Source organism: Ochrobactrum sp. S1502_03, assembly GCF_044435015.1.
Lineage (GTDB): Bacteria > Pseudomonadota > Alphaproteobacteria > Rhizobiales > Rhizobiaceae > Brucella > Brucella chromiisoli.
Genome location: NZ_JAYEXN010000013.1, coordinates 1 through 92730, shown reverse-complemented (window position 1 = coordinate 92730; position 92730 = coordinate 1). Strand labels below are relative to the sequence as shown.

The window sequence follows — 92730 nt, the reverse complement described above, 5'->3', positions numbered from 1 at the left end:
GGTTTCAGTCCAGGCCATGTGATCCTCCGTAGTCTTGGTAAACCACAGAGAATCATAAACTCCTGAAATCGCTCAACTTAATTTTCGGTTCGGCTCTAAGGCGCGCAAGATTGCGTCCTTTAAGTTGAGGCGATGTTTGCGTAAATTTGTTTCCTCTTCTTCGCTGACCGGCGAAATTCTGGTTTCGGCGCGATGAATACGGTCGTTGACTGAGTCATATTCTTCAAGAATGCGCGCAAATTTTGGGTCTGCACTTTTTAAAGCATGGATGGCGCTGAGCTTGTCAGGAAATTCTTCACCCAGCGTATGTGGAGTGTTGGACATGATTTTCTCCTTTTATGAAGGCACTTTGGCAACAGGGAAATGAAGTATCATTGATTCCGATCAATATGGATGTTTATCCGTGCTGCCAGTAGAGCCGCCCTATCTGCGTATGACATCACAGATTTTCATCCATACCACGAACCAAGATATAATTGTCCACGCAGCCTGGAGTGACTTGCGCTTAATCGTACCCAGAACGCTCGCTCTATCTTCTCGTTTTTATGAATGCCGTTCTCGAAAAGGCGGTTCTCACTTTTCCCGGACATGCTTTAACTATAAAGCCAGCCAGCTCGCTTGACGCGGCTGGTATCGGGACGTAATAGAGTTACGACGGTTCCCCGACCGAGAGCGAAGGGGATTAATAGGGAACACGGTGAGGACGACCCAAAAGGGACCGAGACCGTGGCTGCCCCCGCAACTGTAAGCGGATGCCGTTCATCCTCGTGACGCTGTCAAGGCGTTATGCCACTAAGCCCACAATGGCTCGGGAAGGCAGATGAACGGCCTATATTCGCGAGCCAGGAGACCTGCCGTCTAACGTAGTCCATTGTCACGGGCGGGGATGCCCGGAGCAGGAGTTGGTTATGACAGCTTTTCGCGTCGCAAGACGTTGTTTCCTATTGTCATTCATATCCTCGGATATGTCCGTTCACTTCAGGCGCCGGACCGGTTCCGCCGTTTGACGCGGCCATTTCTCACATTTCTTTCGGGGATAAAAATGAAACTTTCAGATCAGGCGCCTTTGGGCGCACTCTTGGCTGCTGCCGCCCTTTTCGTAACGAGCTTTGCGAGCAATGCTTTCGCTGCCGATACCACTTACCCGCTAACGCTCAAGAATTGTGGCCGCGATGTAACCTTTAAACACGCACCTGAGCGTGCGGTTGCCGTGGGGCAAAGCAGCGCCGAAATCATGTATCTGCTCGGCCTTGGCGACAAGATGGTCGGCACCGCCGTTTGGATCGGGCCGGTTCTCAAAGGCTATGAAGAAGCCAATGCCAAGGTGAAACGTCTTGCGGATAACGATCCGAGCTTTGAAAGCGTGCTTGCTGAAAAGCCGGATATGGTGGCTGCGCAGTTTCAGTGGCATGTGGGTCCTGAGGGCATTGTTGCAAAGCCTGAACAGTTTGAAGAACTGGGAATTCCGGTTTACACCGCGCCAGCCGATTGTGTAGGCAAGGATAATTCCGGCGGCGGTGATGGCGTACGTCACACCGTTTTCACGATGGATCTTATCTATCAGGAAGTTGAAGAACTCGCGCAGATTTTCAACGTGCAGGATCGTGGTGCACAGGTTGTCGCTGATCTGAAAGCGCGCGAAGAAGCGGCCCGCAAGAAGGTTAGCTCTGTCGAAGGCAAGCTTTCTGCTGTGGTGTGGTTCTCCAGTGCCGAACTTGATATTGATCCCTATGTCGCGGGCAAAAATGGTGCTCCGGCCTACATTCTGAAAACGCTCGGCATCGATAATATCATTGATAGCGAAGAGGAATGGCCGACAGTCGGCTGGGAAACAATCGCCAAAGCCAATCCGACGATGATTGTTGCTGGAACGATGGATCGTCGTCGTTTTCCTGCCGATGATGTTGCAGTCAAGCGGGAGTTTTTGAAGACTGATCCGGTTGCAAGCCTCATGCCCGCCGTTAAGGAAGGCCATGTTTTTGATATGGATGCGCAGGCCATGAACCCGACCATTCGCACCATCGAAGGCATTGAAACACTGGCTGATGCAATTGCCGCCTCGGGTCTGAATAAATGACAATGCGCGCAGCCACGGGGCAATTATTAAAGTCAAAAGGGACGAGCGGCAGGGTGCTGTTTGCAACCTTGGCACTTGTTTTGTTACTTTTTGCTTTGTGGCTGGGCGCAGCCATTGGCGAAACACCGATACCTCTCGATGTGGTGGCGAAAACCATTGCTAATCGCGTCTGGAATGCCGGTTATCCGCTTGAGCCGATTGATGAAGGTATCGTGTGGAGTTATCGGCTGAGCCGCGCAGTTGTGGCGGCCTGTTGTGGTGCAGCGCTGGCGATGTCTGGCGTGGTCTTGCAGTCGCTCCTGCGCAATTCATTGGCAGATCCCTATATTCTGGGCATTTCAGCTGGTGCTTCGACCGGCGCGGTTGCTGTGGCAATTCTTGGCATTGGTGCAGGTATGCTTTCGCTGTCGTTGGGGGCATTTATCGGTGCAATCATTGCGTTTGTGCTGGTGTCCCTACTGGCGTTGCGGGCGGGCCATGGCAACAGCGCCATCATCCTGGCAGGCATTGCAGGTTCACAGCTTTTCAACGCGTTAACATCTTTTATTGTGACCAAGGCTGCAAATGCCGAGCAGGCGCGTGGCATCATGTTCTGGCTTTTGGGCAATTTGTCCGGGGTGCGCTGGCCTGACGTGGCCCTTGCGCTGCCTGCCTGTATGATCGGGCTTGCGATTTGTCTTTGGCATGCACGTGCGCTCGACGCCTTCACTTTTGGAACGGAATCAGCGGCATCGCTTGGAATTCCTGTGCGCCGCGTCTACGCCGTTTTGATTGGTGTCAGCGCCATGATGACGGCGGTGATGGTTTCCATCGTCGGCTCCATTGGCTTTATAGGTCTGGTCATTCCACATGCAGCACGCATGGTGGTCGGTGTTCGACATGGACGTCTGTTGCCCGCAGCGGCTCTGATTGGAGCGATTTTCATGATTATCGCAGATGTTCTGTCTCGCATCATCATCCCCGGTCAGGTTTTGCCGATTGGGGTCATAACAGCTTTGTTCGGCGCACCAGCATTTGCATTCCTGCTTGGGCAGAGGAGGGCACAGTCATGATGCTTTCGACACATAATGTCTGCTGGTCGGTGGGGCATGTTGAAATCCTTCGCGCGGTATCGCTCACAGTAAACGAAGGTGAATTTCTTGGAATAATTGGGCCGAACGGTTCGGGAAAAACAAGCCTTTTATCGCTTCTTTCAGGTGTTCGTCGCAGTCGTTCAGGTGAAGTCAAGCTTAACGACACGCCGATTCAACAGCTTAAACGTCGTGAAATTGCTCGTATACTGGCTTTGGTTGAGCAACAGGCGGGTACAACGGATCGTATTACGGCCCGGCAGGCGGTGGAATTGGGACGAACGCCTTATCTTGGAGCGCTTTCGCCATGGTCGGCGCAGGATGATGCGATTGTTAATCGTGCATTGGCCAATGTTGATATGGTGCATTTGGCCGACCGTTGCTGGCATACGCTTTCAGGCGGAGAACGTCAGCGCATTCACATCGCACGCGCGCTTGCACAGGAACCGCAGATTTTGCTTTTGGACGAGCCGACCAATCATCTTGATATTGGTCATCAGATCGGACTTCTCGACCTTGTTCGCCGCCAGAACCTGACAGTGGTGGCTGCACTCCATGACCTTAATCATGCGGCGATGTTTTGTGATCGCATCGCCGTGATGGATAAAGGTCGGTTGGTGGCACTTGGCACACCGCGTGATGTGCTGCGCGCTGAATGTATCCGTAAAGTTTTCGGCGTTGACGTTGATGTTGAATATCATGGTGTCGATGGCTGTCATATTCGCTACCGCGTACCGCACCATCCGGCTCTAGAACTCAAGCACTCCGCATGAATGGGATTGGTATGACAATGAAAAAACGATTCTTCTTCGCCGCAGCTTTGATGGCTTTTTCCGTATCTCCGGCACTGGCTGAAACTTTTGAGGTCAAAATGCTGAACAGAGGAGAGAAGGGATCAATGGTCTTTGAGCCGGACTTCCTGAAGCTTGCTCCCGGCGACAAGGTGAAATTTATCGCGACCCAAAAGAGCCATAATGCAGCGACCATCGACGGTATGGTGCCGGAAGGCAATCCCGGTTTTAAAGGCAAGATTAATGAAGAAATCGAAGTGACATTCGATCAGGCCGGGTTCTACGGTATCAAGTGCTCACCGCATTACGGCATGGGAATGGTCATGCTGATCAAGGTTGGTGAAGCAGAGCTTCCGAAGGCCTATCGCGAGGTTAAATTCCCGGCGCGCGCCAAACCGCGTTTTGAAGAGATATTTGCAGTGGTTGATGCTGATAAATAAGGGGTTAATATAAGTAATAGCTAATTCAAATATGAGATATATCAGTAAGTCTATGTAAACATGTGACTTTTGTGTAAGTTTATCACAGCAAAGTGAGCCGGATGGTTGACAATCTGTTTCCATTTCGTTGACAGTTTGTTTATATGGTCACTCATAACATTCAGTTAAGCTCTCTTGGTTCCGAGTGAGCGAGCCCCGAAAGGCTGGCATGATCATATTTTGAGTATGGCACTCTTTCGGCAACTGGATGCAAGAACTGTCGTAGAATTCATCGCTCGATGATGGTTCACTTTGAATGAAGTATATATAACCGACATTCTTGTCTCTGCGGGGGCAGCACTTTGAACAAGCATGTTACCAAGGATTTTTTAAAATAAATTATTTTAGGTATAATGCGCGGCGGCCTTAAATTTTTGAAGGTCGCCGCTTTTTATATGGGGCGCTGTAAAAGTGTTTAACGGACAGCGGCTTTCAAACGTTGCTGGTCCAGATGAAGGTTGAGTTCCTTCGCGCGTGCAATAACTGGTACAAAGCGGCGCTGCTTCTTTTCCGCATGGTTGGATGCAATGTCTGCGATGCGGTGTTTGAGGAACGGGTTCAGAAAACGCTCGCGAACGCTGATAACATAGGCTTCCGCCTGTTCGCCCAAGCCATCAGCCGCAAAAACCGGCAGAACTTCTTCGCGCCAAAGGGCTTCAAGCTCATGTCGGATTGTTTCATCCTGCATGGCTTCCAATACGATCTCATCTTTAGGGCGATTACCATTCAGCCATTGTTCGGCAATGAAAGTGTGGCCGAGATTGAGCAGATAAAGCTTGAGACGTTCATAAAGCGCAAGATTGTCCGTCACGACGATATCGGGATGCGTGCAGGGAAGCGTGAGTCCGTCTGTCTGTTCAATGGCCCAGATCGCATAGGGCTCGGCAATAGCACCGACCGGATCGATTGGCTCAGAAACAATGCGGTCAACGAGGCTGTTGGCAAAAACGCAGTTGCTCTCGACCCATTGCGTGAATGCTTTCGGCAGGCTCCAGTTTTCTGCAAGATCAAGTACAATCGAGCGCAGCTTGTCGCCATTGCGTGAGATCAGCTCGCACGGGAAAATAGACAGTGGCGCATCTGGATTAACCTGCCAGCGGTGATGCAGCAGCACAAGCAGCTTGGCGGGGAAGCTTTTTGGTAGGCGACCGACTTCGCTTAGCAGGGAAACATCATCAGACTCATCAAGCTCAAAACCCTTGTCACCCGTATTGGACAGGATCACCTGAGCCTGCGTGGCGAGGGCGCGTATTGCCTGCCAGTCGGTGTGAGCGGAATAGGCGGCGCTCACGCTATTTGCCTGATGTTTTTCATCAACTGGCTTGCCGTCTCGTAAGCCTCGAATGATGACCGGATAGCCTTCGCCACTGTTGAGTGCGCTAATACGGCGTGTGCTTTCAGGGTTGGAGGTTGTCTGAACAATGGCGATTGTGCCGATGGCATTGCCCTTTGCCAGAGCTTCCGAGATGAAAAAATCCGCATGCCCGAGCAGAAAGCGGCTGGTGCCAAATTGTAGAATCGTTGGCTGGTCGGTCATGAGTTCCTCCTCAAAAAATGTTTTGAAATAGCTATGCCAATGGCCAAAATTGGTCAAGCCACTCTTTAAAAGCCGTCTAAAGCCCGGTGCGACAAAACTGACAAACCGGTCAATATTCAATGATTACAGCATAATAGGGTATCTTGCACTTTTCAGAACTTCAAAATATGGTAAGGCCAATTTGGGAGAGAGCATGAGCGAGCATATCGGCTTCGTGGAACCGCGGAGGCTTTACCAACAGATTGCCGACCGGGTCAGGCTGCTGATCCGCGAAGGACATTTTCCAAGCGGAAGCAGACTTCCCGCTGAGCGCGAACTTGCGCAGCAGTTGGGTGTTTCGCGCCCCTCTTTGCGTGAGGCACTGATCGCGCTTGAAATTGCTGGCAATGTCGAAATCCGTATGGGCTCGGGCATTTATGTTGCGTCTGAAGAGACGCGACATCCGGCGCAGGGCGGTTCGATTGGTGAAAGCCCGCTTGAAATCATGCAGGCGCGTTCGCTGATTGAAGGCAGTGCTGTCGTTATGGCTTGCAGCCAGATCAACATGGAAGCGCTCGAACGCTTGCGCGGTAATCTTGATGCGATGCGTTTGCAGATTGAGGCTGAACGTAAGCCGATTGAACTCGATCGCCAGTTTCATCTCATTATTGCAGAGCAATCGGGCAATTCGATTGTGACCCGCATCGTGCGCGATCTGTTTGACGAGCGGCATAGTCCGCTGACCGCGCACATGCGCACCCGATATGAAAACGCCGAAACATGGGCCTATGCTTTGGTGGAGCATGAGAAGATTTATGCTGCACTGGAGGCGAGGGATCCGCTTTTGGCGCAGGCAGCGATGCGCACGCATCTGGATACATCAAAGCAGAGATGGATGGAAAACGAGCCCCGATAATGAGGTTCATATTCATCGCTGTGGCGGTTTTGGGAGTGAGGTCAGAACAATGAATGATAAGGTTATCCCGGCTGTGACGCCGGTAATCCTTTTACATCCGTCCGATGATGTGGCGGTGGCGCGTATTCCGGTGCGCGCAGGCGACCCGATCGGGCTTGCGGGTATCATCGCACGCGATCTGATCGGGCGCGGTCACAAGGTGGCTTTGCGCGACATCACGGCCGGCAAGGAAGTGCATAAATATGGCCAGGTGATTGGCGTTGCCACCAAGGACATTGCGGTGGGCGAGCATGTGCATCTGCACAATCTTGCAATGCTTCCTTCCGAGCACGAGCACCAGTTTTCGGTCGATATTGAAGAACGCGGCATGTTGCCGGAAGCAGAGCGTCGCCACTTCATGGGCTATGATCGCGGCTTTGGTGGTGTCGGTACACGCAACTATATCGGCGTCATTTCTTCGGTAAATTGCTCTGCGACCGTGTCTCGCTACATTGCAGATTATTTCAACCGCATGGGCGGGTTGGATGGGTTCGACAACGTTGATGGTGTGGTGGCGCTCACGCATGGCAGCGGGTGTGCACTCAACACCAAGTCGGAAGGCTATCGTCTGCTGACCCGGACCATTCAGGGCTATGCCAAACATCCCAATTTCGGCGGTATTCTGCTGATTGGCCTTGGTTGCGAAACCAACCAGATCGCGCCAATCATGGAACATTATCGCATGGAAGAAGGCACGCGCCTTCGTACCATGACGATTCAGCAACACGGCGGTACGCGCAAGACGATCGATCATGCAATTGCCGAGATCAAGGAAATGCTGCCGCTGGTGAACTCTGCCAAGCGCACGCCGCAGCCTTTGTCGAAGTTGAAAGTGGCGCTCGAATGCGGTGGTTCTGACGGCTATTCCGGCATTTCTGCAAATCCGGCGCTGGGCTATGCATCCGATCTGATTGTGCGCAATGGCGGCACGACCGTTCTTTCGGAAACGCCGGAAATCTATGGTGCCGAACATCTTTTAACGCGCCGCGCAGTCACGCCTGCGGTTGCGGAAAAACTGCTCCAGCGCATCGATTGGTGGCGCGATTATACAGCACGCAACGGCGACGAACTGAACAACAATCCGTCGCATGGAAATAAGCTCGGTGGTTTGACCACCATTCTTGAAAAATCGCTCGGTGCTGTCGCCAAGGGTGGCTCCATGCCTCTCAAGGCCGTCTACGAGTTTGCTGAAACAGTCACGGAGCAGGGTTTCACCTTTATGGATACGCCGGGCTATGACCCGGTTGCCGTGACCGGACAGGTTGCGGGTGGCTGCAATGTCATCTGCTTTACCACAGGACGCGGATCTGTTTCGGGATTCAAACCAGCGCCTTGCATCAAAATCGCGACCAATTCCGAAATGTATGAGCACATGAAGGAAGATATGGACATCAATTGCGGTGGCATCGTCACAGGTGATGAAACCATTGAAGAGTCCGGCACGCGCATTTTCGAACACATTATCGCGGTGGCTTCCGGTGAGCAGACGCTGAGTGAAATCTACGACTATGGCGATAATGAATTTGTACCTTGGCAGGTTGGCGCCGTAACTTGATCTGCCTCATGCAATAAAATGACAGGAATATTCTGATGGTCAAAGCTCTGCGTATCGAGAGCGAGAACATAACGCGTTTTGCCGAAATTCCCGAAGCGCCACTCTTGCCCGGTCATGTCCGGGTGAGCGTGAAGCATGTGGGGCTTTGCGGCAGCGATTTGAATACGTTTAAGGGGCTTAACCCACTGGTGGAATTGCCGCGCATTCCAGGCCATGAAATCGGCGGCGAGATCATTGAGGCGGGTGAGGGCGTGAGTGCGGCCTATGCCAAGGGCAGACGCGTTATTGTGTTGCCTTACACCAATTGCGGAACCTGTTCGTCCTGCCGCAAAGGCCGCTTGAATGCCTGCCGCTATAACAAGACGCTTGGCGTGCAGCAGAATGGTGGACTGGCAGAACAGATTGTGTTGCCAGCCGAAAAGCTGATCCTGAATGAGAGCCTCGCACCTCGCCATCTTGCACTGGTCGAGCCGCTTTCCGTTGGTTTCCATGCAGTCGAACGCGGACGTGTTCAGGCTGGCGATACCGTTGCCGTGCTTGGCTGTGGTATGATCGGCATGGGCGTGCTGATTGGTGCGGTTGCGCGTGGTGCCAAGGTTATCGCCATTGATCCGAGTGCTGAAAAGCGTGAACTGGCATTGAAGTTTGGCGCAACGCACGCGCTGCCGGGTGGTGAAGGCGTGGTGGCTTCCGTGCAGGAACTCACCAATGACGATGGTGTGGATATCGCTTTTGAAGCGGTCGGACTGCCGATCACTTTCACGCAGGCGGTTGACCTTGCAGGCTTTGCGGGTCGTGTTGTTTATGTCGGTTATTCCAAGTCACCCGTGACCTATCAGACCCAGTTCTTCAATCTCAAAGAACTCGACATCATGGGCTCGCGCAATGCGACGCTCACCGATTTTGAAGCTGTCATCGCGCATCTCGAAAAGCTCGGAAATGATGCAGACCAGCTTATCTCGAAGGTATTTCCTTTTGAAGAAGCGGAACAGGCGCTGCCTTATTGGGATAGCGACCGCAACGTTTTGAAGATCATCATCGAACGCTGCTGAAATCGAAGCGCATCTCCGTGCCAGGGAAGGAACGGCATGGAGATGGTGCGGAGGAACCCGGCCTATTGGCCATAAGTTAAGGACCCTAACGGGAGGATACCCATGAAGAAGTTTGTTACTGGCGCAATCGCGGCTGGCATGTTGCTGGCCGGAAGCATGGTGGCATATGCTGCCAATGTTTCGATCAAAGTTGCCTATGAAAACAATCCCGGCGAGCCTTTTGATGAGGTGATGCATTACTGGAAAGACGACCTTGCCAAGCGCAGCAATGGCGAAATCACGCTGGAACTTTACCCAAGCTCGCAGCTCGGCTCCAAGAAGGATGTAACCGAGCAGGCCATGATGGGCCTCAATGTTGTGACGATCTCCGATGTTGGCTTTCTGGCAGAATATGACCCGGATCTCGGCGTGCTTTATGGCCCGTTCCTGAGCGATGATCCGGCAGAGCTTTTCAAAGTTTATGACGGCGAATGGTTCAAGGGAAAGAGCGAAGAACTGAAGAAAAAAGGCATTCACATTGTGATGCCGAATTATCTTTATGGCATTCGTCAGATCATTTCCAAGAAGCCGATCCGTACACCTGAGGACCTCAAGGGTATGAAGATTCGTGTGCCGAACAACGTCATGCAGATCAAGACGTTTGAAGCCATGGGTGCAACACCGACCCCGATGCCACTGGGGGAAACCTTCCCGGCGCTCGCGCAGGGTGTGATTGATGGCGTCGAAAATCCGATTTCGGTTCTCTATGGCCAGAAGTTCCAGGAAGAAGCCAAGTATCTCAGCAAAGTCGGTTATCTGACCAACGTGGCTCTGATTGTCGGTGGTGAAGCCTTCTTCTCAACGCTGCCTGAAGAGCAGCTCAAGATGATCCATGAGTCCGCATATGATGCCGGTCTCTACAGCCAAAAGCTGACGATCGAAAAAGACAACGAAATGATCGAAAAGATGAAGGAGGCAGGCGTCGAGGTTATCGAAGTCGATCGCGCTCCTTTCAAGGCGCTTGCTGAAACGGTCTATACGCAGTTTCCTGAATGGTCGCCGGGTCTTTATGAAAAGATCAAAGAAGAGCTGAAGAACTGATCCATCTCAATTCGGATATTGCCGTGCCGCAGTTTTGCTCCGGCACGGCATCTGCATGGAATTTAATCCGATGAAATACTTTGAAAAACTGATCGACTGGCTTGCAGCAGCCCCGCTGTTCATATTGCTTGCATTATTTAATGTGGCGGTGGTGATGCGCTATTGGCTGCATCAGCCGCTGCAATGGACAGAAGAAATTTCTGGCTTGCTGATGATCTGGATCATCATGCTGGGCAGCGTTGCCGCAGAACGGGACAACCAGCATCTTGCCATTCCGATGCTTGTCGATATTTTGCCTGAAAAGTTCCGGGTTGTGATGAATTCAATCATCTCAATCTTTTCTGGCCTGTTTTTGCTTTATGTGTCCTACGCCGGATACAAGCTGTCGGTTGCCGCTCAGTTCAAGGTGACTGACGTGCTGCGTATTTCCTATTACTGGATTGATATCGCGGTGCCTGTCGGCTTTGTCCTCATCGCTCTTTATATGTTTACTGGCGCTTTCAAATCCTTGCGCGCCGCGTTTGCGGGAGGCAAGGCATGAACCTGACCACCATCGTTCTCATCATGCTGGCGCTGATCGCGCTGAATATGCGTCTTTACGTGGCTATTCTGATTGCGGTCTTTACCTATTTTCTGTTCTTCAATCAGATGCCGATTGCCATCGCAGTTCAGCGTTTCATCAGCCCGGCACAGAACACGTCGCTGCTGGCGATCCCGTTCTTTATTATGCTTGGCACCGTTATGTCGCACACGGGTATCGCCGAGCGTTTGATCAAAGTTGCAGATATTCTGGTCGGCCGTATGCGTGGCGGCATGGCGCTGACAAACATCATGGTTTCAACCCTGATGGGCGGTGTCAGCGCGTCCAATCTTGCAGACAGCGCCATGCTAACCCGCATGATGGTGCCGGAAATGGTCAAGCGTGGCTATGACAAGGCGTTTTCATGCGGTGTGACGGCTGCCGGTTCGTTGATCACCCCGATTATTCCTCCGGGTATTGCTTTGATCATCTATGGTCTGATTGCTGACGTATCCATCGGCAAGATGTTCATGGCTGGTATTATTCCGGGCATTCTGGGAGCGATCATTCTGATGATTGCGGCTTATGTGACCTCTGTGAAGCGTGGCTATAAGCCAAGCCGCGACAGGCGTATGAGCGGCGCTGAGGTCGCTTCAACGCTTGCATCAGCATGGCCTGCGGTTCTGCTTCTCTTTGCTATCATCGGTGGTATTCGCATGAATATCTTCACGCCGACGGAAGCGGGGGCGGTTGCTGTTACGTTGGTTCTGATCATCGGCTTTGTGATCTACCGCGAAATGCGCGTGTCACACGTGGTGGATTCTCTGATCGAAACCGCCAAATCCACGGCCTCGGTCATGCTGGTTATCATGGCGTCATCCGCGCTTGCATGGGTGTTTTCGCTGGAGCAGGCAGGTCAGTCGCTGATGCAGCTGATCTCAACATTCACCAGCAATCCCTATGCATTTCTGCTGGCTGTTAACGTGATCCTGTTGATCCTTGGCGCGCTCATTGAAGGCACGGCGCTGATGATCGTTCTGGTGCCGCTCTTGATGCCGACAGTAAAGGCGCTTGGCATTGATCCGGTTCATTTTGGCATTATCGTCATTGTGAACCTGTCAATCGGCACACTGACACCGCCGGTTGGAACGGTTATGCTGATGGTATGTAATATCGCCAAGGTCAGAGTAGGGGATTTTGTCCGCCAATCTTTCAGCATGTATATGGCGTTGTTCATCCTGTTGGCTCTGATCACATATGTGCCGTTTATCTCGACATTTCTGGCGCATTGATTGATAGGGAAATGGAAAAAGGGCGCGGAGATTTCCGCGCCCTTTGTTATTTCACTGCACCCAAAGCCAATCCTTTGATGAGATAACGCTGCAACCAGACAAACAGCACGGCAACGGGCAGGGTGGCAACCAAAGTGGCAGCCATCACATAATGCCACTCGACGGTGTAGCGACCAGCCACCAGCGAGAAGACCTGAATAGGCAAGGTATAGGTTGCCTGACTGCGCAGCATTGTCAGTGCCACAACAAACTCATTCCAAGCATTGATGAAAGTGAAGATTGTCGTTACCGCAATTGCCGGCAAGCAAAGCGGCAGGAACACTTTAACCAATGTTTTAAAGCGCCCCGCACCTTCCATCCAGGAAGCTTCTTCAAGGTCCTTGGGAAGGGTATCGAAATAACTTTGCAGCATCCACACCGTAAATGCGACGTTGAAGGCCATATAAACCGCACCGACCGCCGTAACACTTTCAATCAGCCCATAGGCCGCCAGCAAGCGAAACAGACCAAGCACCAGAACGATGGGCGAAATCATCTGTGAAATCAGCAGGAATTGCCGGAACGCGCCGTCACCTGCAAAACGAAAACGCGACATGGCATAAGCGGCGGGGATTGAGAGAACAATGGCGCCAACCGAGGCAATCACAGAGACGTAGAGCGAATTGAGAAGCGCTGTGCCGAAACCCGTGCGCACCCACATTTCCGAAAAATTCTGCCAATGAAATTCACTCGGCCACCATGTCGGAGAGAGAACTTCCTGCGGTGGTTTGACGGCGGTCAAAAACATGACAGCAAAAGGAAACAGCGTCAGAACAACGAGCGGTGAAAGAGCCAGCCATGCGAGGAGTGTACGTTTCAGCTTGGGTTTGTTCATGCTGTTTCCTTCCGCATGGCAAGGCGAATGTATATGGCAGTGAACACCAGCAGGATTGCCAGCATGATGAGCGATACAGCCGAGGCTTCACCGAGTTTTCCAAGGCGGAAGGCCAGCTTATAGAGATGCGTTACCAGAATATCGGTCGAATTTGCTGGACCACCTTGCGTCATGACCCAGATGATCGGAAAAGAGTTGAAAACATAGATTGTGTTGAGCACAATCGCGATATTGATAAAGGGTTTGAGCAGCGGAAAAGTGATCTCGCGAAACTGCTGCCATGGGCTGGCACCTTCAAGAGATGAGGCTTCGTAAAGATCATCAGGAATGGATGAAAGACCACCGAGAAAGATGGTCGTGGTGAAAGGCACAGTCACCAGAATGCCGACCAGTATTTGCATGGGAAAGGCGGTTACGGCGCTTGCCAGCCATTGAATATTGCTGTCAATCAGCCCCAGATTGCGCAGTGCAGAATTGAGCATTCCACTTTCGCCATTCAGCGCCCAGCGCCAAACGATAGCCGTCATGGTGAGCGAAACGGCCCATGGCAGCATGACGATAACACGCGCCACGGAGCGCCCGTAAAAATCCATATTGAGAATGATCGCAACCGGAATGGAAACCAATAAAGCCCCACCGACAACGGCTATGGTCCAGAAACCTGTGCGCCAAAGGGCATTGATGAAGTCGGGGGACGTGAAGAGTGCTGAGAAATTGGCCCCGCCGTTAAAATCGCGCAATTGCCCAAAGCGGTTCACATCGTGGGTCGCAATTTCAATGAGATTAACGACCGGCCAGAAAATCACCACCGCAGCCAGAAGCAGGCTTGGCAAGATCAGGAAATAGGGCAGTGTGCGATTTTGCATCAGCCATAAACCCCATGTGTCGGTTGAAAAAAAATGCCCCGGCAGCACGTCCTTGCACTGCCGGGATGACTGGAGCTTATTTCTTCAGGATTGCATCGGCCTTAGCGGCAGCATCTTTCAGGACGGCCTCCGGCTCGCCCTTGCCGAGATAGATGCTCTGCATGGCATTGGACGTGATATCCGCAATTTCTTCCCAACCCGGAATGACCGGTGCAAAACGTGCATCGGGGAGCAGTGCTGTGAAGGCCGCAAGATCGGCATTATTGACATAATAATCCATCTTCGCTTCTTCCTTGTTCACCGGAAGAAAACCTTCGCCCTGTGTAAACTTGGCACGCCAGTCTTTCTGGAACAGGAAGTCGAGCACCTTCCATGCTTCTTCCTTGTTTTTGGAATTCTGGAACATAATCACGGAATCGGTCACACCATATGTTCCGCGCGCACCAGTCGGGCCAGCAGGGATCGCCGCGACACCATATTTCAGGTCCGGTGCTTCTTCCTTGATTTGATTGGACAGGAACGGCGCAGTGATCATCATGCCGACTTTGCCCTGCTTGAAGAGGTTCTGAACATCTTCACGCGCATAAGACGTGACGCCGGGCTGTGTCTGTCCGTTATCGATCATGGATTTGTAAAGCTTGGCGGCGGCAAGTGCGCCCGGCGAACTCAGGCCAGATGTGCCGTCCTTATTGAGGATTTCAGCCCCTTGTGACCACATGGCATAGTAATAATAGACGTCGGTCTCGATTTCCTTGCCCTGAAGGCCAAAACCATAGTTCTCACCGCCAAGCGCCTTGATTTTCTCGGCAGCGGCTTGGACTTCATCCCAGTTTGCCGGAGGATTGGCAACGCCTGCTTTTTCAAGCAAGTCCTTGTTGTAATACATGGCGCGTGCCGATGCTGCGATCGGCAGGCCGTATGTCTTGCCTTCCAGAACCGAAGGCGAGAGGAATGTTTCGATGAAGCGATCTTTGAACGCATCATCCATATAACCATCAAGTGGCTCTGCAATGCCCTGTTGAACGAAATCGATCAACCAGCGTGTGCCAATAATGGACAAATCGGCATTGGTGCCCGCAGAAATATCGGTGGTGAGCTTTTGCAGCAAAACATCCCATGGCACCACTTCAAAATTGAGTGTGATGCCGGGGTTCTCGGCTTCAAAGGCCTTTTTGACTTCTTCGAAATATGGCCCGGTTTTGGAGCTGTATTCTGCGACCGTCATACGCACTTCGCCAGCCTGCGCAAACGCGCTCATTGCCAGAATGCTTAAACCAGCCAGAAAGCCGGACTTCCATTTTGCTATCATCATGTTTTCGTTCCCCTTTTGCGACTGCCCAAGGCAATTTTTGCTAAATTTTTGTTATTTTCTTACATTATCGGCAAATGAGCGGCTTTCAAGTAAAAAGTTTTGTTGCAAACTTACATTTTGAATTTTAGTCTTGTCCCAATCAAAGGCGCAAAAAGCGCTATATAAAAGGGGAATGAAGTGGAAAATTCAGGCGATTTTGCCGGAAAATCCGTTTTGATAACCGGTGCTGGCGGTGGTGTCGGTACAGCACTCGTGCAGTTATTTGCGGCGCGTGGTGCGCGCATTGTCGGCTGCGATTTGACGCTTGACGCAATGCAAGGCGACTTATTTTCTGCGCGCCATGCGTTTGATCTGGGTGCGCCTGAAACTTTGGAAACGGCTGCCCAACACATTATCGCGACAAGCGGTGCGCCCGACATTGTTATCAACAATGCAGGATGGACGCGCGCCGATACATTTGAAGCCCTCGACGAGGGGCGGATCTCCACGGAAATTGACGTCAATCTGACCAGTGTGGCAGTGTTTTCGACTGCGTTGGCGCGATCAATGGCCAAGCGCGGAAGCGGCAGCTTCGTCTTCATCTCATCGATCAATTCACTCATGCATTTTGGCAATCCGGCCTATGCCGCAGCCAAGGCGGGTATCAATGCTTTTGTGCGGGCGCTTGCGGTTGAATATGGTGCCTATGGCTTGCGCGCCAATACGGTTTGCCCCGGATCAATCCGCACGGCTGCATGGGATCATCGCATTGCAAAAGACCCGGCAGTTCTTGACAAATTGCGGCGGCTTTATCCTTTGGGGCGTATCGTCGACGTGGCCGAGGTGGCCGAGGCGGTGGCATTTTTAGCATCAAGTCGCGCCTCTGGGATAACCGGCACGGTATTGCCGGTCGATGCCGGGCTGATGGCCGGGTGCAGGCCTTTTATTGACGATATTTTAGGTGGGAGCTGAGTGATGAAAAACGTTTCCTTGCGCGGGGTTACGAAGACTTTTGGCCAGCTTGATGTGCTCCACCGCATTGATCTGGATATAGAGGACGGTGAATTTCTTGTTCTCGTCGGACCGTCAGGATGCGGAAAGTCCACACTTTTGCGAATGGTTGCGGGATTGGAGCCGATCACCGGGGGAGATCTTATCATTGGTGGTGAACGCGCCAATGATTATCCGCCGCAAAAGCGCAACATCGCAATGGTGTTTCAATCCTATGCGCTGTTTCCGCATATGACCGCGCGGGAGAATATTGGCTTTGGTCCGCGCATTCGTGGCGAGGATAGGGCGACAACGGCGGCCAAGGTCGATAAGGCCGCAGGCATACTCAATCTCCATTCCTATCTCGACCGCTATCCACGCCAGCTTTCCGGCGGCCAGCGCCAGCGCGTGGCCATGGGGCGCGCTATTGTGCGCGAGCCATCGGTATTTTTGTTCGATGAGCCATTATCCAATCTGGATGCGCAGTTGCGCGTGCAGATGCGCACAGAAATTAAAGCCTTGCATCAAAGGCTTAAATCAACAGTGATTTATGTAACCCATGACCAGATCGAAGCCATGACAATGGCCGACCGGATTGTCGTGATGAATCAGGGAAAGATTCAACAGATTGGTGCACCGCTCGACCTTTATGACCGACCCGCAAATAAGTTCGTTGCAGGTTTTATGGGGTCCCCATCCATGAGCTTTATTCCGGGTGCGTTAATCGAGGGTGAGAAATTCCGAACCACGGCGGGCGAAGAGATCAATGTCGCCGTTAAGTCTGTGTCGGGACGAAGTGCTGAATTGGGCGTGCGGCCGGAAAATTTTATTATTGCAAAAGAGGGTGAGGGGCTGACGCTCACCATTGAAGTGGTGGAACCAACCGGACCCGAAACTCACGTTTACGGGAAAATTGCCGGCGAAGCTGTGCGCGCTGTTTTTCGCGAGCGTATTCACCTTGCACCCGGAGAGCGAGTCCCTGTAACGGCAAGTCCGCAACATATTCATCTGTTTGATAAGGAAAGCGGCTTGCCGCTTTAAGCCAGTATGAGCAAGATCGCTGACATCCTCTCACAGCTTCACGCGGTGGCGCAGGATGGGTCAAAGTCTGAGCGGAGAATGGCAGCCCTGGTGCTTGCCGAGCCGGATTATATCTCCAAGGCTGCGATTTCCGAAATTGCCCAGCGCGCCGGCGTCAGCGAGCCAACGGTTACACGGTTTTGCAGAGCATTGGGTTGCGACGGGGTTCGCGATTTTAAATTTTTTCTCGCACAAGCATTGGCGATTGGCGGACAATATTTGTCGGCAGAAGCGCCTTCGCGGGATGTGCGTGAGGCGCGCATTGCGCTTGCGATTACAGATGGCGCAATTTCTGCCATTCAGCGCGCCAGTGACAATCTCGACATGTCGGTGATTATGAATATTGCCGGGCGGATTGCCGTTTCTGGTTCTGTTTTGTGTATCGGTTCAGGTGGAATTTCCTCAATGATGGCAACGGAAATGCAGAACCGGCTTTTTCGGCTTGGCATTCCGGTGGTGGCGCAGATTGATGGGCAGTTGCAACGCATGTATGCGGCAATTGCTGAATCCAAAACAATGGTGATTGCCTTTTCCGTTTCTGGCTATGCGCGTTCGGTGATTGAGGCGGCAGAGGTGGCAAAGCAATATGGTGCTGAAACTGTGGCAATCACGGCACCGGGTTCCGATCTTGCAGGAACCGTTAACACGGTTATTCCGTTCCTCGTGAATGAAGATGGTAATCTTTATAAGCCGACGTCTTCGCGCTTTGCTTTGTTGGCAATTGTGGACATGATTGCGACAGCCACTGCGGAGATGCGCGGTACTGAAGTGCTTGAACGTCTCAGACGCATCAAGCAGAGCCTGAATATGCTCAAAGTGGATGATCCGAGTTTACCACTGGGAGACTGACTGCCGGGAGACAGAATGAATGACAAGGCCTAAAACAATTGGTGAGATTGATACACCTGCCATCCTGATTGATGTAAATCGTGTGCAGGCAAATATAATCAAGGCACAGGCTCATGCCGATAAAATCGGGGTAAAGCTGCGCCCGCATATCAAAACGCATAAATTGCCTTTTTTCGCACGCCGCCAGATTGAGGCTGGTGCAGTGGGCGTTACCTGCCAGAAGCTCGGCGAAGCAGAAGTGATGGCTGATGCAGGCATTGTCGATATTTTTCTGCCCTATAATATTTTAGGCAAGGACAAGCTTGATCGGCTTTATGCCCTTCATCAGCGTATCACGATTTCCGTGACGGTTGATAATTTCACCAGCCTCGAAGGCTTGGCTGAACGTTTTACCAATGCAGGGCGTCCGCTAAAAGTCCTGATTGAATGCGATACAGGCATGGGGCGCTGTGGCGTGCAAACGGCTCAGGAGGCATTGAAACTGGCGCGACGGATCCATGAGAGCAAGGGGCTTAAGTTCGGCGGTCTCATGACCTATCCGGCAACAGGCAAAGCCGCTGAGGCTGAGCAGTGGCTTTTTGAAGCGCGCAATCTCCTGGCTGCAAATGGTCTTGAATGCGAGACGATTTCGAGCGGTGGCACGCCGGATATGTGGTATTCACCCAGAGAAAACGTGATCACCGAATATCGTCCGGGCACGTATATTTACTTTGACCGCTTTCAGGTCGCAAAAGGTGCTGCAACGCCGGATGATTGTGCATTGAGCGTACTTTCAACGATTGTCAGCCATCCAACGGCGGATCGTGCGATCATTGATGCAGGTTCTAAGGCGCTGTCCAGCGATACTTTGGGCCTTGCCGATTTTGGCGAACTGGCAGGGCGACCCGATGCGCGCGTGACGGGCCTGAGCGAAGAGCATGGAACGGTGAAGGGTGATATTGCCGGTTTGAAAGTTGGTGACAAGGTGCGCGTCATCCCTGATCATGTCTGTGTTGTTTCCAATCTCTTCGACGAAGTGCATCTGATTTCAGGTGATGATGTCATTGATATTCTGCCGGTGGCAGCACGCGGTAAGCTGAAATGACGAACAGGACCAATCCATTTACTGGTGACAATGACCGCGCGCAGATCTGGGAGATGCTGGTCGGTCGCGATATTGAGGCCTTTGTCTCCCAGAATTGGGAGCTGGTGGCCGATGATTTCGATGAAACGCGCTTTCTTGGTATTCACGCGCACGGTGAAGAAAATCCTGACAAATGGGATGCCGCTTTTCCGACACTCGCGGCCTATCGTGATGAATGGCTGCGTCAGGCGGCTCACAGTGCAGCGACCGAATATGCCGAATCTCTTGCGGAAGGTATATTTCGCGCAACGCGACTCAGCGTGATTGACATCACCGGCGATGTCGCAATTGCACGAAAAAAATTCGATGGAGCCATCGCAAAACAGGACGGAAGCCATGATGTGCTCGACTGGCAGACACTTTATTTCTGCCGGCGAGATAGAGGTCGATGGCGCATAACGGGCTTCGTTGGATATATGGTTAATCGATAAATTAACCTTCGCACAGCAAGGCAATTTTTGGGGCGCATATCGACTGATTTGCGCCCTTTTTTCTGCCAGATGATGTTGCGTAAGATAAAAGTATAATCATACAAATTTACTGTAATTTTGTGGAATTATAGTCTGCGAATACTAAATTACACGATGTCGCAGCCAATAGCATATTTGTCGCAGTTCGCTCCTGCGCAACCCTTTCACGGCATTACTATGATTGTCAGGCTGGCAGATTAACTCCGGTCACCGGATAGGTCTGCTAGCCCTCATATTTCGTAGCGTACCCCATCAAAAACGAACAAGGGGACGGGGTGCGCAAAGATGAATCCGTGACTGTGGGTGGACATGTCTGGAAATGACCTATATAAATAGAACACACCAAACGCTAATCATTCATTGTGGGCTGCTCACTGCCTGCAAGTTGCGCATGTCAAATTCGCGCATGAATGAGCAAATAATGATGTTAATAAGGAGATTAAACCCGCCAGCACAGCGGGGTTAAACATAATGCATGGTATTTTATACAAGGAAGATAGTATGAAGTCGCCTGCTAAGACAAAGATAAGCTTGAATGGCGTGTTTAAAGTCTTCGGCGACGATCCGAAGCGCGCAATGCAGGAATTGCGCGCAGGTAAATCAAAAGCCCAGATACACAGTGATCATGGTGCTACAATCGGCGTAGACAACGCGAGTTTCGATATTAAAGAAGGCGAAGTATTCGTCATCATGGGCCTTTCAGGTTCAGGTAAATCGACGCTGTTACGCCTGCTAAACCGGCTTATCGAGCCCACAGACGGTTCCATTGAAGTTGATGGCCGTGACATTGTCAAAATGTCGAAGCGCGAGCTGATTGATCTTCGTCGACGCGACATGAGCATGGTTTTTCAGTCTTTTGCCCTGCTTCCCAATCGAACCGTATTAAACAACGCTTCATTCGGACTTGAAGTTGCGGGAATGGGCGAGGCCGAACGGCATGAAAATGCATTGAAAGCGCTGGCAGCGGTCGGTCTTGAGCCTTATGCGCATTCGATGCCGGATCAGCTTTCAGGTGGCATGAAGCAGCGTGTTGGTTTGGCCCGTGCTTTGGCGAGTGAGCCGACAATTCTATTGATGGACGAAGCTTTCTCCGCGCTAGATCCGCTTATTCGTACGGAAATGCAGGATGAATTGAAGCGTCTTCAGGCTGAAAACAGCCGCACGATCATTTTCGTCAGCCATGATATTGATGAAGCCATGCGTATTGGCGACCGTATTTGCATCATGCAACATGGTAAGGTCGTCCAGGTCGGAACGCCAAACGAAATCGTTTCGGCGCCTGCCAATGATTATGTGCGTTCATTTTTCCGCAACGTTGATGTTTCGCGGGTGTTCAAAGCTGCCGATGTGGCGCGTGAAGACGAATTGATTATCTTCGATCCGGCACAATTGTCTTCGGCATTGGAAAAGCTGGATGCAAGCGGCAAGTCATATGGCGTGCTTCTTGATGCGGATCGCATTTATCGCGGTGTGGTCACACGCGATGCGCTTCTCAATGGCGGTGTCAAGGCTGATGGTGAACATCCGGACGCTGCTGTAGCGATACCAGCGGACGCGCCGCTTTCAGGGCTTTTGATGCGCGTGGCTGAAAGCTCGTGGCCGGTGCCTGTCACCGATCGGCACAATCGCTATCTCGGCGCTATCAGTAAATCGGCATTGCTTGAGACGCTGGGCCGCACGGGTTGAATTGCGCCCCACACGATCTCAGGTTTTCGGGCATTTGCCCGGCCATAGGTAACTCGATCTGAAATGGACGGTAAACCATGGATTTGAATTTCAGTATCGGCGGATGGGCGGATACAATCGTCAATTATATCCTCGATCATTTTACGCCTGCGCTCAATATGATCGCGGCCACCATCGGCTTTGTAACCGACGGTATTCAAAACGCACTTCTGGCAATTCCACCCTATGCCGGTATTGCTATTCTCGCTCTGCTCGCGTTGTGGCGCGTTGGCTGGAAATTTGCAGTTTTCACGGTGTTGGCACTTGCACTCATCATTCATATGGGGCTGTGGATTGGCACCATGGAAAGCCTGTCGCTCGTGCTGGCCTCAACGATTATCGCGGTGGTCATTGGTATTCCGCTTGGCATTGCCATGGCGCGCAACGACACGGTCGCATCCGTTATTCGTCCGGTACTTGATCTGATGCAGACCATGCCTGCATTTGTCTATCTTATTCCGGCCGCAATGTTTTTTGGCCTTGGCGCTGTTCCAGGTACAATTGCGACGGTCATCTTTGCAATGCCGCCGGTGGTGCGTTTGACCAATCTCGGTATCCGCCAGGTTGATGCCGAATTTGTCGAAGCGGGTCTCGCATTTGGTTGCACATCACGGCAGCTGCTCTTCAAGGTTCAACTCCCCAACGCCATGCCGTCCATCATGGCCGGTATGAACCAGACAATCATGTTGTCGCTTTCGATGGTGGTTATCGCATCGATGATCGGGGCTGGCGGTCTTGGTAATACGGTTCTGACGGGCATCCAGCGTCTTGATGTCGGCAAGGGCTTTGAAGGCGGCCTTGCAGTGGTCATTCTTGCCGTCATTCTTGACCGCATAACGCAAAGCTTTGGCAAAGGAAATTCCGGCGGCGTGCTGGGGTTCTTCAAAAAGCTGTCCTTTATGAAAAAGACCAGCGAAGAGCCATCCTCGTCATCGTTCCGCAAGCAGGAAGCATGAATAAAAATCGGGAACAGATTCAATTCAAAGGAGAAACTATGTTCGGTAAACTGACCAAAATTGGCCTCGCAGCCGTTGTTGCAGGCAGCATGACTGCCGGAGCAGCTTTCGCGCAGGATAGCAAAACCGTAAAAATTGGTTGGGCCCCATGGTCTGATGCAGAATTTGTAACGAAGCTTGCTGCAAAGATTATTCAGGACAATCTTGGCCAGAAGGTTGAACTGGTCCAGACCGATGTTGCACCGCTTTATCAGGGCGTAAGCCGCGGTGATATTGACGCCATGATGATGGCCTGGCTGCCGGAAACGCATGCCGATTATTACAAGCGTGTGGAAGACAAGGTTGAAAATCTCGGACCGCTTTACGAAGGTGCGAAGCTTGGCTGGATCGTTCCGGATTACATTCCTGAAAGCGAAATCAGCTCAATCGAAGACCTTAAAAAGCCAGAAGTTCGCGAGAAGCTGAAGGGCGAGATTCAAGGCATCGATCCGGGTGCTGGCCTTACCCGTCTGTCTGAAGAGGCAATCAAGAAATATGGCCTTGATTACAAGCTCAATATTTCCAGTGAAGCCGCGATGCTGACGACGGTTGATCGTGCGACACGTTCGGATGGCTGGTTTGTCGCCACGTCATGGAGCCCACATTGGATGTTCGGCAAATATAAGCTGCGTTATATTGCTGATCCTGAAGGTGCATTGGGTGGTGCGGAGCATGTCGATGCGATTGCCCGCAAAGGCTTCAAGGAAGATAACCCCAAGGCGGCCGCTTTCCTTACCAAGATGAGCATTCCGATCAGTGAGCTTGAAACGGCAATGTTTGAAGCGCAGGAAACATCTTATGAAAAGGCTGTCGACAAATATATTGCCGAGCATCCTGATCGGATCAAGGAATGGCTTGCTGAATAAGCAGCCCAGATAATCGATAAGCCCGGTTTATACCGGGCTTTTCTTTGTTTATGGCTTTGCAAAGGAACTTCAAATTAGACAAATTTATAACAAGAATGAGGTTGCATATCAGCGCAAACGTGCGTTAAAGTTGTCCAGTATTATATATATCTTCTTCTGGCTTTGAGAGGCTTTGCCTTGGAAGATATACTTTTTAGCATCGACCACCTTTGGCGGGGGGCGATGCATTCGGGAGCAGGTTCTTGGGGAGGAGCCTGCTCCTTTTCATTTGGAGCCGAGTTTATTCCAGCCCGCAGGCGCGCAAAAACAGCGTCGAGACTTCCTTTTCGATGCGATCGAGGTCCAGAGGCTCGTCTTTACTCAACGACATCATACTGCGGACCTGTGCTTCAAAATCTGCATAATGTTGGGTAACCGCCCAGATATGCATCTGAAACAATAGCGGATCCACCGGCTTGATGCGTCCATCATCAACCCACGACTGAATGAGCTTAACCGCATTGTGGGTTGCAGAGACGTGTTTTTTCCAATGACGGCTCAGGAACGGTGCGCCATTGGCGATTTCGGTCGTGAAGAGGCGGGAGGCCTTTGGATTTTTTTGGCTGTATTTAAGTTTTGCGCGAATATATTGCCGGATGACCTCTGCCGGATCTTCTTCACTGCTGACGCCTAAGAAAATATCCTCCCACTCATCAAGGATGAAGATAAGAATATCTTCGTAAAGCTCTTCCTTGCTTGAAATGTAATAATGAAGCTGCGGCTTGGTCAGGCCAGCACGCTGGGCGATGCCCTGCGTTGATGCGCCGACCAGCCCTTTTTCAGCAAATTCATCGATAGCGGCTGTGCGAATAGCACCCTGAATGCGACGCCTGCGGTCGAGAACCTTGTCTCGTCCGGTCAGTTCGTTCTCATCGTTCTGGTCATCTATTGTCATACGTGCCAGCCGCTATCTTAATTACAGGCACTTATTGGCCCAGTTGCTTCTTGATGTCGAGACCTGCACCTTTGTTAACAAAGGCATCGGTTGCAACCTTGGTCATATCCAGCTCATCGCCGCTGACGATGCCAGACTTGCGCGCCAGCTCGTAAAACGCCTTGACGCGGTTCATATCGATGGCGCCGATACCTTTTTCCAGCGTGTCACCGCTGTCGATAAGCTGCAATTCTTTAAGGCGTGCAAGCTCCGCATCCAGCGTTTCCCTGCTCATATCCGCGTTGTCTTTGAGGATCAGCTCATAGGCCTTGCTGTTGTCGCCATAGAGAAAGTTGTTCCAGCCTTCGATTGAGGCTGTCACAAAGCGCTGCACCAGTTCCGGGTTTTCTTCGATCAGCTGCTGACGCGTTTCAATGGTGTTTGCGTATGTGTTAAAGCCCTGATCAGCGAGCAGGAAGGTTGTGACTTTCGCGCCTTCTTTTTCGGCATAGATCGGTTCGGCTGTAGCATAGGCCTGCTGTACGGTTTTCTTGTCGCCAAGGAACTGCGCAAGGCTATAGCCATAAGGACGGAGTTGCTCGTCCTTGAAGCCGAATTCCTTGACCAGCCATGGCCAGAACGAGAACTGACCGTCTTTGGAGATCAGGATCGTTTCCGCATTGGCGAGGTCTTTAAAATCTTTGTATTCGCCTTCATGTGCCATCAGTGCCTGCGGGTCTTTCTGATAGAAAGCAGCCACAACAGTGGTAGGCACGCCATTGGCAACATTGTTGAACGACAAAAGCAGATTGCCCGTCAGCAGAAAGTCGAGACGCCCAGCGGCCAGCATTGGGCGATTGTTGACCTGTGGTCCGCCCATTTCGATCTGTACATCGAGGCCATATTTTTCATAGGTTCCATCGGCAACGGCCTGATAGAAGCCGCCATGACCGGCCTGTGCCAGCCAGTTGGTGCCGAGTGTCACCTTGTCGAGTGCATAGGCCATCTGTGCGGAAAGGCCCATGGTGAATGCAGCAAGTCCTGCAACGAGTGTCTTTTTCATTTTGGTTCCCCTTGATTAATTCTTCAATGCCATGTCGGCGGTCCAGCCACGGGTTTTGCCGGGATTAAGCAGTCCATAAGGATCCGCCTGTTTTTTGAATTCGATCTGCACGCTGTCGATTTCCTTCATGCCACCATCTTCGATGGTATAGGCGTGAGGATCGTAAATATCGCAGCCGTCAACCTGTTCGAGTTCATCGATCAGGCGGTACATTTCATCACGGCCTTCAAAGCGCACAAGCGGCAGGGCGAAAATCTGCACTTCGCCTTCCAGGCGCGCCATTTCGTGATGCATATATTGAGTGTCGCCGTAGCGTTCGATCTGGCGTGTCACCACATCGACGTCGAACGGCCGTGGATAGGCCACCTGCAAATAGGTCCAGCCCGGCTCAGCCTTCAGCGCCTGAAGAGTGGTGTGGTTCCAGCCGCATTCGTAAGCAGGCTGTAAACCCGCCTTGTGCAACTCATCCAGTGTCATCGAGAAGGAAACCTTACCGCCAAACTCTGTGGCCAGTCGTTCGAAACGCGCCACTTCTTCCGGCGCGATCATTGCAAAAACTGCATCCTTGTCGGACGGGAAAAGATCACCAAACTTGGTGTAGAAACGTGCAAATCGACGATCGACCGTTGTCAGCAGATAACAGTCGAGATCGTCTTCGAGCGCTTTAAGGCAGAAATTCAGCGTTGCCTCATAAGTATCGAATAATGCAGCAGTATGCACCCATTCTGTCGCTTTGGTGAGACCGATTTCAAGTTCAAGAATGATACCGTTGGTGCCATAGGCGTGCTGCACCTTATGGATATCGCGGCCTTTGAGTTCGATGATTTTTGGCTCTGGTTCAACGGTGAGAACCTTCACAGAAAATACGTTGCCGTCATCGCGCAACATGCCGTGACGCAAGGAGCCGATACCGCCCGATCCGCCTGAGAAAAAGCCGCCAATGGTGGCAATGCGCCGGGTCGAGGGATACATCAACAGTTCCTGTCCCGTTTCACGCACGGCATCATCGAGGCGTGAAATACGCGCGCCACCTTCAATGCGAACCTTGCCGGGTTCGATTGCGATGATGCGGTCGATCTTGGTCATATCGAGAATGACGCCGCCTTCAAGCGGAACGCACTGGCCGTAATTGCCGGTGCCGCCGCCGCGAACGGTGATTGGAATGCGAAGTTTGGCTGCTGCGGCCGCCACGCGGCGCACTTCATCCTGATCTTTCGGGATGACGACGAGGTCGCCCAAATAATGGCCGATATCTTCCGTCAGGATCGGGCTATACCAGAAATAATCGCGGGACCGCAGTTCGACCTGCTTGGGGTCGTCATAAATGCGGATGCCTTCGATTTCGGCGCGAAACGCGGCCCAGTCATAGATGCGCTGTGGTGCGGCAGAATTCATGGGGTTCTCCGATTAAATTTTTATACCATCGCGCCAGACGACGCGACGCGCCTGCGGACGGCTGATGAGATCATTAATGTCTGTGGCTTCATACCAGATGAAATTTGTGCGCCCACCCTCAAACAGCTCTTGAACGCGGTCGCTTCCGATGAAGCGGGCGGGCAGGGTGGTGATGCTGTCGAGCCATTCATCCGGCTCAAGGTGGCAGACCGGTGCTGCCAGACGCAGAACCGAAAGCGGATCGTAATCGCCATAGGGATAGAAAGCGTCACGCACATTGTCGGAGCCAAGCATGGCGTCTATGCCCGCGCGACGCGCTTCTTTCAGCGGTGCTACACCGCGAAGACGTGGCGACTTTCCGCCAAGCCTGTCTTGCAGATAGAGATTGGATGTCGGTAGCGACACGAGTGCAGTTCCCGCATCCGCGGCAGCATTAAGAATGCGGCTTAGTTCTTCCGGCGAACGCAGCGAAAGCGAACAGGCATGACCGCAAAGAACGCGGCCCGCCATCTTGTAACGCTTGGTTGCAGCAACAATCAGCGAGAAGCCATCCGCTTCCAATTCAAGCCCTTCATCGACGTGAAAGTCGAGCTTGAGATCATGCCGGATGGCCAAACGAAACATTTCTTCGATTTTGGCATCAAGATCAGCATTGCGATAGAAGAAAGCACCAAGCACGCCGCCATCATTTGCCACGCGCTCAGCAATTGCTGAACCTGCATCAAGCACAAGATCGCCATGGATAAGGGCTGCAAGCTCCAGATCGATGCGGTCTTTCCATTCCTCGCGCAGCTCGTTCAGCACTGGCCACGCGGTCGGCACATCTGGCGTTGTCCAGTCAACATGGGTTCGGATGGCGCCAACGCCTTGCGCATAGGCTGCCTCAAGACCGCGTGTGGCGCGTGCGCGAATGTCTTCGGCATTCCAGCTCTCGCGATCAATATTCATCAGATCAATGGCATCGAACAGACATTCGACTTTGGCGCGGCCACGCTCGGCAATACGGCCAATGGTGAATGTCTTGTCGAGATGCACATGCACATCAGCGAGAAGCGGTGTGACAAAGCCGCCGCCTGTTGTTTGCGCTGGCGTCAGCGATGCAATGCGCCCATCATCGATACTGATGTCGTAATGACCGCTGCGGCCAGCAATGGCGATGCCTTTCAACATATCAGCGCTCACGACGAATCTCGCTTTCATGCCAGCGTCCCAGCACAAGGCGCGACAGCCAGCTTGTGATGAGGAAAATCACAATGCCCAGCAGCGAAACGAGGAAAAGGGCCGCAAACATGCGCGGAATTTCATTGCGGAAGCTCGATTCCAGAATACGCGAGGCGAGGCCAGTGCTCTGGCCGGCGCTGCCTGCAACAAATTCAGCCACCACAGCACCGATCAGCGAGAGCCCACCAGCGATCTTGAGTGCTGCCATAAAATAAGGCAGGGCGCTTGGCGCAAGCAGATAGCGCAGTCGCTGCCATGGTGAGGCACGATAAAGCTTGAATAGATCACGCAGATTATGATCCGCGCTACGCAGGCCGATGACTGTGTTTGACAGGATCGGGAAGAAAGCCACAATCCACGCGCAGATCAGCAGGGCTGAAAACGTATCGCGGACATAGATCAGGATCAGCGGTGCAATGGCAATCACCGGCGTTACCTGAAGAATGACGGCAAACGGAAAGAAAGCCATTTCGATTGGTCGCGACAGTGCGAAGATCATGCCGAGCAGAACGCCGCCGACAATCGCGCAGAGCAGCGAAATCAGCGTGAGCTTAACTGTAAACCACATGGAGTTCATCAGCGATGGCCCGTCTTTGATCAGCGTCTCGCCGATGAGCGACGGAGCAGGGATCAGGTAATGCGGCACATTGTAATAGCGCACCAGACCTTCCCAGATGCCAAGTGCGATGATGATCGCAAGCGTTGGCATGATGATGCGCAGATTGCGTTCACGACGGGCGAGGCGGTGTTGTTCGGAATTCAGAACAGGCGTTTGGTTTTGCATTTCCCTGTCCTCAGTGGTCAATGTCTTGCGACGAAAGCGTTGCGGTGAGTGCATCGGAAACGCGGGCGCAATCTGTTGCGTAAGCTTCTGTGGTGCGGAAATTTTCAGCGCGAGGATAGCTGCCTTCAATCGCAATATCCGCAACCACGCGTCCGGGGCGTGCAGCCATGACGATGACGCGGTTTGAGAGATAGACAGACTCATAAACGCTGTGCGTGACAAAGATCACGGTCAGGCCGTGTTCTTGCCAGAGCCGCAACACATCATTGTTGAGCTTGAAGCGCGTCATTTCATCAAGTGCCGCAAAAGGCTCATCCATCAACAGAAGGCGCGGACGTGTGACCAGTGCACGGGCAATGGAAACGCGCATTTTCATGCCGCCCGAAAGCTCACGCGGATAGGCATCGGCAAAGCGCGACAGACCTACCTGTGTGAGCACTTCTTCGACGCGCGGCGTGGCATCTTTGCGCGACATGCCGGAAAGACGCAGCGGCAAATAAACATTGTCGAAAACGCTGGCCCACGGCATGAGCGTCGGTTCCTGAAACACAAAGCCGATGTCCTGCGCACCAATGGGGCCTTTGCCCGGTGCATGGCCATTGACACGAATGTCGCCTGCCGAAATGGATTCAAGGCCCGCGATCATGCGCAGCGCTGTGCTCTTGCCGCAGCCCGATGGGCCGAGGAAGCTTACGAATTGACCTTGTTCAATCTTGAGCGACATATCGCTGACCGCAATGACGCCCGTGCCATATTGCTTATAAACGCTGTTTATATCAATCAGGGAAGATGGAGTTTGCGAGTTGGGGGCCACGCTCATCGTCCTTACCAGGCAGGTTGGTTATCAAGCCACGAGAGCGGCGCTCGTTCAATCTCGGCCAGAACTTCGACCAGCCGCTCGGCAGCAAAGTCGATGGTCTTACGACCTTTTTCGGCAGATGCGAGCGTAGCATCGCCAGCGGCGCCGTAAGGATTGATGTCCTGTATCTGCCAAGCGGGCTTCGCTCCACCGCCGAGTGACAGATGCTTGTAATCAGAAGCGAGTGTTTCGGTCAGTGTGCGGAAATTCTGTGCCTTCGACATGTCCACCAGATCGGGGTGGAATTCGAGCATGACCGAGGTTTCCATGTCACCGGCATGAATGCCGTGCTTGAGATCGTGCTCGCTGTAAACGCCTTCCGGCATTCCGAGGCCAAACCAGTTGACGCTGAACACCATCATATTGTGTTTGATACGCAATTCGCGCGCCACAATGTCCATGACGGTGATTTGGCCGCCGTGGCTGTTGAGCAGTGCCATTTTGCGAACGCCGCTTGCGGCAACGCAGGCGCCAATTTCACACCACATGCGAATGAGAGTCTCTGCCGAGAATGTCAGCGTGCCGGGGTAAAGGCTGTGCTCATTGCTTTTGCCGATGGCCTGCGTTGGCAGAAAAAGCGCGTGGCTCTCATTGGGCAGGCGGGCAATGGTTTCTCTGACCATGCCATCCACAATCGCCGCATCCACCGCCAGTGGCAGATGAGGCCCGTGCTGTTCAATTGCGCCGACGGGCAGAACCGCCACGACCTTCTCACGCTCGAGGCGGGAAAACGCTTCGCTCGTGTACTCAGACCAATATCTTTTCAAGGTGGTGGCTCCTGCATTCTTGGGAGGCGGTAAAGCTTTTTACTAAACAATCTGACCGATCGGTCAAACTAAATGTTTAAAAAAATAGCGATGCATGCAATTAAGGTGTGAATCCGTGACGATTTCGCCACGCGACAGCCCGCCACATGATTATGATACGCGGAAAATCCCCGGAGGTCCGATGGACAACAGATGCATTATTATTGGTGCGGGCCATGCAGGTTCGCAGGCTGCAATCAGTCTGAGACAGGAAGGCTATGCGGGCGAAATTGTCCTGATCAATGATGAGCAGGATATCCCCTATCACAAGCCGCCGCTTTCCAAGTCTTATCTGAAAGCACCTGAAAGCGGGATTTTGGTGCTGCGCCCGGAGAGCGCTTATCGCGATAATAATATTGAAATGCTTTTTGGGCGCAGCGTTGAGCATGTGTCTTTGACGGATAAGACTGTCACGCTTGATGACGGCGAGGTGCTCAATTGGTCGGAGCTGGTTTTTGCGACCGGTGCGCGCGCCCGCATTCCTGATATGCCGGGCGTTGATCTGAGTGGTGTTGTCACGCTACGCCGTTTGGAGGATGCGCGCCGCATTGCCCAGATGATGCCACGTGTTGAAAATGTGGTGATTATCGGTGGTGGCTTTATCGGCCTTGAAATGGCGCATAGCGCAGTCGGTCTTGGCAAGAAGACGGTCTTGATTGAAGCCGCTCCTCGCGTACTGGGGCGTTCGGTTGCCACACATATTTCATCGCATGTTGAAACACGCAGCCGTGCTGCGGATATTACGCTTCTGACAGGTGTGGGTGTTGAGGCCATTGAAGGCAAAGACGGCCGCGTGACAGATGTAAAAGCAGCCAATGGCACGCTTTTCCCAGCTGATATGGTGGTGCTGGGTACGGGTGCTGTTCCAAATGTCGAGCTTGCACGCGACACCGGACTTGTTGTCGATAATGGTATCGTGGTGGATGAGCATATGCGTGCGTCGAGTGAGCATGTTTATGCGATTGGCGATTGCGTGAGCTATGTGCATTTCCATGCAGGTCGTCGCGTTCGACTGGAATCAGTGCAGAATGCGACCGATCAAGCCAAGCATGTTGCACGCTCGATTGTTGGTCGCGGCACCCCTTTTCGTGATGTGGCATGGTTCTGGTCGGATCAGGGTGACATGAAGTTACAGACCGCTGGCCTGTCATTCGATGCCGACCGTCATATTGTGTTGGGCAACCTCGAAGATAATGCGTTCTCGGTATTTCATTTCGCGGGCGACAAGCTGATTGCGGTCGATTCCATCAACCGTCCGGCGGATCACATGATCGCCCGGCGGCTTCTTGCAGCGGGTATCAACCCCACTGAAGACGATATTGCAGCGGGCGCTGCACGGCTCAAAGAATTGCTCGCAGCAGCGCCAAAGACTTAAGGATATAGAATGACTGTTTTGAAACATCTGCTGCCAGCCGATATGGCCGCACCTTTTGCTGCTTATAGCCATGGTGTGAAAGTAAATGCAGGGGCAGAGCTGGTATTCTGCTCTGGCCAGCTTGGCATTGCGCCGGATGGTTCCGTGCCGGAAGATGCAGGTGCGCAGGCAGAACTTTGCTTTGAAAATATCCGCCGTATCCTGCGCGATGGCGGTATGGAATTTTCCAATGTCGTGCGCATCAATGCTTATGTGACGGATCGCGCTTATATGCGTGCCTATATGGATGTGCGGGACCGTCTGTTTCCGCAACCTGCACCAGCCTCGACACTGATGATTGTTTCCGGCTTTACGCGCGAAGAATTCAAGGTTGAAATCGAGGTCGTGGCTGCCAAATAATCTGCTTGTTTGCGGCTCATTTGAACAAAAAATAACACCCGCCGCGGGAGGAGCGGCAGGTGTCATTTAGGGTAAGACCGGAATGGGAGGAGGAGGTCCGGTCTTGAGATCACCGAGGAAAATGGGAGGAGGGAACACCCCGGTGAAAACTCTGAAAACTTTAGAACCGCGTGGTTTTAAGTGTCGCGGTTCTTATTAGGCTTAAGCCTTTTGATGGCGCGCTCTTAGCGAGCAGCAGCCTTACGTGCAACGAATGGAATTTCCGAAGGCATAATGCCGAGGTCGTTCAGTTCGCGTGGGCTCAGGCGGCTCAGTTCGTTTACAGTGTTACGGTAACGGCGCCAGTTGTTGTACGAGCGGATCAGGTTCATTTCTCTCACCTAGTCAAAAATCAAATCTCTTTGTTGCCCACAGCATATAGGCTGCTCGCTTCGAAAGTTGCAGAGCCAGATTTGCATAGCTGCTGTGCAATTTAGCCTGTCGATTGCATGGATTTTGCGCGACTTGGTCATTTTATAATCACAATCATCTCACCACATGACCAAATCACTGATTTTAAGGCGCTCCACCGACATAATCCTTTCTAAGGTGTTAATGGATAGGTCGGCCCATGCTCGTCTCGCTCCTACTTAGAGAGTTCTTTTGCATAACGGGCGCGCGCAGATTCTTGTCGCAAAAATCCGGGAATTTGTCGGTTGAAGGCAACAATTCTGCATGACTCCCAAAGCGGATTGAGATAAGTCAATCATGTCGTGTGATGGAGCGTTGTGTTTTACGAGATCGTTCTGTCACTGTTTGTCTGCGGGAGAGAGCTGATGCAAGTTGGCCACCGAAGGGGAAATCGCCCGAAATCTCTCAGGTACAAGGAACCGCAGGCGGGTAAGGCAACTCTGGAAAGTCGGGGGAAACCCTGCGCCGAAGGTGTAAGTGTAGCTTTATAGCTATGCGAGTCTCTCAGGCTTGAGACAGAGGGGCACGAAGCAACCGCATTTCGCGGAGGCATACGTGCGACTCTGGAGTTGTTATGGGCGATACCGCACACTTGAATACCCTGCCTTTGCAGGATCTGCATGAGGAAGCTGGCGCACGCTTTGGCGGTTTTGCTGGCTGGAATATGCCGATCACTTATCCGCTTGGCGTTATGAAGGAACATCTTCACACGCGTGAGCATGTCGGCCTTTTCGATATTTCTCATATGAAGCTGATTGAGGTTTCGGGCGCAGACGCAATTGCGCTTATTGCGCAAACCTGTCCGCTTGATCCGTCGGTTCTGAAAACCGGCCAATCGAAATATACGCTCTTCCTCAATGAAAAGGGCGGCGTTCTTGACGATCTTATTGTCACGCGTCTGGGTGAGGACCGGTTCATGGTTGTTGCCAATGCCGGCAATGCGAGCGCTGATATTGAACACCTCAATGAAGCGGCATCTGGCAAGGATGTAACGGTCAATCCGCTGGATCGCGTTTTTCTGGCCATTCAGGGGCCGGAAGCCGAAAGCGTGATTAATGATGCCGGTCTTAAAGGCGCAGAACTCGGTTTTATGAGCGGCTTTGAACCCAATCCTAACTGGTTCATGACCCGTTCGGGCTATACCGGCGAAGACGGTTTTGAAATTGGCTTGCCTGCCGATGAGGCGCGTGCGCTTGCAACCAAGCTTCTGGCTGACGAACGCGTCGAATGGATTGGCCTTGCCGCTCGCGACAGCCTGCGCCTTGAAGCGGGTCTTTGCCTGCACGGTCAGGACATCACGCCGGAAACCGATCCGGTCTCTGCCGGTCTCACATGGGCAATCACCAAGCCTGTGCGTGAAAAGGCTGCCTTTAATGGCGCCAAAGCCGTGCTTGACGCGATTGCTAAGGGTGCAACCGCCAAGCGCGTTGGCCTTAAGCCGGAAGGCCGTCAGCCTGTTCGTGCTGGTGCAGAACTTTTTGACGAATCCGGTTTTCAGATTGGCACTGTTACATCGGGTGGCTTCGGCCCATCCGTAGGTTTTCCGGTTGCCATGGGTTATGTCGAGGCAAGCCTCGCAGTGCCTGGTACCCGCATTTTTGCTGATGTCCGCGGTAACAAGGTTCCCGTTGATGTTCATGCACTTCCCTTCACACCGCATCGCTATCGCAAAGGATGATTTCCATGGCCAATATCCTGTTCACCGAAGATCATGAGTGGATCAGCGTCGAGGGTGGCGTTGCCACTGTCGGCATCACGATCCACGCACAGGAGCAGCTGGGCGACCTCGTATTCGTCGATCTGCCGGAAATCGGTCGCACTGTTTCCAAGGGCGAGAGCATCGTCGTTGTTGAATCGGTCAAGGCCGCTTCCGACGTCTATGCGCCGGTCGATGGTGAAGTCGTTGAAGTGAACGAAGCCGTTTCAAGTGACCCGGCTCTCGTTAATCAAGCTGCAGAAGGCGATGGCTGGCTGTTCAAGCTCAAGCTTTCCGATGAAGGCCAGCTTTCGGGGCTTCTCGACAAGGCCGGTTATGACAAACTCGTAGGATAAAAAAATGACGGTAACTGTTCTACCCTTTGTTGCCCGTCATATCGGGCCACGTGTGGAAGACGAGCGTGCAATGCTTGCAGCGCTCGGCCTTCCTTCCATGGAAACACTGATTACGCAGGCTGTTCCGGCATCCATCCGCTTGAACCGTGCGCTTGATCTGCCGGCAGCTTTGAGCGAACACGCAGCCCTTGCGGAGCTTAATGAAATCATGGGCCGCAATGTGGTGAAGAAGAGCTTCATCGGTGCGGGCTATCATGGTGTGCAGACACCACCTGTCATTCAGCGCAACCTGTTTGAAAATCCAGCCTGGTACACGGCTTACACGCCTTATCAGTCGGAAATCAGCCAGGGCCGTCTGGAGCTTCTGTTTCACTTTCAGACGCTTGTTGCCGAGTTAACCGGTCTTCCGGTTGCCTGCGCTTCGCTCTTGGATGAAGCGACAGCCATTGCTGAAGCTGTGGGCGTTGCCATTCGTCATCATCGCGACAAGCGTGAGCGGGTTCTGCTTGCAGGCGATCTGCATCCGCAGAGCGTTGATGTGATCAACACCCGCGCGGAGCCACTTGGCTGGCAGGTTGAAGCCGGAAGTGTTGTCGACGATAACACCGCTGCGGTCGTCATCCCATGGCCGGATACGCGCGGTGTTTATGGCGACTTCACTGCTGTCATTGCCGATGCCAAGGCCAAGGGCGCTCTTGTCATCGCTGTTGCTGATCCGCTGGCGCTGACTATTCTGGAAGCCCCTGCCAAGTGGGGCGCTGACATGGCTGTCGGCTCCATGCAGCGCTTTGGCGTTCCAATGGGCTTTGGTGGTCCACATGCTGCATATCTCGCAGTATCCGAGCCGCTGACGCGTATCATTCCGGGCCGTATTGTCGGCCAGTCGGTCGATGCGCATGGCCGTGCCGCTTATCGTCTGGCACTCCAGACCCGCGAGCAGCATATCCGCCGCGACAAGGCGACTTCGAACATCTGCACCGCGCAGGCGCTGCTCGCCAATATGGCAGCAGCCTTTGCTATCTGGCACGGCCCGACAGGTCTTCAAGCCATTGCAACGCGCGTTGCTACTCTTGCATCGCGTTTTGCAACTGGCCTCAAGGCTGCGGGTGTCGAAATTGCAGGCGACAGCCTGTTCGACACGGTTACGATCAAAGTTCCGGGCAAAGCCGCAAACATTTCCGCAGAAGCCGATAAAGGTGGTCGTCTGATCCGCATCATCGATGCGGATACGGTTGGTGTGACCTTTGATGAAACCTCGACCGAAGACGATCTTGCAGCACTCGCCATTTTGTTTGGTGCAAAGCCAGTTGGCAACGACGATCTGCTGGTTCCGGGTAAAGGACGCGGTGACGGCTTCCTGACACAGGACGTGTTCCATTCGCACCGCTCCGAAACCGAGATGATGCGCTTCCTGCGTCGTCTGGCCGATAAGGATCTGGCGCTTGATCGTGCGATGATCCCGCTTGGCTCCTGCACGATGAAGCTCAATGCGGCAGCAGAAATGATGCCGGTGAGCTGGAACACGGTTGCCAATCTGCATCCGTTCGCACCTGCCGCGCAGACGACCGGCTATGCCAAGATGACCTCGGATGTCGAAGCATGGCTTTGCGAAGTCACCGGCTTTGCAGGCGTATCGCTACAACCAAATGCTGGCAGTCAGGGCGAATATGCGGGTCTTCTCGCAATCCGCCACTATCACCAGGCACGCGGCGAAGGTCATCGCAACATTTGCCTGATCCCATCTTCTGCGCATGGCACCAATCCTGCCAGCGCATCGATGGCTGGCATGAGCGTTGTGGTCGTCAATTGCCGTCCGGATGGCGATATCGACATTGATGATCTGAAAGCCAAGGCTGAGAAGCATCGCGATAATCTCGCGGCCTTCATGATCACCTATCCGTCGACCTATGGCGTGTTCGAAGAAGGTATCAAGGCTTTCTGCGAGATTGTCCATGACAATGGCGGTCAGGTCTATTTCGACGGTGCAAACCTCAATGCACTCGTTGGCCTTGCGCGTCCTTGCGACATTGGCGCAGACGTCTGCCACATGAACCTGCACAAGACCTTCTGCATTCCACATGGCGGCGGCGGTCCGGGTGTCGGTCCCATTGGCGTGGCCAAGCATCTGGTGCCTTATCTGCCAGGGCATGTTGATCTGGGTTCCAAGCACGCTGTTTCCGCAGCACCGTTTGGCAGTGCATCCATTCTGGTCATTACGTGGATGTATATCCGCATGATGGGCGGTAACGGTCTCAAGAAGGCAACCGAGGCTGCAATCCTCAACGCCAACTACATCGCGCATCGCCTGAAGGACGCTTATCCGATCCTTTATACTGGCGCGCATGATCGTGTGGCGCATGAGTGCATCGTGGATACGCGCGTGCTCAAAGACAGCGCAGGCGTCACCGTGGAAGATGTTGCCAAGCGCCTCATCGACTATGGTTTCCACGCACCGACCATGTCATGGCCGGTTGCCGGAACGCTGATGATTGAACCGACCGAGTCTGAGCCAAAGTCGGAAATCGACCGTCTTTGCGATGCGATGATTGCCATTGCAGGTGAGGCGAAAAAGGTTGCCGATGGTGTCTGGCCGAAGGATGATAATCCACTAGCCAACGCACCGCACACGGCAGGCGATACACTGGCGTCCGATTGGACACATCCCTACACGCGTGAGGAAGCCGTGTTCCCGGCAAGTGCGCTGGGTGGCGACTTTGACACGACAGCAAAATATTGGCCGCCGGTCAGTCGCGTTGACAATGTGGGGGGTGACAGAAATCTTATCTGTTCTTGCCCACCCGTTGCGTCTTACGGCTAGTAACACTTTGTTAAGCGAGGGAACGGAGCGGTACTCTATCGCTCCGTTTGAGATAAAATTTCCGGTTCTTCCTGTTGGAATTGTTTATCAGCAAAAGAACAGGAAATGGCTTTTGAGTGCCGGAATGATGATGAGAACTCTGTTCCCATTCAATCATTTTTCAAGAACATTATGCATGATCATAAAAAGCGCTGCGGGAACGTGGCGCTTTTTTATTTTTGTTCTAACTTACTGAAATTTAGGCAAAAAAAGAGCCGGACTAAAAAGTCCGGCTAAGTTATGAAGGTGCCATAAAGGCAAACCTCCAGAGGGGAACACTTACCGCGCGCAATGGGAGGAGGCGCAAGCGGTAAGCACCTGTCATATGGACCCGTTGACACTATTCTTCAAGCCCTAAATGACGAAATTTTTGACCATTTCGGAAAATTCTGAAACTTTTTGATTGTTCAACAATTTTTAGACGATGATTGGTCAATATTAGTGGCCATTTCTGCCACGAGAGTGCTCCAAATCGAAACAATCACCTGTTCCATCGCCGGTACGGTTGCGACTCATAAATTGCGCCCAAAAGTTCTGGCAAGGATTTTCAGCACTTCATGTCTGCAAGATATATCGTAAGCACATTGGCATCAATGCGAATGAAGAATCCGGATCACACTCAAGTCATGAACAGAGGCCGTGTAGAGATCATCTGGCGCGCTGGCTGCGTTTTTATCGATCATTTCGCATCTGTAAAAGCCATAGTTTTTAGTCTTTTCAAGAGCTTATTCAGGCTCCCTCAAACTAGGCAGAATGTGATCATTCTCTTATTGTTGACTCTATAAGCTTTTGAAATGGTTAGAATAATTCTAAAACATTCCTATGTGGGTCAAGTTCATTTTGCTTGCAGTACTGATGGCATGGATATAAAAAGATGACAAATAAAGGAAGGCTTCTGCCGGTTTTAAGAGAGTTAATTGAGGGGCAGGTTGACAACTCTGTCTTTTGGATAAATTTGAATGCTCGTACCATTTCTCATTATGTTCCGCGAAGGCGTGGAAGCAGCGCTGATCGTTGGTATCATCGCAAGCTACCTGCATCAGACAGGGCGCAGCGCATGGATGCTCGTTGTCTGGATCGGTGTCCTGCTGGCAATCGCTTTATCGCTGGCTGTCGGCGCAATTCTCCAGCTTATCAGCGCAGAATTCCCGCAAAAGGCACAGGAGCTTTTTGAGGCTATCATTGGGCTTATTGCTGTTTTCGTGCTGACTTCCATGGTTTTCTGGATGCGCAAGGCTGCCCGTTCCATCAAGGCTGAGCTGCATCATTCAATCGATGCAGCTTTTGAAACGCCGACACATAAGGGCTTCGGTCTTATTCTGATGGTGTTTTTTGCTGTGGCGCGCGAAGGGCTTGAATCTGTCTTCTTTCTGCTTGCTGCATTCCAGCAGAGCGAAGGCGGCGAAGCGCCGCTTGGTGCGCTGTTGGGTGTGGTTCTGGCAGCGTTTGTTGGCTACGGCATTTACCGTGGTGGCCTCAAACTCAATTTGCGGCGCTTTTTCCGCTGGACCGGTGTTTTCATCCTGGTCATTGCAGCGGGCATTCTGGCTAACTCCGTCATGGCGCTTCATGAAGCCGGCATCTGGAACCACTTCCAGACGGTCGTATTCGATATGAGCGAAATCCTGCCACTTGATAGCACCCTTGGCTCGGTTCTGGCCGGTATCTTTGGCTATATCGCGACACCGACGATCAGCGAAGTGGTTGCCTATGTCGGGTTCCTTGTGCCTGCGCTCATAATTTTCCTGATGCCGCCTTCCGCACCTGCGCAAAGTGCTGCCGCCAAGAACGCAGCTTAATCGAAGAGATTTTTTATGACCCAGCCGAAAAGCCCGAAATCCACTGCACCATTCTCGCGCAACCTTGCGCGCTTGGTGCTGGTGCTGGCCATTGTTCTGGTGTTGGCGGCGGGTGCTGCTTTCTATTACGCCTCGCGCGTTTCAGATAAATCGCGCCATGCAGATGGCGATGGCAAAGTGCAGATCGTGGTCAATGCGAAAAGCTGCGATCCAAATGAGTTGACAGTTCCTGCGGGGCGCACGGTTTTTGAAATCGTCAACAAGTCGGACCGCTCGGTTGAGTGGGAAATTCTTGATGGTGTCATGGTGCTCGAAGAGCGGGAGAATATCGCGCCGGGCTTCAAACAAACACTGTCAGCGAAGCTTTCGCCGGGCGAATATCAGATTACTTGTGGCCTTCTTTCCAACCCGCGCGGCAAGCTGATCGTAACGCCATCGGCAAGCAGCGAAGCTGAAAAAGGCAAGTTGCCGTTGACGGCATTCCTCGGTGCACTGGCTGAGTATCAGATTTATCTTGCAACCGAAGTTGTCGAATTCCAGAAGGCCGTTGCAACGCTTTCCGATGCCATTTCTAACGGCAATATCGAAGCTGCACAGGCCGCTTATGCACCAGCACGCGAGGCTTACGCACGTATCGCTCCAGTTTCAGAAGCTTTCTCTGATCTTGATACGGCAATCAATGCGCGCGCTGATTTCTTTGAAAAGCGTGAGCAGGACCCAGCCTTTGGTGGCCTGCATCGTATCGAATATGGACTGTTTGAACAAAAATCGCTGGAAGGTTTGCAGCCCGTTGCCAATAAATTGGTAGAAGACGCGGCTGGCCTGAAGGATCGCATTCGTGCGCTGCGTATTTCGCCTGACCGAATGCTGGCGGGCACGTCATCGGCGCTCAATCGCTTTGCGTCCACCGCTGGGGATGCAGGCGATGATCGTTACGCACATACAGATTTGCAGGTATTTGCAGGCCTTGTTGAAGGCGCCGCCAAGACAGCGGACGTGTTGCGTCCGATCGTCGTCAAAGTCGATCCCAAGGCATTTGAAGGGATTGATGCTCAGGTGTCTGTCGTGAAGGCGCTGCTTAGCGCTCAGAATGGCAAGGCATATAACACGCTTTCCAGTGATGAGAAGGCGAAAATCAAGGACGGCGCGATGGCTCTCGCCGACCAGTTTTCAAAACTCCGCGATCAACTTGGAGTGGATTAATGTCCAAGAAATTTTTCAAGAACGAGAATGTTAAAAAAGACAGCGTAGCATCGCCAGAACGCCGTGCAATTTTACTCGGTGCCGGTGCTACGGGGGTTGCAAGCGTGCTTGCATCGCAAGTGGCTCATGCACGCTCTTCCAACAATTCACTTTCTTCAGAGAGCGTAACCAACGCGCCTGAAAGCGACAAGTTGCAGGAGAGCCAGCCGTTTTATGGTATGCATCAGCCCGGCATTGTGACGCCGCGTCCAGCAACTGGTCTTGCCGCCTCGTTCGATGTTCTGGCGCGTGACCGCGCAGACCTTGAACGCATGTTCAAGCTTTTAACAGAGCGCGCAGCCTTTCTCATGAAGGGGGGCAAGCCACCAGTGCTTGATCCGAAATTCCCGCCTGCTGATTCCGGCATTCTCGGGCCAACGGTTACACCAGATAACCTCACGATCACCGTGGGCTTGGGGAATTCGCTCTTTGATGATCGTTTTGGGCTGAAGCCGTTCAAGCCAAAGCACTTGCAGCGCATGACGGGCTTTCCCAATGACGCCTTGCAAAAAGATCTCTGCCATGGCGATCTGGTAATCCAGTTCTGCTCGAACACCGCAGACACCAACATCCATGCGCTGCGCGATATCATGAAGAACATGCCTGATCTTCTGATGGTCCGCTGGAAACAGGAAGGCTCTGTTCCTGTGCAGCCGCCGCATTCTCCAAAAGCCAAGGAAAGCGCGCGCAATTTCCTCGGTTTCCGCGATGGTTCTGCCAATCCCGATGCCGCTGACAAAACGCTTATGGATCGCATTGTCTGGATACAACCCGATAAAGGTGAGCCGGAATGGGCGGCAAATGGCAGCTATATGGCGGTGCGTATCATTCGCAACTTTGTCGAGCGCTGGGATCGCACCCCGTTGCAGGAGCAACAGACTATTTTCGGGCGCGAAAAAGATAGCGGTGCACCGTTTGATGGTAAAACCGAAGCTGATGTGCCTGATTATTCAAAAGACCCAGAGGGTAAGGTTACGCCGATGGATGCGCATATTCGGCTGGCCAATCCACGCGATGCCAATGCCGAACAACATCTTATTTTGCGCCGTCCGTTCAACTATTCCAATGGTGTTACGAAGTCTGGCCAGCTTGATATGGGGCTGCTGTTCATTGCTTATCAGGCTGATTTGGAAATGGGCTTTATCACTGTTCAGAAGCGCCTCGATGGTGAACCTCTGGAAGAGTATATCAAGCCGATCGGCGGCGGTTATTTCTTCACGCTACCCGGCGTGAAAAATCAGGATGACTTTTACGCACGCGCACTCCTGCAGGCGAGTGGGCCGCAGAATGCGCGTGGGTGAAGGTCTTATCACCACGGAGAGGTAAATATGAAATATCGTCTGCCATTGCTCGCGTCGGCTTGTGTCGTCGCTCTGTCTCTCAGCTTTGGTGCTGCAAAGGCCGAAGTTTCCCCACTCGATCTCGTTCAGCCAATCGCTGACTATAAGATTTACGTTCAGGATAATCTTGATGTGCTCGTGAAGGACACAAAGGCTTTCACCGACGCAATCAAGGCTGGCGATCTGGCTAAGGCGAAAGAGCTTTATCCATCCTCGCGCGTTTCCTATGAAAAGATCGAACCGATTGCAGAGCTTTTTGCCGATCTTGATGCGTCAATTGACAGCCGCGCTGATGATCATGAAGATGCGGAAAAGTCGGACGATTTTACCGGTTTCCATCGTCTGGAATATGGCTTGTTCGCGCAAAACTCAACCGAAGGCTTGGCGCCAATCGCGGATAAGCTCTACGCAGATGTTGTTGAGCTTCAGAAGCGCATCAAGGACATGACCTTCCCTCCTGAAAAGGTTGTCGGTGGCGCCGCAGCCTTGATGGAAGAAGTCGCTGCAACCAAGATTTCAGGTGAAGAAGACCGTTATAGCCATACGGACATCTGGGATTTCCAGGCCAATGTTGATGGTTCCCAGAAAATCGTTGAACTGTTCCGTCCGTTGATCGAAAAAGAAAATCCTGAGCTTTTGAAAAAGTCGGATGCAAACTTCAAAACTGTCAACGACATTCTTGCGAAATACAAGAAGGGCGATGGCTACGAATTATACGACAAGCTGACTGAGGAAGATCGCAAAGTTATGGCTGGCGCCATTACCACGCTTGCAGAAGACCTTTCGACCTTGCGCGGGACGCTTGGCCTGAACTAAGGCTTTCGTGCTGCACGGAAAATGGCGGGCATTGCCCGCCATTTTTATTTATATGTCATGCGGACAAGCGCAGCTTGATTTCCGCATTGAGTAGAATGCGGCTTTCGGCCGGAATGCTCAACTGGCTTTCCGTGGTTTCCCCGAGTGTGCGAAACAAAAGCTCCATCGCCAGTCGTCCGATTTCGTTATAGTCCTGCGCAACTGTGGTTAGTGGCGGACAAGTGTATTCAGACAGCGGATTGTTGTCGTGGCCGGCAACACGAATATTACAGTCATTCAACCTGCCGACCTTTATGCCGGCTTGCCAGAGGGCAGAGATAACTCCAAAGGCAATACGGTCATTTGCACAGAGGATCGTGCTGGTTGGAAACTTGCCTTTTTCCCGCAGAAAACGTGACGCTTGTTCAAAGGCATATTGCTCGAAATCCCAGCTGCGGCTTTGTTCCAGCTCGATCGTCCTTGGTGTAAATCCAAGTTTTTCCATCGCCGTGCAATAGGCTTCCTGTCGTTTGATGGCATTGTTGTTGACGAGCGGCATAGAAAAATAACATGGCTCGCTTCCTGAACGGCACAGATAGTCGACAATCAGATGAAATGATTTCGAATTGTCCGTGCCAACGAAAGGTGAGGTGCTATCGAGCGGAGAGTCTACATAAACAATCGGCACATCCTCGGAGAGACGTGTGAGGGTGGAATGATGCGATTGCTCGCCGAGAGGGGCAATGATGGCTCCAGCTACATTGAGGGATCGCAACGTCTCAATGGCTTCTTTTTCCAACTCAGGTTTGCCGTCCGAAGATAGCACGATTGCCAGATATCCGTGCCGCTCCGCAAGTGTTTGTAGCCTTCGGGTCATTGCCATGTAGAAGTGATCAAGCTGGTTAGGAATGATAATTCCTAAAATTGTCGTGCGTCGTCTATTAAGGTTCACTGCGAAAAGATTTGGCCTGAACCCGGATACCTTTATCGCAGTTTCAATCCGTATACGGGTTTGCGGGCGCACTGAATCCGGGTCGTTAAAATACTTGGAAACTGTCGGACGGGACAGTCCTACGAACTCGGAGAAGTCTTCCATGGTGCGGATATTTTTGCGCACGTTCATTGTCCTGTCCGCCATTCTCTGTTCCACATTTGTTGAGTTTACTGGAACATTACGTTTGCTTGCTTAGGGATGATGCGTTCTTTTTAAGCGGTGTTCTGAACGCGCCTAACACCCAATTATCCGCATAAAGAATATAGTAATCAATATTTTAGTGCGTATGGTCTTATATCGCTCTTCCTGCCAGCAAGATGAAATCAAAGTGTCAAAGGTCAATCGAAACGTCAAGCGGACAATTGACTTTACGCCGATTGATGCAGTGAACTGAGAGATGTGCTAGACTTTATTTTAGAGGAGATCACTATTGAGTGTGATAAAAAAATCCATAGCAATAATTTTCAAAAGCCGGAGTCCGTTTGACTTAAAATGCAAATGAAAACCATGCTTGACAAAGAATGGATCGACGAGCGATAAATTTTACACATGTAAGAAATTTGCTATGCTTTCGTAAAGGAGGAGACGAGATGCGAAACAAATTTTATATAGCGGGGCTTATTGCCTCGGTGGCAGGTGGCGTGATTATGGCGAGTACGGCGAGTGCCGAAGAGTTGACCATAGCGACAGTCAACAATGCTGACATGATAATAATGCAGAAGCTTTCGTCGGAGTGGGAAAAGGAAACCGGCAACAAGCTTAACTGGGTGGTTTTAGAAGAAAATGTTTTGCGCCAGCGCGTCACCACTGACATTGCAACCAAGAGCGGTCAATTCGACATTATGACGATCTGATCAAGCCTGTGCGAGCAGGTCTCACGGTCGATGACAAGCTTTATGCGGTCCCATTTTATGCGGAAAGCTCGTTCACCCTTTATCGTAAAGATCTGTTTGATGCTGCCGGCCTTACCATGCCGGGCGAGCCGACTTACGAGCAAATCAAAGAATTCGCCACCAAGCTGACTGACAAGTCGAAAGAGCAATATGGTCTTTGCCTGCGCGGTAAGCCGGGCTGGGGCGAAAATATGGCCTATCTCGGTACGCTCGTGAATACCTATGGTGGTCGTTGGTTTGATGAGCAGTGGAAACCACAGATCAATTCCGATGAATGGAAGAAGGCGATCAACTTCTACGTCGATCTGATGAAGGAAGCGGGACCTCCCGGAATTACCTCGAACGGCTTTAATGAAAATCAGGCTTTGTTCTCGACTGGTCATTGCGCTATGTGGATTGATGCTACCTCAGCAGCCGGTCGTATCTATGACAAAACGCAGAGCCAAGTTGCGGATAAGGTCGCTTTCACAAAGGCACCTGTCGAAGTAACGCCGAATGGTTCTGCGTGGGCCTGGTCGTGGAACCTCGCAATTCCTGCTTCGACAAGCAAAGCGGAAGCCGCAAAGTCATTCTTGAAATGGGCAACGTCGAAAGACTATGTTGATCTGGTTGGCGAGAAAGAGGGTTGGGTTGCCGTTCCTCCGGGCACGCGCCAGTCGACTTACGCCAATGAGAACTATAAAAAGGCAGCACCTTTTGCTGAAACAGTTCTCAAGGCGATCGAGTCTGCTGATCCGACCAAGCCAACCAAGGACCCGGTTCCTTATACTGGAATCCAGTTCGTAGCGATCCCTGAATTCCAGGCGATCGGCACGATTGTCGGCCAGGCGATTTCGTCAGCTGTTGCCGGCCAGCAGAGCGTGGATGCAGCTCTTGATGGCGCGCAGCGTCAGGCAGAGCAGATCATGACACAGGCCGGTTACATCAAATAAACTGGTACATGCCAAAGACCTGCTGCCCAATTATTAAAACAGGGCAGCAGGCAGAATTTTTCGCAAGCGTCTTATTGGAGTGAGAGCCGTGCGGAAAGGGAGGGTCGTTTATGCCATCTAGCAACGTTGCCGTTGTTGGCACCAAGTCTCGTTTTGCATCCAGATCACGCCGTAGCATTCGTACGGGGCCTTTGCTTGCACCAGCTGTTATCGTGCTGCTACTCTGGATGATCGTGCCATTGGCGATGACGCTATGGTTTTCGTTTCAATATTACAATCTGATTAATCCATTCGTGACCGGCTTTGCTGGGGTCTCGAATTATTCGTTTCTTCTTTCCGACCCCGGTTTATGGTCTGCAATTGCCAAAACACTGATCCTACTTGGATCTGTGCTGGCAATATCCATCATATTTGGTGTCCTGTTTGCCGTTATTTTCGATCAGGATTTCTTCGGCAAGAACATCGCGCGCCTTCTGGTTATAGCGCCGTTTTTCGTCATGCCGACCGTGTCTGCATTGATTTGGAAAAACTTGCTGATGCATCCGGTTAACGGCTTTTTTGCTTTCATCTCGCGTAGCTGCGGCTTGCCCGTTATCGACTGGTTCTCACAGTTTCCAATGACGTCAGTCATTATGATTGTTTCCTGGCAATGGGTACCCTTTGCCACGCTGATTTTGATGACAGCCATGCAGTCGCTGGATCGCGAGCAGATGGAAGCCGCACGCCTTGATGGCGCAAAGGGGTTGGCGATGTTTTATTACATCATCCTGCCGCATCTTCTGCGTCCGATCTCGGTTGTCATCATGATTGAGACGATTTTCCTTCTGTCGATTTTCGCAGAAATTCTTGTCACCACCTCGGGCGGCCCGGGCATTGCCACCACAACGCTCACCTACTTCATCTATCTTAAAGCGCTTCTGCAATGGGACATTGGCGGTGCATCGGCGGCAGGTGTTATCGCTATCGTCCTTGCCAATATCGTCGCATTTTTCCTCATTCGCACCGTAGCGCGCAACCTGGATAATTAGGAGACGGAGATGGCGACGAAACGTAAACTCAACAAAGCCACGGTCTCCGCCGGTGTTATTGGCTGGGCTGTCGCGCTCTTGATGTTCTTTCCGATATTTTGGATGTTGCTGGCAGCCTTCAAAACGGAAATTGATGCGGTAGCACCACCAAAGTTGTTCTTTTCGCCTACCCTTGAAAATTTTGAAGCGGTCAATCAACGTGCGAACTATTTCCGTTATGCGATGAATAGCGTGATTGAAAGCCTGGGAGCGACCCTTCTTTCACTTATCATTGCCGTACCAGCGGCCTACGCGGCGGCGTTCTTTCCTGGAAAGCGTACCAAGGATCTTCTTCTTTGGATGCTTTCAACCAAGATGCTTCCAGCCGTAGGCGTGCTTGTTCCGATTTATCTTCTCGCACGCGATAGTGGGCTTTTGGATACACGCACAGGCCTGATTATCATCTTCACACTTTCCAATCTGCCGATTGTCGTCTGGATGCTCTATTCCTTCTTCAAAGAAGTGCCTCATGAAATTCTTGAGGCGAGCCGAATGGATGGTGCGAAGGTCGGACAGCAAATTCGTTATCTGTTGCTGCCGCTCAGCCTACCCGGCATCGCATCAACAGCACTTCTTTCAATCATTCTTTGCTGGAACGAAGCATTTTGGAGCCTCAATCTGACGGCTTCACAAGCAGCGCCGCTGACTGCTTTCATCGCATCTTTCTCATCGCCTGAAGGTCTTTTCTGGGCAAAACTCTCGGCGGCTTCCACGCTCGCTATCGCGCCAATTCTTGTCTTTGGTTGGATGACGCAGCGCCAGCTGGTGCGCGGTCTTACTTTCGGTGCCGTGAAATAAAGGGAACGCAATGGCTACGCTGTCTTTTCATAATGCAACCAAATCCTACGGCAATGTCGATGTCATCAAAGGCGTTGATTTGAATATCGAAGACCGTGAGTTTGTTGTTTTTGTTGGTCCGTCCGGTTCGGGAAAATCAACGCTTCTGCGTATGATTGCAGGACTGGAAGAGATCACTGGCGGGGATCTGACGATTGATGGCCAACAATGCAATGATGTGCCCCCCGACGAGCGCGGTCTGGCAATGGTTTTCCAGACATATGCTCTTTATCCGCATATGAACGTGCGAGACAATATGGGTTTCGCACTCAAGCTTGCAGGGGTAACCAAGACAGAACGTGACCGCAAAGTCGAAGAAATAGCCAATACACTCCAGCTTGATAAGCTTCTTGACCGCAAGCCGCGCCAACTTTCCGGTGGTCAGCGACAGCGTGTTGCCATTGGCCGCGCTATGGTGCGAGAGCCGAAGATCTTTCTCTTCGATGAACCTCTCTCTAATCTTGATGCAGCCCTGCGCGTGCAGATGCGCATCGAACTCGCGCGCCTGCATGACCGCCTGAAGGCAACCATGATTTATGTGACGCATGATCAGGTTGAGGCGATGACACTCGCTGATAAAATCGTCGTGCTGCGCGATGGTAGGATTGAGCAGGTTGGTTCACCGCTTGAGCTTTATCACCATCCCGTCAATCGCTTTGTAGCGGGCTTTATCGGCTCTCCAACCATGAATTTCGTCAATGTTAAGGTCAAGTCCGTATCTGATCATGGTGTTACTGTCGAGCTCAGCACCGGTAAAAGCATAACAGTTCCAGTTATGGCAGAAGGCGCCGATGTTGGCGAAGCGCTGGTTCTCGGAGTTCGCCCTGAACACCTTCACCCGATAAGCGATGGCATTCTCGATGGAGAAATCATGGTGGTGGAGCGTCTGGGTGGCGAAACTTATCTTTATGTCCAAAATTCAGCAGCAAAAGATTTGATCGTTGCCGAAGCAGGTGGCGGTAGTACTGCTCGTACGCATGAAGCCGCCAATCTTGGCTTTAATCCTGCCGATGCGCATCTCTTCAAATCTGATGGTCTGGCACTTGAACGCCGCGAACGTCACCCGCTTTTACTGTCTGAAAAGAAGACGCATCGTTGATTTTATTGAAATAGCTCCTCGGAGAACTCCTTATGAGACTAGAAAACAAGGTTGCCCTTATAACTGGTGCCGCGCGCGGTATTGGTCTTGGCTTTGCTGAAGCCTATGCGCGGGAAGGTGCAAAGGTCGTCATCGCCGACATCAATATCGAACGCGCAGACGAAGCGGCGCGTAGCCTCGGCAGCGCGGTAAAAGCGGTCAAACTGGATGTGACCAACCTTGCAGACATTGAAAAGGTCGTGTCCGAGATCGACAAGGAATATGGCGGTATTGATATTCTGGTAAACAATGCAGCAATTTTCGATATGGCACCGATCAACGCCATTACCGAAGAAAGCTATGACCGTGTTCTCGGGATCAATCTGAAAGGCCCCCTTTTCATGATGAAAGCGGTATCGAATGTCATGATCGCGCGTGGTCGCGGAGGCAAGATCATCAATATGGCCAGTCAGGCAGGACGCCGAGGCGAAGGGCTCGTTACGCTCTATTGCCTCTCAAAGGCGGCAATTATTTCTGCCACACAGTCCGCAGCACTGGCACTTGTCAAACACAATATTCAGGTCAACGCTATCGCGCCTGGCGTTGTGGATGGTGAGCATTGGGATGTGGTCGATGCAAATTTTGCAAAGTGGGAAGGTCTAAAGCCGGGCGAAAAGAAAGCTTCTGTAGCGAAGTCCGTACCAATTGGCCGCTTTGCAACCCCAGAGGACATTACGGGGATGGCGGTTTTCCTGGCGTCTTCCGAAAGTGATTACATCCTCGCCCAGACATTTGGTGTCGATGGCGGAAACTGGATGGCTTGAGCCATTTTTAGGTGCATACATGAAGGCCATTTATTTTACGGGGCATGGTGCCGCGGAGCTTGCCGAGCTCGATGACCCGCAACTCAAACCTGGCCATGCGTTGATTGACGTCAGGGCCTCTGGCTTATGTCACACGGATATCGACGTGCTGCATGGTCGCTACGGCACAAGTGCGTTTCCGCTTGTGCCGGGTCATGAATATGCCGGTGTCGTGTTAGCGGTCGCAGAAGACGTAAAGAATGTGAAGCCTGGCGACCGCGTGGCGGTTGACCCGAATATTCCCTGTGGCCACTGTCACGCCTGCCGCAAGGGACTAACCAACTTGTGCGCTGGCCTCAAAGCTTATGGTGTCACGCATAATGGTGGTTTTGCAGACAAAAGTCTCGTAGATGTGCGGCATCTTCATCCAATTGGCAATTTGCCTTTCGATGTGGCGGCACTTGCCGAGCCGCTGGCTTGCGTTCTGAATGGCCTTGGCGCGGCTAAGCTGAAAGCAGGTCCGCAAGGATCTGAAACGGCTTTGGTGTTCGGCGCAGGGCCGATCGGTCTGTTGCTTGCGCTGTCTCTTAAAGCGCAAGGTGTTGAGAAAGTCGCAGTTGCGGACATCAACGAGCATCGTCTGGCCTTTACCGAAAGCCTTGGTCTTGAGCCTATTATTTCCGGCTCAACAGAGCTTGACGCGCGTAAGAAGAGCTTTGATTTTGTGGCTGACGCTACGGGCATTGCGAAAGTCGCAGAAGGCATGGTCAGCTTTACGGCAGATGGTGGTACGGTGCTGATTTTCGGTGTTTGCGCACCCGATACGCGCATATCGGTGGCGCCATTCGAAATATTCCGCCGCCAGATCCGCATTGCCGGTTCGCATTCGCTTAATCGCAATATTCCGCAAGCGCTCGAAATTCTTCAAAAAGACAATTGCGAAATGGCACGTCTTGTTTCGCATCGCTTACCGATTGAGGAAATGCTGCCTTTCTTCACAAAGCAAGGTGGTGATCCTGCTACGATGAAAGTTCAGTTCGTTCCGGCTTGATTTCAGGAGGAAGTTTTCATGACCAAACTTACGCGCGTCGCTTTGCCAGGTTTCACCAAGGTTCAAAAACCGGGTTACGATCTTACAGCGTTAAAGCCCGGAATCGTGCATTTTGGCGTCGGTAATTTTCATCGCGCGCATCAGGCTGTTTATCTTGATGACTTGTTTGGTCTGGGGCTTGATCATGACTGGGCTTTGGTCGGTGCCGGCGTTCGTGTCAGCGATGATGCCATGCGCGACACGCTGAAAGCGCAAGACTGGCTAACGACCGTTGTTGAACAGGAAGCTGATTATTCCGGCGCGCGCATTACAGCGTCGATGATCGATTACGTGACCATATCGACTGACGAGGGCCGAGACGCGCTGATAGCCTATCTTACCTCACCGGATATTCGCATCGTTTCGATGACGATCACCGAAGGCGGCTATTATATCGATCCGGCAAGCCAGCATTTTGATCCAACACATCCGGATATTGTTTATGACAGCATTCACACGGACAAGCCGAATACGGTCTTCGGCCTCATCGTACAGGCGCTGAAGCTGCGCAAGGCAGCCGAAATTGAGCCGTTCACCGTCATGTCCTGTGATAATATTCCGGGCAATGGCCACGTTGCTGAAGATGCCGTCGTGGGGCTTGCCAAGCTCAGCGATCCAGACTTTGCTGACTGGATTGCAACCAATGTGGCTTTCCCCAATTCAATGGTTGATCGCATCACGCCTGCGACGAGCGCACGCGAACGCGATATCGTGCTAAAAGCATTTGACGTCGAGGATGGTTGGCCAGTCTTCTGCGAGGGCTTCAAGCAATGGGTGGTGGAAGACAAATTCCCTACTGGGCGCCCGCAGTTGCATAAAGTTGGCGTCACTTTTTCCGATCAGGTTGACGCTTATGAGCTGATGAAAATCCGTATTCTCAATGGCGGACATGCAGCGATTGCCTATCCGGGCGGGCTTCTCGACATCCATTTTGTTCATGAAGCGATGGAAAATCCACTGATCCGGCAATATCTGGAAAAGCTCACCAAGGAAGAAATCATTCCCGAAGTGCCCCCGGTTCCAAATACTGTTCTCGAAGACTACCGCCTGCTTATCGACAAGCGCTTTGCCAATCCGAAGATAGGCGACACAATCCGCCGCCTGTGTCTTGATGGCTCTAACCGTCAGCCGAAATTTATTTTACCGACAGTTTCAGACCGTCTGACCAAAGGTCATTCGGTTACCGGCCTTGCACTGGTGTCTGCTCTTTGGTGCCGCTACTGTTATGGAACAACGGATAGCGGTGCGATCATCGAACCCAATGATCCGTCATGGGATCGTCTGTTAAAGCAGGCTGCGCTTGCCAAGGATGAACCTAAACGCTTCCTTGAAATGACCGATATTTTCGGCGCGTTAGCAAGCGATCCGGCCTATATCAGCGCCTTCTCGGCAGCGCTCAAGCGTATCTGGCAGGATGGTGCAGCCAAAACACTCGAACGCTATCTGGCAAACCAAGCTTTCTAATTTTTATTACAATGCGCCCGGATAGACTCTAACCGGGCGATTGTCTTTGACCGACTCCATAACCACAAAAGTGGACGTGCTTGCCACATTCGGCAGGCTGGAAATCTTTTCGCCCAGCACCTCGCGGTAACGCCGGATGTTGGGCGTTCGCACTTTCAACAGATAGTCGAATGAACTTGCAATCATGTGGCATTCTTCAACTTCACGTATTTTGCGCACGGCAACATTGAAGGCGGTAAGTGCGCTCTCGCGTGTGTCCGATAGTTTGACCGTCGTGAAAGCAATATGATCAAGGCCAAGTTTTTCGGGATCAATGGCTGCGCGAAACCCGATAATATAGCCTTCATCGACCAGCCGTTTGACACGTGCCTGACATGGTGTCTTTGACAGGCCGACTTTTTTTGACAACTCGGTCATGGCAATGCGACCGTCGTCGCTCAAGACCTCAAGAATGCGTCGATCGAACTGATCCAGATCGTCTACAGAATCTATTTTTCGCATTCATTTTGCCTCTTTTCGTTATAATAATAAGACTGAATTTCCTTCATATGGATCAAATGAAGACAGAATGCAATTTGCGCCGATGATAGTGTGCGATCACATAAAAGCATAGTTAAACTGGGCGAGAGCCTGTTGTTGCGAGCATTGCACCATGACTGATAAACTATCCGCTCATACCACTCCTGTTTTCCAGAGCTTCGCGCCGCCAATCCGCGAGCAGACACCTTTGCGCAGGGCCATCACCGATGCCTATCGCCGGCCTGAGGCTGAATGCGTGTCTGCGCTGGTTCAGCAAGCAACGCTACCTGAAGAAACGACCAAGCAGATCAAAGCGACCGCGCGCAAGCTGATCGAAGCGCTGCGCGCCAAGCACAAGGGCACAGGCGTTGAAGGTCTGGTGCATGAATATTCACTGTCGAGCCAGGAAGGCGTGGCACTGATGTGCCTTGCCGAAGCGCTGCTGCGTATTCCGGATATGGCAACGCGTGACGCCCTGATCCGCGACAAGATTTCAAACGGCGATTGGAAGTCGCATGTTGGCGGTGGTCGTTCGCTGTTCGTCAATGCTGCGACATGGGGCCTTGTTGTCACCGGAAAGCTTACCAACACCGTCAATGATAGCGGTCTTTCGGCAGCTCTCACACGCCTGATCGCCCGTTGTGGCGAGCCAGTCATCCGTCGCGGCGTGGATATGGCCATGCGCATGATGGGCGAACAGTTTGTGACTGGTGAAACTATTGATGAAGCACTGAAGCGCGCAAAAACGCTGGAAGAACGCGGATTCCGTTATTCCTATGACATGCTCGGTGAAGCTGCCACGACTGCGGCCGACGCAGAACGTTATTACAAGGATTACGAGACTGCGATCCACGCGATCGGTCGCGCTTCCGCAGGTCGCGGCATTTATGATGGTCCCGGCATTTCGATCAAGCTTTCAGCACTGCACCCGCGTTATGCGCGCGCGCAGAGCGAACGCGTCATGGGCGAGTTACTCCCAAAGGTGAAGGCGCTCGCAGCCCTTTCCAAGAAGTACAATATCGGCCTCAACATCGATGCTGAAGAAGCAGACCGTCTTGAGCTTTCGCTCGATCTTCTACAGAGCCTGATTGAAGACCCTGATCTGGCTGATTGGGAAGGCATCGGCTTCGTGGTGCAGGCCTATGGCAAGCGCTGCCCGTTTGTGCTTGATTTCATTATCGATCTTGCTCGCCGCAACAATCGTCGCGTCATGGTTCGTCTCGTCAAGGGCGCGTACTGGGATGCCGAAATCAAGCGCGCGCAGGTTGATGGCCTGGAAGATTTCCCAGTTTACACCCGCAAGGTTCATACTGACGTTTCATACATTGCCTGCGCACGCAAATTGCTTGGCGCCCGTGATGTGATCTTCCCACAGTTTGCAACACATAATGCGCAGACGCTTGCCACGATCTATCATCTGGCAGGCCCGGATTTCCAAACCGGCTCTTATGAATTCCAGTGCCTGCATGGCATGGGCGAGCCGCTTTATGACGAAGTTGTCGGTGCATCGAAGCTGGGGCGTCCAGCTCGCATTTATGCGCCGGTTGGTACGCATGAAACGCTGCTGGCCTATCTGGTCCGTCGTCTGCTCGAAAATGGTGCGAACTCGTCTTTCGTTAATCGCATTGGCGACAAGAGTGTGTCGGTTGATGAACTGATTGCCGATCCTGCGGAAGTCGTTCGTTCGATGGCCGTGATCGGAGCGCATCATGACCAAATCAGCTTGCCACAAGACCTTTATGGCATTCGCAAAAACTCGGCAGGTTTCGACCTTTCCAATGAAGAGCAGCTGGCGGAACTGAGCGAAACGCTCAAAGCCAATGCTACGCGCGTCTGGACTGCGGAACCGCAGGTTGCTGGTGCAAAAATTAAGGGTGAAAGCCGCCCGGTTTTGAACCCCGGCGATCATGCGGATGTCGTGGGTACGGTTACGGAAATCGCCGCCGACGATGTTGCGCAAGCAATGAAAGCGGCTGAGAAGGCAGTTGCAAGCTGGTCCAAAGTTTCGCCCGCTGATCGTGCGGCCTGTCTTGATCGCGCGAGCGACATCATGCAGCGTGAAATGCCGGAACTGCTTGGTTTGATTATGCGTGAAGCTGGCAAGTCCATGCCAAACGCGATTGCAGAAGTACGCGAAGCCATCGACTTCCTGCGTTACTATGCCGAACAGACCCGCCGCACGCTAGGCGTTGCGCACAAGCCGCTTGGTCCAATTGTTTGTATCAGCCCGTGGAACTTCCCGCTGGCAATCTTCACCGGACAGATTGCGGCAGCCCTTGTTGCCGGCAATCCGGTTCTGGCAAAGCCTGCTGAAGAAACCCCGCTCATCGCAGCGCAGGGCGTTCGCATTCTGCACGAAGCTGGCATTCCAGTTGATGCTTTGCAACTTTTGCCGGGTGATGGTCGCATTGGTGCAGCCCTTGTTGCAGCACAGGAAACCTGTGGCGTGATGTTCACCGGCTCGACAGAAGTTGCTCGTCTCATTCAGGCGCAACTTGCCTTGCGCCTGCTGCCAAATGGCAAGCCGATCCCGCTGATTGCGGAAACAGGCGGCCAGAATGCCATGATCGTGGATTCGTCCGCTCTTGCCGAACAGGTTGTGTTCGACGTGATCGCTTCAGCTTTCGACAGCGCCGGTCAGCGTTGTTCGGCTCTGCGCGTTCTCTGCCTGCAGGAAGATGTTGCGGACCGCATTCTGACCATGCTCAAGGGTGCGCTCAAGGAATTATCGATTGGGCGCACCGACAAGCTGAAAGTGGATATTGGCGCTGTCATCACGGCGGAAGCCAAGGACATCATCGAAAAGCACGTTCAGACAATGCGCGATATGGGCCGCAAGGTGGAGCAGCTTCCGCTTGGGCCGGAAACGGACAAGGGCACCTTCGTTGCCCCGACCATCGTTGAAATCGACAGTCTGCGCGATCTGAAGCGTGAAGTGTTTGGCCCGGTTCTGCATGTGGTGCGCTACAAGCGTGATGACATGGATCGTTTGATCGATGACATCAACGCAACCGGCTATGGCCTGACATTTGGTCTGCATACACGTCTTGATGAAACTATCGCTCACGTTTCTGATCGCATCCGCGTTGGCAACGTCTATATCAACCGCAACGTTATCGGTGCGATTGTGGGCGTCCAGCCTTTCGGTGGCCGTGGTCTGTCCGGCACGGGCCCGAAGGCTGGCGGTCCTCTCTATCTCGGTCGCCTTGTTGAAACAGCGCCAATCCCGCCGCGCATGGCTTCGGTTCATACCGATGCCGCGCTCAACGATTTCGCAAAGTGGCTTGGCAATCGCGGCATGAACGAACTGGCGCAGGCCGCTCGTGAAACCGGCAGTGCTTCTGCACTCGGTTTGAATATCGAGCTTCCGGGCCCGGTTGGTGAACGCAACCTCTATGCGCTTCATGCGCGTGGCCGCATTCTTCTGGCTCCGCGGACCGAATCCGGCCTTTATCGTCAGCTGACCGCAGCACTGGCTACAGGCAATGAGGCTGTCATCGATGAGACTTCGGGCTTGCGCAATGTTCTGAAAGACTTGCCTGCAAGCGTCGCTGCGCGTGTTGTCTGGACCAAAGACTGGCAGTCGGATGCGCCTTTTGCAGGAGCACTTGTTGAAGGAGAGGGCGAACGCCTGATCGACATTAACAAGAAGCTGGCAGCATTGCCCGGACCATTGGTTTTGACACAGGCAGCAAACACTGTACAGCTTGCGCAAAATGCAGATTGCTACTGCCTGAGCTGGCTGCTTGAAGAGGTTTCGAGCTCCATCAACACAACAGCCGCAGGCGGCAATGCGAGCCTGATGGCGATTGGTTGACAGCATATTTTGATCACGCGCAAGAGGCGGCCTTCGGGCCGCCTTTTTGTTTAAAATAACAGTAGATGGCTTGTTAGAATGGAATTATTGGATTGTTTTTATAATTTTCAGAATAAAATTTACAAACGACATTGACACAGTGGTTTAAAAGGCAAAGACTGTGCACAGGCTTGCAAAAAGCTACAGCGTGGAGGCGCTGCATAACAAGTGGAGTTAGAGCGCAGATCTGATGCAATCATATCGAACGCGCTCTAAAGGGAGGAATATGATGCGTTCGGCACTTATGGTTGCGGCGTTTGCCGCTGGCGTTTCTTCATTTGCATTTCCGGCTCTTGCTTCGGGCAATCTTAACCTCATCTGTTCGGCAGATGTGGTTATCTGTGAGCTGATGAAGAACACATTTGAAAAAGACACCGGTATCAAGGTGAATATGGTTCGCCTGTCTTCCGGGGAAACCTATGCCAAGGTGCGTGCTGAGGCGCGCAATCCGAAGACCGATATCTGGTGGGCCGGCACCGGTGATCCGCATTTACAGGCTGCTTCTGAAGGTCTGACGCTTGAATATAAATCGCCAAAGCTCGACGAATTACAGGATTGGGCAAAGAAACAGGCGGAAAGCTCTGGTTTTCGTACCGTTGGCGTTTATGCCGGTGCGCTCGGCTGGGGCTATAATACCGAACTTCTGAGCAAGAAGGGCCTGAAAGAGCCACTTTGCTGGGCCGACCTGCTTGATCCGTCCTATAAGGGCGAAATCCAGATGGCCAATCCGAACTCTTCCGGCACGGCCTATACTGCGCTGGCCACGCTTGTTCAGTTGATGGGCGAGGATAAAGCTTTTGATTATATGGCAAAGCTCAATGCCAATGTTTCGCAATACACCAAGTCGGGTTCAGCGCCCGTAAAGTCGGCTGCGCGTGGTGAAAATGGGATCGGCATTGTGTTCATGCATGATGCGGTTGCGATGACTGCCGAAGGTTTCCCGATCAAATCCATCGCGCCGTGTGAAGGCACGGGCTATGAAATCGGCTCCATGTCGATCATAAAGGGTGCCAGAAATCTCGACAATGCCAAGAAATGGTATGACTGGGCGCTGAGCGCCGAAGTGCAGTCGAAGATGAAGGATGCAAAATCCTTCCAGCTTCCATCGAACAAGAACGCCGAAGTTCCAAAAGAGTCGCCGCGCTTCGAGGATATCAAGCTCATCGACTATGATTTCAAAACCTATGGTGAGCCAGCCAAGCGTAAGGAAATTCTGGACCGCTGGGACAAGGAAATTGGTGCAAAGGCCAATTAAGGCATAGCTGCACTCTCCGTTATAGCGCTCTCGCCATTATGCTGGCGGGAGGCGGATAATTGCATCCACTTTGCGGCAATGCCCGAAGCAGGAAAGCGGATAAATCATGAAACAGCATAATCGCAGGCTTGATGTGGTTCTGGCGCTGGCTTTGGTCGCGTTCCTCATTCTGCCATGGTATCGCGTCGAACAAGGCTTCTTTTCCTTTAGCTGGGTAGAAGGATTATTCAGCGAAGCTGATCTCGCTCCAGCTATTCTCCAGATTTTTGCATATAATCGGTTGTGGCTCGCTGTTCTTGCTGTGCTGATGCTGGTGTGTGCTTTTGCGCGTTTTGCAGTGCCTGCTGAAAGGCGCACAATGGTTTTGATCGTTGCCAGTCTGCTTGGTGTCGGTTTTCTGGCCATTCAGGGATTGGCAATCGGCTTTACTGGCTGGAACTGGGCCATAAGTGAAAACCTGTTGGGCCCGCTTGCTGAAGGACAACCAGCTTTTGGCGCGGGTGCCGTGCTGACTGGCCTATGCTTTCTTCTGATTTTTTCGTTCAGTCTTGCTGAACGTGGGGTGATGAAAGGCGACGCATTTGTTGTCTCCTCCATCACCTTGCTGGTCGCACTTGTCAGCGTCTTCGTGTTTTATCCGATTTTCAGCATGTTCAGCGCGTCCGTGCAGGATTTTGACGGATCATTCAATCCGGATGGCTTCATTGCCAATATTCAGGATTCTTCAATTTGGAGCCTTGCCTGTGTGATTGGTGAAGGCCGTTGTGGTGTTGCATGGCGCACGCTCTGGCTGGCATTGATGACCGCGTCCGGGGCAACTCTTCTGGGGCTGGCTTTCGCGCTTGTTGCAACGCGCACGGGCTTTCCGTTCAAGAAAGGGCTGCGTATTCTCACGGTACTGCCGATCATTACGCCACCCTTTGTTATTGGTCTGGCGTTGATCCTGCTTTTCGGTCGCGCTGGCGTGGTGACGGAACAGATTTCCAACCTGTTTGGTGTTGAGCCTGGCCGCTGGCTTTATGGTCTTACAGGGATATGGATCGCGCAGGTGCTATCCTTCACGCCGATCACTTTTCTGGTTCTGATTGGTGTGGTCGAAGGCGTGTCACCTTCCATGGAAGAGGCATCGCAAACCTTGCGTGCTGATCGCTGGCGCACCTTTAACAGAGTGTCGTTGCCATTGATGGCGCCGGGCCTTGCCAATGCGTTTCTGATTTCCTTCATCGAAAGCATGGCCGATTTCGGCAATCCGATGGTTCTGGGTGGCAGCCACGGCGTGCTTTCGACCGAGATATTCTTTGCCGTAGTGGGTGCGCAAAACGATCCATCGCGTGCTGCTGTTCTGGCGATTGTGCTGCTCTGCTTCACGCTGTCTGCCTTCCTCATTCAGCGTCTGTGGCTGTCCGGCAAAAACTTTGCAACCGTTACCGGCAAGGGCGATTCCGGCATGCATGCGGGCTTGCCACGTGGGTTGAAGATCGGCGTCTATGCCCTTGTTATTCCATGGATGGTCTTCACGGTCGTTGTGTACCTGATGATCCTGATTGGCGGATTCGTGCGCACGTGGGGTCTCGATAATTCGTTGACATTCGATCATTATCGTCGTGCTTTTTCGGTTGCATGGACGGATAGCGGATTTACATGGACGGGTGTTGCGTGGAACTCGTTCTGGACGACGATGGAAATATCGCTGATCTCGGCACCGCTTACCGCCGCAGTCGGTCTGCTCACTGCCTATCTGATCGTGCGACAACGCTTCTTTGGGCGCAACGTGTTTGAGTTTGCACTGATGCTGAGTTTTGCCATTCCGGGTACGGTCATTGGTGTCAGCTACATCATGGCCTTCAACCTGCCGCCGCTTGAAATGACCGGCACGGCGCTGATCCTGATTGCCTGCTTCGTGTTCCGCAATATGCCGGTTGGCGTGCGCGGTGGTATCGCGGCCATGAGCCAGCTCGACAAAAGCCTTGATGAAGCATCGCTCACGCTGCGTGCAGGCAGTTTCCGCACCATCCGTAAGGTGATCCTGCCGCTTCTACGTCCGGCGATTACTGCGGCTCTGGTCTATTCCTTCGTGCGTGCGATCACATCAATCAGTGCCGTGATCTTCCTTGTTTCGGCGGAATACAACATGGCGACCTCTTATATCGTCGGTCTCGTCGAAAATGGCGAATTCGGTGTGGCGATCGCTTATTCATCAGCCTTGATCGTCGTGATGGTTGTGGTCATCGCAACCTTCCAGCTTCTTGTCGGCGAGCGCCGGTTGCGGCGTGAAAACCGCGTTGCCACGCTTAAGCCGATCAAAACCGTTCAACAGGAGAAAGCCGTATGACCACGATCCGTCCCGGCTCCGTGACCTTTCAAAACATAACCAAGAAGTTCGGCAACTTTACCGCTTTGCCCGATCTGTCGCTGACGGTTGAACCCGGTACGCTTGTCACGCTGCTTGGCCCTTCGGGTTGCGGTAAAACCACGACCCTGCGCCTTCTGGCAGGGCTGGAGCATCCGACATCGGGCCGCATTCTGATCGGTGGCAAGGATGTAACCATGCTACCCGCCAATGAGCGGGATGTGTCCATGGTGTTTCAGTCCTATGCGCTGTTTCCACACATGAGTTCGCTCGATAACGTCGCTTACGGACTTGAATCTTCCGGATTAAAGAAGAAGGAGGCGCGTGAGCGGGCCGAGGAAGGGCTGAAGCTCGTTGGCCTTGCCGGTATGGGGCATCGCCTTCCGGCCGAGCTTTCAGGCGGGCAGCAACAGCGTGTGGCCGTGGCCCGCGCGCTGGTGCTGGAGCCGCAGGTGCTGCTGCTTGATGAGCCGCTTTCCAATCTTGATGCGCGTCTGCGCCGCCGCGTGAGAACTGAAATCAGGGAACTCCAGCAACGGCTTGGTTTTACAGCAGTTTATGTCACCCATGATCAGGACGAAGCTTTGGCTGTGTCCGATACAATTATTGTCATGAAAGACGGCGATATAGCGCAGCAAGGCAGTCCGCGGGATCTTTATGAGTCTCCCGCATCTGCCTTCATCGCAGACTTCATGGGCGAGGCCAACGTCGTGCCCTGTGAAGTCGTCAGCGCAGAAAATGGAGAAGCTGTCATTCGTATTGGGAAACTCAGTCATCGCCTTGCATCGTCACATGCAAGGCTGGGACCAGCACAGCTGGCGGTTCGCCCAAATGCGGTGAGCCTGCAAGCTCAGAGCGGCGGAGATTTCCCGGGACGCGTCGCGCATTCCGCCTATCTCGGTGATCATATCGAATATGAAATCGAGACCGAACACGGCAAGCTTTTCATCGTCGATCCGGCTGTGGAAGAAGCGCTTCCGCCACAAACGGAGGTGGCGATCCATTTCAAGCCGCGCGGCCTTGCCATCATCAATCAGTAGGCGCATGAACCATGCGCCTTTATTCCCTCGGACTGGAAACCAAGCATGACATCAGACATTTCAAAAGAGCTTGAAGCACGGTTTAAGCTTGCGCAGGACGTTGCGCGCGAGGCAGGTGCACTGGCACTTGATTACTTCAATCGTCGCGAGACGCTGGTGATTGAAACCAAGCGTGATCCGCAGGATGTGGTGTCCATCGCTGACCGCAATGTCGAGCAGTTGATCAATGAACGTGTATCGGCAGCTTTCAGCGACGATGGCTTTTTGGGCGAGGAGTATGGGCTGCATGTGGGCAGCTCAGGCTATACATGGGTGGTTGATCCCATTGATGGCACCAGCCCTTTTGTGAACGGAATGCCGAACTGGTGCGTTTCCATTGCCGTGCTGAAAGATGGCGAGCCGGTGATCGGTGTTATTCAGGCACCTTGCTTTGACGAGCTTTATGCATCCGCCAAGGGGCAGGGTGCAACGCTTAATGGCAAAAAGCTTGTGCTTGATGAAACGCGCACAATTCGCAACGCGGTGACGGGCATTGGCGCCAATAATTACGTAACGCCGCAGGTTGTTGCGAAAATTGTGGAAGATCTGCTTGAAGCAGGCGGTACATTCATTCGCAATGGTTCTGGTGCGCTGATGATTGCCTATGTGGCAGCAGGTCGCTTGGTGGGTTATTACGAGCCATATATGCACGCTTGGGATTGTATGGCGGGTTTTTGCCTCGTCCGCGAAGCAGGCGGCTATGCGCATCCATTCCCAACGGAAGGGGAGCAACTGACCAAGGGTAGCAAGGTTTTTGTTGCAGCACCGGGTGCTGTGAATGATCTTAAAAAGGTTGCACAGCTTTAAAAAAACAAGCCCCGGAAATCCGGGGCTTATCTTTATGTTGATGGGTTATCGCGCTTATAAATCCAGTCGTGATCAGGGTGGTTTTTAAATCGCCATTTGCGGATGGGACCGGCCATGACGTTGAGATAATACATCTCATAACCATAGGGCGCGCCGCATGGGTGATGCCCCTTTGGCACCAGAACAACATCGCCGTCAGAAACGGCCATGGTTTCATCGAGACTGCCATCTTCGGTGAAGACACGCTGAATACCATAACCCTGCGATGGGTTGAGGCGATGATAATAGGTTTCTTCCAGATAGGTCATATCCGGGAAGTTATCTTCATCATGCCGGTGCGGCGGGTAGGATGACCAGTTGCCCTGTGGTGTGAAGACTTCCGTTACCAGAAGGCTGTCGGCGACATCCCGGCCTTCCATGGCAATGTTGAAGATGTTGCGGGTATTCGCACCGTGTCCACGCGTATCAAATGTCAGGCCCTCCGGCCCGAGTTTTTGTGCCTTGCGGCCCGGTTTGCCGGGTGCGGTGCAAACAGCAAGCACGCAATCGGTTGTTGCTAACGCATCCCAGTCGCTTTCAGCGGGCACATAAAGACAATGCGGAGCGAGTTTTTCAAACACGCTCATCCGCTCGCCCATTTCGCCGAAATCTTCTCCAGATGCTTTGAGCCTTGCCTTGCCTTCGACCAGTACCAGAATGACTTCCCGGTCGCCGGTTTTCTCAGAAGCGCTTTCACCAGCTTTCAGGTGATAAAGGCCAAAACCGACATAGCCCCAATGGGCGTTTTCCGGCGTGATGTCGTGCACCTTACCATGCTTGCCATTGGGTTTGCGTAACAGATTGGCCATAGCTCAGTCTCCTTTGTCTAACCCTGCTTCGCGCGCAAATGCTTTGAGCGATTTCAGCCCTAGCGACTGATATTCAAATGGAGTGCGCACATCTGGGTCCTGCTCGGCTTCGATCACAAGCCAGCCCTGATAGCCATGCTGGGCTGCGACCGTAAGCACCGGTACAAAATCGACACCGCCTTCATCATCGCCCGGAACCGTAAATACGCCGCGGCGCACACCTTCCAGAAAAGACAGGCTCTGGTCGCGTACCTGTGCCGCTATCGCCGGGCGGACATTCTTGGCATGAATATGCCGGACACGTTGCATATGGTTCTTTGCAACGCGTTCAGGATCACCGCCGCCAAACAGGCAGTGGCCGGTATCGAGCAGCAATTTGGCATGTGGGCCGGTATGTTTCATCAGAAGGTCAATCTCGTCTTCGCTCTGAACAATCGTGCCCATATGATGGTGATAGACGAGTGCAATACCCTGTGCGCTCGCATATTCGGCCAGTGCTTCTACACCTGCACCAAACTCTGCCCAGCGTGCTTCTTCCAGCACCGGACGTTCTAAGAGCGACTTGCTCTCGTCGCCATGAATGGCATTCGACGTTTCGCAAACGATGATGACCTTGCAGCCCATGCCGTTCAGAAGATCAAGCGTCGGCTGCATGGCAGCCTTCTCATCCTCAACGGAATTGGTCAGAAGATTGAGTGAATGCCAGCCAGAAACGTAACGCAGATTGCGTGGTTCGAGTACTGCTTTAAGTTCCGCTGCAACCTGCGGAAATTTATGACCTTTTTCGATTCCGTCGAAGCCGATTTTTGAAGCCTCATCAAGGCATTGATCAAGGCTTATATGCGCGCCAAGGCTGCGATCATCATCGTTTGACCAGGCAATCGGGTTGGTGCCATAGAGGATCATCGGTCAGTTTCTTTCTTTGATCTGAGCTTCATAATTTTCACGCGCGGCGCGTACTTGTTCGCGGTCCGAGACTTCCGGCACAGCCACGTCCCACCACCAGCCGCCGGTTTCAGGCGTCGGGTAAGGATCGGTATCGATGACGATAACTGTGGTGCGCGGGCTGTTGCGCGCTTCCGCCAGCGCATCTTCCAGTTCACGGATAGAGCCGACTTTTTGACTCACGGCACCCATCGCAGCCGCATGGGCTGCGAAGTCGATGTTGAATGCATTCACATGGGTTGTGTGGTCGAGCAGATTGTTGAACTCGGCACCGCCGGTCGCCATTTGCAAACGGTTGATGCAGCCATAACCGCGATTATCGGTCAGCACGACTGTGATCTTGATGCCCATCATGACCGCGGTAGCCAGCTCCGAATTGGCCATCATATAGGAACCGTCGCCGACCATCACGATGATGTCGCGATCTGGTTCAGCCATCTTGATGCCAAGTCCGCCAGCAATCTCATAGCCCATGCAGGAGAAGCCATATTCCATGTGATAGGACATCGGGCGACCGGCTTTCCAGAGCTGGTGTAATTCACCCGGCATGGTGCCAGCCGCGCACATGACGACGGTATTTTCTTTTGACTGACGCTGCACTGCGCCGATCACCTGCATGTCTGTGGGAAGCTGGTTGGCATCACCGGGGGTCGCCGTGAAACGGTCCGCTGCTTCAAACCATTTATCTTTTAGACTGCGGTCGAGGGAGGGGCGTTTATAGCCCTTCAAAGAGTGCGACAGTGCCTCCAGCCCGATCTTCGCATCTGCTACAAGCGAGATCGAACCTTGTTTGTGACTGTCATAAGGTTGAACATTGAGCGAGAGCAGCTTTCGGCCCGGATGTTTGAACAATGCCCACGAGCCAGTGGTGAAATCCTGAAAGCGTGTTCCCACCCCAATGACCAGATCGGCGCTTGCTGCAACTGCGTTGGCACTGTCTGCACCAGTAACGCCGACCGGACCGAAATTGAGCAGATGATCCCAAGGCAAAGCCGATTTGCCGGCCTGTGTTTCGATAACCGGAATATTGTGGGTTTCTGCAAAGCTTATCAGTGCTTCATGGGCACCCGAATAATGCACGCCGCCGCCCGCAACGATAACCGGGGTCTTGGAAGCTTTGATTGCGGCAATTGCGGTTGCCAGTTCATTTTCATCGGCTGGCGGTCGCCGCCAATGCCAAACCTTTGGCGCGAAGAACTCTTCCGGCCAGTCATAGGCTTCGGCCTGCACATCCTGACAGAGAGACAGCGTGACAGGTCCGCAATCCGCAGGATCGGTCATTGTACGGAAAGCGCGCGGCAAGGCAGTCAGAAGCTGCTCGGGGCGGGTTATGCGATCAAAATAGCGGCTTACGGGGCGGAAACAGTCGTTGACGCTAACCGTTCCATCGTTGAAATCCTCGATCTGCTGCAAGACGGGATCGGGACCGCGATTGGCGAAGACATCGCCGGGAATGAACAAAACCGGCAGACGATTGACATGGGCGAGTGCCGCGGCTGTGACCATATTGGTTGCGCCGGGACCGATGGAGGAGGTGACAGCGCAAGCGCGTTTGCGACCCAGTTGTTTGGTATAGGCGATGGCCGCGTGCGCCATGGTCTGCTCATTTTGACCGCGCCACGTCACGAGCCTGTCGCGGATGCCATGCAGTGCCTCGCCAAGCGCCGCCACATTTCCATGGCCAAAAATCGCCCAGACACCAGCAATAAAAGGCTCGCCTTCGGGTGTCATCTGATTGGCAATATAGCGCACGAGAGCCTGTGCCGCTGTCAGTCGAACGGTGTTCATCTTTCCTCCCAGCGGAAATCCGCTTTCTCGCTATTTCAGATTCAGGCCTCCACCTGTTTCCGAGATGCGTTTATTTCTGTCGCAGCCTATCCCAAAGATCACAGAAACCGCGATAACGTTTTGCCATTTCGCCAACGGCATCCGTATCGCTTATCTTATCCGCAAGCCATTGCCGCGCGACATCTCCCAGAATGGTTCGACCAATGGCAAAGCCCTTCACCAGATCAAAATTGGCAGCAACTTTCAGGCTTGCTTCGAGTTCTTCCGCAGGCGCATCAAGCCCTAGAACGACAATGCCGCGCGTATAAGGATCATTGCGGGTTATGGCATCGCAGGTGTTTTGCCATGCCTGTTTGGTCGTAAGCGGTTCAAGTTTCCACCAGTCCGGATAGACGCCAATTTCATAAAAGCGTTCTATGACTTTGGCGGTGCTCATGTCATCGACAGGGGCAACCTTGGATGGAATGACTTCCAGCAGGAACTCCAAGCGATTACGCCGAGCGGCAGTGAAAAGCCGCTGCACGGTTTCTTCCTGCTGCATTTTCACAGTGTCACTGTCATCCGGGTGATAAAAGCAAAGCACTTTCACGACATGCTCAATAGGCCATTCAACAAGACCGCCGCAATCGGGACCGAGTTCGGGTTCTAGTTCCAGTGGTCGCGAGCCGGGCCATTCAGTTGGGCGTCCGATCCAAAGGCCAGTTCCAGCAGCACGATAAAGCGCGTCGCGCCCAAGCCTGCTGTCACAAAGGATGCCGTAGCCGTTTTGCCCGTCTGAAACCTCTAATGCAGCATTCAGGCACAATTCTTTGAATTGTCCGACTTTTTCATCGCTCGCACCGGCTTCCAGCGCCATCTCTTCAAGCTGAATACGATGATCAAAAGCGAAGACACGTATATGCGGCCAGTCGCCATTGCGGTTGGTTGACCAGTGCACCTGTTCGAGCGCCTGATCCTTGCGCAAGGCCTTGTCTCGAATGCCGCTTCGCAAGAAATATTGTAGCTCTTCCCAGCTAGGATAAGCCGGTGTGCAGCCATGACGCGATACGGCAAAGGCACCACAGGCATTGGCGAACTTCAGGCTGGTCGGCCAGTCTTCCCCCTTTAGCCAGCCGCGCAAAAGGCCAGACATGAAGCCATCACCCGCACCAAGCACGTTGAAAACTTCAATCGGAAAGCCTTCACCCGATTGTCCCTCGTCGAGATCGTCGGGAATGTTGCCTTCAAAAACCACAGCGCCCATCGGCCCGCGCTTACAAACCAGAGCGGCCTTGGTAACTTCGCGAACCGCTTTGAGCGCCTCAAGCGTATCGGTCGAACCGCCCGCGATATGGAACTCTTCCTCTGTGCCGACGATGAGATCAAACAGATGCAATGTCGATTGCAGCTTCTTGGTGACGGCAACGGATTCTATGAAGCGGTTCTCACCATCGCCATGGCCGGACAGCCCCCAGAGATTGGGACGGTAATCAATATCGAGCACCGTGCGGCTTTGATTTTCTCGCGCCAGCTTCAAAGCTTTGAGTACTGCTGCTTCCGTGCGCGGATGCGACAGATGCGTGCCGGTTGCCAGCACGCATCCGGCCTCGGCAATGAAGTCTGGATCAATATCATCCTCGCAAAGCGCCATGTCGGCACAGTTCTCGCGATAAAAGATCAATGGGAAATGTTCCTGATCGCGGATGCCGAGGATGACAAGTGCTGTCAGACGCTGCGGATCGGTAACAATGCCGCGTGTATCCACGCCTTCACGCGCAAGTTCGTTGAGCAGAAAGCGCCCCATATGCTCGTCACCCACGCGGGTTATGAGGGCAGATTTGAGACCCAGCCTTGCAGTGCCTGTTGCGATGTTGGTGGGGGAGCCGCCAACATATTTGTTGAAGGATGACATGTCTTCCAGAAGACCGCCAACCTGTGCGCCATAAAGATCTACCGAAGATCGGCCAATCGTAATCAAATCCAGCCGCTTCATGAAAGCCCTCCCTGGCGCATGTTTGTTTTATAGCTTGGAATGGCTGCTCGTGACTCAGAAGGTGCAGCAACCGTTCTATTTTTTATTAAAATAGATTTATTATTCTATTTCAACTGAAAAATAGAATGGTGATCTGCTTTTACGCGAGATTACGTTTAAGACTGGCGTGACGTGCCGACAGCCACTGAAAGCGTGATGGCGAGACAAAGCGTTGCCGAAAGCGAGCGGAACGCACCAAAATCAACTTCCGAAACCAGCAAAGACTGTGTGGCAAATCTGCTCATGGGGCTGACAATCGTGTCGGTGATCGCAATAACATCAATGCCACGCGCATGTGCACTTTCTGCCATGGCGATTGTTTCAGGGGAATATGGCGAAAACGAAATGGCAATCAGTACATCTCCTTTGCGGATTGCGTGCTGGTTTTCGAGCTTGCCGACAGTGCTGTGCAGCATGGCCGGAACCTGCATTTTTTCAAGCGCATAGGCGAGATAGCTTGCAACCGGAAATGCCCGGCGAACGCCAATAATATGGATAGTCTCAGCACGCGCGAGACGTTTGACTGCATCTTCCAGCGCTTGCGGCTCAATGGTTTTTAGAAGACTTTCAAGCGATGTGCGTCCCGCTTCAGCAAACTCCGCCAAAAGGGCGGGGGGGCTGCCTGCCGCGGTTTCGCGCAGATGTTCAAGACGCGTGGAATAATCGGGCCAGCCACCAGCATAGGATTCGCGAAACAGCTTCTGCATTTCCGAAAAGCCGGAAAAACCCAATATCTGGCAAAAGCGCATGAATGCCGAACTCTGAACGCCTGCGCCTTCTGCCATTTCAGCGACCGTCGAAACAGCAATGCGATCCTGATTGGCTGCCACAAAGTCCGCGCATTGTTTCAGGCGCTTGGGCAGGCGGTCTGCGACTTCGAGCAGTCTTGCCTCGAAGTCCTTGACACTGGAAGGTGCATTTGGTTGCGCAGCAGGGGCTTGTTCGGTGTGCATCGCCATCCTTTCAGACACGGTCTCTTGACATCCTGTATATCACAATCTAGCAAAATAGAATAAATATTCCATTGCACTTCCTTTCCTGCAATAGTCGGGAAATATGCAAAACGGAATAGGGAAACTGTTTATCGGTCAATCGAGGATGACCGTTTTGGGAGGTTGAAAGCAATGGTAACACGTCTTGCTCTGCTCGGTGCCGGTCGTATCGGCAAAGTACATGCGGCTGCAATTGCATCGGACAGGCGGGCGCAACTTGTCGCTGTTGCAGACGCCAACCCTGATGCAGCCAAAGCAATCGCTGATGCAGCAGGCGCGGAAGTGCGCACCATCGACGAGATTGAAAAATCAGCCGATGTGGATGCAGTGCTGATCTGCACACCCACCAACACTCATGCCGATCTGATTGAGTGTTTCTCCCGTGCTGGTAAAGCCGTGTTTTGCGAAAAGCCGATCGATCTCAACATTGAGCGCGTGCAGGCTTGTCTTGGCGTTATCAAAGAAACCGGCGGTAAGGTTATGCTCGGCTTCAACCGCCGTTTCGATCCGCATTTTGCGGCAGTGCGCAAGGCGATTGACGATGGGCGGATTGGCAAGGTGGAAATGGTCACGATCACCAGCCGCGATCCGGGTGCGCCGCCTGCGGAATATATCAAGGTTTCTGGCGGTATTTTCCGCGATATGACAATTCATGATTTTGACATGGCGCGTTTTCTGCTGGGCGAAGAGATTGAAACTGTATCAGCCTCTGCTTCAGTTCTGGTCGATCCAAAAATCGGTGAGCTTGGTGATTTCGATAGTGCCAGCGTAATCCTGACCACAGCGTCCGGTCGTCAGTGTGTGATTTCCAATTCGCGCCGAGCTTCCTATGGTTATGATCAGCGCATCGAAGTGCATGGGTCGGAAGGTGCGGTTTCTGCAGAAAACCAGCGTCCGGTTTCCATCGAAGTGGCTTCAAAGGATGGTTATACACGCCCGCCGCTGCACGATTTCTTCATGACGCGCTACACGGATGCTTATGCTGCTGAAATCACCTCGTTCATTGATGCAATTGATGGCGGCAAGGCACCCAAACCGTCAGCGGATGACGGTTTGAAAGCCCTGGCGCTTGCAGAAGCAGCCCTTCTTTCGGTGAAAGAAGGGCGCGCTGTGAAAGTTGCGGAAGTTCTGGTCTAAGCACGCATTTTCATTTGCCTTTTTTCGAAATCGGTTGCGATATGCGAACATGGCTTATGAAATAGACACGCTGCCGCTCGACGCGCTTTTTGTGCCTGTGGCCAATGCCACAGCCGCACTTACAAGGCTTGACGAGCGGCTTTCCCGTTCTCCGATCCGCGATGGTATGCTGGAGCGTATGCATTTCCAGGACGCGGTTGCTTCCATGTGGCTTGAAGGTGAATTGGTCCATCTGGAAGACCTTGTTCTCCATGATGCACTTATGGATAGCCGCACGCCAAGTCATGCGCTGACAATCGCTCATTCCGTGTTGCGTTTGCGCAGGCAGATTGCAAGCCGCTCGGCGAGCTGGGCTTTAAGTGCTGCCGGTATCCAGCAATTGCTGGGCCGCAGTATCGACGTGCGCACGGAAATGACCAAAGACTATGACGAACCGATGCCGGGCGATAGCGACCCTCTGTTTGACGATATTGATGCTCTGCTGGCTCGCACGGATGCTCTGCTCAAAGGGGTTGTTCAGGAAAAGCCAACACGGCAATCGCCAGAGATCGATCCACTTCTTTATGATGATGACTGGAATGAAGAAGCGCGCTTGCAGGAATGGCGCGATGTCTTTGATAAAACTGCCGGTTTGCCACCGCTTTTGCGTGCAGCATTGGTGCATGATGCGTGGTTTTCTCTGGAGGTGGTACAGCGTTCATCATGGGTTGGCCGCTTGCTCACAGCGGCTTTTCTGCGCCAGTCAGCTATTGCCACAGGGCATTTGCCAGCGCTGAGTATCGGCTTGCGTCTTAAAAGACCAGACGAGCGTCGTGCGCAAAGCCGGCTTGTCAGGTTGAAAACTTTCTTGGCGTCCATAGAGGAAGGCGCAGAGGTGAGTATGAAAGAGCATGACCGGCTAATGCTTGCTCGTGAGCAGATGCAGCGCAAGCTCAAGGGCCGTCGTTCCAACTCGCGGCTCCCCCAGCTCGTTGATATGATAATACGAAGTCCGCTTGTCTCAACGCAGATGGTTGAGAAAGAGCTTGAAGTGACTTCACAGGGGGCGCTCAAGCTGATCGTCGATCTTAATTTGCGGGAAATTACAGGCCGCGGACGTTTTCGTGCCTGGGGTCTTTTGTAGCCTATCTTTTCATGCATTTGCTGCGCAGATGGGCCGCGAAAAGCTGAAACTCATTGCGCCGTGCGGCATTTGCCCGCCATACCAAAGCAAGTGAACGGAAATTATGTTGTCCTTCAAAAGGCACGATGCTGATTTCGCTGCCACGCGTCACACCAGCTTTGATGGCCACCTCTGGCAAAAGCGTGACGCCCATCCCGAATTCAACAAGCTGTACCAGCGTCATGATACTTGTTGCATGAACATCACTGCCAGCCTGTGTGGGTTGTGAGCCAATGGCTGCCATCACGTGCTCGCGTAAGCAGTGGCCTGTTTCAAGCAGGAGAAAAGGCTGATCCTGAAGATCATTTGCGTCGATGCGATCACGGTTAGCAAGCACATGATCTCTTCGCACTGCAAGAAAAAACGGATCTTTGCCGATTTCCGCAACTTCGAAGTCGTCAAGATCATAGGGATGAGCAACCAGTGCCACATCAAGCGTGCCAGACCGCAGGCTGTCGAGCAAAGTGCGTGTCAGTCCTTCGCGAACGCTTAATTGCAGTTCAGGAAATGCCTGAGCGGTCGCAGGAAGAACTTTTGGTAGCAAAAATGGCGCGATAGACGGAATCACTCCCAATCGAAGACGCGTCGTCAACGGGCGTTCAGCCTGCTTTGCGTATTCGGGCAGCTCTTCAATCGACGCCACAATTTCCTGCGCGCGGTTCAGAAAATCTTCCCCCGCAGGCAGCAATTGCATGCGTCGACCTGTGCGGTCGATGAGAGTGACCCCGATTTCAGCCTCCAAAGCCTGAATGGCAGCACTGAGCGTGGATTGGGTAACGCCAACCGCCTCGGCAGCGCGTGAAAACGATCCTGCTTTCACAAGCGCAATGAAATAATGGAGTTGGCGCACACTGATGTTGAGCATTTTCTGACACTTGCTTTCATCGTTTTAAACGATGGATTTGATCGTTTTAATCGCTTTGACCGAATGGGTTGGAATGCCTATATATAGGGAGCAAGCAGATAGTTTTGAAATTTCTGAATTTTCTGCATAACAACGAATTTACAGGCAGGTATGAGATGCTCGGTATCGGTGACAAGCTTCCTTCTTTCAAAGTAACTGGCGTAAAGCCTGGCTTCAACTTCCACGAAGAAAATGGCGTTTCGGCTTTTGAAGACATCACCGAAACAAGCTTTGAAGGCAAGTGGAAGGTTATCTTCTTCTATCCTAAGGACTTCACTTTCGTCTGCCCAACGGAAATCGCAGAATTTGCTCGTCTGGCTTCGGATTTTGAAGATCGTGATGCGGTTGTTCTCGGCGGTTCGACCGACAACGAATTTGTGAAGCTCGCATGGCGCCGCGATCACAAGGATCTCGACAAGCTGCCAATCTGGTCGTTCGCGGACACCAACGGTTCACTGGTCGATGGCCTCGGCGTTCGTTCACCCGATGGCGTTGCTTACCGCTACACCTTCGTTGTTGATCCCGACAACACGATCCAGCACGTTTACGCAACCAACCTCAATGTTGGTCGCGCTCCGAAGGACACGCTGCGCGTTCTCGACGCTCTGCAGACCGATGAGCTTTGCCCATGCAACCGCGAAGTCGGTGGCGAAACGCTTAAGGCTGCTTAATCTGCCTTCAATTGCATGAGACAAGGCGGGTTAAGGCCCGCCTTTTGTTTATCAAGAGCTGACAAATTAAAGAGGGTTCCATGTCCATTGATGATCTGAAGTCAAAAATCCCGGATTTTGCCAAGGATGTTCGTCTCAATCTTTCCTCTATGGCAAGCGATGAAACGCTGACGCCACAGCAGAAATATGGCCTGTTCATCGCCTGTGGTATTGCTTCGCGCAACGCTGATGTACGCAAGGCGTTGGTTGCTGAAGCCACTGGGAAAATTGATGCCACAGTTGTTCAGGCTGCAAAATCGGCCGCGACGATCATGGGCATGAACAATGTCTATTATCGTTTCGTGCACCTTGCCACCAATAAAGATTATCGCACCATGCCAGCCAAGCTGCGCATGAATGTGATTGGTAATCCGGGTGTGGATAAGGTTGATTTCGAACTGTGGTCGCTGGCTGTTTCGGCAATCAATGGTTGTGGCATGTGCATTGATGCGCATGAAGACGTTTTGCGCAAAGCAAACGTGACGGCCGAGGTCATTCACACTGCAGCACGTTTCGCGTCGATCATTCAGTCGGTTGCCATTGCTCTGGAAGCCGCCGACACCGAATAGGTTTGAGTTCTCCAAAAAAAGCCCGCGCGGAGCGATCCACGCGGGCTTTTTTGTTGCGGTTCAATACAGCTTAGTTGTCGCGCTTGAACGAGATAAATGCGAAGCCAATCAGCGAGACGACGGCAGCAGCAGTCATGTAGTAGCCGACATAGGCAAAGCTATAATGGGTCGCGAGCCACGTTGCGATATAGGGGGCAACCGATGCGCCAAGAATGCCTGCCAGGTTGAAGGTCAGCGAAGCGCCGGTATAGCGAACCGAAGTCGGGAATGGTTCAGCAAGAGCCGCACCAATCGGACCATAGGTCAGCCCCATCAGCCCAAAACCGATTACGAGGAAGAGAAGAACGCCAGCTGTTCCGCTTAAGAACAATGGAGCCATGAGGAAGCCGTACAGACCAATGAGGAGTGTGACGATGATCATCACAGGTCGCATGCCGTATTTATCGGAAAGCAACGCTGCAACCGGAATGGTGAGGCCGAAGAAGATCACACCGACCATTTGCAAGATCAAAAACTCTTCACGGCTATAACCGAGTGCACGCGTGCCCCAACCAAGCGAAAACACGGTCATGAGGTAGAACAGAACGAAAGTTGCAACAGCGCCGATCGTTCCGAGGAACAGGCTTGCCTTATGCTTTTTGAAAAGTGTTGCGACGGGAACTTCAACGCGTTCAGCCTTGTCGATCGCCTTCTGGAATTCCGGCGTTTCAGCAATCTTCAGACGGATGAAGAGGCCAACACCAACCAGCAAAGCGCTCGCGATGAAGGGAATACGCCAGCCGAACGACATGAACTGTTCTTCAGTCAGGAACTCGGCAAGGATCAGGAAGATGCCTGTTGCGAGAATGAAGCCGACAGGCGCACCGAGCTGTGGGAACATACCGTACCATGTACGCTTGCCTTCCGGCGCATTTTCGGTTGCGAGCAGGACTGCGCCGCCCCATTCGCCACCAAGGCCAAGGCCCTGACCCAGACGGCAGAGAGCAAGCAGGAGAGCCGCCCATACGCCGATGGATTCATAAGTAGGCAGGAAACCGATGGCGACTGTAGAAATACCCATTGTCATCAGGGCTGCGACGAGCGTTGCCTTGCGGCCCACTTTGTCACCAAAGTGACCGAAAAGAGCGCCACCAATAGGTCGTGCGAAAAAGGCAATCGCAAAGGTTGCGAGCGACTGCAGCAGCGCGGAGTTGCCGTCACTGGCCGGGAAGAAAAGGTGCGGGAAAACGATAACCGCAGCCGTTGCATAAATATAAAAATCAAAGAATTCGATTGTTGTGCCGATCATGCTCGCGGCCAGAACGCGGCGCGCAGAATTTTTCTTCGGAACAACTGCCTGAGCTACAGTCATTGTTTCTATCCATATTTGTGGGCCGATAAATGTGTGGGGGGAGGCCCGAGATGTGCCTTCTTAGTGCCACAAAATACGAAACCGCAAGCTTAAAAGGGCTATCACGTAATTTTCTGATTTCGAATGTGGTGTTTTCGAAACAAAATGAACGCATGAGGTAATTTCAGGGAAAATGTCTGCGGCCTTTCAATTGCCTTAAGCCAGCCTTAAGCTGAAACTCAGAACATGGAATCACTATGACTCTGCAAGCCTTCAGACGCAGCAATATTGGTATGCGTTTTCGCAAACATTCTGTTTTGCGCATGCCTTCCCGTATGCTGATTGCTCTGTTCTCGTTGTTGTTTCTGGTTTCAACCCAGCTTTGTTATGCCATGGCGCATGATCGACCGCAGACGATAACTTTCACTGACTGTCACACGACTGTGCCGGTTGCAAAGCATGATGGTGGGCATTCAATGCCGATGGATCATGGCAAGAAGGCATCTGCCACCTGCGTAATGATGAGCTGTGGCGGCATCATACAGTTTAACTCCAGTGTCGCTTTGTTCACGCCCGATCACGAATTCGGCCTGCCGCCACGCGTCGCAGCATTGAACAGCAGCGATCCCTTCGGCGTTCTTCGACCTCCAATATCCAGCCAGATCTGATCTTTTGAAATGCTGTCGGTTTTTCGGCAGCAATGAGCGCATCGTGAAGTTTTCGATGCGCATTGATAGAGATTTATCTGGAGAATGATTATGAATAATATGACTCGCCGTCGTCTTTTGACGCTTGGAGTAAGTGCTGCTGCCTTATCCATCGTCCGGCCTTTTGAGACGTTTGCGCAAGGCACCCATCAGCATCACATGCAGCACGGTGCAGCCAGCACACAGGCAACAGTGCAGACTTTGCCTATTCCGACTTTAATTGAACCCGATGCAGCCGGTGTGGTGAAGCTGACTGTCCAGAAGGGCCGCCATGCTTTCACGCAAGGCAGCGATGCAGCATCTGCCGGAATAAATGGCACCTATCTTGGGCCGGTCGTTCGCCTTAAAAACGGGGAAGCTGTCACGCTTTCAGTCGAGAACGGTATGGATGAAGGCACAACGCTTCATTGGCATGGTCTTTTCGTTCCATCAGCTCTTGATGGTGGGCCGCATAACGTCATTGCCGCAGGCACTCGCTGGGAGCCGAAAATTACGGTCAACCAGCCCGCTTCGTTCAATTGGTTTCATCCGCATCTGCATGGTGACACTGCGCGACAGGCACATATGGGCATTGCCGGGTTGATGATCGTCAGCGATGGCAAGGATGGTGAGCGTGGTTTGCCTGAAACCTATGGCGTTGATGACATACCGCTCGTTTTGCAGGACCGCAGGGTTATCGATGGCGATAAGGTTTACCAGCCCGACATTATGGACCTGATGCATGGTTTTCGCGGCGACAAGCTCATTGTCAATGGCGTTATTGCGCCGCAAGCGCGCGTTCCCGCCTCAGTCGTTCGATTGCGTATTCTGAACGGTGCCAATGCGCGCAATTTTCACATTCGTCTTAGCGATGACCAACCGTTACAAGTCATCGCGTCGGACGGAGGCTATATAACGGCGCCCGATCCGGTCAAGCGCCTGACAATCAGTCCGGGCGAGCGTTATGAGGTGCTGGTCGATTTTTCCAAATCGAAAGATATAATCGATCTGCTGACAGCCAGTGATGACAGTGATGGCGATGACCAGCCTTTGATGCAGTTCATCATCGATGACAAAATCGAAGGTGCAATCAAAACCTTACCGGCAAAGCTTGATGGGCCGGAACAGCCGGATGAACAGCTTTCTGTTCGCAGACGGGCATATTTCTTCGATGAGCGTATGGCCGAGAACATGAAGCTTATGATGGGCGGCATGTCGAGCGATCCCCATTCTGGTCACAACATGGCACCCTCCAATATGGCAACCATGAGTGATCATGATATGCATAGCGGGCGAAGCAATGCTGATGCCGGGCCTGCGTTGCACGCTTTAACATCTGGCGTTCAGATGGCGATTGCGAAGAAGCCTTTCGACATGAACCGTATCGATGCGGAGGTTAAGCTTGGATCGTGGGAGATATGGGAGTTAACGACGAAAGAAATGGCGCATCCATTTCATATTCATGGAGCATCGTTCCGCATCCTTACATTGAATGATGAGGCGCCGCCACAGCATCAATCCGGGTGGAAAGACACGGCGCTGATTAACGGCAAGGCAGAAGTTCTTGTGCATTTTGATCGTGAAGCGACGCGCGATCACCCGTTTATGTTCCATTGCCATGTGCTGGAGCATGAAGACGTCGGCATGATGGCCCAGTTTGTTACGGTTTAAGTAACGAACTCACTAAATCCAGTGCGCGATACGGATCTTTGATCCGTCCGAGGAACGCGCGATATGGAACGGCGGCGGATCGACAACTGGTCTTTCGCCGCCGACCATATCAGCAACCAACCGCTTCTCGCGCTCACCTCGCGAAGCCGCTTGGGCTGCATAAGTTTCGAACGGGACTGACTCTTTTGTTGAAATGCCGTTCTGTAGCAGCTTTATTCGCTGTTTAGCCGCGATATCACCCTCACCGTAAGACGAGACGCTTCGCATTTTGAACGTGTTTAAAGAGAGAGTTTGATTCTCAGCGATTATCCGTGGCTTTTCGCACATAGGTGGGGAAACTGCGCATCGATCAACATAGACACCGTTGAGCTCGTATAGATGCGGAGTATCAGGAGAAACTTTTTCAATTGTTGCTTCTAATTTACAACAAGTGGAACTTCGAATCGAAGATTATCTAATAGAATCAATAATTTAAATAAGAAACCTACAAAAAAAATGGAGCGGGCGAAGGGATTCGAACCCTCGACCCCAACCTTGGCAAGGTTGTGCTCTACCCCTGAGCTACACCCGCTCGCGCCAGTCTTCTCTGAGAGAAGTCGTTTCCGTTAGGCAGGCGCTATATGGACTAATGATTTGCGGATTGCAACAGGGAATTTTACGTTTCGACGAAGTTATTCACAAAGCTTCAAAAGCGATTGTCCTAAGTGGGTGGCAGTTCCCAGCAGACCGTTGGCTGCGGCACTTCTGGCATGTGGGGCTGGCTATGCGCGTTGATTTCACCAGTTCTAGCCTTGCAAGCGATCAAAGTGTCGATTTGGAGGACTGGCCGACAGCCTGCTGTTAATCCGCGTGGCACATCGTTCTTATCGAATCGTGTCTGCGCGTGCTGGCTTGCCGCATGTTGATCTGTTGGAAATTGTGATCCAGCATATGGAAAACGGTTCTGAGGAAATCAGGCGGTTGGCCATAAAATTCAGAGACATCACTGGAGCCGTTGTAGCAAAAATCCCCAGCTGTTTTGCTTGGTATAATGCGTGAAAACAAACAGATAGAGCATTTTCAATTGCTCAGTCAAAATAGGAAGCGCTTTAGCCAGTAATTGCCAATTCTCATTTTCTAATCCGCTGAAAGCCTGTCAGGGGACGCGCCGTTTTTGCATTGACTGATTTTGTATCCAGGATATTGTGTCCAAAAGTTGGGAGGCTTTTCTTTGGCAGTTTTTGAGTGGCGCAGTCAGACCCGTTTGCTGGACGAAGTGGCTGAAGCACTTCGCGAGCGAATCTATGCGGGCGTTTATGCACCGGGTGCGATTCTTCGTCAGGAGCATATGGCTGCTGAATTTGGCATCAGCCGTACACCGCTGCGCGAAGCTTTGCGTGTTCTTGAGCGCGACGGCCTGGTCATTCATTTGCCGGGACGGGGTGTACGTGTGGCTTCGGCTGATCTCACACGCCTCATTGATGCTTATGCCGTGCGTGAAGTGCTTGATGGTGTTACTGCCCGTTTTGCGGCTGAACGGGCGACGGATGCGGATATTGCGGCCCTGCGCGCGCTTGTTGCGGGGCAGGGCGCTGTCGTCGATCCATGGGACCCGAAAGCTTACACGCAGTCCAACGTTGATTTCCATATGGCGATTATGAATGCAGCGGGCAATGACTCACTCATTCCCTTTGTTCCACTTCTTCGAATGACATCCCAGGTGTTTGCGCCGTCTTTTTCACTCTCGGCTGACAGGGCACGTGAGGCGATCCGCGAACATGGCGCAATTGTTGAAGCCATTGCCGCACGTAATGGCGAAGAAGCCGAAAAGCTGGCGCGGGCACATATTCGCGCAACCACGGCGAGACTGGAGGCTGAAAGACCTCTGCGGGAGAATGAAAATGAAACATGAAAACACAACCGGCGGAGCAGGTCTTCTGCGCTATGGCAATTTCATTGCAGGTCAATGGCAGGACGCTGTCGGTGGCGAGCTTATTACCCTTAAAACCCCCTCTGACGGCAGCGATCTGGCGCTGATTGCACGTGGTACAAAAGCTGATATTGATCTGGCTGTCGCTTCTGCGCGTTCAGCACTTTCGGGTGATTGGGGTAAGCTTACGGCAACGGAACGCGGCCGGGTTCTGCATCGCATTTCCGAGGAAGTACTAAAAAACATCGATCTCCTGACTGATCTGGAATCAAAAGACGTTGGCAAGCCGGTGACGCAGGCACGCGCCGACGTGGTGGCACTGGCGCGCTATCTGGAATTTTACGGCGCTTCCGCCGACAAGGTTCATGGTGACACACTGCCTTACCAAAATGGCTTTACGGTTCTGAGCATCTATGAGCCACATGGTGTGACTGGTCACATCATTCCTTGGAATTATCCGATGCAGATTCTTGGCCGCAGCCTTGGTGCAGCGCTGGCCATGGGCAATGCGGCAGTGGTGAAGCCAGCCGAAGAGGCTTGTCTGACCATTCTTGAGTTTGCGAAAATTGCTGAAAAAGCCGGTCTGCCAACAGGCGCATTGAATATTGTAACCGGGCTTGGTGCGGAAGCGGGCGCGGCCCTGTCCGAACATCCCGACATCAACCACATCTCCTTTACCGGATCTGTCCGAACTGGTGAGGCTGTACAGGCGGCTGCTGCGAAAAACACGGTGCCCGTAACGTTGGAACTTGGCGGCAAGTCGCCACAGATCGTCTTTGCCGATGCGGACCTTGATCGCGCCGTTCCGTTTCTCGTCAATGCCGGCATTCAGAATGCGGGTCAGACCTGTTCTGCTTCATCACGTATTTTGGTCGAACGCAGCATTTACGAAGACGTCATTGCCCGAATGAGTGAACGCTATCGTGCTTTGACAGTTGGACCGGCCAGCACTGATCCCTCTGTTGGCCCAGTTGTGTCGCAGCGTCAGAAGGCAATTGTCGAGAGCTATCTTGCGCTTGCAAAGCAGGATGGTCTGTCCATTGCTGCTCAGGGTGAGATGGTCGCAGATGCGCCGGAAGGTGGAGCCTATGTGCTTCCGACATTGATCCGGGATGTGCCCGCTGATCACCGTTTGGCACAGGAAGAAATTTTCGGTCCGGTGCAGGTTATTCTACCTTTTGATACCGAAGAAGAAGCCATCGCGATTGCCAATGGCACGCACTATGGGCTTGTTTGCGGTATTTGGAGCAATGATGGCAGTCGTCAGTTCCGCCTTGCACACGCTATTCATTCCGGTCAGGTGTTCATCAACAATTACGGAGCCGGCGGTGGCATTGAACTGCCATTTGGTGGTGTGAAAAAGTCCGGTCATGGCCGCGAAAAGGGCTTTGAGGCACTTTACGGCTTTGCCTCGCTGAAAACGATCTCCGTGTATCACGGATAAATATCGCAGTTTCAGGAACAATGGGAACCGGTTTCCCGTCTGAAAATGCGCAGGAAATTGCATTTTGGAGAATGACAGTGTCGCTTGAAGGTAAGGTCGCGCTCATTACAGGAGCAGGTTCGGGATTTGGCGAAGGCATGGCAAAGCGCTTTGTTGCAGGCGGCGCGAAGGTCGTTATCGTCGACCGAGATAAAGTGGGAGCCGAACGTGTAGCGGGAGAAATCGGTGATGCAGCACTCGCTGTCGCCGCCGATATTTCGAGCGAAGCGGATGTGGATGCAGCTGTCGAGGCTGCAATTTCGAAATTCGGCAAAGTTGATATTCTGATCAACAATGCCGGTATCGGACATAAGCCGCAAAGTGCTGAACTGGTTGAGCCCGATGAGTTTGATCGCATTCTGGGCGTCAATGTGCGTGGCGTTTACCTTATGACGCGCAGGCTGATTCCGCATTTCAAGGCCAATGGGGAGGGGGTCATCCTCAATGTTGCCTCGACAGGCGCGGGGCGTCCGCGGCCGAATCTCGCCTGGTATAATGCCACCAAAGGCTGGGTTGTTTCTGTAACCAAAGCGCTTGCAATCGAACTTGCACCGGCAAAAATTCGTGTTGTCGCGCTCAATCCGGTTGCGGGTGAAACACCGCTTCTGACCACATTTATGGGCGAAGACAGCGAAGAAATCCGCAAAAAATTTCGCGATTCCATTCCGATGGGCCGGCTTTTGAAACCTGATGATTTGGCTGAAGCTGCGGCTTTCCTTTGCTCGCCTCAAGCCTCTATGATTACAGGGGTTGCGCTCGACGTGGATGGCGGGCGTTCGATTTAAATAATTATAGGAAAAGGGGAGTCATGGGTAAGCTGCTGAAAGCCGGGCTGATAACAGCCACGATGCTGGCATCGATCAACGGTGCTTTTGCAAAAGACACACTGGTGGTTGGCGAAGTGCTGGAGCCGCCGGGCCTTGATCCGACGGCAAATGCTGCAGCTGGTATCAGACAGGTTACCTATGCCAATCTTTATGAAGGTTTGGTGCGTATTGTTGAAGATGGCACCGTCAAACCGCTTCTCGCGGAAAGCTGGACGGTGTCCGACGACAAGAAAACCTATACATTCAAGCTGCGCGAAGGCGTGAAGTTTCACGATGGCACGCCGTTTGATTGCGCGGTGGTAAAGTTCTCCTATGAGCGTGCAGTCGCCCCAGATTCCACCAATGCGCAGAAGGGCCTTTTTGAGCCGATCGCAAGCACACAATGTCCTGATCCTGCGACGGCTGTTGTCACCCTCAAACGCCCAAGTTCGAACTTTTTGTTCAATATGGGGTGGGGCGATGCAGTAATGATTGCGCCTAATTCTGCACCTGACAACAAGACCAAGCCGGTTGGCACGGGTCCGTTCAAGTTCAAGCGCTGGGTACAGGGCGATCGCGTAGAGCTTGAACGCAATCCCGATTATTGGGGCGAGCCTGCAAAGCTCTCAGCCGTCACTTTCCGTTTCATCAGTGATCCATCGGCTGCCGCAGCTGCCATTCTTGCTGGTGACATTGATCTGTTCCCGATGTTTCAGGCACCGGAGCTGATCAGCCGTTTTGAGAGTGATGACAAGCTGCATGTTGAAGTTGGTGATACGGCAGGCAAGGTTCTGCTGTCGCTTAACAATGCAAAAGCACCTTTCGACAATGTAAAAGTTCGTCAGGCACTGGCCCACGCTATCGACAGCAAGGGCCTGATTGAAGGCACTTACGCCGGGTTTGGTACGCCAATCGGATCACATTACGCGCCGGTCGATCCGGGCTATGTCGATTTGTCGGAAACCTATCCTTATGATCCGGCGAAAGCAAAACAGTTGCTGGAAGAGGCCGGTATTCCGGCTGGCACGTCAATCACCATCACGCTCCCACCACCGGCCTATGCGCGTCGTGGCGGCGAGATCATTGCCGCGATGCTGGCAGAAGTCGGTATTCAGGCCAATCTGGTGCCAATGGAATTTGCGCAGTGGCTTGATCAGGTGTTCAAGCGTTCGGATTTTGATGCGACGATCATCGCGCATACCGAACCGCGCGATCTCGATATCTATGCGCGTGATAAGTACTACTTCAACTATAACAGCCCGGAATATAAGGCGCTCTACAAAGCCTATGCCGAAGCTGGCAGTGATGAAGAACAACTCGAAATCGTCAAGAAGCTACAGGAAAAGCTTGCCGCCGATGAGCCGAATATCTTCCTTTATGCGCTGCCAAAAATTGGTGTGTGGAACAAGAACGTGAAGGGTGTGTGGAAGAATATGCCGATCCCAGCGAACGATCTCACACAGGCATACTGGGAAAACTAAAATGGTTTCGCCCCGATGCGTAATGCAAAGGGGCGAATACTGACACGAAGAATGGCTATGCGCTCCATAAAAACAAGGGGAAGGCGCTTGGCAGATTGGAATGTGGAAAGTGGGAAATCCTGCTTTCCAAGGAGGTCGCATTGCTGGCTTATATATCCGGGCGGTTCGTATCGCTCTTACTTACGACGCTTGCGGCTTCCGTCATCGTCTTTTTGCTAATGCAGGTTTTGCCGGGAGATCCCGCAGCCGTGATCCTCGGGATCAATGCGCAGCCGGAAACACTGGCTGCATTGCATCAGCAGCTGGGTCTCGATCAGCCGCTCTGGTGGCGCTATCTTTCGTGGATCGGTGGCTTTCTGAAAGGTGATTTCGGCACAAGTTACACCTATTCAGTGCCGATCAGTGAATTGCTCGGCCCGCGCATTATGGTCACGCTGCCGCTGGCTTTGCTTTCCATGTTGCTTTCGGTGGCAGTTGCCATTCCGGTGGGCGTTTATGCAGCATCAAAACGCGGCAAGACTGGCGACGTCCTTTCCATGGGCGTGGCACAGGTTGGCGTTGCTATTCCAAATTTTTGGCTCGGACTGCTTCTCATCCTTTTGTTTGCTTTGCAGCTTGGATGGTTCCCGGCTTCGGGTTTCGCTGGCTGGGAAGATGGGGTCTTGAACGGCCTTCGGTCGTTGTTTTTGCCCGCTTTGGCTCTTGCTTTGCCGCTTGCCGCCATCCTTGCCCGTGTCACACGCTCGGCGGTGATTGAAACATTGGGCGAAGATTTTGTACGCACCGCGCGCGCCAAGGGGCTGACACGCAAGGCGGCACTCTGGCGGCATGCGGTACCCAATGCACTGATCCCCGTTGTCACCATCATCGGCCTGCAATTTTCATTCTTGCTGGCGGGAACCATCATCATCGAGAATGTTTTTAATCTCCCTGGCCTGGGGCGTCTGGTGTTTCAGGCGATTGCACAACGCGATCTTGTGACCGTGCAATCACTGGTAACGCTGCTCGCCGCATCTGTGATTGCCGTCAATTTCATTGTTGATCTGGTCTATGGCTTCATTGATCCCCGCCTTTCGACAGGAGGCAACCGATGAGTGATGTTCAGGTGTCCGCCAAACCAAACCGCTTTCGGACATTGTTTTTAAGCCGTAGCCTTATGATTGGCGCGTTGGTTACAGTTATTCTGGTGGCAATGGCTGTCGCGTCCTATTTTTGGACGCCCTATTCGCCAACCGCCATGAATTTCCGCGATAAATTGCAAGGGCCAAGCCTCTCACATCTGTTTGGCACAGATAATTTTGGCCGCGATGTCTTTTCGATGATCATGGTTGGTGCGCGCAATTCCATCGCTGTGTCACTTATTGCCGTGTTGGTTGGCGCGGGTATTGGCATTCCGCTTGGAGCGTTTGCTGCGGCGCGCGGCGGAATGATCGATGGTTTTGTGATGCGCATGACCGATCTGGCCTTTGCATTTCCGGCATTGCTGACCGCCGTCATCATCACGGCCATTTTTGGCCCCGGTGCGGTTAATGCAATGATTGCCATTGGTATTTTTAATATTCCGGTCTTTGCCCGTGTCACACGTGGTGCATCGCTCGGCCTATGGAAACGCGAATATGTGCAGGCAGCGCGCTGCGCAGGGCGCGGCGATATATCGATCACGCTTTTGCATGTACTGCCCAATATCAACCATGTGTTGATTGTGCAGGCAACAATCCAGTTCGCACTCGCAATCGTTGCCGAAGCCGGCCTGTCTTATGTTGGACTTGGAACGCAGCCACCAATGCCAAGCTGGGGCAAGATGCTCAATGATGCGCAGACATTTATCTATGACGCGCCGTGGCTCGCAATTTTCCCCGGCCTTGCGATCACCTTCGCAGTTCTGGGTCTGAATATGCTGGGTGATGGTTTGCGTGACGTGCTTGACCCACGCGTGAGGAGGCAGAGATGACCACACCTTTGCTTGAAATGGACAACATGTCCGTCGAATTGCCATTTGGCGTGCGCACGGCTGACATCGTGTCGGGCATCACGCTTACGCTTAATCGCGGCGAACGGCTTGGAGTTGTCGGAGAATCCGGCAGCGGCAAGTCCATCACAGCCCTTGCCGCCATGGGCCTGCTGCCTGACCGAATGCGGGTGCGTGGCACATTGCGTTTCAATGGTCAGGATCTGGCGAATATGCCGGAAGCGCAGCTTTGTAAAATGCGCGGACGGCGCATGGCGATGATCTTTCAGGAGCCGATGACCGCGCTCAATCCGGTTAAATCCATCGGCGCACAAATTGCAGAAGGACGTCGACTGCATTTGGGTGAAAGCCGAGCTGACGCGGAGCGCAAAGCGCGCCAGCTTCTCGACCGCGTTGGTTTGCCTGCACCGCGCTTTAATCTTGAGCTTTATCCGCATCAGCTTTCAGGTGGCCAGCGCCAACGCGTGATGATTGCCATGGCGATTGCCTGCGAGCCTGATCTGCTGATCGCCGACGAACCAACAACAGCGCTCGATGTGACTGTTCAGGCGCAAATCCTTGATCTGATGGATGATCTGATCAATGAAACTGGAACGGCCCTGATGCTGATCACCCATGATCTTGGCGTGGTTTCAGAAATGACCGACCGCATTGCCGTCATGTATGCAGGACGCATTGTCGAAACTGGCCAAACGGACGCTGTATTTCATCGCATGGCGCATCCTTATGCGCGGGGCCTTTTCGCAGCTTCTCCTCATGGGGCTAATCTTGTGAGAGATCATTCACAGCCGCGACAGCGCCTTGCCGCAATTCCGGGCGTTGTGCCAGACCCGCTGGCACGGCCGCCTTATTGCAGCTTCGCGGATCGATGTGCTTTTGTCGAAGATGACTGCCGTCAAATCATTCCACCGCTTGATCTTATTGGTGAAAGCGAAGGAACAAGCCATCGTGCCGCCTGTCTTCATCCATGCGAAGGCGAGGTGATCGCATGAACAAAATGATTTTGCAGGTTCGCAATGTCGTGCGCGAATATCAGCTGCCGCGCCCATCCTTTCTTTCGAAACCCGGATCACTGCGTGTTCTGCATGGTGTGAATGTCGAGATTGAAGCCGGACAAAGCCTTGGTATCGTTGGTGAAAGTGGATCGGGAAAGTCCACGCTCGCACGTGCCGTCATGGGATTGGAACGTCCCCAGTCGGGCCAGATTCTGATCAATGGTCAGGATATTTACGCCCTTGATCGTTCCAGCCTACGCGAAGCGAGAAAAGGGTTTCAGGCAATTTTTCAAGACCCTTATGGCTCTCTTGACCCGCGCCATACGGTCAGGCGCATTATTTCAGAGCCGATTGTGTCTCTGGAGCGCGGCACAAGTAGCAAAGAGCGTGATGAGCGCGTGGCGGAAGTGCTGGAAGCCGTTGGCATGCCGAAAGCTTCCGCCGAAAAATATCCGCATGAGTTTTCTGGCGGACAACGCCAGCGTATCGCAATCGCTCGCGCATTGATCACCAAACCCGCGCTCATCGTTGCTGACGAACCCGTTTCGGCGCTTGATGTTTCTATTCAGGCGCAGGTTCTTAATCTGATGATGGATTTGCAGGAAAAATTTGGCCTCAGCTATCTGTTTATCAGCCATGATCTTGGCGTTGTGCGCGCAATCACCGACCGCGTGGCCGTGATTTATCACGGCAATATTGTCGAACAGGGACCGACGAACGAAGTCTTCGACAACCCGCAGCATGATTATACGCGCGCGCTTGTCGATGCTGTGCCCAAGCCGTTTGCAGGACGCCGCAAACGCGCACGGCGCGTTGATTCTACACTCAGATTGCCGGAATGAAATAAGGGAACACCATGTCTGAACTTGCCGATTTGTCAGCCGTCGAACTCGTCTCCGCTTATAAAGCCAAATCCCTTTCTCCCGTTGAGGTTACGCAAGCCGTTATTGAGCGTATCGAAGCTTATGAGCCAAAGCTGAATGCGCTTTGGGCTTATGATCCTGATGCAGCACTTGCATCGGCAAAAGCTTCAGAAGAGCGTTGGGCGAAGGCGATACCTGCTGGTCCGATTGACGGTGTGCCGCTGACGATCAAGGAAAACATTGCCACGCAAGGCACAGCCGTGCCGCTTGGTTGTGCGGCATTGCCGCTTAAGCCTGCTGCGGTTGATGCCCCGCCCGCAGCACGCACCCGCGAGTCCGGTGGTGTGCTTTTGGCAAAAACAACCATGCCTGATCTTGGCATGCTCTCGTCGGGTCTTTCGAGCTTTCATAAACTTGCACGCAATCCATGGGATCTGACTACCAATCCGGGTGGTTCAAGTGCCGGTGCAGGCAGTGCAGGGGCGGCAGGTTACGGCCCATTGCACATCGGGACCGACATTGGCGGCTCCATTCGTTTGCCAGCAGGCTGGTGCGGACTGGTTGGCCTAAAACCGTCTTTTGGACGTATTCCGATTGATCCGGCATTTCTTGGCCGCGTTGCAGGGCCAATGACGCGAACTGTTGCTGATAATGCGCTTTACATGTCGGTGCTTTCGAGACCCGATCGCCGCGATGCCATGAGCCTTCCTTATCAGGACATTGACTGGATGGACCTCAATATCGATGTGAAGGGCCTAAAGATTGGACTTTGGCTTGATGCCGGTTTTGGCGAAACAACCGGTGAGGAAACCCGTTTGGCCGTTGAGGCCGCAGCTAAAGCTTTTGCGGATGCAGGAGCGATTATCGAGCCGGTTGAGCCTTTCCTCAATCGCACCATGATTGACGGTCTTGATCGCTTCTGGCGTGCCCGCTCATGGGCAGATGTCTCGAAAATGACGCCGGAAAGTCGCGCTAAAATCCTGCCTTATATTTATCAGTGGACGGAAACTGCGAAATCGCTGACCGGCGAAGAAGTCTATACGGGCTTTGCGCAGATTGATGCTATGCGCTACGCAGCATTGGCCGCATCGAAAAACTTCGATTTTATTCTTTCGCCAACCTCGCCGATGCCGACCTATCCGGCGGAATGGGCTTCTCCTGTCAATGATCCGCAGCGTCCGTTCGAGCATATCGCATTTACCGTTGCGATGAATATGTCGGAGCAGCCAGCAATTTCAATCAACTGCGGCTATACGTCGAAGGGATTGCCGATCGGATTGCAGATTTTCGGGCAGCGCTTTGATGATCTGGGCGTGCTTCGGCTTGCAAAAGCTTATGAGGATATGCGACCAGCGCAAAAGCCATGGCCCATCATTGCAGGATAGAAAATGGCCGCGTCATGCGGCCTTTTTCTTATTTTGGTCTGAGCGGCGAACGTTCTTTATAACGATCCACTGCGGTGAGCTTCTGGATCAGCGGATCGGCATCGCGCCACGCGTAAATCTCCGTGCGCAAATATTCGAGTTCGGCCTCGAGTTCATCTTCCCCGATTTCTGTCCACCAGGATTTCGGACGTCCATCGCTGCCATCTGACCAGCGATAGCGGCGCTCTTTCAGCTTGTCTTTCATTTCAAAAGGGCTGTTTTCGGCATAAATTCGCAGCCGCGATTTCTGGCTTGATTTGAGCAATTCGGCAAAAGGAGTGGTCTTTCCCGATTTTTCCTTCAAAACGGCAAGCAGCGCCTGACAATCATCTTCGGCCCGGTGACCATTATGGAAATATCCGCTCTGGCCGATCAGATAGCCGAGCTTGGTTCCTTCAAACCCGCGTGCAGTCCAATCGATTTCCTTGACCGAACAGGCCCAGGGCTTGTTCTCGAAAACCGGCGAAAAACGCTCCAGAAAAGGCCGGTCAAAGCCCGCATTGTGCGCGATGATAATGTCAGCTTGAGAGATCAGCGCTTCCAGCTTTGCGCGCGGAATAATCTGTCCTGCAACCATTTCATCCGTAATGCCGGTGATGCGGGTTATTTCTGCCGGAATGGGTTTCGATGGCTCCTGCAAGGCGCTAAAAGTTGCGCAGACATCACCAATTGATCCATCATCCGCATAGCGGAAGGCCACTGCACCAATTTCAATAATTTCTTCCTGCGCGGCACTCAGCCCTGTTGTTTCCGTATCGACCACAACGCCAAGCCGTGGAAAAGTGAGCTTATCAGCATCTGGCACGGTCGGCGGCGGATCAAGGCGCTGTAATATGCGGTAACGCCCGCTGTCTTTAAGAAGTTTGACCATTTCCGCTTCATCAGGACCCGTCATTTTTCCGTTTCTGGCGCGGGCAGGGCGCCGTGCTGTCCGTTTTTCCTCATCCACAACGGGAGGAGTAAAGAGGTCGAACTGATGGCGCATTTCATTTCTCCGCAATAAGGCAGCATCCTTATGCCCTTTGGGATGGACAAGGCGTGAAGCAATAAAATGGCATTTTGTTAACTCTGTACCAAGCCCGCAATATAATTAGTAACAGGTAATACCGGTGACTTGGCTCCACTGGGCACCTGTTGGCGAGAGGGCCGCACAAATGTCGGACGAGATTCAAAGCGTCAATTTCAATCCCGATGAATAGATGCTGAGAAATCGCTACGCCGCAGACATGATCACTTACTGTATCTGTGGATAAAAAATTCCATAAAAGACACCCCGAAGACCATGTGCCCGTTCGATATGATTGTTTATCATCAATTATTAGTTTTCACTTATAAAATGTACTCTGAAACTTAAATTCAGATCTACTTATAATCAACAAAAGTTACCTTGACTTTCCAAATTGTATGTCGTTCGAAGTAACATTGAATTTGAATTTTTAACTGTTTTTTAACCTGCAGGATTACACGTGAAGTTCGTCCCACCTTTGCTGATCATGCTATTTGCAACGACGATATGCGGCGTATGGATGCTGGATATGAAGCGCAGGCATATGCTGTTTTTCGGATTGAGCTTTGCAACTTTCACATGTGGGTTGCTGGTCCAGATATTGCAGGTTTTTCCGCGCCTTGAGGTTGCGGCCCTTGTGGCAACGGCGTTTTATCTTGCTGCGTGTCTTATGTTTTGCGAAGCGGTCATGCTGCGGCTTGGGAAGCAGTTTTCACCATTTGCAGGTAGCTTCATCTGCGCAATAACGCTGATTAGTATCGGTTATATGACGCATGCGGGCATGCCCTACGGGGACATGACAACAGCTGCCAACTTTGGCTTGGGCTCTTTGCTGACCATTCTTTGTTTCAAGTCTCGGGAATGGCGCAAAGGCGATTGGGTTGAGCGTATTTTTCACGATGCGCTGATTGTTTTCGCAGCCCATTTCTTTTTGCGCAGTGTTTTCACAATTGGAATGCTCAATGACGTCTTAAGCCCTGAGCAGCTTGTCGAGTCGCGGTATTGGGGGATCGCCACGATCGGACTTTCCTTCGCAGGGGTATTGTTAGGTCTTCTGATTTTGGTGGTCGCAACCTCTGATGTCATCAACGAATTGCAGCATGAGCGGGATGCAGATCCCATGACCGGTATCCTCAACCGCCGCGGACTCGAACGATATGCTAACAAGTGGCTAGCCACGGAGGATTACCAAAATCATGCCATTATCATGGCTGACATTGATCATTTCAAGGCAATTAACGATGACTTCGGTCATGCTGCCGGTGATCAATTGCTGATAGAGTTTTCAAACCTGCTACGCAGCATCGCAGATGGCAGCAGTATCGTTGCTCGCATTGGCGGGGAGGAGTTTCTATTGCTTGTAAAAGGTACACCGGAGCAATGTGAAATGTTCGGCAATAGGCTTTGCAACAAAATTGCGCGCTATCCTTTTTCGGTTTTGCCTCCTGGGCGCCGGGCGACCAGCAGTTTCGGTATTGCAATGCTGCGCCAACGTGAGACGTTATGGGCAGCCGCCGAGCGCGCCGATATAGCTTTGATGCGCGTAAAAAAGCGAGGCCGTAATCGAGTGGGTGTTGAAGGACACGAGTTCCCGAGCGCCGTCCATGCTGATTATCTTCTCACGGCTTGATATAATTGTTGAGCAAAATTTTCGTTATATCTCCTGCTAAAATTCGGAGCGTAAATAATTTAGTTACCATAATTCTTCATGCTGGGCATGGCTTTCCAGTCAGCGCTTCGAAGCAAACCTATTCGCTTTTTCGCCGAATTCTTGTTGCAAAGGGCTGGCTCGAAATTTTATTTTATTCGGGTTTAGTACAATGGCGCTGGTTACAGATACATTTGATTCAAGATTTCAGTTTAATATAAATATCTGGAAACCCTTTACTGCACAGCAGCGCAGCAAACTGGCGCGTTTTGTTACATTTACCTGTGCCGGGCTGATTGCAGGCAGCTGCATGATAGGGGCATTCGGCGTTATGGAAGCGGTTTTGCCTGCTTTTGTACCTTTCGCCCCGGTTATGCGACGTTTACCCGAAGCCATGCCACGACAGCTTGGAGTGGTTAATCACAAAATCGGTATAGATCATGTGATCCGTCAACGTTTTATCGAAGCCTATACTGCCAATATGCCTTATTCCAATCTCGATTGGCATCGTAACAAGCTGGATCACGATGCCAATATTATTGCTGATATCGGCGCCGAAGGTATCGTTGAAGAAAAGCCGGCAGCAGTAGCGCCCATAATCGAACCTCGCGCTGAGCGCGTGCCGTTTACTCCGGCAGCCGAAGCAAGCCCGGCGGTGACAGTTGTCCCTCAAACTGCTCCTGATCGGGTTCCACTGCAGGCTTCTGCTAAAGCAGTGCCTGAATTGTTTGTGCCTGAAGATGTACCGCTGCCGTCGCGCAAGCCAGTTGTTGCACAGCCGCGCAAGCAAGAGGCTGCAAAACTGGCCTACGCACCGGCGACTGAAAAGACCGAAGAGCCAAAGCACGAGGGCCTTCTCAGACGATTGTTTCGATCACCGATTGCTAAGCATGCAGCGATTTATGATATTTCTGCCGCAACCGTCTATTTGCCGAACGGTGAAAAACTGGAGGCGCATTCAGGCATTGGCGCGATGCGCGATAATCCGCGTTCTGTCACACAGAAAAACCGTGGTGCAACACCACCGCATACTTACAATTTGCGGATGCGCGAAAGCTTGTTTCATGGTGTGGCAGCAATTCGCCTGACGCCGGTTGATGGCCGCAATCCACATAATCGCGATGGTCTTCTTGCGCATACCTATATGCTGGGACGAAATGGCGATTCCAACGGCTGCGTTGTGTTCAAGAACTACGAGCGTTTTCTGCGCGCCTTTAAGCGCGGCGAGTTTGATCAATTGATCGTTGTTGAACATATGAATCCGACGCCGTCGCGCGTGGCTTCCGTTTTATGACGGCAGCGATCTGATCCCAAGCACAGGGCAGGGCGGATGCCTGACCCTGTGCTTGGGTTTCATTACCGTTGGGCGACAGGACGTATCAGCGGCGTAACGCGGCGGATCGTAACACGTCGATTTTCCTGTTCCGCAGATTGCGTGCGGATTTTCAGAAAGCGCTCGCCATAGCCTTGCGTTACCAGATTTTCAGCCGGGATATCATAGACTTCGGTTAACAGGCTCGCAACCGATTCTGATCGCTTGTCAGAGAGAATAAGGTTGGACAAATCCGAACCGACTGCGTCTGTGTGACCTTCAATGAAGAAGGTTTCTCCGGGATCTTTCTGAAGCACTTTATGCATTGCATCCGCAACTTTGCGCAGGGTTTTGGCCTGAGACAGCGATATCTCCGCACTGCCTGTTGCAAAGTGAATTGTATCAAGATCGATACGACGCACCTTATCGCGTAGACGCGCTGAGTGTCTGACTTCGTCAATTGTATAGACGCGTTCGATGCGCTCCACAGGCGGCCTTGCGAGGAAATTATAGAAGTCCCGATCGGGATCGTCGGCAACATCGATGATATAATCACGAACCGGCACAGTCAGACGCATCGGCGGCAGATCGTAGCCCACATCGACAATTGCCGCGCGCGGCCCATCATCATAGTCAGGCGCATACATCATCAGATATTCATTGCCATCATCATCTATACGGGATCGCTGAATAATATCGCCATAGCGATTATAAACAGTCACGATTTCATAACCGTCAGGGCGCACGATTGTTTCGCGCAAGCGTCCACCGGGGAGTTCGTCATAATAGGAACGTTTGGCATCGCGACGCAGGCGAGGGCGGTCATCCCCACGTACAAAGATACGATCTCCAGTTTCCAGAATGACGCGATTGTCTACCTGCTCTATAACTTTAACATTCGTCACGTTGTTATTGACGTTGTTTACATTATTGACAGTCGTATTATTCACTACGGTATTATTCACAACCGTATTGTTGATGATATTCGTTGTGTCCGGCACGGCAAAGACGGGGGCTTGTTCTTTACGAACCCCTTCTTCTCTGAGATTTGCTTCCATCCTTTTGGGCAATTCAGCCTTCAGAGCGTCAGGATGTTGGTTTTCACGCGGAACTGAGCCGGTTGGGCGACTAATTTCCATCGAGAATTGAGCCATGTGAACCTACTCCCCCGCTATGAGCGATGGGAGCAAC

General features: G+C 52.5%; 78 protein-coding genes, 1 tRNA gene, 2 pseudogenes and 2 riboswitches. Of the genes and pseudogenes, 56 read left to right on the top strand and 25 right to left on the bottom strand.

Going from position 1 to position 92730, the window contains the following annotated elements; all coding sequences use genetic code 11:
• Nucleotides 1–72: 72 nt before the first annotated feature.
• Nucleotides 73–324, bottom strand: a complete 252-nt coding sequence (locus VBH83_RS10980) for a YdcH family protein (protein WP_396997686.1) — start codon at nucleotides 322–324, stop codon at nucleotides 73–75.
• Between the two features lie 314 nt (nucleotides 325–638).
• Nucleotides 639–874: riboswitch (cobalamin riboswitch) on the top strand.
• Between the two features lie 168 nt (nucleotides 875–1042).
• Between VBH83_RS10980 and VBH83_RS10975 the strand changes: the two genes are divergently transcribed.
• Genes VBH83_RS10975 through VBH83_RS10960 form a run of 4 tightly spaced genes read left to right on the top strand, consistent with a single transcriptional unit; the run spans nucleotide 1043 to nucleotide 4378 of the window.
• Nucleotides 1043–2077: an ABC transporter substrate-binding protein gene (locus VBH83_RS10975; protein ID WP_265984386.1), complete on the top strand. Its 1035-nt coding sequence runs from the start codon at nucleotides 1043–1045 to the stop codon at nucleotides 2075–2077.
• A complete protein-coding gene (locus VBH83_RS10970; RefSeq protein WP_265984384.1) occupies nucleotides 2074–3129 on the top strand; it encodes an iron ABC transporter permease in 1056 nt (351 codons plus the stop codon). The genes VBH83_RS10975 and VBH83_RS10970 overlap by 4 nt, the downstream gene beginning before the upstream one ends.
• A complete protein-coding gene (locus VBH83_RS10965; protein WP_265984383.1) occupies nucleotides 3126–3920 on the top strand; it encodes an ABC transporter ATP-binding protein in 795 nt (264 codons plus the stop codon). The genes VBH83_RS10970 and VBH83_RS10965 overlap by 4 nt, the downstream gene beginning before the upstream one ends.
• A gap of 17 nt (nucleotides 3921–3937) precedes the next feature.
• Nucleotides 3938–4378: a pseudoazurin gene (locus VBH83_RS10960; RefSeq protein ID WP_265984382.1), complete on the top strand. Its 441-nt coding sequence runs from the start codon at nucleotides 3938–3940 to the stop codon at nucleotides 4376–4378.
• 454 nt (nucleotides 4379–4832) lie between these two features.
• Here the strand turns inward: VBH83_RS10960 and VBH83_RS10955 are convergent, their stop codons facing one another.
• Entirely contained in the window at nucleotides 4833–5954 is a 1122-nt protein-coding gene (locus tag VBH83_RS10955; RefSeq protein WP_265984380.1) for a mannitol dehydrogenase family protein, read from the bottom strand.
• A gap of 193 nt (nucleotides 5955–6147) precedes the next feature.
• Between VBH83_RS10955 and VBH83_RS10950 the strand changes: the two genes are divergently transcribed.
• The 6 genes from VBH83_RS10950 to VBH83_RS10925 all read left to right on the top strand — a co-directional run bounded on the left by VBH83_RS10950 (nucleotide 6148) and on the right by VBH83_RS10925 (nucleotide 12387).
• Complete coding sequence (locus VBH83_RS10950) at nucleotides 6148–6849, top strand: FadR/GntR family transcriptional regulator (protein WP_265984378.1); 702 nt, start codon at nucleotides 6148–6150, stop codon at nucleotides 6847–6849.
• A 49-nt stretch (nucleotides 6850–6898) separates the two neighbouring features.
• A complete protein-coding gene (locus tag VBH83_RS10945; RefSeq protein WP_265984376.1) occupies nucleotides 6899–8443 on the top strand; it encodes a UxaA family hydrolase in 1545 nt (514 codons plus the stop codon).
• Between the two features lie 35 nt (nucleotides 8444–8478).
• Entirely contained in the window at nucleotides 8479–9495 is a 1017-nt protein-coding gene (locus tag VBH83_RS10940; protein WP_265984375.1) for a zinc-binding alcohol dehydrogenase family protein, read from the top strand.
• Between the two features lie 102 nt (nucleotides 9496–9597).
• Nucleotides 9598–10575 carry a C4-dicarboxylate TRAP transporter substrate-binding protein gene (locus tag VBH83_RS10935; RefSeq protein WP_265984374.1) on the top strand — a complete coding sequence of 326 codons (978 nt, stop codon included), beginning with the start codon at nucleotides 9598–9600 and terminating at the stop codon, nucleotides 10573–10575.
• A 70-nt stretch (nucleotides 10576–10645) separates the two neighbouring features.
• Nucleotides 10646–11116: a TRAP transporter small permease gene (locus VBH83_RS10930; RefSeq protein WP_265984372.1), complete on the top strand. Its 471-nt coding sequence runs from the start codon at nucleotides 10646–10648 to the stop codon at nucleotides 11114–11116.
• A complete protein-coding gene (locus VBH83_RS10925) occupies nucleotides 11113–12387 on the top strand; it encodes a TRAP transporter large permease (RefSeq protein ID WP_265984371.1) in 1275 nt (424 codons plus the stop codon). Before VBH83_RS10930 ends, VBH83_RS10925 begins: the two co-directional genes overlap by 4 nt.
• A 46-nt stretch (nucleotides 12388–12433) precedes the next feature.
• Here VBH83_RS10925 and VBH83_RS10920 read toward each other — a convergent pair whose 3' ends face one another.
• From VBH83_RS10920 to VBH83_RS10910, 3 genes are all read right to left on the bottom strand, one after another.
• The gene (locus VBH83_RS10920) at nucleotides 12434–13261 is read right to left on the bottom strand and encodes a carbohydrate ABC transporter permease (RefSeq protein WP_396997680.1); all 828 of its coding nucleotides are present in this window, start codon (nucleotides 13259–13261) and stop codon (nucleotides 12434–12436) included.
• Nucleotides 13258–14127 (bottom strand): carbohydrate ABC transporter permease, encoded by an 870-nt coding sequence (locus VBH83_RS10915; protein ID WP_265984368.1) that lies wholly within the window; start codon nucleotides 14125–14127, stop codon nucleotides 13258–13260. Before VBH83_RS10915 ends, VBH83_RS10920 begins: the two co-directional genes overlap by 4 nt.
• A 76-nt stretch (nucleotides 14128–14203) precedes the next feature.
• Entirely contained in the window at nucleotides 14204–15439 is a 1236-nt protein-coding gene (locus VBH83_RS10910) for a sugar ABC transporter substrate-binding protein (protein WP_265984366.1), read from the bottom strand.
• A gap of 177 nt (nucleotides 15440–15616) precedes the next feature.
• Here VBH83_RS10910 and VBH83_RS10905 point away from each other — a divergent pair, with 177 nt between their 5' ends.
• From VBH83_RS10905 to VBH83_RS10870, 8 genes are all read left to right on the top strand, one after another.
• Nucleotides 15617–16390: an SDR family NAD(P)-dependent oxidoreductase gene (locus VBH83_RS10905; protein WP_265984365.1), complete on the top strand. Its 774-nt coding sequence runs from the start codon at nucleotides 15617–15619 to the stop codon at nucleotides 16388–16390.
• A gap of 3 nt (nucleotides 16391–16393) precedes the next feature.
• A complete protein-coding gene (locus tag VBH83_RS10900) occupies nucleotides 16394–17449 on the top strand; it encodes an ABC transporter ATP-binding protein (RefSeq protein ID WP_265984364.1) in 1056 nt (351 codons plus the stop codon).
• Between the two features lie 6 nt (nucleotides 17450–17455).
• Nucleotides 17456–18337 carry a MurR/RpiR family transcriptional regulator gene (locus tag VBH83_RS10895; protein WP_265984363.1) on the top strand — a complete coding sequence of 294 codons (882 nt, stop codon included), beginning with the start codon at nucleotides 17456–17458 and terminating at the stop codon, nucleotides 18335–18337.
• A gap of 19 nt (nucleotides 18338–18356) precedes the next feature.
• Entirely contained in the window at nucleotides 18357–19421 is a 1065-nt protein-coding gene (locus VBH83_RS10890; RefSeq protein ID WP_265984362.1) for a D-TA family PLP-dependent enzyme, read from the top strand.
• Nucleotides 19418–19891, top strand: a complete 474-nt coding sequence (locus tag VBH83_RS10885; protein ID WP_265984361.1) for a hypothetical protein — start codon at nucleotides 19418–19420, stop codon at nucleotides 19889–19891. Before VBH83_RS10890 ends, VBH83_RS10885 begins: the two co-directional genes overlap by 4 nt.
• A 540-nt stretch (nucleotides 19892–20431) precedes the next feature.
• Nucleotides 20432–21616: a glycine betaine/L-proline ABC transporter ATP-binding protein ProV gene (gene proV, locus VBH83_RS10880; RefSeq protein ID WP_265984359.1), complete on the top strand. Its 1185-nt coding sequence runs from the start codon at nucleotides 20432–20434 to the stop codon at nucleotides 21614–21616.
• 77 nt (nucleotides 21617–21693) lie between these two features.
• A complete protein-coding gene (locus VBH83_RS10875; RefSeq protein WP_265984358.1) occupies nucleotides 21694–22611 on the top strand; it encodes a proline/glycine betaine ABC transporter permease in 918 nt (305 codons plus the stop codon).
• 38 nt (nucleotides 22612–22649) lie between these two features.
• Nucleotides 22650–23516 carry a glycine betaine ABC transporter substrate-binding protein gene (locus VBH83_RS10870; protein ID WP_265984356.1) on the top strand — a complete coding sequence of 289 codons (867 nt, stop codon included), beginning with the start codon at nucleotides 22650–22652 and terminating at the stop codon, nucleotides 23514–23516.
• Nucleotides 23517–23796: 280 nt separating this feature from the next.
• On the opposite strand, the gene VBH83_RS10865 is transcribed toward VBH83_RS10870, so the two are convergent.
• Genes VBH83_RS10865 through VBH83_RS10835 form a run of 7 tightly spaced genes read right to left on the bottom strand, consistent with a single transcriptional unit; the run spans nucleotide 23797 to nucleotide 30518 of the window.
• Complete coding sequence (locus VBH83_RS10865; protein WP_265984355.1) at nucleotides 23797–24450, bottom strand: TetR family transcriptional regulator C-terminal domain-containing protein; 654 nt, start codon at nucleotides 24448–24450, stop codon at nucleotides 23797–23799.
• Nucleotides 24451–24481: 31 nt separating this feature from the next.
• Complete coding sequence (locus VBH83_RS10860) at nucleotides 24482–25492, bottom strand: ABC transporter substrate-binding protein (RefSeq protein WP_265984353.1); 1011 nt, start codon at nucleotides 25490–25492, stop codon at nucleotides 24482–24484.
• Nucleotides 25493–25507: 15 nt separating this feature from the next.
• The gene (locus VBH83_RS10855; RefSeq protein ID WP_265984350.1) at nucleotides 25508–26887 is read right to left on the bottom strand and encodes an FAD-binding oxidoreductase; all 1380 of its coding nucleotides are present in this window, start codon (nucleotides 26885–26887) and stop codon (nucleotides 25508–25510) included.
• Between the two features lie 12 nt (nucleotides 26888–26899).
• The gene (locus VBH83_RS10850) at nucleotides 26900–28087 is read right to left on the bottom strand and encodes an amidohydrolase family protein (RefSeq protein ID WP_265984348.1); all 1188 of its coding nucleotides are present in this window, start codon (nucleotides 28085–28087) and stop codon (nucleotides 26900–26902) included.
• Nucleotides 28059–28892 carry an ABC transporter permease gene (locus VBH83_RS10845; RefSeq protein ID WP_265984346.1) on the bottom strand — a complete coding sequence of 278 codons (834 nt, stop codon included), beginning with the start codon at nucleotides 28890–28892 and terminating at the stop codon, nucleotides 28059–28061. Before VBH83_RS10845 ends, VBH83_RS10850 begins: the two co-directional genes overlap by 29 nt.
• Nucleotides 28893–28902: 10 nt before the next feature.
• On the bottom strand, nucleotides 28903–29712 hold the full coding sequence (locus tag VBH83_RS10840) for an ABC transporter ATP-binding protein (RefSeq protein WP_265984344.1): 810 nt from the start codon (nucleotides 29710–29712) through the stop codon (nucleotides 28903–28905).
• 5 nt (nucleotides 29713–29717) lie between these two features.
• Entirely contained in the window at nucleotides 29718–30518 is an 801-nt protein-coding gene (locus tag VBH83_RS10835; protein ID WP_396997673.1) for a creatininase family protein, read from the bottom strand.
• 181 nt (nucleotides 30519–30699) lie between these two features.
• Here VBH83_RS10835 and VBH83_RS10830 point away from each other — a divergent pair, with 181 nt between their 5' ends.
• Both VBH83_RS10830 and VBH83_RS10825 read left to right on the top strand, forming a co-directional pair.
• Nucleotides 30700–31932, top strand: coding sequence for an NAD(P)/FAD-dependent oxidoreductase (locus VBH83_RS10830; RefSeq protein ID WP_265984342.1), 1233 nt, complete (start codon nucleotides 30700–30702; stop codon nucleotides 31930–31932).
• Nucleotides 31933–31941: 9 nt separating this feature from the next.
• Nucleotides 31942–32331: a RidA family protein gene (locus tag VBH83_RS10825; RefSeq protein ID WP_265984340.1), complete on the top strand. Its 390-nt coding sequence runs from the start codon at nucleotides 31942–31944 to the stop codon at nucleotides 32329–32331.
• 224 nt (nucleotides 32332–32555) lie between these two features.
• Here VBH83_RS10825 and VBH83_RS10820 read toward each other — a convergent pair whose 3' ends face one another.
• Nucleotides 32556–32702, bottom strand: coding sequence for a DUF1127 domain-containing protein (locus tag VBH83_RS10820; RefSeq protein WP_084486680.1), 147 nt, complete (start codon nucleotides 32700–32702; stop codon nucleotides 32556–32558).
• A 421-nt stretch (nucleotides 32703–33123) separates the two neighbouring features.
• Nucleotides 33124–33213: riboswitch (glycine riboswitch) on the top strand.
• Between the two features lie 142 nt (nucleotides 33214–33355).
• On the opposite strand from VBH83_RS10820, the gene gcvT reads away from it, so the two are divergent.
• From gcvT to efeO (VBH83_RS10785), 7 genes are all read left to right on the top strand, one after another.
• A complete protein-coding gene (gene gcvT / locus VBH83_RS10815) occupies nucleotides 33356–34459 on the top strand; it encodes a glycine cleavage system aminomethyltransferase GcvT (RefSeq protein ID WP_265984336.1) in 1104 nt (367 codons plus the stop codon).
• A 5-nt stretch (nucleotides 34460–34464) separates the two neighbouring features.
• Nucleotides 34465–34833 carry a glycine cleavage system protein GcvH gene (gcvH, locus tag VBH83_RS10810; protein ID WP_265984333.1) on the top strand — a complete coding sequence of 123 codons (369 nt, stop codon included), beginning with the start codon at nucleotides 34465–34467 and terminating at the stop codon, nucleotides 34831–34833.
• A 4-nt stretch (nucleotides 34834–34837) separates the two neighbouring features.
• Complete coding sequence (gcvP, locus tag VBH83_RS10805) at nucleotides 34838–37651, top strand: aminomethyl-transferring glycine dehydrogenase (RefSeq protein WP_265984331.1); 2814 nt, start codon at nucleotides 34838–34840, stop codon at nucleotides 37649–37651.
• Nucleotides 37652–38649: 998 nt separating this feature from the next.
• Entirely contained in the window at nucleotides 38650–39489 is an 840-nt protein-coding gene (gene efeU, locus VBH83_RS10800; protein WP_396997669.1) for an iron uptake transporter permease EfeU, read from the top strand.
• 15 nt (nucleotides 39490–39504) lie between these two features.
• A complete protein-coding gene (gene efeO / locus VBH83_RS10795) occupies nucleotides 39505–40692 on the top strand; it encodes an iron uptake system protein EfeO (protein WP_265984329.1) in 1188 nt (395 codons plus the stop codon).
• Complete coding sequence (gene efeB, locus VBH83_RS10790; protein WP_396997667.1) at nucleotides 40692–42032, top strand: iron uptake transporter deferrochelatase/peroxidase subunit; 1341 nt, start codon at nucleotides 40692–40694, stop codon at nucleotides 42030–42032. Before efeO (VBH83_RS10795) ends, efeB begins: the two co-directional genes overlap by 1 nt.
• Before the next feature lie 27 nt (nucleotides 42033–42059).
• Nucleotides 42060–42887, top strand: coding sequence for an iron uptake system protein EfeO (gene efeO, locus VBH83_RS10785; RefSeq protein WP_265984326.1), 828 nt, complete (start codon nucleotides 42060–42062; stop codon nucleotides 42885–42887).
• A 55-nt stretch (nucleotides 42888–42942) separates the two neighbouring features.
• Here efeO (VBH83_RS10785) and VBH83_RS10780 read toward each other — a convergent pair whose 3' ends face one another.
• Nucleotides 42943–44004, bottom strand: coding sequence for a LacI family DNA-binding transcriptional regulator (locus tag VBH83_RS10780; RefSeq protein ID WP_396997664.1), 1062 nt, complete (start codon nucleotides 44002–44004; stop codon nucleotides 42943–42945).
• Between the two features lie 446 nt (nucleotides 44005–44450).
• Between VBH83_RS10780 and VBH83_RS10775 the strand changes: the two are divergent.
• From VBH83_RS10775 to VBH83_RS10745, 7 genes and pseudogenes are all read left to right on the top strand, one after another.
• Nucleotides 44451–45685 (top strand): annotated as a pseudogene (locus tag VBH83_RS10775) (ABC transporter substrate-binding protein).
• A 110-nt stretch (nucleotides 45686–45795) separates the two neighbouring features.
• Complete coding sequence (locus VBH83_RS10770) at nucleotides 45796–46713, top strand: carbohydrate ABC transporter permease (protein ID WP_396997662.1); 918 nt, start codon at nucleotides 45796–45798, stop codon at nucleotides 46711–46713.
• Nucleotides 46714–46722: 9 nt separating this feature from the next.
• On the top strand, nucleotides 46723–47550 hold the full coding sequence (locus VBH83_RS10765; protein WP_265984318.1) for a carbohydrate ABC transporter permease: 828 nt from the start codon (nucleotides 46723–46725) through the stop codon (nucleotides 47548–47550).
• 10 nt (nucleotides 47551–47560) lie between these two features.
• Nucleotides 47561–48688, top strand: coding sequence for an ABC transporter ATP-binding protein (locus VBH83_RS10760; RefSeq protein WP_396997660.1), 1128 nt, complete (start codon nucleotides 47561–47563; stop codon nucleotides 48686–48688).
• 32 nt (nucleotides 48689–48720) lie between these two features.
• Nucleotides 48721–49491: an L-iditol 2-dehydrogenase gene (locus tag VBH83_RS10755; RefSeq protein ID WP_265984316.1), complete on the top strand. Its 771-nt coding sequence runs from the start codon at nucleotides 48721–48723 to the stop codon at nucleotides 49489–49491.
• 19 nt (nucleotides 49492–49510) lie between these two features.
• The gene (locus VBH83_RS10750; protein WP_265984315.1) at nucleotides 49511–50521 is read left to right on the top strand and encodes a zinc-dependent alcohol dehydrogenase family protein; all 1011 of its coding nucleotides are present in this window, start codon (nucleotides 49511–49513) and stop codon (nucleotides 50519–50521) included.
• 18 nt (nucleotides 50522–50539) lie between these two features.
• Nucleotides 50540–52024, top strand: a complete 1485-nt coding sequence (locus VBH83_RS10745) for a mannitol dehydrogenase family protein (RefSeq protein ID WP_265984314.1) — start codon at nucleotides 50540–50542, stop codon at nucleotides 52022–52024.
• A gap of 6 nt (nucleotides 52025–52030) precedes the next feature.
• Here VBH83_RS10745 and VBH83_RS10740 read toward each other — a convergent pair whose 3' ends face one another.
• On the bottom strand, nucleotides 52031–52525 hold the full coding sequence (locus tag VBH83_RS10740) for an Lrp/AsnC family transcriptional regulator (protein ID WP_265984313.1): 495 nt from the start codon (nucleotides 52523–52525) through the stop codon (nucleotides 52031–52033).
• Nucleotides 52526–52676: 151 nt separating this feature from the next.
• Between VBH83_RS10740 and putA the strand changes: the two genes are divergently transcribed.
• The 5 genes from putA to VBH83_RS10715 all read left to right on the top strand — a co-directional run bounded on the left by putA (nucleotide 52677) and on the right by VBH83_RS10715 (nucleotide 61890).
• Nucleotides 52677–56360: a trifunctional transcriptional regulator/proline dehydrogenase/L-glutamate gamma-semialdehyde dehydrogenase gene (putA, locus tag VBH83_RS10735; RefSeq protein ID WP_265984312.1), complete on the top strand. Its 3684-nt coding sequence runs from the start codon at nucleotides 52677–52679 to the stop codon at nucleotides 56358–56360.
• Nucleotides 56361–56628: 268 nt separating this feature from the next.
• Complete coding sequence (locus tag VBH83_RS10730; protein ID WP_265984311.1) at nucleotides 56629–57654, top strand: ABC transporter substrate-binding protein; 1026 nt, start codon at nucleotides 56629–56631, stop codon at nucleotides 57652–57654.
• A gap of 106 nt (nucleotides 57655–57760) precedes the next feature.
• Nucleotides 57761–59986: an ABC transporter permease gene (locus VBH83_RS10725; RefSeq protein WP_396997656.1), complete on the top strand. Its 2226-nt coding sequence runs from the start codon at nucleotides 57761–57763 to the stop codon at nucleotides 59984–59986.
• Nucleotides 59983–61044 carry an ABC transporter ATP-binding protein gene (locus VBH83_RS10720; RefSeq protein WP_265984309.1) on the top strand — a complete coding sequence of 354 codons (1062 nt, stop codon included), beginning with the start codon at nucleotides 59983–59985 and terminating at the stop codon, nucleotides 61042–61044. Before VBH83_RS10725 ends, VBH83_RS10720 begins: the two co-directional genes overlap by 4 nt.
• Nucleotides 61045–61089: 45 nt before the next feature.
• Nucleotides 61090–61890 carry an inositol monophosphatase family protein gene (locus tag VBH83_RS10715; protein WP_265984308.1) on the top strand — a complete coding sequence of 267 codons (801 nt, stop codon included), beginning with the start codon at nucleotides 61090–61092 and terminating at the stop codon, nucleotides 61888–61890.
• A 32-nt stretch (nucleotides 61891–61922) separates the two neighbouring features.
• Here the strand turns inward: VBH83_RS10715 and iolB are convergent, their stop codons facing one another.
• The 5 genes from iolB to VBH83_RS10690 all read right to left on the bottom strand — a co-directional run bounded on the left by iolB (nucleotide 61923) and on the right by VBH83_RS10690 (nucleotide 68435).
• Complete coding sequence (gene iolB / locus VBH83_RS10710) at nucleotides 61923–62738, bottom strand: 5-deoxy-glucuronate isomerase (RefSeq protein WP_265984307.1); 816 nt, start codon at nucleotides 62736–62738, stop codon at nucleotides 61923–61925.
• 3 nt (nucleotides 62739–62741) lie between these two features.
• Nucleotides 62742–63644: a myo-inosose-2 dehydratase gene (iolE, locus tag VBH83_RS10705; protein WP_265984306.1), complete on the bottom strand. Its 903-nt coding sequence runs from the start codon at nucleotides 63642–63644 to the stop codon at nucleotides 62742–62744.
• A 3-nt stretch (nucleotides 63645–63647) separates the two neighbouring features.
• Nucleotides 63648–65471, bottom strand: coding sequence for a 3D-(3,5/4)-trihydroxycyclohexane-1,2-dione acylhydrolase (decyclizing) (iolD, locus tag VBH83_RS10700; RefSeq protein ID WP_265984305.1), 1824 nt, complete (start codon nucleotides 65469–65471; stop codon nucleotides 63648–63650).
• 70 nt (nucleotides 65472–65541) lie between these two features.
• Complete coding sequence (iolC, locus tag VBH83_RS10695; RefSeq protein ID WP_265984304.1) at nucleotides 65542–67443, bottom strand: 5-dehydro-2-deoxygluconokinase; 1902 nt, start codon at nucleotides 67441–67443, stop codon at nucleotides 65542–65544.
• 155 nt (nucleotides 67444–67598) lie between these two features.
• Entirely contained in the window at nucleotides 67599–68435 is an 837-nt protein-coding gene (locus VBH83_RS10690) for a MurR/RpiR family transcriptional regulator (protein WP_265984302.1), read from the bottom strand.
• Between the two features lie 171 nt (nucleotides 68436–68606).
• Between VBH83_RS10690 and iolG the strand changes: the two genes are divergently transcribed.
• Both iolG and VBH83_RS10680 read left to right on the top strand, forming a co-directional pair.
• Nucleotides 68607–69611, top strand: a complete 1005-nt coding sequence (gene iolG, locus VBH83_RS10685; protein WP_265984300.1) for an inositol 2-dehydrogenase — start codon at nucleotides 68607–68609, stop codon at nucleotides 69609–69611.
• A gap of 49 nt (nucleotides 69612–69660) precedes the next feature.
• Complete coding sequence (locus tag VBH83_RS10680; protein WP_265984298.1) at nucleotides 69661–70734, top strand: RHE_PE00001 family protein; 1074 nt, start codon at nucleotides 69661–69663, stop codon at nucleotides 70732–70734.
• Between the two features lies 1 nt (nucleotide 70735).
• Here VBH83_RS10680 and VBH83_RS10675 read toward each other — a convergent pair whose 3' ends face one another.
• A complete protein-coding gene (locus VBH83_RS10675; RefSeq protein WP_396997651.1) occupies nucleotides 70736–71638 on the bottom strand; it encodes a hydrogen peroxide-inducible genes activator in 903 nt (300 codons plus the stop codon).
• Nucleotides 71639–71793: 155 nt separating this feature from the next.
• Here VBH83_RS10675 and VBH83_RS10670 point away from each other — a divergent pair, with 155 nt between their 5' ends.
• Both VBH83_RS10670 and VBH83_RS10665 read left to right on the top strand, forming a co-directional pair.
• Nucleotides 71794–72348 (top strand): peroxiredoxin, encoded by a 555-nt coding sequence (locus VBH83_RS10670; RefSeq protein ID WP_265984295.1) that lies wholly within the window; start codon nucleotides 71794–71796, stop codon nucleotides 72346–72348.
• An 80-nt stretch (nucleotides 72349–72428) separates the two neighbouring features.
• Nucleotides 72429–72956 carry a carboxymuconolactone decarboxylase family protein gene (locus VBH83_RS10665; protein ID WP_265984294.1) on the top strand — a complete coding sequence of 176 codons (528 nt, stop codon included), beginning with the start codon at nucleotides 72429–72431 and terminating at the stop codon, nucleotides 72954–72956.
• A 70-nt stretch (nucleotides 72957–73026) separates the two neighbouring features.
• Here the strand turns inward: VBH83_RS10665 and VBH83_RS10660 are convergent, their stop codons facing one another.
• Complete coding sequence (locus VBH83_RS10660; protein WP_265984292.1) at nucleotides 73027–74307, bottom strand: MFS transporter; 1281 nt, start codon at nucleotides 74305–74307, stop codon at nucleotides 73027–73029.
• Nucleotides 74308–74543: 236 nt separating this feature from the next.
• On the opposite strand from VBH83_RS10660, the gene VBH83_RS10655 reads away from it, so the two are divergent.
• Together VBH83_RS10655 and cueO are read left to right on the top strand one after the other, a co-directional pair.
• On the top strand, nucleotides 74544–74954 hold the full coding sequence (locus VBH83_RS10655) for a hypothetical protein (protein ID WP_265984291.1): 411 nt from the start codon (nucleotides 74544–74546) through the stop codon (nucleotides 74952–74954).
• A 90-nt stretch (nucleotides 74955–75044) separates the two neighbouring features.
• On the top strand, nucleotides 75045–76643 hold the full coding sequence (cueO, locus tag VBH83_RS10650) for a multicopper oxidase CueO (RefSeq protein ID WP_396997647.1): 1599 nt from the start codon (nucleotides 75045–75047) through the stop codon (nucleotides 76641–76643).
• Nucleotides 76644–77139: 496 nt separating this feature from the next.
• Here the strand turns inward: cueO and VBH83_RS10645 are convergent.
• Nucleotides 77140–77214 (bottom strand) — tRNA-Gly (locus VBH83_RS10645).
• 639 nt (nucleotides 77215–77853) lie between these two features.
• Here VBH83_RS10645 and VBH83_RS10640 point away from each other — a divergent pair.
• The 9 genes from VBH83_RS10640 to VBH83_RS10600 all read left to right on the top strand — a co-directional run bounded on the left by VBH83_RS10640 (nucleotide 77854) and on the right by VBH83_RS10600 (nucleotide 87534).
• Nucleotides 77854–78534 carry a GntR family transcriptional regulator gene (locus tag VBH83_RS10640; protein ID WP_265984288.1) on the top strand — a complete coding sequence of 227 codons (681 nt, stop codon included), beginning with the start codon at nucleotides 77854–77856 and terminating at the stop codon, nucleotides 78532–78534.
• Nucleotides 78524–79996: an aldehyde dehydrogenase family protein gene (locus VBH83_RS10635; protein WP_396997644.1), complete on the top strand. Its 1473-nt coding sequence runs from the start codon at nucleotides 78524–78526 to the stop codon at nucleotides 79994–79996. The genes VBH83_RS10640 and VBH83_RS10635 overlap by 11 nt, the downstream gene beginning before the upstream one ends.
• A 77-nt stretch (nucleotides 79997–80073) precedes the next feature.
• Nucleotides 80074–80820, top strand: a complete 747-nt coding sequence (locus VBH83_RS10630; RefSeq protein WP_265984284.1) for a glucose 1-dehydrogenase — start codon at nucleotides 80074–80076, stop codon at nucleotides 80818–80820.
• 23 nt (nucleotides 80821–80843) lie between these two features.
• Nucleotides 80844–82322 (top strand): ABC transporter substrate-binding protein, encoded by a 1479-nt coding sequence (locus VBH83_RS10625; protein ID WP_265984282.1) that lies wholly within the window; start codon nucleotides 80844–80846, stop codon nucleotides 82320–82322.
• A gap of 140 nt (nucleotides 82323–82462) precedes the next feature.
• On the top strand, nucleotides 82463–83416 hold the full coding sequence (locus VBH83_RS10620; protein ID WP_265984281.1) for an ABC transporter permease: 954 nt from the start codon (nucleotides 82463–82465) through the stop codon (nucleotides 83414–83416).
• Entirely contained in the window at nucleotides 83413–84273 is an 861-nt protein-coding gene (locus tag VBH83_RS10615; RefSeq protein ID WP_396997641.1) for an ABC transporter permease, read from the top strand. Before VBH83_RS10620 ends, VBH83_RS10615 begins: the two co-directional genes overlap by 4 nt.
• Nucleotides 84270–85283: an ABC transporter ATP-binding protein gene (locus VBH83_RS10610; RefSeq protein WP_396997639.1), complete on the top strand. Its 1014-nt coding sequence runs from the start codon at nucleotides 84270–84272 to the stop codon at nucleotides 85281–85283. The genes VBH83_RS10615 and VBH83_RS10610 overlap by 4 nt, the downstream gene beginning before the upstream one ends.
• Complete coding sequence (locus VBH83_RS10605; RefSeq protein WP_396997637.1) at nucleotides 85280–86128, top strand: ATP-binding cassette domain-containing protein; 849 nt, start codon at nucleotides 85280–85282, stop codon at nucleotides 86126–86128. The genes VBH83_RS10610 and VBH83_RS10605 overlap by 4 nt, the downstream gene beginning before the upstream one ends.
• A gap of 14 nt (nucleotides 86129–86142) precedes the next feature.
• The gene (locus VBH83_RS10600; protein ID WP_396997635.1) at nucleotides 86143–87534 is read left to right on the top strand and encodes an amidase; all 1392 of its coding nucleotides are present in this window, start codon (nucleotides 86143–86145) and stop codon (nucleotides 87532–87534) included.
• 28 nt (nucleotides 87535–87562) lie between these two features.
• On the opposite strand, the gene VBH83_RS10595 is transcribed toward VBH83_RS10600, so the two are convergent.
• Nucleotides 87563–88558 (bottom strand): 3'-5' exonuclease, encoded by a 996-nt coding sequence (locus VBH83_RS10595; RefSeq protein WP_396997633.1) that lies wholly within the window; start codon nucleotides 88556–88558, stop codon nucleotides 87563–87565.
• 481 nt (nucleotides 88559–89039) lie between these two features.
• Between VBH83_RS10595 and VBH83_RS10590 the strand changes: the two genes are divergently transcribed.
• Both VBH83_RS10590 and VBH83_RS10585 read left to right on the top strand, forming a co-directional pair.
• Nucleotides 89040–90209, top strand: coding sequence for a GGDEF domain-containing protein (locus VBH83_RS10590; RefSeq protein ID WP_265984273.1), 1170 nt, complete (start codon nucleotides 89040–89042; stop codon nucleotides 90207–90209).
• Between the two features lie 328 nt (nucleotides 90210–90537).
• Nucleotides 90538–91521, top strand: coding sequence for a tlde1 domain-containing protein (locus tag VBH83_RS10585; RefSeq protein ID WP_396997631.1), 984 nt, complete (start codon nucleotides 90538–90540; stop codon nucleotides 91519–91521).
• 62 nt (nucleotides 91522–91583) lie between these two features.
• Here VBH83_RS10585 and VBH83_RS10580 read toward each other — a convergent pair.
• Nucleotides 91584–92606, bottom strand: a pseudogene (locus VBH83_RS10580) (OmpA family protein); the annotation flags it as partial.
• Nucleotides 92607–92730 lie beyond the last annotated feature (124 nt).

Excerpts from the sequence above, each read along its gene's own strand:
- VBH83_RS10980 (WP_396997686.1), bottom strand. The coding sequence starts at position 324 with ATGTCCAACACTCCACATACGCTGGGTGAAGAATTTCCTGACAAGCTC.
- VBH83_RS10975 (WP_265984386.1), top strand. The coding sequence starts at position 1,043 with ATGAAACTTTCAGATCAGGCGCCTTTGGGCGCACTCTTGGCTGCTGCC.
- VBH83_RS10970 (WP_265984384.1), top strand. The coding sequence starts at position 2,074 with ATGACAATGCGCGCAGCCACGGGGCAATTATTAAAGTCAAAAGGGACG.
- VBH83_RS10965 (WP_265984383.1), top strand. The coding sequence starts at position 3,126 with ATGATGCTTTCGACACATAATGTCTGCTGGTCGGTGGGGCATGTTGAA.
- VBH83_RS10960 (WP_265984382.1), top strand. The coding sequence starts at position 3,938 with ATGAAAAAACGATTCTTCTTCGCCGCAGCTTTGATGGCTTTTTCCGTA.
- VBH83_RS10955 (WP_265984380.1), bottom strand. The coding sequence starts at position 5,954 with ATGACCGACCAGCCAACGATTCTACAATTTGGCACCAGCCGCTTTCTG.
- VBH83_RS10950 (WP_265984378.1), top strand. The coding sequence starts at position 6,148 with ATGAGCGAGCATATCGGCTTCGTGGAACCGCGGAGGCTTTACCAACAG.
- VBH83_RS10945 (WP_265984376.1), top strand. The coding sequence starts at position 6,899 with ATGAATGATAAGGTTATCCCGGCTGTGACGCCGGTAATCCTTTTACAT.
- VBH83_RS10940 (WP_265984375.1), top strand. The coding sequence starts at position 8,479 with ATGGTCAAAGCTCTGCGTATCGAGAGCGAGAACATAACGCGTTTTGCC.
- VBH83_RS10935 (WP_265984374.1), top strand. The coding sequence starts at position 9,598 with ATGAAGAAGTTTGTTACTGGCGCAATCGCGGCTGGCATGTTGCTGGCC.
- VBH83_RS10930 (WP_265984372.1), top strand. The coding sequence starts at position 10,646 with ATGAAATACTTTGAAAAACTGATCGACTGGCTTGCAGCAGCCCCGCTG.
- VBH83_RS10925 (WP_265984371.1), top strand. The coding sequence starts at position 11,113 with ATGAACCTGACCACCATCGTTCTCATCATGCTGGCGCTGATCGCGCTG.
- VBH83_RS10920 (WP_396997680.1), bottom strand. The coding sequence starts at position 13,261 with ATGAACAAACCCAAGCTGAAACGTACACTCCTCGCATGGCTGGCTCTT.
- VBH83_RS10915 (WP_265984368.1), bottom strand. The coding sequence starts at position 14,127 with ATGCAAAATCGCACACTGCCCTATTTCCTGATCTTGCCAAGCCTGCTT.
- VBH83_RS10910 (WP_265984366.1), bottom strand. The coding sequence starts at position 15,439 with ATGATGATAGCAAAATGGAAGTCCGGCTTTCTGGCTGGTTTAAGCATT.
- VBH83_RS10900 (WP_265984364.1), top strand. The coding sequence starts at position 16,394 with ATGAAAAACGTTTCCTTGCGCGGGGTTACGAAGACTTTTGGCCAGCTT.
- VBH83_RS10895 (WP_265984363.1), top strand. The coding sequence starts at position 17,456 with ATGAGCAAGATCGCTGACATCCTCTCACAGCTTCACGCGGTGGCGCAG.
- VBH83_RS10890 (WP_265984362.1), top strand. The coding sequence starts at position 18,357 with ATGACAAGGCCTAAAACAATTGGTGAGATTGATACACCTGCCATCCTG.
- VBH83_RS10885 (WP_265984361.1), top strand. The coding sequence starts at position 19,418 with ATGACGAACAGGACCAATCCATTTACTGGTGACAATGACCGCGCGCAG.
- proV (WP_265984359.1), top strand. The coding sequence starts at position 20,432 with ATGAAGTCGCCTGCTAAGACAAAGATAAGCTTGAATGGCGTGTTTAAA.
- VBH83_RS10875 (WP_265984358.1), top strand. The coding sequence starts at position 21,694 with ATGGATTTGAATTTCAGTATCGGCGGATGGGCGGATACAATCGTCAAT.
- VBH83_RS10870 (WP_265984356.1), top strand. The coding sequence starts at position 22,650 with ATGTTCGGTAAACTGACCAAAATTGGCCTCGCAGCCGTTGTTGCAGGC.
- VBH83_RS10865 (WP_265984355.1), bottom strand. The coding sequence starts at position 24,450 with ATGACAATAGATGACCAGAACGATGAGAACGAACTGACCGGACGAGAC.
- VBH83_RS10860 (WP_265984353.1), bottom strand. The coding sequence starts at position 25,492 with ATGAAAAAGACACTCGTTGCAGGACTTGCTGCATTCACCATGGGCCTT.
- VBH83_RS10855 (WP_265984350.1), bottom strand. The coding sequence starts at position 26,887 with ATGAATTCTGCCGCACCACAGCGCATCTATGACTGGGCCGCGTTTCGC.
- VBH83_RS10850 (WP_265984348.1), bottom strand. The coding sequence starts at position 28,087 with ATGAAAGCGAGATTCGTCGTGAGCGCTGATATGTTGAAAGGCATCGCC.
- VBH83_RS10845 (WP_265984346.1), bottom strand. The coding sequence starts at position 28,892 with ATGCAAAACCAAACGCCTGTTCTGAATTCCGAACAACACCGCCTCGCC.
- VBH83_RS10840 (WP_265984344.1), bottom strand. The coding sequence starts at position 29,712 with ATGAGCGTGGCCCCCAACTCGCAAACTCCATCTTCCCTGATTGATATA.
- VBH83_RS10830 (WP_265984342.1), top strand. The coding sequence starts at position 30,700 with ATGGACAACAGATGCATTATTATTGGTGCGGGCCATGCAGGTTCGCAG.
- VBH83_RS10825 (WP_265984340.1), top strand. The coding sequence starts at position 31,942 with ATGACTGTTTTGAAACATCTGCTGCCAGCCGATATGGCCGCACCTTTT.
- VBH83_RS10820 (WP_084486680.1), bottom strand. The coding sequence starts at position 32,702 with ATGAACCTGATCCGCTCGTACAACAACTGGCGCCGTTACCGTAACACT.
- gcvT (WP_265984336.1), top strand. The coding sequence starts at position 33,356 with ATGGGCGATACCGCACACTTGAATACCCTGCCTTTGCAGGATCTGCAT.
- gcvH (WP_265984333.1), top strand. The coding sequence starts at position 34,465 with ATGGCCAATATCCTGTTCACCGAAGATCATGAGTGGATCAGCGTCGAG.
- gcvP (WP_265984331.1), top strand. The coding sequence starts at position 34,838 with ATGACGGTAACTGTTCTACCCTTTGTTGCCCGTCATATCGGGCCACGT.
- efeU (WP_396997669.1), top strand. The coding sequence starts at position 38,650 with ATGCTCGTACCATTTCTCATTATGTTCCGCGAAGGCGTGGAAGCAGCG.
- efeO (WP_265984329.1), top strand. The coding sequence starts at position 39,505 with ATGACCCAGCCGAAAAGCCCGAAATCCACTGCACCATTCTCGCGCAAC.
- efeB (WP_396997667.1), top strand. The coding sequence starts at position 40,692 with ATGTCCAAGAAATTTTTCAAGAACGAGAATGTTAAAAAAGACAGCGTA.
- efeO (WP_265984326.1), top strand. The coding sequence starts at position 42,060 with ATGAAATATCGTCTGCCATTGCTCGCGTCGGCTTGTGTCGTCGCTCTG.
- VBH83_RS10780 (WP_396997664.1), bottom strand. The coding sequence starts at position 44,004 with ATGGCGGACAGGACAATGAACGTGCGCAAAAATATCCGCACCATGGAA.
- VBH83_RS10770 (WP_396997662.1), top strand. The coding sequence starts at position 45,796 with ATGCCATCTAGCAACGTTGCCGTTGTTGGCACCAAGTCTCGTTTTGCA.
- VBH83_RS10765 (WP_265984318.1), top strand. The coding sequence starts at position 46,723 with ATGGCGACGAAACGTAAACTCAACAAAGCCACGGTCTCCGCCGGTGTT.
- VBH83_RS10760 (WP_396997660.1), top strand. The coding sequence starts at position 47,561 with ATGGCTACGCTGTCTTTTCATAATGCAACCAAATCCTACGGCAATGTC.
- VBH83_RS10755 (WP_265984316.1), top strand. The coding sequence starts at position 48,721 with ATGAGACTAGAAAACAAGGTTGCCCTTATAACTGGTGCCGCGCGCGGT.
- VBH83_RS10750 (WP_265984315.1), top strand. The coding sequence starts at position 49,511 with ATGAAGGCCATTTATTTTACGGGGCATGGTGCCGCGGAGCTTGCCGAG.
- VBH83_RS10745 (WP_265984314.1), top strand. The coding sequence starts at position 50,540 with ATGACCAAACTTACGCGCGTCGCTTTGCCAGGTTTCACCAAGGTTCAA.
- VBH83_RS10740 (WP_265984313.1), bottom strand. The coding sequence starts at position 52,525 with ATGCGAAAAATAGATTCTGTAGACGATCTGGATCAGTTCGATCGACGC.
- putA (WP_265984312.1), top strand. The coding sequence starts at position 52,677 with ATGACTGATAAACTATCCGCTCATACCACTCCTGTTTTCCAGAGCTTC.
- VBH83_RS10730 (WP_265984311.1), top strand. The coding sequence starts at position 56,629 with ATGCGTTCGGCACTTATGGTTGCGGCGTTTGCCGCTGGCGTTTCTTCA.
- VBH83_RS10725 (WP_396997656.1), top strand. The coding sequence starts at position 57,761 with ATGAAACAGCATAATCGCAGGCTTGATGTGGTTCTGGCGCTGGCTTTG.
- VBH83_RS10720 (WP_265984309.1), top strand. The coding sequence starts at position 59,983 with ATGACCACGATCCGTCCCGGCTCCGTGACCTTTCAAAACATAACCAAG.
- VBH83_RS10715 (WP_265984308.1), top strand. The coding sequence starts at position 61,090 with ATGACATCAGACATTTCAAAAGAGCTTGAAGCACGGTTTAAGCTTGCG.
- iolB (WP_265984307.1), bottom strand. The coding sequence starts at position 62,738 with ATGGCCAATCTGTTACGCAAACCCAATGGCAAGCATGGTAAGGTGCAC.
- iolE (WP_265984306.1), bottom strand. The coding sequence starts at position 63,644 with ATGATCCTCTATGGCACCAACCCGATTGCCTGGTCAAACGATGATGAT.
- iolD (WP_265984305.1), bottom strand. The coding sequence starts at position 65,471 with ATGAACACCGTTCGACTGACAGCGGCACAGGCTCTCGTGCGCTATATT.
- iolC (WP_265984304.1), bottom strand. The coding sequence starts at position 67,443 with ATGAAGCGGCTGGATTTGATTACGATTGGCCGATCTTCGGTAGATCTT.
- VBH83_RS10690 (WP_265984302.1), bottom strand. The coding sequence starts at position 68,435 with ATGCACACCGAACAAGCCCCTGCTGCGCAACCAAATGCACCTTCCAGT.
- iolG (WP_265984300.1), top strand. The coding sequence starts at position 68,607 with ATGGTAACACGTCTTGCTCTGCTCGGTGCCGGTCGTATCGGCAAAGTA.
- VBH83_RS10680 (WP_265984298.1), top strand. The coding sequence starts at position 69,661 with ATGGCTTATGAAATAGACACGCTGCCGCTCGACGCGCTTTTTGTGCCT.
- VBH83_RS10675 (WP_396997651.1), bottom strand. The coding sequence starts at position 71,638 with ATGCTCAACATCAGTGTGCGCCAACTCCATTATTTCATTGCGCTTGTG.
- VBH83_RS10670 (WP_265984295.1), top strand. The coding sequence starts at position 71,794 with ATGCTCGGTATCGGTGACAAGCTTCCTTCTTTCAAAGTAACTGGCGTA.
- VBH83_RS10665 (WP_265984294.1), top strand. The coding sequence starts at position 72,429 with ATGTCCATTGATGATCTGAAGTCAAAAATCCCGGATTTTGCCAAGGAT.
- VBH83_RS10660 (WP_265984292.1), bottom strand. The coding sequence starts at position 74,307 with ATGACTGTAGCTCAGGCAGTTGTTCCGAAGAAAAATTCTGCGCGCCGC.
- VBH83_RS10655 (WP_265984291.1), top strand. The coding sequence starts at position 74,544 with ATGACTCTGCAAGCCTTCAGACGCAGCAATATTGGTATGCGTTTTCGC.
- cueO (WP_396997647.1), top strand. The coding sequence starts at position 75,045 with ATGAATAATATGACTCGCCGTCGTCTTTTGACGCTTGGAGTAAGTGCT.
- VBH83_RS10635 (WP_396997644.1), top strand. The coding sequence starts at position 78,524 with ATGAAACATGAAAACACAACCGGCGGAGCAGGTCTTCTGCGCTATGGC.
- VBH83_RS10625 (WP_265984282.1), top strand. The coding sequence starts at position 80,844 with ATGGGTAAGCTGCTGAAAGCCGGGCTGATAACAGCCACGATGCTGGCA.
- VBH83_RS10615 (WP_396997641.1), top strand. The coding sequence starts at position 83,413 with ATGAGTGATGTTCAGGTGTCCGCCAAACCAAACCGCTTTCGGACATTG.
- VBH83_RS10610 (WP_396997639.1), top strand. The coding sequence starts at position 84,270 with ATGACCACACCTTTGCTTGAAATGGACAACATGTCCGTCGAATTGCCA.
- VBH83_RS10605 (WP_396997637.1), top strand. The coding sequence starts at position 85,280 with ATGAACAAAATGATTTTGCAGGTTCGCAATGTCGTGCGCGAATATCAG.
- VBH83_RS10600 (WP_396997635.1), top strand. The coding sequence starts at position 86,143 with ATGTCTGAACTTGCCGATTTGTCAGCCGTCGAACTCGTCTCCGCTTAT.
- VBH83_RS10595 (WP_396997633.1), bottom strand. The coding sequence starts at position 88,558 with ATGCGCCATCAGTTCGACCTCTTTACTCCTCCCGTTGTGGATGAGGAA.
- VBH83_RS10585 (WP_396997631.1), top strand. The coding sequence starts at position 90,538 with ATGATAGGGGCATTCGGCGTTATGGAAGCGGTTTTGCCTGCTTTTGTA.